At 65.7% G+C, this 114201-nt stretch carries 104 protein-coding genes and 1 tRNA gene (2 of these 105 only partly in view); 44 read left to right on the top strand and 61 right to left on the bottom strand.

Annotated features, from left to right (window positions below; translation table 11 throughout):
- Positions 1–1453, top strand: partial view of an 8-oxoguanine deaminase gene (locus tag IEX24_RS06465; protein WP_203585879.1) — the 3' portion only. Its footprint begins 116 nt before the window's first position; the window shows 1453 of its 1569 coding nt (coding positions 117–1569); its start codon lies beyond the left edge, outside the window; it ends in the stop codon at positions 1451–1453.
- A gap of 123 nt (positions 1454–1576) precedes the next feature.
- On the opposite strand, the gene IEX24_RS06470 is transcribed toward IEX24_RS06465, so the two are convergent.
- From IEX24_RS06470 to IEX24_RS06485, 4 genes are all read right to left on the bottom strand, one after another.
- Positions 1577–2197 (bottom strand): GNAT family N-acetyltransferase, encoded by a 621-nt coding sequence (locus tag IEX24_RS06470; RefSeq protein WP_188675479.1) that lies wholly within the window; start codon positions 2195–2197, stop codon positions 1577–1579.
- Positions 2198–2231: 34 nt separating this feature from the next.
- Positions 2232–3863: an alpha-amylase family protein gene (locus IEX24_RS06475; protein WP_229715135.1), complete on the bottom strand. Its 1632-nt coding sequence runs from the start codon at positions 3861–3863 to the stop codon at positions 2232–2234.
- Positions 3784–4872: an NADPH:quinone reductase gene (locus IEX24_RS06480; RefSeq protein ID WP_188675481.1), complete on the bottom strand. Its 1089-nt coding sequence runs from the start codon at positions 4870–4872 to the stop codon at positions 3784–3786. The genes IEX24_RS06475 and IEX24_RS06480 overlap by 80 nt, the downstream gene beginning before the upstream one ends.
- Before the next feature lie 73 nt (positions 4873–4945).
- A complete protein-coding gene (locus IEX24_RS06485) occupies positions 4946–6031 on the bottom strand; it encodes a LysR family substrate-binding domain-containing protein (RefSeq protein WP_188675484.1) in 1086 nt (361 codons plus the stop codon).
- 68 nt (positions 6032–6099) lie between these two features.
- Between IEX24_RS06485 and IEX24_RS06490 the strand changes: the two genes are divergently transcribed.
- Entirely contained in the window at positions 6100–6552 is a 453-nt protein-coding gene (locus IEX24_RS06490) for a DUF5997 family protein (RefSeq protein WP_229715136.1), read from the top strand.
- Positions 6553–6589: 37 nt separating this feature from the next.
- On the opposite strand, the gene IEX24_RS06495 is transcribed toward IEX24_RS06490, so the two are convergent.
- Positions 6590–7378: a nitroreductase family protein gene (locus IEX24_RS06495; RefSeq protein WP_188675487.1), complete on the bottom strand. Its 789-nt coding sequence runs from the start codon at positions 7376–7378 to the stop codon at positions 6590–6592.
- Between the two features lie 50 nt (positions 7379–7428).
- Positions 7429–7752, bottom strand: a complete 324-nt coding sequence (locus IEX24_RS06500) for a hypothetical protein (RefSeq protein ID WP_188675490.1) — start codon at positions 7750–7752, stop codon at positions 7429–7431.
- A gap of 95 nt (positions 7753–7847) precedes the next feature.
- Between IEX24_RS06500 and IEX24_RS06505 the strand changes: the two genes are divergently transcribed.
- Complete coding sequence (locus tag IEX24_RS06505; protein ID WP_188675492.1) at positions 7848–9152, top strand: VIT1/CCC1 transporter family protein; 1305 nt, start codon at positions 7848–7850, stop codon at positions 9150–9152.
- Between the two features lie 84 nt (positions 9153–9236).
- Here the strand turns inward: IEX24_RS06505 and IEX24_RS06510 are convergent, their stop codons facing one another.
- The 8 genes from IEX24_RS06510 to IEX24_RS06545 form a co-directional block, all read right to left on the bottom strand.
- A complete protein-coding gene (locus IEX24_RS06510; protein WP_188675496.1) occupies positions 9237–11180 on the bottom strand; it encodes a cellulase family glycosylhydrolase in 1944 nt (647 codons plus the stop codon).
- Between the two features lie 416 nt (positions 11181–11596).
- Positions 11597–12613, bottom strand: coding sequence for a LacI family DNA-binding transcriptional regulator (locus tag IEX24_RS06515; RefSeq protein WP_188675498.1), 1017 nt, complete (start codon positions 12611–12613; stop codon positions 11597–11599).
- A gap of 4 nt (positions 12614–12617) precedes the next feature.
- Positions 12618–15326: a glycoside hydrolase family 2 protein gene (locus IEX24_RS06520; RefSeq protein WP_188675501.1), complete on the bottom strand. Its 2709-nt coding sequence runs from the start codon at positions 15324–15326 to the stop codon at positions 12618–12620.
- A 79-nt stretch (positions 15327–15405) separates the two neighbouring features.
- Positions 15406–16758: a glycoside hydrolase family 28 protein gene (locus IEX24_RS06525; RefSeq protein WP_188675504.1), complete on the bottom strand. Its 1353-nt coding sequence runs from the start codon at positions 16756–16758 to the stop codon at positions 15406–15408.
- Between the two features lie 78 nt (positions 16759–16836).
- Positions 16837–17727 carry a carbohydrate ABC transporter permease gene (locus tag IEX24_RS06530; RefSeq protein WP_188675508.1) on the bottom strand — a complete coding sequence of 297 codons (891 nt, stop codon included), beginning with the start codon at positions 17725–17727 and terminating at the stop codon, positions 16837–16839.
- Between the two features lie 12 nt (positions 17728–17739).
- Positions 17740–18690, bottom strand: a complete 951-nt coding sequence (locus tag IEX24_RS06535; protein WP_188675511.1) for a carbohydrate ABC transporter permease — start codon at positions 18688–18690, stop codon at positions 17740–17742.
- A gap of 135 nt (positions 18691–18825) precedes the next feature.
- Positions 18826–20100: an ABC transporter substrate-binding protein gene (locus IEX24_RS06540; protein WP_188675514.1), complete on the bottom strand. Its 1275-nt coding sequence runs from the start codon at positions 20098–20100 to the stop codon at positions 18826–18828.
- A 175-nt stretch (positions 20101–20275) separates the two neighbouring features.
- A complete protein-coding gene (locus IEX24_RS06545; RefSeq protein WP_229715177.1) occupies positions 20276–20761 on the bottom strand; it encodes an FBP domain-containing protein in 486 nt (161 codons plus the stop codon).
- 82 nt (positions 20762–20843) lie between these two features.
- On the opposite strand from IEX24_RS06545, the gene IEX24_RS06550 reads away from it, so the two are divergent.
- The 3 genes from IEX24_RS06550 to IEX24_RS06560 are packed head-to-tail and all read left to right on the top strand — an operon-like array spanning position 20844 to position 22124.
- Positions 20844–21407, top strand: a complete 564-nt coding sequence (locus tag IEX24_RS06550; RefSeq protein ID WP_188675519.1) for a hypothetical protein — start codon at positions 20844–20846, stop codon at positions 21405–21407.
- 49 nt (positions 21408–21456) lie between these two features.
- On the top strand, positions 21457–21726 hold the full coding sequence (locus tag IEX24_RS06555) for a hypothetical protein (RefSeq protein ID WP_188675521.1): 270 nt from the start codon (positions 21457–21459) through the stop codon (positions 21724–21726).
- Complete coding sequence (locus IEX24_RS06560; RefSeq protein WP_188675524.1) at positions 21723–22124, top strand: type II toxin-antitoxin system VapC family toxin; 402 nt, start codon at positions 21723–21725, stop codon at positions 22122–22124. The genes IEX24_RS06555 and IEX24_RS06560 overlap by 4 nt, the downstream gene beginning before the upstream one ends.
- A gap of 37 nt (positions 22125–22161) precedes the next feature.
- On the opposite strand, the gene nhaA is transcribed toward IEX24_RS06560, so the two are convergent.
- Together nhaA and IEX24_RS06570 are read right to left on the bottom strand one after the other, a co-directional pair.
- Complete coding sequence (gene nhaA / locus IEX24_RS06565) at positions 22162–24072, bottom strand: Na+/H+ antiporter NhaA (protein ID WP_229715137.1); 1911 nt, start codon at positions 24070–24072, stop codon at positions 22162–22164.
- Positions 24069–25286 carry a MalY/PatB family protein gene (locus IEX24_RS06570; RefSeq protein ID WP_188675528.1) on the bottom strand — a complete coding sequence of 406 codons (1218 nt, stop codon included), beginning with the start codon at positions 25284–25286 and terminating at the stop codon, positions 24069–24071. Before IEX24_RS06570 ends, nhaA begins: the two co-directional genes overlap by 4 nt.
- Before the next feature lie 242 nt (positions 25287–25528).
- Here IEX24_RS06570 and IEX24_RS06575 point away from each other — a divergent pair, with 242 nt between their 5' ends.
- From IEX24_RS06575 to IEX24_RS06600, 6 genes are all read left to right on the top strand, one after another.
- A complete protein-coding gene (locus IEX24_RS06575) occupies positions 25529–26842 on the top strand; it encodes an ABC transporter substrate-binding protein (RefSeq protein WP_188675530.1) in 1314 nt (437 codons plus the stop codon).
- Positions 26842–27831 carry a carbohydrate ABC transporter permease gene (locus tag IEX24_RS06580; protein WP_188675533.1) on the top strand — a complete coding sequence of 330 codons (990 nt, stop codon included), beginning with the start codon at positions 26842–26844 and terminating at the stop codon, positions 27829–27831. The genes IEX24_RS06575 and IEX24_RS06580 overlap by 1 nt, the downstream gene beginning before the upstream one ends.
- Positions 27824–28663 (top strand): carbohydrate ABC transporter permease, encoded by an 840-nt coding sequence (locus IEX24_RS06585; protein ID WP_229715138.1) that lies wholly within the window; start codon positions 27824–27826, stop codon positions 28661–28663. Before IEX24_RS06580 ends, IEX24_RS06585 begins: the two co-directional genes overlap by 8 nt.
- Positions 28660–30162, top strand: a complete 1503-nt coding sequence (locus tag IEX24_RS06590) for a glycoside hydrolase family 1 protein (RefSeq protein ID WP_188675536.1) — start codon at positions 28660–28662, stop codon at positions 30160–30162. Before IEX24_RS06585 ends, IEX24_RS06590 begins: the two co-directional genes overlap by 4 nt.
- Before the next feature lie 98 nt (positions 30163–30260).
- Entirely contained in the window at positions 30261–31241 is a 981-nt protein-coding gene (locus IEX24_RS06595; protein WP_188676525.1) for a LacI family DNA-binding transcriptional regulator, read from the top strand.
- Between the two features lie 208 nt (positions 31242–31449).
- Positions 31450–32112: a PadR family transcriptional regulator gene (locus IEX24_RS06600; protein ID WP_188675539.1), complete on the top strand. Its 663-nt coding sequence runs from the start codon at positions 31450–31452 to the stop codon at positions 32110–32112.
- A 130-nt stretch (positions 32113–32242) separates the two neighbouring features.
- Here the strand turns inward: IEX24_RS06600 and IEX24_RS06605 are convergent, their stop codons facing one another.
- Positions 32243–33025: a COG4705 family protein gene (locus IEX24_RS06605; protein WP_203585878.1), complete on the bottom strand. Its 783-nt coding sequence runs from the start codon at positions 33023–33025 to the stop codon at positions 32243–32245.
- A gap of 124 nt (positions 33026–33149) precedes the next feature.
- On the opposite strand from IEX24_RS06605, the gene IEX24_RS06610 reads away from it, so the two are divergent.
- Positions 33150–33728 (top strand): TetR/AcrR family transcriptional regulator, encoded by a 579-nt coding sequence (locus IEX24_RS06610; protein WP_188675544.1) that lies wholly within the window; start codon positions 33150–33152, stop codon positions 33726–33728.
- A gap of 35 nt (positions 33729–33763) precedes the next feature.
- On the opposite strand, the gene IEX24_RS06615 is transcribed toward IEX24_RS06610, so the two are convergent.
- The 3 genes from IEX24_RS06615 to IEX24_RS06625 form a co-directional block, all read right to left on the bottom strand.
- Complete coding sequence (locus tag IEX24_RS06615; RefSeq protein WP_188675547.1) at positions 33764–34255, bottom strand: glutathione peroxidase; 492 nt, start codon at positions 34253–34255, stop codon at positions 33764–33766.
- A gap of 11 nt (positions 34256–34266) precedes the next feature.
- Positions 34267–34578, bottom strand: a complete 312-nt coding sequence (locus IEX24_RS06620; protein ID WP_188675549.1) for an EthD family reductase — start codon at positions 34576–34578, stop codon at positions 34267–34269.
- 137 nt (positions 34579–34715) lie between these two features.
- Positions 34716–35681 (bottom strand): NAD-dependent epimerase/dehydratase family protein, encoded by a 966-nt coding sequence (locus IEX24_RS06625; protein ID WP_188675551.1) that lies wholly within the window; start codon positions 35679–35681, stop codon positions 34716–34718.
- A 45-nt stretch (positions 35682–35726) separates the two neighbouring features.
- Between IEX24_RS06625 and IEX24_RS06630 the strand changes: the two genes are divergently transcribed.
- The gene (locus IEX24_RS06630; RefSeq protein WP_188675553.1) at positions 35727–36548 is read left to right on the top strand and encodes a thymidylate synthase; all 822 of its coding nucleotides are present in this window, start codon (positions 35727–35729) and stop codon (positions 36546–36548) included.
- A 10-nt stretch (positions 36549–36558) separates the two neighbouring features.
- Positions 36559–37044 (top strand): dihydrofolate reductase, encoded by a 486-nt coding sequence (locus IEX24_RS06635; protein WP_188675555.1) that lies wholly within the window; start codon positions 36559–36561, stop codon positions 37042–37044.
- A gap of 28 nt (positions 37045–37072) precedes the next feature.
- Here IEX24_RS06635 and IEX24_RS06640 read toward each other — a convergent pair whose 3' ends face one another.
- From IEX24_RS06640 to IEX24_RS06650, 3 genes are all read right to left on the bottom strand, one after another.
- On the bottom strand, positions 37073–37333 hold the full coding sequence (locus IEX24_RS06640; RefSeq protein WP_188675557.1) for a glutaredoxin family protein: 261 nt from the start codon (positions 37331–37333) through the stop codon (positions 37073–37075).
- A gap of 117 nt (positions 37334–37450) precedes the next feature.
- A complete protein-coding gene (locus IEX24_RS06645) occupies positions 37451–38323 on the bottom strand; it encodes an HpcH/HpaI aldolase/citrate lyase family protein (RefSeq protein ID WP_188675559.1) in 873 nt (290 codons plus the stop codon).
- A gap of 214 nt (positions 38324–38537) precedes the next feature.
- Positions 38538–39296 carry an alpha/beta fold hydrolase gene (locus tag IEX24_RS06650; RefSeq protein ID WP_188675562.1) on the bottom strand — a complete coding sequence of 253 codons (759 nt, stop codon included), beginning with the start codon at positions 39294–39296 and terminating at the stop codon, positions 38538–38540.
- A gap of 143 nt (positions 39297–39439) precedes the next feature.
- Between IEX24_RS06650 and IEX24_RS06655 the strand changes: the two genes are divergently transcribed.
- The 3 genes from IEX24_RS06655 to IEX24_RS06665 all read left to right on the top strand — a co-directional run bounded on the left by IEX24_RS06655 (position 39440) and on the right by IEX24_RS06665 (position 42668).
- On the top strand, positions 39440–40708 hold the full coding sequence (locus IEX24_RS06655; RefSeq protein ID WP_229715139.1) for a LolA family protein: 1269 nt from the start codon (positions 39440–39442) through the stop codon (positions 40706–40708).
- 78 nt (positions 40709–40786) lie between these two features.
- Positions 40787–41752, top strand: coding sequence for an ABC transporter ATP-binding protein (locus IEX24_RS06660; RefSeq protein ID WP_188675565.1), 966 nt, complete (start codon positions 40787–40789; stop codon positions 41750–41752).
- A 4-nt stretch (positions 41753–41756) separates the two neighbouring features.
- Positions 41757–42668, top strand: a complete 912-nt coding sequence (locus IEX24_RS06665; RefSeq protein WP_188675568.1) for an ABC transporter permease — start codon at positions 41757–41759, stop codon at positions 42666–42668.
- Positions 42669–42913: 245 nt separating this feature from the next.
- Here IEX24_RS06665 and IEX24_RS06670 read toward each other — a convergent pair whose 3' ends face one another.
- A complete protein-coding gene (locus tag IEX24_RS06670) occupies positions 42914–44347 on the bottom strand; it encodes an NAD(P)/FAD-dependent oxidoreductase (RefSeq protein WP_188675571.1) in 1434 nt (477 codons plus the stop codon).
- A gap of 346 nt (positions 44348–44693) precedes the next feature.
- Between IEX24_RS06670 and IEX24_RS06675 the strand changes: the two genes are divergently transcribed.
- The 3 genes from IEX24_RS06675 to IEX24_RS06685 all read left to right on the top strand — a co-directional run bounded on the left by IEX24_RS06675 (position 44694) and on the right by IEX24_RS06685 (position 47192).
- A complete protein-coding gene (locus tag IEX24_RS06675) occupies positions 44694–45767 on the top strand; it encodes a fatty acid desaturase family protein (RefSeq protein ID WP_229715140.1) in 1074 nt (357 codons plus the stop codon).
- A 50-nt stretch (positions 45768–45817) separates the two neighbouring features.
- Complete coding sequence (locus IEX24_RS06680) at positions 45818–46456, top strand: hypothetical protein (protein ID WP_203585877.1); 639 nt, start codon at positions 45818–45820, stop codon at positions 46454–46456.
- Between the two features lie 172 nt (positions 46457–46628).
- Positions 46629–47192 carry a hypothetical protein gene (locus IEX24_RS06685; protein ID WP_188675579.1) on the top strand — a complete coding sequence of 188 codons (564 nt, stop codon included), beginning with the start codon at positions 46629–46631 and terminating at the stop codon, positions 47190–47192.
- Positions 47193–47237: 45 nt separating this feature from the next.
- On the opposite strand, the gene IEX24_RS06690 is transcribed toward IEX24_RS06685, so the two are convergent.
- Positions 47238–48572, bottom strand: a complete 1335-nt coding sequence (locus tag IEX24_RS06690) for an MFS transporter (RefSeq protein ID WP_203585876.1) — start codon at positions 48570–48572, stop codon at positions 47238–47240.
- Positions 48573–48688: 116 nt separating this feature from the next.
- Here IEX24_RS06690 and IEX24_RS06695 point away from each other — a divergent pair, with 116 nt between their 5' ends.
- Complete coding sequence (locus IEX24_RS06695) at positions 48689–49942, top strand: MFS transporter (RefSeq protein ID WP_188675581.1); 1254 nt, start codon at positions 48689–48691, stop codon at positions 49940–49942.
- A gap of 90 nt (positions 49943–50032) precedes the next feature.
- Here IEX24_RS06695 and IEX24_RS06700 read toward each other — a convergent pair whose 3' ends face one another.
- The 3 genes from IEX24_RS06700 to IEX24_RS06710 are packed head-to-tail and all read right to left on the bottom strand — an operon-like array spanning position 50033 to position 52875.
- The gene (locus IEX24_RS06700; protein WP_188675584.1) at positions 50033–50584 is read right to left on the bottom strand and encodes a YbaK/EbsC family protein; all 552 of its coding nucleotides are present in this window, start codon (positions 50582–50584) and stop codon (positions 50033–50035) included.
- A gap of 7 nt (positions 50585–50591) precedes the next feature.
- Positions 50592–52307 carry an MFS transporter gene (locus IEX24_RS06705; protein ID WP_188675587.1) on the bottom strand — a complete coding sequence of 572 codons (1716 nt, stop codon included), beginning with the start codon at positions 52305–52307 and terminating at the stop codon, positions 50592–50594.
- Complete coding sequence (locus IEX24_RS06710) at positions 52300–52875, bottom strand: PadR family transcriptional regulator (RefSeq protein ID WP_203585875.1); 576 nt, start codon at positions 52873–52875, stop codon at positions 52300–52302. The genes IEX24_RS06705 and IEX24_RS06710 overlap by 8 nt, the downstream gene beginning before the upstream one ends.
- Before the next feature lie 104 nt (positions 52876–52979).
- Here IEX24_RS06710 and IEX24_RS06715 point away from each other — a divergent pair, with 104 nt between their 5' ends.
- Positions 52980–53723 (top strand): SGNH/GDSL hydrolase family protein, encoded by a 744-nt coding sequence (locus tag IEX24_RS06715; RefSeq protein ID WP_188675591.1) that lies wholly within the window; start codon positions 52980–52982, stop codon positions 53721–53723.
- A gap of 50 nt (positions 53724–53773) precedes the next feature.
- Here the strand turns inward: IEX24_RS06715 and IEX24_RS06720 are convergent.
- The 4 genes from IEX24_RS06720 to IEX24_RS06730 form a co-directional block, all read right to left on the bottom strand.
- Positions 53774–53848, bottom strand: a tRNA-Gly gene (locus IEX24_RS06720).
- A 77-nt stretch (positions 53849–53925) separates the two neighbouring features.
- Positions 53926–54906: a bifunctional lysylphosphatidylglycerol flippase/synthetase MprF gene (locus IEX24_RS19520; RefSeq protein ID WP_229715141.1), complete on the bottom strand. Its 981-nt coding sequence runs from the start codon at positions 54904–54906 to the stop codon at positions 53926–53928.
- The gene (locus IEX24_RS19525; protein WP_229715142.1) at positions 54866–56248 is read right to left on the bottom strand and encodes a class-II aminoacyl-tRNA synthetase family protein; all 1383 of its coding nucleotides are present in this window, start codon (positions 56246–56248) and stop codon (positions 54866–54868) included. The genes IEX24_RS19520 and IEX24_RS19525 overlap by 41 nt, the downstream gene beginning before the upstream one ends.
- Positions 56249–56258: 10 nt before the next feature.
- Positions 56259–57563 carry an alpha/beta hydrolase-fold protein gene (locus tag IEX24_RS06730; protein WP_188675593.1) on the bottom strand — a complete coding sequence of 435 codons (1305 nt, stop codon included), beginning with the start codon at positions 57561–57563 and terminating at the stop codon, positions 56259–56261.
- A 124-nt stretch (positions 57564–57687) separates the two neighbouring features.
- Here IEX24_RS06730 and IEX24_RS06735 point away from each other — a divergent pair, with 124 nt between their 5' ends.
- Complete coding sequence (locus IEX24_RS06735; RefSeq protein WP_188675596.1) at positions 57688–59076, top strand: glycine--tRNA ligase; 1389 nt, start codon at positions 57688–57690, stop codon at positions 59074–59076.
- Between the two features lie 132 nt (positions 59077–59208).
- On the opposite strand, the gene rraA is transcribed toward IEX24_RS06735, so the two are convergent.
- Positions 59209–59679 (bottom strand): ribonuclease E activity regulator RraA, encoded by a 471-nt coding sequence (gene rraA / locus IEX24_RS06740; RefSeq protein ID WP_188675599.1) that lies wholly within the window; start codon positions 59677–59679, stop codon positions 59209–59211.
- 239 nt (positions 59680–59918) lie between these two features.
- Here rraA and IEX24_RS06745 point away from each other — a divergent pair, with 239 nt between their 5' ends.
- The 5 genes from IEX24_RS06745 to IEX24_RS06765 all read left to right on the top strand — a co-directional run bounded on the left by IEX24_RS06745 (position 59919) and on the right by IEX24_RS06765 (position 66510).
- Positions 59919–61619 carry an ABC transporter substrate-binding protein gene (locus IEX24_RS06745; RefSeq protein ID WP_239082776.1) on the top strand — a complete coding sequence of 567 codons (1701 nt, stop codon included), beginning with the start codon at positions 59919–59921 and terminating at the stop codon, positions 61617–61619.
- 114 nt (positions 61620–61733) lie between these two features.
- Positions 61734–62831: an ABC transporter permease gene (locus tag IEX24_RS06750; protein WP_372435683.1), complete on the top strand. Its 1098-nt coding sequence runs from the start codon at positions 61734–61736 to the stop codon at positions 62829–62831.
- A gap of 137 nt (positions 62832–62968) precedes the next feature.
- On the top strand, positions 62969–63763 hold the full coding sequence (locus tag IEX24_RS06755; protein ID WP_188676540.1) for an ABC transporter permease: 795 nt from the start codon (positions 62969–62971) through the stop codon (positions 63761–63763).
- Positions 63760–65682: a dipeptide ABC transporter ATP-binding protein gene (locus IEX24_RS06760; RefSeq protein ID WP_372435682.1), complete on the top strand. Its 1923-nt coding sequence runs from the start codon at positions 63760–63762 to the stop codon at positions 65680–65682. The genes IEX24_RS06755 and IEX24_RS06760 overlap by 4 nt, the downstream gene beginning before the upstream one ends.
- A 30-nt stretch (positions 65683–65712) precedes the next feature.
- Positions 65713–66510 (top strand): LysR substrate-binding domain-containing protein, encoded by a 798-nt coding sequence (locus tag IEX24_RS06765; RefSeq protein ID WP_188675602.1) that lies wholly within the window; start codon positions 65713–65715, stop codon positions 66508–66510.
- Positions 66511–66639: 129 nt separating this feature from the next.
- On the opposite strand, the gene IEX24_RS06770 is transcribed toward IEX24_RS06765, so the two are convergent.
- Genes IEX24_RS06770 through IEX24_RS06780 form a run of 3 tightly spaced genes read right to left on the bottom strand, consistent with a single transcriptional unit; the run spans position 66640 to position 68084 of the window.
- The gene (locus IEX24_RS06770) at positions 66640–66978 is read right to left on the bottom strand and encodes an L-rhamnose mutarotase (protein ID WP_188675604.1); all 339 of its coding nucleotides are present in this window, start codon (positions 66976–66978) and stop codon (positions 66640–66642) included.
- Between the two features lie 7 nt (positions 66979–66985).
- Positions 66986–67303, bottom strand: coding sequence for a hypothetical protein (locus IEX24_RS06775; protein ID WP_188675607.1), 318 nt, complete (start codon positions 67301–67303; stop codon positions 66986–66988).
- 43 nt (positions 67304–67346) lie between these two features.
- Positions 67347–68084, bottom strand: a complete 738-nt coding sequence (locus IEX24_RS06780) for a hypothetical protein (protein WP_188675610.1) — start codon at positions 68082–68084, stop codon at positions 67347–67349.
- 119 nt (positions 68085–68203) lie between these two features.
- Here IEX24_RS06780 and IEX24_RS06785 point away from each other — a divergent pair, with 119 nt between their 5' ends.
- Positions 68204–69139 (top strand): alpha/beta hydrolase, encoded by a 936-nt coding sequence (locus IEX24_RS06785; RefSeq protein ID WP_188675612.1) that lies wholly within the window; start codon positions 68204–68206, stop codon positions 69137–69139.
- Positions 69140–69145: 6 nt separating this feature from the next.
- Here the strand turns inward: IEX24_RS06785 and IEX24_RS06790 are convergent, their stop codons facing one another.
- Positions 69146–69472, bottom strand: a complete 327-nt coding sequence (locus IEX24_RS06790) for a tryptophan synthase subunit alpha (RefSeq protein WP_188675614.1) — start codon at positions 69470–69472, stop codon at positions 69146–69148.
- Between the two features lie 90 nt (positions 69473–69562).
- Between IEX24_RS06790 and IEX24_RS06795 the strand changes: the two genes are divergently transcribed.
- Together IEX24_RS06795 and IEX24_RS06800 are read left to right on the top strand one after the other, a co-directional pair.
- Positions 69563–70075: a GNAT family N-acetyltransferase gene (locus tag IEX24_RS06795; RefSeq protein ID WP_188675616.1), complete on the top strand. Its 513-nt coding sequence runs from the start codon at positions 69563–69565 to the stop codon at positions 70073–70075.
- A gap of 188 nt (positions 70076–70263) precedes the next feature.
- Positions 70264–71715, top strand: a complete 1452-nt coding sequence (locus tag IEX24_RS06800; protein ID WP_188675619.1) for a flavin-containing monooxygenase — start codon at positions 70264–70266, stop codon at positions 71713–71715.
- Positions 71716–71772: 57 nt separating this feature from the next.
- Here IEX24_RS06800 and IEX24_RS06805 read toward each other — a convergent pair whose 3' ends face one another.
- Positions 71773–72456, bottom strand: a complete 684-nt coding sequence (locus IEX24_RS06805; RefSeq protein WP_188675622.1) for a hypothetical protein — start codon at positions 72454–72456, stop codon at positions 71773–71775.
- A 281-nt stretch (positions 72457–72737) separates the two neighbouring features.
- Here IEX24_RS06805 and IEX24_RS06810 point away from each other — a divergent pair, with 281 nt between their 5' ends.
- Positions 72738–74507, top strand: coding sequence for an MFS transporter (locus IEX24_RS06810; protein WP_229715143.1), 1770 nt, complete (start codon positions 72738–72740; stop codon positions 74505–74507).
- Between the two features lie 110 nt (positions 74508–74617).
- On the opposite strand, the gene IEX24_RS06815 is transcribed toward IEX24_RS06810, so the two are convergent.
- Positions 74618–75493: a LysR substrate-binding domain-containing protein gene (locus IEX24_RS06815; protein WP_188675625.1), complete on the bottom strand. Its 876-nt coding sequence runs from the start codon at positions 75491–75493 to the stop codon at positions 74618–74620.
- A 75-nt stretch (positions 75494–75568) separates the two neighbouring features.
- Here IEX24_RS06815 and IEX24_RS06820 point away from each other — a divergent pair, with 75 nt between their 5' ends.
- Together IEX24_RS06820 and IEX24_RS06825 are read left to right on the top strand one after the other, a co-directional pair.
- The gene (locus IEX24_RS06820; protein ID WP_188675628.1) at positions 75569–76204 is read left to right on the top strand and encodes a nuclear transport factor 2 family protein; all 636 of its coding nucleotides are present in this window, start codon (positions 75569–75571) and stop codon (positions 76202–76204) included.
- A 28-nt stretch (positions 76205–76232) separates the two neighbouring features.
- Entirely contained in the window at positions 76233–76973 is a 741-nt protein-coding gene (locus IEX24_RS06825) for an SDR family oxidoreductase (RefSeq protein ID WP_188675632.1), read from the top strand.
- 116 nt (positions 76974–77089) lie between these two features.
- Here IEX24_RS06825 and IEX24_RS06830 read toward each other — a convergent pair whose 3' ends face one another.
- From IEX24_RS06830 to IEX24_RS06855, 6 genes are all read right to left on the bottom strand, one after another.
- Complete coding sequence (locus tag IEX24_RS06830; protein WP_188676549.1) at positions 77090–78751, bottom strand: AMP-binding protein; 1662 nt, start codon at positions 78749–78751, stop codon at positions 77090–77092.
- 186 nt (positions 78752–78937) lie between these two features.
- Positions 78938–80146, bottom strand: a complete 1209-nt coding sequence (locus IEX24_RS06835) for an acyl-CoA dehydrogenase family protein (protein ID WP_188675635.1) — start codon at positions 80144–80146, stop codon at positions 78938–78940.
- Position 80147: 1 nt separating this feature from the next.
- The gene (locus tag IEX24_RS06840) at positions 80148–81371 is read right to left on the bottom strand and encodes a phosphotransferase family protein (protein ID WP_229715144.1); all 1224 of its coding nucleotides are present in this window, start codon (positions 81369–81371) and stop codon (positions 80148–80150) included.
- On the bottom strand, positions 81368–82537 hold the full coding sequence (locus tag IEX24_RS06845) for a zinc-binding dehydrogenase (RefSeq protein ID WP_188675638.1): 1170 nt from the start codon (positions 82535–82537) through the stop codon (positions 81368–81370). Before IEX24_RS06845 ends, IEX24_RS06840 begins: the two co-directional genes overlap by 4 nt.
- Positions 82534–84204, bottom strand: a complete 1671-nt coding sequence (locus IEX24_RS06850; RefSeq protein ID WP_188675640.1) for a flavin-containing monooxygenase — start codon at positions 84202–84204, stop codon at positions 82534–82536. The genes IEX24_RS06845 and IEX24_RS06850 overlap by 4 nt, the downstream gene beginning before the upstream one ends.
- Positions 84201–85619, bottom strand: a complete 1419-nt coding sequence (locus tag IEX24_RS06855; protein WP_188675642.1) for a spinster family MFS transporter — start codon at positions 85617–85619, stop codon at positions 84201–84203. Before IEX24_RS06855 ends, IEX24_RS06850 begins: the two co-directional genes overlap by 4 nt.
- A 173-nt stretch (positions 85620–85792) precedes the next feature.
- Between IEX24_RS06855 and IEX24_RS06860 the strand changes: the two genes are divergently transcribed.
- Positions 85793–87175 carry a PucR family transcriptional regulator gene (locus IEX24_RS06860; protein ID WP_188675644.1) on the top strand — a complete coding sequence of 461 codons (1383 nt, stop codon included), beginning with the start codon at positions 85793–85795 and terminating at the stop codon, positions 87173–87175.
- Positions 87176–87188: 13 nt separating this feature from the next.
- Positions 87189–87890, top strand: coding sequence for a Pr6Pr family membrane protein (locus IEX24_RS06865; protein WP_188675646.1), 702 nt, complete (start codon positions 87189–87191; stop codon positions 87888–87890).
- 31 nt (positions 87891–87921) lie between these two features.
- Here IEX24_RS06865 and IEX24_RS06870 read toward each other — a convergent pair whose 3' ends face one another.
- Genes IEX24_RS06870 through IEX24_RS06880 form a run of 3 tightly spaced genes read right to left on the bottom strand, consistent with a single transcriptional unit; the run spans position 87922 to position 93631 of the window.
- Positions 87922–89910 carry an acetolactate synthase large subunit gene (locus tag IEX24_RS06870; RefSeq protein WP_188675648.1) on the bottom strand — a complete coding sequence of 663 codons (1989 nt, stop codon included), beginning with the start codon at positions 89908–89910 and terminating at the stop codon, positions 87922–87924.
- Positions 89907–91145 (bottom strand): dihydrolipoamide acetyltransferase family protein, encoded by a 1239-nt coding sequence (locus tag IEX24_RS06875; protein ID WP_229715145.1) that lies wholly within the window; start codon positions 91143–91145, stop codon positions 89907–89909. Before IEX24_RS06875 ends, IEX24_RS06870 begins: the two co-directional genes overlap by 4 nt.
- Complete coding sequence (locus IEX24_RS06880; RefSeq protein WP_229715146.1) at positions 91142–93631, bottom strand: thiamine pyrophosphate-binding protein; 2490 nt, start codon at positions 93629–93631, stop codon at positions 91142–91144. The genes IEX24_RS06875 and IEX24_RS06880 overlap by 4 nt, the downstream gene beginning before the upstream one ends.
- 140 nt (positions 93632–93771) lie before the next feature.
- Here IEX24_RS06880 and IEX24_RS06885 point away from each other — a divergent pair, with 140 nt between their 5' ends.
- Positions 93772–94260 (top strand): Lrp/AsnC family transcriptional regulator, encoded by a 489-nt coding sequence (locus IEX24_RS06885; protein WP_188675651.1) that lies wholly within the window; start codon positions 93772–93774, stop codon positions 94258–94260.
- Positions 94261–94501: 241 nt separating this feature from the next.
- Here the strand turns inward: IEX24_RS06885 and IEX24_RS06890 are convergent, their stop codons facing one another.
- The 9 genes from IEX24_RS06890 to IEX24_RS06930 all read right to left on the bottom strand — a co-directional run bounded on the left by IEX24_RS06890 (position 94502) and on the right by IEX24_RS06930 (position 102885).
- Positions 94502–95659 (bottom strand): bifunctional 2-methylcitrate synthase/citrate synthase, encoded by a 1158-nt coding sequence (locus tag IEX24_RS06890; protein ID WP_188675655.1) that lies wholly within the window; start codon positions 95657–95659, stop codon positions 94502–94504.
- A gap of 39 nt (positions 95660–95698) precedes the next feature.
- Entirely contained in the window at positions 95699–96604 is a 906-nt protein-coding gene (prpB, locus tag IEX24_RS06895; protein WP_188675658.1) for a methylisocitrate lyase, read from the bottom strand.
- Positions 96604–98109, bottom strand: coding sequence for an MmgE/PrpD family protein (locus IEX24_RS06900; protein WP_188675661.1), 1506 nt, complete (start codon positions 98107–98109; stop codon positions 96604–96606). The genes prpB and IEX24_RS06900 overlap by 1 nt, the downstream gene beginning before the upstream one ends.
- Complete coding sequence (locus IEX24_RS06905; protein ID WP_188675665.1) at positions 98106–98921, bottom strand: GntR family transcriptional regulator; 816 nt, start codon at positions 98919–98921, stop codon at positions 98106–98108. The genes IEX24_RS06900 and IEX24_RS06905 overlap by 4 nt, the downstream gene beginning before the upstream one ends.
- A 95-nt stretch (positions 98922–99016) precedes the next feature.
- On the bottom strand, positions 99017–99694 hold the full coding sequence (locus IEX24_RS06910) for a haloacid dehalogenase type II (RefSeq protein ID WP_188675668.1): 678 nt from the start codon (positions 99692–99694) through the stop codon (positions 99017–99019).
- A 111-nt stretch (positions 99695–99805) separates the two neighbouring features.
- Entirely contained in the window at positions 99806–100708 is a 903-nt protein-coding gene (locus IEX24_RS06915; protein ID WP_188675670.1) for an alpha/beta fold hydrolase, read from the bottom strand.
- A 49-nt stretch (positions 100709–100757) separates the two neighbouring features.
- Positions 100758–101240 carry an HIT family protein gene (locus tag IEX24_RS06920; protein ID WP_203585874.1) on the bottom strand — a complete coding sequence of 161 codons (483 nt, stop codon included), beginning with the start codon at positions 101238–101240 and terminating at the stop codon, positions 100758–100760.
- A complete protein-coding gene (locus IEX24_RS06925; protein WP_188675673.1) occupies positions 101237–102085 on the bottom strand; it encodes a fumarylacetoacetate hydrolase family protein in 849 nt (282 codons plus the stop codon). The genes IEX24_RS06920 and IEX24_RS06925 overlap by 4 nt, the downstream gene beginning before the upstream one ends.
- A 92-nt stretch (positions 102086–102177) precedes the next feature.
- Positions 102178–102885: a GntR family transcriptional regulator gene (locus tag IEX24_RS06930; RefSeq protein ID WP_188675677.1), complete on the bottom strand. Its 708-nt coding sequence runs from the start codon at positions 102883–102885 to the stop codon at positions 102178–102180.
- A 121-nt stretch (positions 102886–103006) separates the two neighbouring features.
- Here IEX24_RS06930 and IEX24_RS06935 point away from each other — a divergent pair, with 121 nt between their 5' ends.
- Positions 103007–104395: a PucR family transcriptional regulator gene (locus IEX24_RS06935; RefSeq protein ID WP_188675680.1), complete on the top strand. Its 1389-nt coding sequence runs from the start codon at positions 103007–103009 to the stop codon at positions 104393–104395.
- Here the strand turns inward: IEX24_RS06935 and IEX24_RS06940 are convergent.
- Entirely contained in the window at positions 104379–105596 is a 1218-nt protein-coding gene (locus tag IEX24_RS06940) for an acyl-CoA dehydrogenase family protein (protein WP_188675684.1), read from the bottom strand. The two genes, IEX24_RS06935 and IEX24_RS06940, sit on opposite strands and share 17 nt — an antisense overlap.
- Positions 105597–106052: 456 nt before the next feature.
- On the opposite strand from IEX24_RS06940, the gene IEX24_RS06945 reads away from it, so the two are divergent.
- Positions 106053–106664, top strand: a complete 612-nt coding sequence (locus IEX24_RS06945; RefSeq protein ID WP_188675686.1) for a VOC family protein — start codon at positions 106053–106055, stop codon at positions 106662–106664.
- Positions 106665–106746: 82 nt separating this feature from the next.
- Here the strand turns inward: IEX24_RS06945 and IEX24_RS06950 are convergent, their stop codons facing one another.
- Positions 106747–107541, bottom strand: a complete 795-nt coding sequence (locus IEX24_RS06950) for an IclR family transcriptional regulator (RefSeq protein ID WP_188675688.1) — start codon at positions 107539–107541, stop codon at positions 106747–106749.
- Between the two features lie 180 nt (positions 107542–107721).
- Between IEX24_RS06950 and IEX24_RS06955 the strand changes: the two genes are divergently transcribed.
- The 4 genes from IEX24_RS06955 to IEX24_RS06970 all read left to right on the top strand — a co-directional run bounded on the left by IEX24_RS06955 (position 107722) and on the right by IEX24_RS06970 (position 110812).
- Positions 107722–108438, top strand: coding sequence for a CoA transferase subunit A (locus IEX24_RS06955; protein WP_188675690.1), 717 nt, complete (start codon positions 107722–107724; stop codon positions 108436–108438).
- Positions 108439–108454: 16 nt separating this feature from the next.
- Entirely contained in the window at positions 108455–109144 is a 690-nt protein-coding gene (locus tag IEX24_RS06960; protein WP_188675692.1) for a CoA transferase subunit B, read from the top strand.
- Positions 109141–110313 (top strand): acetyl-CoA C-acyltransferase, encoded by a 1173-nt coding sequence (locus IEX24_RS06965; RefSeq protein WP_188675699.1) that lies wholly within the window; start codon positions 109141–109143, stop codon positions 110311–110313. The genes IEX24_RS06960 and IEX24_RS06965 overlap by 4 nt, the downstream gene beginning before the upstream one ends.
- 157 nt (positions 110314–110470) lie before the next feature.
- On the top strand, positions 110471–110812 hold the full coding sequence (locus IEX24_RS06970; RefSeq protein WP_188675701.1) for an ArsR/SmtB family transcription factor: 342 nt from the start codon (positions 110471–110473) through the stop codon (positions 110810–110812).
- 131 nt (positions 110813–110943) lie between these two features.
- Here the strand turns inward: IEX24_RS06970 and IEX24_RS06975 are convergent, their stop codons facing one another.
- Together IEX24_RS06975 and IEX24_RS06980 are read right to left on the bottom strand one after the other, a co-directional pair.
- On the bottom strand, positions 110944–113523 hold the full coding sequence (locus IEX24_RS06975; RefSeq protein WP_188675704.1) for an ATP-dependent Clp protease ATP-binding subunit: 2580 nt from the start codon (positions 113521–113523) through the stop codon (positions 110944–110946).
- Positions 113524–113640: 117 nt separating this feature from the next.
- Positions 113641–114201: the 3' portion of a TetR/AcrR family transcriptional regulator gene (locus IEX24_RS06980; protein ID WP_188675706.1), read on the bottom strand. Its footprint extends 45 nt past the window's final position; the window shows 561 of its 606 coding nt (coding positions 46–606); its start codon lies off the right edge, out of view — the gene reads right to left on this strand; the stop codon is at positions 113641–113643.

Consider the following 114201-nt stretch of genomic DNA (forward strand, 5'->3'; position numbering starts at 1 on the left):
GGTCGATGGCGACACGATCGTCGCGGTGGGGGGCGGCGCGGTGCCGCGGTGGGCGCTCGACGGCGCGCCGATGCCCGAGGGAGCGGCGGGCGCGCAGGGCCGTGGCGGTAGCGCCAGCGGCAGCAGCGGCAGCGGCAGCGCCGCTTACGCCAACGAACACGCTGACGCGCGCGATACTGCGGCCGACCAGCACAGCAGTCAGAACGGCGGCATGCCCGGGCGGCGTGAGCCACGGGCATCCGTCACCATCGTCGACGGGCGTGGGCACCTCGTCACTCCAGGGCTGATCAACACGCACCACCACCTGTACCAGTGGCTGACCAGGGGTTATGCGCAAGATTCGATTCTGTTCGACTGGCTCACGTCGCTGTACCCACTCTGGGCGCGAATCGACGCTGACCTGGTAGAGAAGGGCGCGCTCGGCGCCATGGCGGTCGCGGCGAAAAGTGGATGCACGACCGTCGGTGACCACCACTACGTGTTCCCGAGCGGGGCGGGCGACATTCTCGGTGCAATCGTTCGGGCTGCGGGGCAGTTGGGCGTGCGCATCCACGCCACCCGGGGCTCGATGGATCTCGGTCAGAGCGCGGGCGGCCTCCCGCCCGACTTCGCGGTGGAGTCGATCGACGCGATTCTGGCGGCGAGCGACGAGGCGATCGACCGGTACCACGACGCATCGCGCGGGGCGATGGCGCAGATCGCGCTCGCGCCCTGTTCGCCATTCTCGGTGACGGCCGACCTGCTGCGCGAGTCAGCGGCGCTCGGGCGGGCGCGCGGCGTGCGGCTGCACACGCACGGGTCGGAGACGGTAGAAGAAGACGCGTTCTGCCTCTCGAAGTTCGGCAAGACGCCCACCCAGTATCTCGAAGACCTCGACTGGCTCGGCAACGACGTGTGGATGGCGCACTGCGTTCACCTCGACGACCACGCCATCGCGCGGTTCGCGGCGACCGGCACCGCTGTGGCGCACTGCCCGTCATCGAACGCGCGTCTGGCGGCCGGCATCGCCCGCGTGCCCGCGATGCTCGACGCCGGCATCACCGTTGGCCTCGGGGTCGATGGCGCCGCCTCGAACGAGTCGGGGCAGCTCGGCACCGAGATTCGCATGGCGGTGCTGATGAACCGGCTGGGTGCGGGGGCTGACCGGATGCCCGGGCGGGCCGCCTTGCGCATGGCGACCATCGGCGGGGCAGCGACCCTCGGGCGCGCCGCCGAACTGGGCTCTCTCGAGGTAGGGAAGCTCGCCGATCTCGCGGTGTGGAAGATCGATGGCGTTGAACACTCCGGCATTCTCGACCCTGTGGCGGCGCTGACCCTCGGCTCCCAGCCGCCGCTGGCGCTGCTGCTGGTCAACGGAGTCGAGGTCGTGCGAGACGGGGCGCTGACCCGCGTCGATGAGGCCCAGGTCGCCTCGGCGGTGGCGCGGGCATCCGTCGCCCTCGCGGCACGCTGACGCATACCGCCCCATCCAGCGCGTCAGCCGACGCTCCTCGGCGAGAACGGCTTAAGCGGACGAGAGCGACCTGCGGAACCGTCGCTCTCGCCCGCAAAGATCGCTGTCGCGCGCGACGGTCAGTCAGCGGGCGCGGCCCGCCACCTTTTCGGTGAGGCTGAGGCGCACGGTGGGCCACTCCGACTCGATGATGGAGAAGACCACGGTGTCGCGCAGCGTGCCGTCGCGCCAGATGTCGTTGTTGCGCAGAATGCCGTCTTGCTTGGCGCCGAGGCGGGCGATGGCTGCGCGCGACTGCTGATTGTGCCAGTGGGTGCGAAATTCGACTGCGACGCAGCCGAGTGTGTCGAAGGCGTGGGTGAGCTGCAGCAGTTTGGCGTCGCTGTTGATGCCGGTGCGCTGGGTGCTTGTGGCGAGCCAGGTCGAACCGATTTCGAGCTTTCGATTGTCGGCGCGGATGTTCAAGAAAGACGTCATTCCGACGGCTTTACCTGTGTCGAGCCTGACAACGGCCCAGGGCACCCACTCCCCTGCCGCGCGCAGGTCGAGGCGGTGCTGCACCGCCGCCGCCATGTCGTCGGGGCTCGGAATTCGCGTGTACCAGGTCTGCCACAGATCGCCTTCGGCGACGGCCTCGGCTAGGTCGGGCACGTGATCGAGCGAGAGCGGGGCGAGTGTGACGCGCGCGCCGACAAGGGTCGGAACGGCAGTGAAGTCGGCGACTGAGCCAGGGGTGATCTCCATCATTCGACCCTATCGATCATCTGCCCCGCTCACTTCAGCCTTCGAGAATCGCCCAGCCGTTCGCCGGGGTGACGGCCGAGACACCGGTGGAGGTCGCGGCGAGGTCTGCAGCGCCAGCCAGGAGAACCGGCGCACCCGGTAACTCGAGCGTGTAGGGCTCGTCGGCGAGGTTGAGCAACACCACGAGGCGCGGCGTGATTGACAGCGAAGATTCGCCGCTCGCAGGGCCGCTCTCCGCCGGGGTGACTGGGGAGCCCGCGACGACCTGGTAGGCGAAGAACGCGTTCGTCAGCTTCAGCGTCTCGGTTCGGGCCGAGTGCAACCACGAATGCCTCCGCCGCAGACCGATCAGGTTCTGGTGGAGGCGGTAGGTCGGCCATCCGTCACCCGAGCCAGGGCCTGAACCAGCACCCGAGCCAGAGCCCGAGCCGCCACCGCCCAGCCGCGAGGGCCCACCCTCCGGAAACTCCGGCCGAATCGCGTCATCACCCCCCGCGCGCTGCTCCTTGACCCCGAGGTACCCCTGCTCGTCGCCGTAGTAGATGCTCGGGGTGCCGCCGATGGTGAGCAGAACAACGAGGGCGTGTGCCTGGTGCCGCCGATCATCCACCACCGTCGCCAACCGCGTCACATCATGGTTTCCGACGAACGTCAGCGGAACGAACCGCTCGAGATACCCGTTGTGCCGCCCGAGAGCGTAGGCGAGTTCGAAGAAGTTGGCGTCGTTGATCGAGCTCCAGATGGCCTTCCACACCTCGTATTGGGTGAGCGAATCGAACCCCGCAGCCTCGACGATTTCGCTGTAGTCGCCGTGAATGACCTCGCCGAAAATGTAGGCGTTCGGATGCTCGGCCCGAACCCGCGGCAGAACGCTCGCCCAGAACGCGGCCGGCACCGCGTACGCCGCATCGAGCCGCCACCCGTCAGCCCCGCGGCCGAGCCAGTAGGTCATCACCGACACCACGAAATCGGCTACCTCGGGCTCGGCGTGGTTGAGCGTGACGAGTGCGTCGTGGCCTTCGAAGACGGCGAACTGTGGATGCCCGCCCGAATCGCCCTGCGAAACGAACCAGTCGCGCTCCCGAGCATTCGGCCCACCGTTCAGCGCGCGCTGCAACGGCGCAAACCCGCGCCCCACGTGGTTGAACACCCCATCGAGCAGCACGTTGAGGCCGCGGGAGTGCGCCTCCTCGATCAGCCGATCGAAGTCGGAAAGGTCGCCGAGCCTCGCGTCGATGCGAAAGTAGTCGATCGTGTCGTACCCGTGCGACTCCGACGCGAAGATCGGCCCCAGGGCGATCACCGATGCTCCGAGCTCGACCGCGTAGTCGAGCCACGCGATGAGGCGCGGCAGCCGGTGCTCGACGTGTGGCGCGGCCCCGCCTGGCAGCGCGGCAGCTGTACCACCGAGGCTGCGACCGCCAGCATCTGCACCGTCGTGACCCGCGAGCGAGGCGGCATCTGCTACTCCGGCCAATTCGCGTGCATCGGCGACTTTCGGCGCACCGACGAACCCCAGTGGGTAGATCTGCCACATCACCGCGTGCGTGACCCAGCCCGGCTCGCTCATAGCGCGGCCGCCCACCTCACCACGCGTCACCGTCTGGGGCGAGGGCGGCGGCCTGGGCATCCCGAGCCTGGTGACCGGGATCGAACGACGTCCCATCGATGAGCACCTTGCCCACCACGGCGTCTTCAACAGCCTGGTGCGCTGCGGCTGTTTCGTCGAGGTGGTAGCGGATGATCGGCAGCCCGAACGCGTCACCCACCCCGAGGGCTCCGTCGCCCGCTGCCGCGATGACGGCCGCTACCGCGTTCGCCTTCTGCACCTCGCTCGTGGTGTAGGTCAGCACGAACTGGTAGCGCACGTTCTTGGTCATGCTCGCCCGCGCGGCTATCGACACCTCGTCGGGCGTGCCCGAGACGTAGATGGCAATCGTTCCGCCGTGGGCGATGAGCTCGAGGTCGATGCCGAGGTTGGCCCGCGGGTTCACCTCGACAATGACCTCCACCCCGTGCGGGGCGACGGCCGTGACCTGCGACACCACGTTCTCGGTGCGGTAGTTGATGACATGGTGAGCGCCAGCACGCCAGGCCAAATCGGCTTTCTGTTCACTGCTGACCGTGGTGATGACGGTTGCCCCGGCCCACGTCGCGAGCTGTATCGCCGCGTGACCCACGGCTCCTGCGCCGCCCGCCACGAGAATGTGCTGGCCGGCCAGCGAACCCGGTGCCAGCCTGGCGGGGCCGGACTCGCGGGCGGTCAGTGCCCGGTGCGCGGTGAGCGCCGGAATTCCGAGCGACGCCCCCACATCGAACGACACCCCGTCGGGCAGCGCATTCACCAACAGCTCGGGCAGCACCACGAATTCGGCGGCAGTGCCGTCGGTGCGCTGATAGGCGGCGTCGCGCAACCACACGCGCTGCCCCACGGTGAACCGGCTCGTGCCCGGGCCGACCGCGTCGATCACTCCGGCGCCGTCTTGGTTCGGGGTCTGCGGATGCTCGAGCTGCACACTCTCACCCGAACCCTGCCGCGCCTTCCAATCGGTGGGGTTCACGCCCGACACCACGACGCGAACGCGTACTTCACCGGCGGCGGGCTCAACTTTTTCGACCTCAACGAGTTGCAGAACGTCGGGGCCGCCGGTTCGGGTGTAGCTGATCTTCTTCATGCCTGAATTCTCCTGCTTGGTGCTGTGTTCGTGGTGCTGTTCTTGGAGCTCGCTCAGCGTTCTTAGCGCTCGCTCAGCGCTTGCCGCCGAACTTTCGGCGTCGCGCTTGCGCAGCGTTCGCCTGGTCTGACTGGGTTTTCTTTTTCGATTGCGCGGGTCTCGGGGCCGTGCCTTTACGACCCGCTGCGGCCGCTTCGGCCTCTTTCGCCGCGCGCGCCTTCGCCTTGGCCTTGGCAACAGGCCCGATCTTTTTCGCCGGAGCCGCGGCGGTGCCCGCGTCTGAGCCAGTTCGAAGCCCGGTCGCGGTGCCGGCCGCAGCGCCAACGACACCCGACCGCGACCGCGAGCTCGACGCCGAGCGCCCGCGCACGATACCGATGAACTCCTCGACGAGCACAGACTCATCGCCCGCGCGCCACGCCACCGAAACCTGCGTCTCGGCCACCCCGCTCACCGGCCGAAAAACCACATCTTTACGGTTGTGCAGCCGCGAGATCGACTGCGGCAGAATCACGATCCCTACGCCGGCGGCAACCTGTTCCACCGCATCTTCTCGCGAGTGGATGCCCCGCAGCGGCCTCCGCGACCCGTCAGTCACCTCCGTGGCGATGTCGCGCCACTCGGGCACCTCGTCGGGGTCTTGCAGCAGGTGCTCGCCCTGCAGATCATCCACCGCCACGACGTCGAAGACCGAGGCGGGGTGGTCTTTCGCGACCCCGACCACCGGCACCTCGGAGTACAGCGCAATCGCACTGAGCCCGCCGCGGTCGAACGGATGCCGCACAAAACTGACGTCGGCGGCCCCCGTCTGCAGCACCGTCGTCTGCTCCCCTGGCTCCGAGCGAAACACCTTGAGAGGCAACTCGGGGTGCCGTTCGGCCCACACCCGGCTCCACTTGGTGACGGTCACTCCCACCGTAAAGGCAACCGAAAGCGCGAACTCCGCCGCAGGCGGTTCACTCTTGTCGGCCTTCTCCTGCGCGGCCTCCTCCTGCGCGGTCTCGGCGGCCGCCGCAGGCGCCTCTGAGGCCGCTGGCACCCGATCGACAGCTGCCGAAGGCTCCGGTGCCACCCGGTCGACAGCTACCGAAGGTGCGGTAGTACGGAGGATCGAGGGCTCCGCCGGGTGCTCGGGGTCGCTCACCTGTTCGTTTGTCATGCGTTGACCCCGATCATCCAGCGCACGGAATTGAGGAGCCGCCGCACGCCCCACGATACGCTGGGCTGATGACCCCGCCGAAATTGTCACAAACCATGAAGCCGGCGACCGCCGCCAAGAAGCTGGGCATCTACCTGCCCGCCGCGCCCGATGAGTTTCAGCAGAACGAGGTCACCCGCGCCGAGCTCGCCGAGTTGCTCGCCACGCCGCCCGAATGGCTCGTTCAGTTGCGATTGAACGGCCCTCACCCTCGCCAGGAGGTCGCTCGTAAGCTCGGCATCTCGATTTCGGGGCTCACCCGCGCGGGCGTCGACGACCCGTTCACCACCGCAGAGATCAAGGCACTGCTGGCGGCGCCGCCAGAGTGGCTCGTGGTGGAGCGCGCCCGTCAGGCTGGCGTGATGGAGGAGAACGCGCGCATCAAAACCGAGCGCGCCGAAAAGGCCGCCCAAAAGGAGCGCGCCGAGCGCCACGCCCGCACCAACCCGAACGCGGTAGCTCCCAAGCCCCGCCGCCGCTGATTTTGTGCGCCGCCGCCTCTGCGGCGCGCCAATAGGCTCAGTCCCAGCCCTGCTGAGGGGTGTCGCAGGTGCCGCGGAAGACGAATTGCGAGGGACGCTTGCGCTGCCGCGATGACCAGTCGATGGCCGGGCGCTTCTCGTGCTCCGGCAGGTAACCCAAGCGGTAGACCGCCATCAGCTCGAGATCGTCAGGCACCTTGAGCAGGTCGACGATGAGCTGCCATTTGCCAGGCACCTCCATCGGAAACGATACGAACTGAATGCCCATACCGAGCTCCACCGTCGACAGCCACACGTTCTCCATGGCCGCACCCATGCTGAAAACCGAGTAGAACGAGCTGAGTTCGCCGGGGCGGTATTCCGCCCCATCGAGCATCACCCCGAGCAGCAGGGGCGACTCGGCCACGAGTTTGCGGTTCTGCTCGCCGAGCGTCTGCGGCACGCGCAGCCCATTCATGACAGCCTGGCCGCGTTTCGTGAACACCGCTTTCGTGAATGGGCGCAGCGCAGCGGGCAACTTGTCGAACAGCATGCCGTCACGCCGAGCATCCATTTCGGCCTCACTGAACCGAAAATACGGCCGATACCGCTCGAAGAACGACCCCTCACTGAGCGCCTGGGTCATGCTCTCGCCGCTGATCGCTCCGATGCTCCGGATGGTCGTGGGGTTGTCAATGAGAACGAACCGCCACGGCTGACTATTCAATTGCGACGGCGCAGCGCCCGCAGACTCGATGAGCGTGCGCTGGTGCTCATCGCTCACCGGGTCGGGCAGAAAGGCGCCGTTCGTGGTTTTTCGGTTGTGTAGAACATCGAAAAATTCCATTGCTGCCTTTCTCACACACCCCGCGCGACCCGTTTCGGGCGGCCGAAGCGCTAACTCACCAGAGACACACTAAGCCCGAGCGCCAAAAACGGCGCCACCGACAACGCGAGCGCCACATGGCCCCACGAGCGCGCCCGCACATACGGTAAAAGCGCGAGCGGTACGAGTGCCGGCAGCAGAAACCAGCCGGCCACTCCGCCGCCCCAGAACACCGTGCTGACAGCGGCGGCGGTGAGGGCGAACGTACAGATGTAGAGTGCCGTGTGCACCCAGTGAAACGGGGCCGAATTCACCCAGCCGGCCTTGACGGATGCCCCGAACAGAGCATTCACGACGAAACTCACACTCGCCGCTACGAAAAGAACCTGGGGCACGCTCACCCCTTAACTATTCACTCTTACACCAGCCTAACAAAGCGCCCTGAGTCCACCGCAGCCAACCCGAGCGCCCGCCACGAAATAATGGAGCCATGACAACTACCGCGCCCCCGAAGCCGGCCGACATTCGCCGCTGGCGACAATACATGGCCGACGAGCAGGCCGAGGCTGCGGTGTACCGCGATCTCGCCGAACGCCGCACGGGCGAAGAGCGTGCGATTCTGCTCGCCCTGGCTGAGGCCGAGGCCAGGCACGAGTCGCATTGGCGCGCGCTGCTCGGCGACAACGTGGGCAAGACCAAGCGCGGAGACTTGCGCACGCGCACGCTCGGCTTCTTGGCCCGCCGGTTCGGTTCGGTGTTCGTTCTCGCGCTCGCTCAGCGCGCCGAGACCCGTTCACCGTATGCCACCGACTCAGACGCCACGCCGGCGATGGCAGCGGATGAGCAAGTGCACGCCGAGGTGGTGCGCGGGCTGGCTGCGCGCGGCCGCAATCGGTTGTCTGGCACCTTTCGTGCCGCCGTCTTCGGTGCCAACGACGGGTTAGTGTCGAATCTCGCTCTCGTGATGGGAATCTCCGCCAGCGGGGTCGACAACTCCATCGTGCTGGCCACGGGTCTCGCCGGGTTGCTGGCGGGCGCGCTTTCGATGGGTGCGGGCGAGTACGTGTCGGTGCGGTCTCAGCGCGAATTGCTCGAGTCGACGACGCCGAGTGCCGAAGCGAACGATGCGCTGCCGAACCTCGATGTGAACGCGAACGAACTGGCGCTGGTCTACCGCGCGCGAGGTATGTCTGAGGCCGAGGCTGAGGCGTATGCGCATGCGATGCTCTTTCCGACGACGCAGCCCATCCGCATTCCGCGGAGCTCGCCGTCGGCCCACACGGCTCGCAGTTCGATTGCGCGGGCTGCCGACGAGCGCCGATTCGGGGCCGCTTCGGCGGCGGCTGATGGCGGTGCGGAGGCGGGGACGGCGGCTGCGGCGGCTGCAGCTTCGGCTTCGCGCGGTGGCGGGCTCGCGAGTGCTTCCTCAGACGGTGGCCGTGCATCCGCTCTCGAACGGGTCGAGCTGAACGACGGAGTGGCCGACGCCTCGGCGAACGAAGAGATCGACGAGCACGAAGCGGTCGGCACCGGGCTGAGCGCGGCGCTGTCGAGCTTCTGCTTCTTCGCTTCGGGCGCCATCATTCCCGTGCTGCCCTACATCTTCGGGCTGCAGGGGCTGCCTGCCCTGATCGTGGCGGGCGTGCTGGTGGGCGTGGCACTTCTCGGCACCGGGGCTATCGTGGGCATCCTTTCGGGCGGGCCACCCCTGCGCCGTGCGCTTCGCCAACTGCTCATCGGCTACGGCGCCGCCGCGGTCACGTACTTGCTCGGGTTGCTCTTCGGCGGCGTCTAGGCCGCCCGCCGCTCATTCGCACCCGGCACCACCGGGATGGCCGCCAGCATGGCCGGAACAAGCCCGGCCACACCGGCACGTCGGCTACGGCACGTACGTGAGCACCTCGACACCGTAGGGCGGCAGGGTGAACGTGGTGACCGCCGCGCCCGACTCGTCGCAGAGCGTTCCTGACGCTTGGGGTGCCACGTCGAGGGGCTCGTCGTGCTGGCTCACAAACCAGATGAAACGGCGCCCGTCGGCGTGGGTGAGCTCGGCGGCGAGAACACGAGGGTCATCGACACGAACATCCCGTCGCACGCCCGCCTCGATCGCCAGCGCCGCGTACAGGCGCCAGGTGGGCTCGGGGTTCGTGTAGGGCGTGATCGACGCGAAGTACTCGAACGGAAACGTGCCGAGCACGAGCGATCCGCCCGCCCCGACACGGTGCCGCAGCAGCGCCGGATGCCCGTGCTGATCGACCGCGATCACCTCGGCGTCGACGGCCTCCACCGCCAAGAACGACCGGGAATTCGCCGTGCCGCCGACCGGAAACACCAGCTCGGTGCCCGCCGTGATATCGCCGAAATCGGCAACGAACGTGATGCGCAGCTCGTCGTCGAGAACCGGCTCGACGAGCCCATAACGCGAGGTCTTACGCACGCCGAACGTCTCGTCGAGGTCGGGCCACCAGATTCCGCGCTGGTTCATGTGCTCGCCGTAGAAGATCGAGGCGTACACGGTCGCTCCGCCCGCAGCCAGCTCGCGCAGCCGCTTCCACGAGGGAGCCGTGAGCTGCTTGGCCGACGGCAGGAGGTACAGCGCTTCGCCTCCAGGCAGGCCGTCGAGCTCTCGAGCCACTCCGACGGCGATGTCTGCTTCGCGCGCCGCAACGTAGGCCTGCCTGCTCACCGAGAAGACACTCGCGGCGTCTTCAGATTGGGTGAAGGGATACTGCGCTTCGAGATACGAAGGCACGATGAGCACCGCGTCAGCGTCGGGTCGTGACAGCTGCCGAGCATCCACCCGCGCCAGCAACTCGCCGAACTTCTTCACCTCGAGCGCCTGCGCCTTCGGCCGGCCGTTCTTGTCGATGAGGCCGAAGTGCAGTTCAAAGGGGTGGTGCGAGTACGGCGCCACGTCGAAGAGGTCGTCGTAGTCGGTGTTGTTCCAGGTCAGCCAGCCCGAGGCGCCCGCGAGCAGGCTGTTGTTCATGATCTGCCGGTAATAGTGCGCGGCGTTCTCTTCGCTGACGTAATCGCTGGTGAGACCGAACTCTTCCATGATGACCGGCTTGCCACCGATGTCGAGCAGTTCGCAAATGAAAGCCGCACCCAGGTTCTGCCTGACGGGGTCGGTCTCCATGCGATAGACGTGCGGCCCGTGAAAGTCGACCAGCGGCGCCAGTTCGCGAATGCGAAACCCGTTGTCTGAGCCGGTCACCTCGACGCCCCACGATCCGTCGCCGATCGAGACGGGCTGCTTCGCTCCCCCGGCCCGCACGGCGTCGATCAGAATCTGCGCCCAGCTCGCCACCTCGAGGTGGTCGATCGAGCCGATGCCCCGCGACTTCCAATCGCCGTAGATGGGAATTTCGTTCGTCAAAAGCCACGCCGCGATTGCCGGATGCTCGGCGAACCTCGAAGCGAGCTCACGAACGTACCAGGCCTGCCGCGCCACGAACCACACGTCGCCGAAGATACTGCGGCCGTCACGCCACACCGGATCCCAGTTCTCACCCGACATATGCCCCACGATGAACGTCGGGATGCTCGTCATGCCGAGCGCCTCGTGCTGATCGAGAAAGTCCCGAAACCGCTCGACGAGCACCTCGTCGAGCGCATCGGGTGTGGGCATGAAGTCGGGCCAGTAGAAGAAGCTCCGCGTCACCGTCATGCCGTGATCGCGCATGGTGCGCAGTTCTTCGCCCACCACGGCGGCGTCGTAGTCGCGCCACATGCGCGGCCCGCCCACCCGCGACCAGAAGTTGACCCCGAGCCAGACGATCGGCTCGCCGTTCTCATTGAGCCGTGCAGATTGGCGTTTCATGTTCGTGGTTTCCTTTCGATGACCACCGGCCGCTCGTGGCTGAACCGGTTCGGTACGGGTATGTGCATGTGGATGATCGGGCGGCTCCTTCGCCGGCAACCTCCCGCTTCGTGAGCCCGCTACCCCCAAGTGAGCCTGGTAGACCGGACTCAATTCGACCCAACGGTCTCACTTGGCGTAGTACGTAGAGCGGTGGAGCGGATCGTGCGATGGAGCGGAGACGGGCGGGGCTGCAAATCGGGCGGAGCGAGCCGAGGGTCGTGAGCCCGTTACGCCCAATTGAGCCCGGTAGACCGGCCTCAATTCGACCTAGCGGTCTCACTGGGATGGGGAGGGGGGCGAGGGGGGCGAGGGGGGCGGGCGCCGCAGCGCGGGGTGGGCGGCGGCGCGGCGGGCGCCGGGCGCCGGCGGCGCCGCTAGTGCGGGGGCGGCGCCGTGCTGCCGCGCGGGAAGAGCGCCGGGAGGGGGCCCTCGCGGCTGCCGCCCTCGCCGCCGTCGATGATGGCGAGCAGCATCTGCGCGGCGGCAGCGCCCAGGGCCGGCACGTCTCGCCGCATCGCCGAGAGCGGGGGGTGGGTGATCTCGCAGAGCGGCGAGTCATCCCAGGCGAGCAACGACAGCTCGCCCGGCACGCTCACCCCGAGTTCGGCGGCCACACCGAGCCCGGCCACCGCCATCACGTCGTTGTCGTACACGATCGCAGTTGGCGGTTCGCTCTGCGTCAGCAGCGCCCGCGTGGCGCGCGCGCCCGCCTCACCGCTGAAGTCGGTGTCGATGATCTGGTGTTTCGTCAGCCCCGACTCCGCGGCCACTCCGAGAAAGGCGTGATCGCGAGTGACGGTGTGCGAAAGCGCCGGAATGCCGCCGACCCGCGCCACCCGCTTGTGCCCGAGCCGAACGAGGTACCGCACCGCGTCACGCATCGCACGCCCGTCGTCGGTCGACACGAACGGAAGGCCGCCAGCGGCATCACCACTCGACACGCACACCGCAGGAATCTCGAGCTCACGAACGGCAGCCACCCGCGGGTCGTTCAGCTCGAGATCGACGAGCAGTACTCCGTCGACGCGGCGCTGCGCCCACCACTTCTCATACGTGGCGATCTCGGCGCCCGGGCGGTCGACGACGTGCAGCATCAGGGCGATACCTTCAGCCGCGATGACCTCTTCGACCCCGGAGATGAACTCCATATAGAAGGGTTCAAGCCCGAGCATCCGTGCCGGCCTCGCCAGCACCAGCCCCACCGTGTCGGCCCGCGAGCGCGACAACGAACGGGCCGCTTGCGACGGGGTCCAGCCCAGCTCGCGCGCGATCTGGTGCACCCGCTCGCGAGTGTCGCTCGAGACCCCTGGCTTGTCGTTCAGGGCGTATGAGACGGCCCCTTTCGACAGCCCCGCCCGCTCCGCGATGTCGGTAATCGTCACGCGTGTCATGAGTTCACCTACCCCTGATTAACTCGGCACTTGAACTATCGCACACGAGTACTTCGTTGACGCTTCGCAGCACCGGAGCCTCTGCGAGCGCCGCCGCATCGAGCGCGACCGGGCTGAACACTGTGAGCTTCACGGCGAACCCTGGCACCACATCGACGTCGGCGTCATCGACCCACGCCTCGTCGTTCAACCGGTCGGCGAACACGATGACTCCGCGCACGAGCGAGGGTGCGGTCAGCCGGATGCTCTGCCGTCCCTCGGCCCAACCACCCACTTCGACGCTGAGCTGCGGCGGGTCGAGGCGCAGCGCCTTGTCTTCGGCGAAGTAGTGAGTGACGAGCCGGGCATCCGGAGCCTCAACGACCAGCACCTCGGCCTCGGCCTCGGTCGGCGTAGAAACTGCCTGCCCGAGCGCTAGCGTCTGGGCGCTGAGCGCCGGCACCAGCACCAATACGGCCTCGCGGGCCAGAACGTCGCCGTCGAACGTGCGCCGGGTCACCGTGACCTCAACAGACCAGTCGAGAATACTGTCGTTGACGGCCACCAGAGTGAGCCCGTCAATGCCCGGCTGCACGGTCAACAGCCGTTCGGCGTTGGCGCGTTTCAGCCCGTGCCAGAGCGGCTTCTTACGCCCATACCCGTCGATCGCGGCCCACGAGGTGACGGGCCAGCAGTCGTTGAGCTGCCAAACGATGGCACCCATGCAGTGCGGGCGCTCGGAACGGTAACGCTCGATGCCGAACACGATGGCACGCGACTGGTTCAGCTGGGTGAGGTAGTGCCAATCGTCGAACGTGACCGGCTCGGGCAAGTGCGGCGCCATACCCCGTTCGAGCTTGCCGTTGCCGTCGTCGGCCTTCTGATGCAGCAGCATGCCGGGCGAGGTTTCGGTGAGCGGCTCATCGTGAATCGACTGCGTGAGCGTCGACCAGGTCGGCGGCCCCTGAAAGCCGAACTCCGACACGAAGCGCGGCTCGTACGAAGCGTAGGTCGTGTAGTCGACCTTGTTCCAGACATCCCAGATGTGCACGTTGCCACGGGTGGGGTCGTTCGCGTGCACACTCATCGAGCCCGAGTACGGGCTGCCCGGCCAGTACGGAACGGTCGGCGCGAGTTCGTTCACGATGGCCGGCAAGATGGTCTCGTAGTACCCGAGCCCCCAGGTGCGATCGCCTATGGGCTCTTGCCAGCCCCAGTCGAACCAGCCCCAGATGTTCTCGTTGCAGCCGTTCAACAGCACGAGACTGGCGTGCGACGAGAGCCGCAGCACGTTGTCGTGCGCCTCGGCCTCGACCTCCGACCGAATCGGCTGCTCTTCGGGGTACGCGGCACAGGCGAACAAGAAGTCTTGCCACACCATGATGCCGAGCTCGTCGCAGGCCTCGTAGAACTCGTCGCGTTCGTAGATTCCGCCGCCCCACACCCGCAAGAGGTTGAGGTTCGCGTCGACCGCCTGCTCGATGCGGCCACGGTAGCGCTCGGCCGTGCTGCGCGACGGAAAGCAGTCGTCGGGAATCCAGTTCGCCCCCCGCACGAACACCGGCACGTGGTTGACGACGACGGCGAACCGGGCCCCCGCCTCGTCTTCGCTGGTGTCGAGTTCGACGGTTCGAAACCCCACCCGCTTCGACCACTGGTCGAGTTGGATGCTCGGGGCACCGCCCACGCCCACGCCGACGCCCTCAGGCGAGCCAGCCGCAGCGCCGCCGCCCACGCTCTCGCCCGCCGCCGCGACCGCCGCCGCCGCGAGCAGGCGAACCTCGAGCTGATACAGAGGTTGCTCGCCCATTCCGATGGGCCACCACAGGTTCACGTCGGGCACTGCGAGGGTGGCCGAGACGAGTCCGCCCTCGGCAGCGATCTTCGCCGGCACCAACACACGGGTGGCCTGCCCGTCGATGGCCACCTCGAGCGCGAGTTGCGCCGGGTGCGACGCGGCAACGTGCTTGCCACTCGACGCGGAGTCAGGCGCGCCAGGGCCGAATGCGGCGGAAGCGGGGAGCAGAGCATCCACTCGCACCAGACCGTTCGCGCCGTCGACCGTGATGGTGGGGCGCACCTCAGCGAGCCGGGAGGTCGACCAGGTTTCGAGCCGCGCCTCTTTCCAGATGCCGGCGGTCACGAGCTGGGGGCCCCAATCCCAGCCGAAGTTCGCCGCCATCTTGCGGATGAAGTTGAACGGCGTCGGGTACGCGTTCGGCAGGTCTCCGAGCTCGGCCTGAATTCGTTGGGCGTATGCCCACGCCGAATCGAACCGCACCTCGAGCGCATTCGCACCGTCGACCAGCAGCTCCGTGACGTCGAAGTGGTACGTACGGTGCTGGTTGAAGGTCTGCCCGAGCACCGTGCCGTTGAACGTGACCGTGGCCACGGTGTCGAGCCCGTCGAACACGAGCTCGGTGTGCTCGGCACCATCGGCCGCTGCGGATGCCCGCGCGATCGCCGCGCGCTCGACACTCGTTCGGTACACCCACGCCGTGTGCCCGATCCACTCGTCTTTCCGTTCGTTGAGGTCGATGTACGGGTCGTCGATGAGGCCTGCCGTGAGTAGATCGGTGTGCACCGTTCCGGGCACGGTCGCCGCAATCTCGGCGGGAAGCGGGGGCACCGCATACGCCGCGTCTACCTCGGCCGGGTCGGCGGGATGATCAGCGGGGTCGGGCGAAACAGCGCTGAGCGTCCATCCATCGGTCAGAACGTAGTGGTGGGTCATGTGTGAACCGCTTTCTGCGAGAAGCTGTCGAAGCAGGGGCGAATGTGGGGCGAGGGAGAGTGAGTGGTGAGACCGAAACTCAGTGCGAAACGATGGCGGCGAGCCGGTCAGGAAAGGCCGATTGCCCCCGAAAACCCTCGATGACGACGTTCTCGGTGTTGATGGTCTCGATAGCGTGCGCGTAGTAGCTCTGCTTCTCGTCACCCCACACGGCCTCGCAATTGCGAACGGTGATGTCGCTCGCGGTGTCGATGTGAAACGCCGAGGTGGGGTAGTCGTAGATCTTCTCCTCACCGCTGAACGGCCGACGGTCGTACTTGCCGCCCTCGAATTCGCTCCAGTGATCGATCTCGACGCGCACGTTCTCGAGCAGCAGCCCTTCGATGAGACCGGGCTCGTTCGCGGCGATGTGCACGCCGTTCTCGCCGCGCGCCAGAATGTTCACGAACCGCACGTTGCGAACGCGGCCGATCGCTTCTTGCCACGGAAAGGCCGAGACGTAGATGACTTCGCCCTTGCCCCACCAGCTGTCGTCGTAGATGCGCGTCTCGACCACGATGTTCGAGAACAGAATGTTCTCGTAGAGGCTGTCTTGACCGAGGTTCACGCTCAGCCCGCGGTGGCTGTTCTTGATGACGCAGTTGTCGAACACCACGTTGCGAATCGGCGACGTTGCGTCGACCCCGATCACCAGCGCGCTCGACTTCGTTTCGAGAATGCAGTTCGTGACCGTGATGTTCTCGCACGGCCCGAGGTCAGGAAACTCCTCGCAGGTCTTCAGCGAGATGGCGTCGTCGGGGCAGCGGATGTCGCAGTCGCTGATGCGCACGTCGCGGCAGCGGTCGAGGTCGATGCCGTCGGCGTTCGGCAGCTTCATGTCGCCGCGAATGCGAATCGAGTGAATCAGCACGCTCTCGCAGCCGGTCAAACGCACCGTCCAGAGGGCGCCGTCGCGGTACAGCGTGTCTTTGAGCGTCACGTCGCTGCAGCCGATGAAGAACAACGTGAACGGCCGGTTGACCGGCATCAGGTAGATGGGCCCGAGGTCTTCGAGCACGTAGAAGCGCCCACCGCCGTCGATGGTGCCGGCGCCCGTCACGGCGATGTTCGTCGCGTCGTACGCGGCGATGAACAACCCGCTCTGCAGCGTTTCTTCGTTCACGACGCCCGACGACAGCGCGCTCACGGTGTGGCGCTCGGTGATGTCGGCCCAGTGCCCGCTGGCCTGCAGCGTGGCCCCGCGCTCGATGTGCAGCTCGACGTTCGATTTGAGCACAATCGAGCCCGACAAGAATGTCGCGCCTGCGGGCACGAGAACGGTGCCTCCGCCGTTCGCATTCGCAGCATCGATGGCGGTCTGAATGGCGAGCGCATCATTCGTATTTCCGTCGCCGACGGCGCCGAAGTCACGAATGTTGAAAGTGGTGGTCACGAGGTCTCCAGTAGTTTGTGGGCTTGCGGTAGGTGAGATCGAGTGGATGAACGGGCGTAGGTCAGAGGGCGGCAGCTACTAGCTCTTGACGGCCCCCTGCAGCAGTGCGTCTTCGAGCCGGCGGTTCAGGATGATGTACACGATGTAGACGGGAACCATGGTGATGAGCGCCCCGGCGAGCAGCACTCCGTATTGGGTATAGGTCTGCGACACGAGCCCGGGCAGAGCTACCTGAACCGTTCGAACATCCGGATCGGGGCCAGCCAAGATCAAGGCGTACAGGTACTCGTTCCAGAACGTGAGAAAGTTCAGAATCGCGATGGTGGCGATGCCCGGAATCGTGATGGGAATGTAGATGCTGATCAGCACGCGAAGGCGGTTGGCGCCGTCCATCATGGCACTTTCTTCGAGCTCGGCCGGCACAGATCGCATGAACTGCGTCAGCAGAATGACCGAGAGCGGCAGCACGGTCGCCGGCAAGAACAGGTAGAGAAACTCGCGGGTGTGAAACAGCTGCAGTGCGATCGAGAGGATGACCGTGGGCACCAGCGCGGCGAACCCCGGTATCAGCAGCCCGGCCGCAAAGAACTTCTCGACGATGCCGCCGATTCGGCCGCCGGCCCGAGCGATGGCGTAGGCCGCCGGAATCGCCAGCACGAGGGTGATGATCTCGGCGATCACGGTCACGAGCGCCGAGTTGATGAGGCCGGGGCCCATCGACGCCCTCGTCCACGCGTTGGTGAAGTTGTCGAACGACAGACTGGTGGGGAAGGCGAACGGTGAGTTGAAGATGTCGGCGTTGTCTTTGAACGCCGAGATGATCATGAAATAGAGCGGAATGAGCAACAGAAGGGCGTAGAACCAGACCAGCACGTGAGCGAGCGGGTTGAAACGGTTCGACCGGGAGTTGCGTGAGCGTGAGGTGCGAACTCGGGTGGTGCGCACGGCTGGATTGCGTACAGATGTCATGGCCGGCCCCTTCTAGTACTTGGCCCGAAAGACGCGGCGAATGGCGATCATGCCCACGATGCCCACGGCGAAGAGAATGACGCCCACCGCCTGGCTGTAGCCGATCTGCGATTGGGTGAAGGCTTTGTCGTAAACGAGAAACGACAGCGTGGTCGACGAGCTGCCCGGGCCACCGTTGGTCAGCAGCAGAATCGAGCCGGCCGAGCCGAACAGTACCCAGATGAACTGCAGCATGAGCAACACACCGAAGTAGTCACGGCAGATGGGGTACGCGATGCCCCACATGCGCCGCCAGTGGCCGGCGCCGTCGAGCTCAGAGGCCTCGAACACTTCAGCCGGAATCGATGACAGCCGGGCGCTGAACAGAATGGCGGTGAAGCCGATGCCGCTCCAGAGGTCGACCGCCATCACGGTGCCGAGCGCGGTGCTCTGTGAGGCGAGCCACGGTGTCGAGAGCGCGCCGAGACCGACGTTGTCGAGAAAGCCGTTGAGCAGGCCGGTCGGCGCGAAGATCGAGAGAAAGATGATCGACTTCGCGGCGAGCGAGATCAGCGCGGGGGTGAAGAGAATCACGCGCAGCACGCGATGACCGCGCGGCTTGAGGCTGACGTAGTAGCCCAGCATGAAGGCCAGCGGCAGCATGATCGGCAGCACGATGGCTATTTGAACGATGGAGTTGCGCGTCGCTTGCCAGAACACGGGGTCGTGAAAAACGGTGCCGAAGTTCTTGAACCCCACGAAGGTGCTTGGTGCGATCAGACTCGACCACGAGAGCAGAGCGATGTAGAACATCGCGAACAGCGGCCCGATGGTGAAGATGATGTACCAGACAATGGCGGGCATGCTCAGTCCGAGCAGACCGGGCTTGATCTTGTTCTCTTGCGACTTGCGCATGATCTGACCGGCGGGGTCTTCAGGCGGGGTGACGGCCGGGGGTAGGGCGGCCGGTGCGATGGTGGTCATGACGGTGACTTCTCTCCGGTGAGGGGCAACGTGTGGTGGCCGAAACGTTCTCCGGCCGAACGGATGGCCGAGCATCCGTGAAGATGCGGCGGGAGCTGGGCGTAACGTCTCGGCTCCCGCCGCACGAGCGGGGTGCTAGGAGGTGTACAGGCTGTCGAGGCTCGAGCAGATGGCCTGAGCGTCTGTGCCGGGGGCATAGGCGAGGCTGGTCTGTCTGATCATCGGGTCATCGAGCGCACCTGGCACAACGGTGTCGGGCATCACTGCGTAGTCGACCACCTTCGGCACATCGTTGACGGCTGCTGCGGTGATCTTGTTGTCGATTGCCGCCGGGGTGCCCGTGGCGATGACAGCAGTCGGGCCGTTCGACGCTGCAGCGTACGCCGCGGCATTGTCAGGCTCGTACCAGGCCGAGATGAACTTCTGCACGAGGCCGATCTTGGCGTCTTTGGCGCCGTTCGGGCTCACGAAGAATCCACTGCCGGTGTAACCCTGGTAGGCGGTCGGCTTGTCGTAGCTGCCGCCACTGGGCTGCGGAAAGCCGCCGAGCTGAACATTCGACTGCAGATCAGCGGGTGCGTCACCGAAGGCCCACGATCCGGCCGACATCATGGCAGCCTTGCCCGCGTAGAACGCGGCATCCATCTGGTCTGCGGTGTAGCCCTGCGAGTCTTTGACGAACACGTTGGCGTCGCGCAGCTGTGTGAAGAGGTTGATGCCCTTCATCGCGTCAGGGCTGGCGCAGTAGCCGCCCTTCGAGTACACGGCGGTGGCCTCATCGGGTGTCATGTACGACTGTGCGATCTGTAAGAACAGCTTCTGGCCTGACCAGTCGTTGCCGCCGATGATGAACGGGGGGATGCCCGCGTCGTTCAGCTTCTGGGCGTCGCTGATCAGTTCATCGGTCGAGGTCGGAACCGTGGTGATGCCCGCTTGGTTCAGCAGCGCCATGTTGTACCAGACCGGCCAGACGAATCCGTTGTAGGGAAAGCCCTGAACCTTGCCGTCGCTGTCTTTCCAGGCGTCGAGCGCGTCGGGGGTGATCTTGGCGGTCAGGCCCCACGCGTCGAGGTAGTTCGAGGCAGGCACGGCAACGCCGTTCTTCACCCAGTCGTTACTCTTCTCAGCCAGGTTAGTGATGGCGACATCTGCCTCTTTGCCGCCAGCGACGCTGGTCTCGTAGACGTCGGGAAGGGTCTCGCCCGCCTGCACGAGCTTGATGTTCGCTCCGGTCGCTTTCTCCACCTCTGCGACGATCTTGTCTTGTACGTCACCCGTCGGGGTTCCGCTCTGAATGCTCGTAAGAACAGTCAGGGTATTGGCATCTTCACTCGATCCCGCGGAACACCCGGTCAGGGCGATGGCGGCGGCTGAAACTGCGATAACTGCAGTAACGCGAAATGCTTTCATCATGCCTCCTTGCATGGTCACTGTTGACGAATGCGAGTTTAGGCAGGCGGAGAGGCGAAAGTCAATGAACCGATTAAGTTAAGTGACTTTCAGCTAACTTCAGGCATTTTTTGTCGTGATTTGGCTGCTTGAGAGAGCACTGTGCACTGAACGACTTAACGTGTCGACTATTCGTTCAGGGGCGCATCACGGCAGCCATGAAGCCGCTCACGCGAGACTCGAGGCCCGACACTTTCTCGGCCAGCACGCTCTCGGGGTCGGCGTAATACGAAGCGTGCGGCACCTCTACGCGAATGTTGCTCGAGCAGCCGAGGTTGGCGCAGATGTAGGTGCCCACCGTGTTGCCATTCAGCCCCGCCTCGCCCGCGCGCTTGGCGCTGAACAGCGACACACCGTGCTCGGTGTGGGTGGCCCGGCAGAGCTGGCACATCATCATGCGCCGCCGCGACAACGGGCCGTCGGCCTCACGAACGATGATGCCGACCGCGCGATTGCCCTCCCACCGGATGATGTACCCCAGATGCGGCGAATGCGAGTCGCGCCAGCCGAGGTAGTCGAGGTTCTCCCACTCGAGTTCGACGAAGTTCGACGGCAGAACCATGTTCAAGGCCTCGGTGTTCGACCCGTTCACGATCGATGCGCGAATCTCGATTCCGGTCATCCTCTTCACAAACGCTCCTCGTGGTGTCGGTACAACAAGCCTAAACGGCAGGCGCGGGGGCTGGCGATCCTAAGATCAGAGCATGCATGTTTCTGACTATCTGGTGGCCGAGCTCGATGACACCGTCAATCGTCTGCGCAGTCAGATACTCGACATCGTGCCGCTCGACCAGCAACTGGGCCGTTTGCCGGGCGCCAACTCGGTCACCTGGATCACGTTTCACGTCGCTCGTCATGCCGCCTTGGCGCTTTCGGTCGTGAACGAGACGGCGGGCATCCTCGACCCGCGACTCGACGCGTTCGACGCCCGCGCAACACGAGGCGGCAGCGGTCTGCACGAGGTGCAGCAGCCCTTCACCGACACCCTCGACTCGGCCGCCGTCAACGCATTCGCCTTCAGCGTCTTCGCCGACGTGCGCAGCTACCTCGAGACCCTGACCGACGAGGCTCTGGATGCTCTGCCCGACGTCGAGACCGCGCTCGACGCCGCCGGGGTGGAGCACGACACCTTCGACTGGCTGTACCGCATGTGGGCCGACCAGCCCATCGCGTTTCTCGTGCGCTGGCCCCTCACCGGCCACCTCACCCATCACGTGGGCGAACTCACCGGCCTCCGCAACCAAATGGGTCTGAGCCCCTTCCGCTAACCCCAACACGCTTGGTGCAACACCTCCAATTCGGTGTTACACTTGACGCATGCCCACCACCCTGCCGCGCTACACCCTCACCGAAACGCCGCAACTCACTCTTGCGCTCGATGACGCGAATGTGACCTGGCCCGAATTCGGAAACGATCGGGCAGCACTGTTGCGCAAGCTCGTCGAGGCAGGCTGGGAGATAGTGCGAGTCACTCAAGCAGACATGATCGAAGCTCGCCGGCGGGCGGTTCACGACGGCGCGGGAGCAGCAACGGGCGCCTTCCCGCACAACGTGGCCGTTGACCTCACGAACGAGTGGCCGGAGTGATCGTACTCGACGCGAATGTTCTGATCGCGTTTCTCGATTCGTCAGACCTGCACCATAATGTGACCCTCGAAATTCTCGACGCCTTCGCTCCAGAAGGCTATGGCGCAAGCGTTCTCACAGTCGCCGAGGCCCTTGTGTACCCCACAAGAAACAACAGCCAAGATCGATCTGCTTCGGCGTTCGCCCGTATCGGCCTCATGACGGTGCCGCTTGCGCAGACCGATGCACTAGATCTGGCGCGCATCCGTTCGCAATACGGCGTGCGGATGCCCGACGCGGTCGCCCTCTTCACCGCGCTCTCGACGCAGTCGACACTGGCCACTTTCGACATCGAGCTCGCCGCGGCGGCCCGAGCGGCGGGAGTCGATGTGGTCGGCGCCGCCAACGAGTCGCGCTGACAGGCGCACGCGGCCCCGGCGTGGGCCCGATCGCGGGTTAGCGGGGCGCGGGGGTGACGGGGCGGTCGGTGCGCGACTCGTTGAGTTCGCGGATGAGGGTGGCCGCGTCGTAGGGGCCGAAGTGGCGCTTTCCGCCCACGAAGAAGGTGGGCGTCGAGTGCACGTCCATCAGCTCGGCGTCGATGACGTCGTCGCGAACTCGGTTGACGACGTCGCTCGAGCGCATGTCTTCTTCGAAGCGGTCGATGTCGAGATCGAGGGTGACCGCGTAGGCGAGCAGATCGTCGAGTTCGAGGGCGTCTTGATGCGAGAACATGATCGGCGCCATGTCGAAGAATTTGCCTTGCAGGGCCGCCGCCTCGCTAGCACGCGCGGCGAGGGTGGCGTGCGGGTGCACCTTCGTGAGCGGCAGGTGCCGCCAGATGTACTGGAGATCGTTGCCGAAGTGCGCGCGCACCTCGTCGATGGAGCCGGTGGCGCGGCTGCAGAACGGGCACTCGAAGTCGCCGTACTCCACCAGTGACATCGGCGCGTCGACGGGGCCTTTGATGTGGTCTCGTTTCGGGTCGACCGGCCGCGCGAGCACGAGGCTCATGCGCGACGGCGGCTGCACCTTGTCGACGATGCGGAACACCGCCCAGCCGAGCACGAAGGCGATGACCGTGGCCGCGAGCACACCGACCCGGGCCTCGTCTTGCAGCACCGGGTCGGGTATGGCCAGGTCGATGATGAACAACGAGATGGTGAAGCCGATGCCCGACAGCGCGGCCCCGCCGGCGACCCGCCCGAACGTCAGACCCGGCGCCAGCACCCCGATCTTCAGCGTCTTGACGAGCACCGTCATGCCTGTGATACCCACGAACTTGCCCACCACGAGGCCTACGATGATGCCCCAGGTCAGCGGCGACGCGAACGCCGCAGCGAGCGTCGGCCCGGTGAGATGCACTCCCGCGTTCGCCAGCGCGAAGATCGGCAGAATGATGAAGCTCGTGTACGGCGAGTAGAGCGTGTGCAGCCTGTCGTTCACCGACACCGAACTGAGCAGTCCGCGCACCGCCGCCTGGGCGTACTGCGGGTTCGGCGACTGCCTGAAGGCGCGGCTGAGCTCGGCGGCCCGTTCCACGTCCATTCGGCGCGGCGAATACACCGGGATGAGCAGGGCGATCGCCACTCCGGCGAGAGTGGGCTGCACGCCAGACGCATAGAGCGCGCCCCACACCACGAGCGAGAACACGAGATAGGCGGGGCCTTGGCCAAAACGGAGCCATCGGAGCATCCAAATGACCACCAGCCCAAGCGCGGCAATGACGAGGGGCAGAAAGTGCAGCTGATCGGTGTAAAAGATAGCGATCACGGCAAGAGCGCCGACATCGTCGACCACAGCAAGGGCGAGCAAGAAGATGCGCAGATGGCCCGGCAGCCGTGGGCCGACAATGGCGAGCGCGCCCAGCAAGAAGGCGGTGTCGCTCGAAATGACGACTCCCCAGGCGTGCGAGGTCTGGCCCGTGTGATTGAACGCCAGAAAGATCAGCGCCGGAATCGCGAGCCCCGCGATTGCCGCCGAAACCGGCACAACCGCCCGCGACCAATCGCTCAGCTCGCCGAGCGCGAACTCGCGCTTCACCTCGAGGCCCACCACGAAGAAGAACAGCGTCATCAATGCTTCGTTCACCAGCGACCGGAAGTCGAGCGTGATGCCGTTGCCACTGACCTGCAATGAAATGGTCGATCGCCAGAACTCGTCGTATGAGCTGCCCGGCAGGTTCGCCCAGATCAGCGCGATGACGGTGGCGAGCAGCAACAGCGCGGCCGCCGTCTTCTCGCTGTCTGAGAAGCCGCGCCGCTGGTAGAACAGCTTGCGCAGTCGCGGAAACCGTGGCGCCATGTCGCCTTCGGTGACCTCAGCAGCCGGGCCGGGCGCCGGCACGGGTTCAGCCGGGGCGGTCATGCGGCCACCCGCGCCAGTCGCGTAACGGCCTCGGTCAGCACCTCGGGCGAGCAGGCGAAGTTGAGGCGCGCGAAGCCGGCACCTTGGCTGCCGAAGTCGAGGCCGGGGCTGAGCGCCACTTTCGCTTCGTCGAGCGCACGGATGCTCGGGGCCGGCCCCCAACCGAGCCCGCTGAAGTCGAGCCAGGCCAAGTAGCTCGCCTGTGGCTGCCGAAACGTGACCGCCGACAGGTGTTCTTCGAGCAGCTCGCCAAGCAACGCGCTGCTCGTCGACAGGGTCGCCAGCAACGCGTCGAGCCAGGGCACCCCATCGGTGAACGCCGCGATGCTGCCGTGCAGCCCGAGCTGACTCGTACGCATGCCGACTTCTTCGGGCATGCGCTCGAGCAGGCCGAGCATGCGGTCGCTCTGCGCCACCATGATGGCGCACTTGGCGCCCGCGAGGTTCCAGCCCTTGCTGGCCGAGCTGAGCGCGATGCCCACCTCGCGGGCCGCGGGTGAGACGCTCAAGAACGGGGTGAAGTTCGCCGGGTCATGCACGAGCGGGCCGTGAATCTCGTCACTGACGACGATGACGCCGTACTTCTCGGCCAACTCCGCGACGCGTTCGAGCGTCTCGCGGGTGTGCACGAGCCCCAACGGGTTGTGCGGATTGCAGAGCAGAAACGTCGTGGCACCCGCGGCGAACGCGCGCTCGACCCCCTCGAGATCGAGCGACCACCGCTCTTCGGTCGTCGCTGGGCCGCTGCCTCCAGCGCCGTTGTTGCCCTGAAGGCTGCCCGAAGCGCCGCCGGCTTCGCTGTCGAGTAGCGGCACCTCCACCACGACTCCCCCGGCCTCGGCAACGTATTCGAAGAACGGCGGGTATACCGGCGGCGCGATCACGACGCGCTCGCCCGGCGCGATCGCCTGCCGCAGCGCCTCAACGGCCGCCACGCTCACGTCAGTGGTGGTGCGAACGTTCGCCGGATCGATCAGCCACCCCCAGCGCGCCTCGGCGAAGGCGGCGAACGCGGTCGCCAGTTCGCCCGAGCCACTGATGTACCCCACGTCTGAGCGCTCGATCACATCGAGCATCGCCGCTTTGACGGGGGCAGCGAGGGGGTAGTCCATCTCGGCCACGAAGAGCGGAAGCACATCATCGGGGTAGGCGCGCCATTTCATGCTGGTGCGCTGGCGGAGCACAGATAGTGGATCGGCGCGGAGGAGGTCCATCGCTCAAGTGTGCCCCATTCTGCGGCCGAAAAGGTATATGCGGGCGGGGGCATATGTCGAGCATCCGGCAGCGTGGGAGAAATTGGAGCTTGACAGCACCCCTCTGCGCTGCATACGCTCGCTTCCATTCGTGAGAGCGCTCTCTTGCTTGCATTTGAGAGCGCTCTCACGATAGCCTCACACCATCCAGCTGCGCTTGCCTGCATTGCAGCCCGATACATACCGACAAGGGAGTCACTCAGATGAAGAAACGTGTTCTTGGCGTGGCAGCGATTTTTGCTGCTGCTGCTCTTAGTTTGGCAGGATGCTCGGGGTCTGGTGGTTCCAGCGCGGGTAGTACGGGTGGTTCTGGTTCGATTACGTATTGGGCGAGTAATCAGGGTACGAGTTTGCAGAATGACAAAGATGTTTTGCAGCCGCTACTTGATAAGTTCACGGCTCAGACGGGTGTGAAGGTGAATTTGGAGGTCATTGGTTGGAATGATTTGCAGACGCGTATTCAGACTGCGGTGACGTCGGGTGTTGGTCCTGATGTGGTGAATATTGGTAATACGTGGGCGACGTCGTTTCAGGCGACGGGTGCTTTTTTGCCGTTTGATGATTCGGCGATGAGTGCGATTGGTGGTGCTGATAAGTTCGCTGCGACGGCGTTGAGCACGGGTGGTGCTGCGGGTCAGACGCCGACGTCGGTGCCGTTGTATGGGTTCGCGTATGGGTTGTATTACAACAAGGCGATGTTCGCTGCGGCTGGTTTGACGCCGCCGACGACGTGGGAGGATCTGGTCGCTGATGGTAAGAAGTTGAACGATCCGGCTAAGGGTGTGTGGGGTACCTCGATCGAGGCGGGTAGTTATACCGAGAACAACCATTTCGCGTTTATCACGTCGGCGCAGAATGGTGGTTCGTATTTCGATGGCAGTGGTAACCCGACGTTCACGCAGAGTCAGAACGTTGATGGTATTGCGCGTTATCTTGCTTTGATGCAGACCGATAAGATCGCTGATCCGGCTGATGCGCAGTACAGCACGGGTACCGAATCGATTGCGAATTTCGCGAAGGGTACCGCGGCGATGATTTTCAATCAGAACAATGCTGAGGCGAACTTGACTGCTGATGGGATGGATCCGAGCCAGTATGGTGTGGTTCCGATCCCGGCGCCTGCTGCGGGTAAGCCGGTGGCGAGTTTCATCGCTGGTATTAACTTGTCGGTGTTCAAGAACACGAAGAACCAGGACGCGGCGTTGAAGTTCGTGAACTTCATGACCAGTGCTGATACTCAGTCCGCGTTGGGTAAGCCGTTCAGCTCGATTCCTGTGCTGAAAGATGCTACCCCGACGTTCACGACTGATCCGGCGATCGCGACGACGTTCTCGACGATTTACAACAACATGTCACAGCCGTTGCCGACGGTGCCGTTGGAGGCGTCGTTCGAAACCGAGGTGGGTAACTCGATGAATACGCTGTTCGCGACGGTAGCCACCGGCGGCAGCGTGAGTTCCTCAGATATTCAGAACGCATTGAATACCGCTCAAGAGAAGGTTGCAGCATCTAACTGATGGTGCTCACGACCGAAAAGCCGGAGGTCGCCCCTCGTGGGGCGGCCTCCCGGCCGGGCGCTGTTAAGCTCCCGAAGAAGAAACGTGCCGCGGGGTGGTGGTTACCGTTCGCGTTGATCGCGCCCGCGATCGTGTTCGAGCTCCTGATCCACGTGATACCGATGGCTGTCGGTATTTGGATGAGTTTTCTGAAACTGACCCAGTTCTATATCGCGAACTGGGGTGCGGCCCCGTTCGTCGGGCTCGGCAACTACCAGATCGCGTTGAACTTCAACGGTGCGCAAGGCCAGGCGCTGCTGTCCTCGTTCGTGGTGACCTGCGGCTACACGATCCTCGTGGTCGGTATCGCCTGGGCGCTCGGTATGGCGGCCGCGGTCGCTCTGCAGAAAACGTTCCGCGGCCGGGCGATCTTCCGCACGATGTTCCTGATTCCCTACGCCGTACCCGTGTTCGCCGGGATCATCACCTGGAAATTCATGTTCCAGCAGAACACCGGCGTCATCAACCAGATCCTCGGCGCCCTGCACCTCATCGACCCGAACAACCCACCATTCTGGCTGATCGGTAACAACGCGTTCGCCGCGATGGTTATCGTCGCGATCTGGAAACTCTGGCCCTTCGCGTTCCTGATGCTCATGGCCGGCCTGCAAACCATCAACGAAGACCTCTACGAAGCAGCCTCCCTCGACGGCGCGAAACCCTTCCGGCAATGGCGCAACATCACCCTGCCCGGCCTTGGCGCGGTGAACAACGTGCTCCTCCTCGTGCTGTTCCTCTGGACCTTCAACGACTTCAACACCCCCTTCATCTTGTTCGGCGGCGCGGAACCCCCCGCCGGTGACCTGGTCTCGTTCCACATCTACAACACCTCCTTCATCACCTTGAACTTCGGGTTCGGCTCCGCGATGTCCGTACTGCTCCTACTGTTCCTGATGCTCGTCTCGGCCATCTATCTCGCGTTCATCAACCGGAGGTCACGTCGTGCGTGAAACAACAGGATTCAAAACATTCCGCATCATCACCCTCGCCGTACTCGCCGTGTTCGTACTCCTACCCCTCTACGTGATGATCACCTCCGCACTGAAACCCCTCGTCGACGTGCAAGGAAAATTCACCTGGTGGCCCACGAACTTCACCATCCAACCCTTCATCGACATCTGGTCAACCATCCCGCTGGCCTCGTACTTCATCAACAGCGTCATCGTCGCAACCAGCGCCAGCGTGATCAGCGTCATTATCGCGATCTTCGCCTCCTACGCCATCTCCCGATACAAATTCCGTGGCCGTAACACATTCACCACCACCATCCTCGCCACCCAAATGTTCCCCGGCGTACTCTTCCTCCTCCCGCTCTACCTGATCTTCATCAACATCTCGCAGACCCTCGGCATCCAGCTCATCGGCTCCTACCTCGGCCTGATCATCACCTACCTCACCTTCACCCTCCCCTTCGCGATCTGGATGCTCACCGGCTACTTCGACAACATCCCCCGCGAACTCGACGAAGCCGCCACCGTCGACGGCTCAACCGCCATCGGCACCCTCCTCCGCGTCATCCTCCCCGTCGCCCGCCCCGGCATCGTCGCCGTACTCGTCTACTCCTTCATCACCGCCTGGGGCGAAGTACTCTTCGCCTCCGTACTCACCACCCAGACAAGCCGCACCCTCGCCGTCGGCCTCGGCGAATACTCCACCCAAGTCAACGTCTACTGGAACCAAATCATGGCCGCCTCCGTCGTCGTCAGCATCCCCGTCGTCATCGGATTCCTCCTCCTCCAACGCAACTTCGTCGCCGGCCTCAGCGCAGGCGCAGTCAAATGACGCTCGCCGAGCATCCGTGGCCCGCCGGCTTCATCTGGGGTTCGGCCACCGCCGCAGCGCAGATCGAAGGCGCCGCACATGAAGAAGGCAAAGAGGATTCGATTTGGGATCACTTCGCCCGCATTCCCGGCGCGGTCGCCAATGGAGACACCCCCGAGGTCGCGGTCGACCACTACCACCACATGCCGGCCGACGTCGCGCTGATGAAAGAGCTCGGCTTGGGTTCGTACCGGTTCTCGACGAGCTGGGCCAGGGTGAAGCCCGGCGATCGGTTCGTGAACCAGAAGGGGCTGGCGTTCTACTCGCGACTCGTCGACGAGCTGCTCGGCGCCGACATTCTGCCCTGGCTGACGCTCTACCACTGGGATCTACCGCAGGCCCTCGAAGAGCGCGGCGGCTGGACCAACCGCGACACGGCGTACCGGTTCGCCGACTACGCCGAGGCGGTGTATGAGGCCCTCGGCGACCGTGTGACCCACTGGACCACGTTCAACGAGCCGCTCTGCTCGTCGCTGATCGCCTACACCTCGGGCGAGCACGCCCCAGGCCTGCGCGACCCCCGGGCCGGGCTGGCGGCCGCGCACCATCAGCACCTCGGGCACGGCCTCGCCGTCGAGCGCCTGCGCGACCTGGGGGCTGCGCGGGGTAAGACCGGCGCTTCTGCCGACCAGCTCGGCATCACGCTGAACCTGACGACCGCGGTGCCGAACGACCCCACCGACCCCGTCGACGTCGAGGCCGCCCGCCGCATCGATGCGCTCTGGAACCGCATGTACCTCGAGCCGATAGTGCTCGGGGCGTACCCGGCTGACCTGCTTCAGGATGTTCGTGAGTATGGTCTGGCAGAGCTCGTGCAACCCGGTGACCTCGATCTCGTGTCACTACCCATCGACTTCTTGGGTGTGAACCACTACCACGATGACAACGTCAGCGGGCATCCGTTGCTCGCCGCTTCGGATCACACCAGGGCGGGCGATCATACCGGCGGAACCGCTGCGGTCATCGCAGCTGTGACGGCGGAGCCCGCCGAACCCACCTCGCGGCCCAAACGATCGCCGTTCGTGGGTTCGGAGTACGTGACCTTTCCACCGCGAGAACTGACGCACACCGCCATGGGCTGGGAGGTGAACCCCGTCGGGCTGCAGCAGTTGCTCGTGCGGCTCGCCGCGGAGTACCCCGGCCTGCCGCCGTTGTACATCACCGAGAACGGTGCCGCGTACGACGACGAGGTTTCGGCCGACGGGCTGATTCATGACGGGGAGCGAACGGAGTACATCCGCTCACACATCGATGCCGTGGGGCGCGCAATCGCAGACGGAGTCGACGTGCGCGGGTACTTCGTGTGGTCTCTGCTCGACAACTTCGAGTGGGCCTGGGGGTACGACAAGCGGTTCGGCATTGTTCGGGTCGACTACAAGACCCAGGTGCGAACCGTGAAAGACAGCGGTTTGGCCTACGCCCGGCTCATCGAAGCGGTTCGTGATCGCGCTTACACTTAACCCAGAGCGCAAGCGATGGGGAGCGTGACGTGACAGCCGAGACGCCGAGCAACCCGGCCACGGGTGACAGCGGCGCGCGCACCGTTCCGACCCTCGAGATGGTGGCGGCCCTGGCCGGAGTGTCGCGGGCCACTGTATCGCGAGTGGTGAACTCGTCTCCGAAGGTCACGCCTCACGTGGTCGATGCGGTCAACGACGCCATCGAGCGGCTGAACTACGTACCGAACCGCGCGGCTCGGTCGTTGGCGTCGAGGCGCACCCAGGTGATCGCCCTCGTGGTGCCTGAGACCACGGCCAAGCTGTTCAGCGACCCGTTCTTCGCCACGGTTGCGCAGGGCATTGCGCTCTACCTCTCAGACACCGACTACACACTCAACATGCTCATCTCCTCTGAGGCTAAATCGGAGAAGACCCGGCGGTATCTGATGGGCGGCAACGTCGACGGAGCCCTCGTGGTGTCGCACCACAGCGGCGATCACTCGTACTCCGAACTCGGCCAGTCGCTTCCCGTCGTGTTCGGCGGCCGGCCGCTCATCGCCACCGAATCGGCGAGTTACTTCGTCGACGTCGACAACGCAGCCGGGGCCGCGGGCGCCACCGCGCACCTCGTCGAAACCGGGCGACGGCACATCGCCACCATTGCCGGGCCCCAAGACATGCCGGCGGGGCTCGACCGCCTCACCGGTTGGCGCCGAACGCTCAGCATGCACGGTTTCGATCAGTCTCTGGTTGAGCTCGGCGACTTCACGCCCGAGTCGGGTGCTGACGCGATGCGCCGGCTGCTCGACCGTGGAGTACCCATCGACGGAGTGTTCGCCGCGAACGACCAGATGGCGGCAGGCGCGTACTCGGTCATCTACGAGCGAGGGCTGAGCATCCCTGGCGACATCGCCATGGCGGGCTTCGACGACAATTACTACGGATCGACGACCACTCCACCGCTGACCACTGTGCACCAGCCCTCGCACGAGCTGGGCGCGAAGATGGCGGAGGTGCTGGTGGCACTCATCGAGGGCAAGACGGTGGAGCACGTGACGCTGATGCCGACGAATTTGCTCGTGCGGGCATCCACTCTCTGACGTTCGTTCTCGCTTTTTCTCCCGCAGTCGTTCTGGCTGCGGGATTTTTTTGTTCGGGAGTTGACAGAACGATAGTTAGCGATATATCGTTAACCCATCGCCGAAGATCGGTGATGCATCAACTTAGCTCAACTGCCTCCCCCGGCGCTGCTGTCTTACCACCAGCGCCCCGCAGGCGCCGAGCACAACCAGAAAGGTGAACGCGATCATGACACGCAATCACACACACAACTTCGATTTCTCAGGTTCTGACTCTCACGAGGGTCACGAGCGCCCCGATTTTCGCTCGCTTCGTGAGCACGCGCGCCGCGGCCCGCACGGGCACGGCGGTGGCGGCTTCGGCGGCGGGGCGGGAGCCGGCGGCTTCGCCGGTTTCGGCCCGGGCCAAGGCTTCGGCGGCTTCGGCCCCGGTTTCGGCCCGCGCGGCCCACGTCGCGCCGGCAAGGGTGACGTTCGGCTGGCACTGCTGTCGCTTCTCGGCGACGGCCCCTCGAACGGTTACGCCCTCATCAAGGCCATCGCCGAACGCACCGGCGGCACGTGGCGCCCGAGCCCCGGCTCGGTGTACCCCACGCTGCAGCAGCTCGTCGACGAAGAACTGATCGTCTCCAAGGGTGACGGTCGCCGCACCGAGTTCGAACTCACCGAGGCAGGCACGGCGTACCTCGCCGAGCACGCCGACGAAATCACGAAAGCATGGGAGGCGACTCCCGGCCGCTCAGAGAGCGACGCGGCCTTCATCGACAGCGTCGGCAAGCTGATGGGCGTTGTGCACCAGTTCCGCCACGCGGCGACGGATGCTCAGCGCACCGCTGCGGCCGAGAAGCTCGACGAGGCGCGGCGCGCCTTGTACCTCATTCTCGCCGACTAGCTCGGTTCGCGCGGCTAGCTCGGCTAGCTCGGCTAGCTCGGTTCGCACCGACTAGCCCGGCTGCTGATGGCCGGTTCCCGCAAGGGAGCCGGCCATTTTCGCGCGCCCGGCGCTGTGGCTCCCGGTTCGACTAGAGGAGCACTCGGGCAGCGGGCGGGAGCGCCCGGCGCGACCGGAGGCGAGCGGCGAGAGTTGCGACGCACGCAACGATCAACACCAGCGCCCCGAGGCTGACGGGCCCTGTGCCGAAGCCGAGGCCTCCGCGGTCGGCGGGAACGGCCATCCAGTCGGCGAACGAAGCACCGAGCGGGCGCGTGAGAACGTAGGCGAACCAGAAGGCCAGCACGGGGTTCATTGCGAAGCGCACGTACGCCACCGCGGGCACCGCTATCACCACGGCGAAGAGGATGCCCGACCCGAGGTACCCCAGATCGAACACGGTCGCGGTGAGATCGCCCGCCGCCGTGCCGAGCGCGAAGGTCGCCAGCACCGCCGCCCAATAGAACGCCTCGCGGCGGCGCGTGCTGATGCTGTGAATCGAGAGCGTGCCCTCGACCCGCCGCCACACCACGAACACAGCCGCGAGAACGACGGCGAAAACCGCGGTCGACACGAGATAGGGAACACCGAGGCCCACGTGCGCCACATCGGCTGCCATGGTGCCGAAAACGCTGACCAACAGAGCGGTGAGCCAGTAGATCCATGGCGAATACCGTTTCGCCCGAAACTGCAGCACGAGTGCGGCCGCGAGCGCGAGCCCGGTGAGCGGAATGACCACCACGGGGTCGAAATTCACCGCGAAGAAGTCAGACGTGGTCTCACCCATGCCCGTCGTGAGCACTTTGGTCACCCAGAACAGCACCGTGGCCTCGGGAACCTTCGAGGCGCGAACCGCGGCGGCGAAAGAAGTCATGGCCATACGGTAGCGGGCTGCGGGCGGGCGCGGATGCTCGTGAGATTTCTCTCAGCGCCGCGATGAGCGCGTGGCGCTTCCGCCAAAAGCAACAAACGTTGCGTTACGGCGTACGATGGTGGGCATGGAGACTCAGCTCGCTTCGACCCCTGACACGGCATCCACTTCGCCGGCGAAACGCACCGGTGGGCGCAGTGCTCTGGTGCTCGCGGCGGTGCGAACTGCCGTCGAAGAGCTCATCAAAGAGCGCGGGCCTGAACGCGTGACGGTGCCGATGATCGCCGAACGGGCCGGGGTGAACCCCACCAGCATCTATCGGCGTTGGGGCGACCTGCCCACGCTCATCAACGAGATCGCCACGTATCGACTCGACCCCGAACGGCCTCTGCCGCAGAGCGGTGACCTGCGGGGCGACCTCACCGCGTGGGCGCGGGAGATCATTGAGCACTACAGCACTGCCGTGAATGCTGCGCTGCTGCGGGCCGGTGCCGCCACCGCGGGCGAAAGCGAGTCAGACTGCCTGCGCAACCGGCGCGCGGAGGCGACGATGTTCGTCGCGCGTACGCCGAACCCCCCGGTCACGGCCGATCAGGTGATCGACCACCTTGTGGCGCCCATCATCTACCGCGTCATCTTCTTGCCCTGGAGCATCGACGGCACCACGGCCGATCGCCTCGTCGCCGAGCTCTTCGACCGCGCCTGAGGCCGTCTGACCCGGCGGGTCAGACGGCGGCGGGGTCAGACCGCGGCGGGCAGGGACTGCTCGATGAGGGTGACGATGGCGGGGTCATCGGGCTCGGTGCGGGGGCGAAAGCGGTGCACCTGGCCGTCGGGGGTGACGACGAACTTCTCGAAGTTCCACTTGATGCGGCCGGCCTTGCCGTCGGCGTCGGCGGTCTTCTTCAGTTCGCGGTAGAGCGGATGCTCGCTTCTGCCATTCACCTTGATTCGCTCGAACATAGGAAACGTGACGCCCCACGTGGTGGAGCAGTACTCAGCGATGGCCTCTTCGGTGCCCAGCTCTTGCAAGAACTGATTGCTCGGGAAGCCGAGCACGGTGAACCCGCGGTCGCCGTAGGTCTTCTGCAGGTCTTCGAGCTTGCTGTACTGCGGCGCGAGCCCGCAGCGCGACGCCACGTTGACGATCAGCTTGACCTTGTCGCCGTATTCGGCGAGCGAGGTTTCGCCGCCGTCGATGGTGACGATAGGAATTTCATTCAGGTCGGTCATGGCACCCCGCCTCAGCTTTCTTCGATGTCGGAGAACAGAATGCGAACGCCGCCGGTGGCGAGACCGAAGATCGACGGAAACAGTTCGGCTGCTTCGGCGGTAGCTACCGCGGCGCTGGCGGTGTCGTAGTCGTCGAAGTACAGGTCGAACATCCGGTACGCCGGGGTGGGGCTGCCGTCTTCTTTCGGCCAGACCTTCGAGCTCTCGAACTTCACCACGCCGGGCAGCTTCTTGGCCAGCTCGACCTGGCCGGCCGCGTACCCGGCCTCGAACGCCTCGGGGTCGGTGGGGTTGTCGTAGATCACTGTTATTTTCGTGGGCATCGCGTCTGCCTTCTGTTCGGTTGAATGGGCACCTGACATCACCGCGGGTACCGCATTCTCATCGTAAACACGTCACGGCCGGCCGCGGCGCTTCGCGGCAGACTCGGGGCATTCTCGTTGCGGCGGCCCACTGATGCTCAGAGGTGCGCGAAGCCCTCGCGCCAGCTCAGCCACTGCGGGCGCCAGCCCAATTCGTGGGCATATTGTGCCGACACGGGCCGACCGCATGCGCCTGAACTCAGGTCGATGCGTGGTTCTGGCGCGCCTACCGCACGGGCGAACTCCGGAACCCAGACGGTGCCGGAGGCCGGGTCGTCGTCGACCACGTTTACGATGCCGTCAGGCCAGTTCAGCGCAGCGATCGTCGCGGCTACGGCGTCGTCGATGCGCAGAAATGTCACGATGGCATCGGTCGCGGGCAACTCGCCCTGCCGAGCTCGATCAGCGAGCGCGCCATCGGCGGCGTACCAGGTGCCGGGCCCGTAGAGCAGTCCGTAACGCAGAACGAGGCCGCCCGAGAGTTCGGCCACGGCAGATTCGAGCGCGGCGACTCCCCCGACGGTGGTTCGCCGGGCATCCGTAGCCGCATCCGCCGAAGTAGCCTCCAAGGCGGTCACCACCGAGGGAACCGAGTCTGCCGAAGCCGCGGTCGCCGCGTCGGGGGTTCGCGGCGAAGCCGCGGGTCGGGTGAGGTACGATGGCGCGGCGAGGTCGAGGGGGTCGCTTTCGCGCGCGGGGGTGGTTCCGGAGGCGTAGGCCCACGCGATGCTTTGGGCGATCATCCTTTCGACGCCCGCAGCTCGCGCCGCGTCGACGAGGTTGCGGGTGCCCTCGATGCGGAGCCTGGAGTTTGCTTGGCCGTTGAAGGCCGAGAGATCGGTGAGCTGGTGGATGATCAGCTCGGGCCGCGCGTCAGCAACCGCCCGCGCGAGCCCCGGTGCGTCGAACGCATCGACGACCACGGGCGTCGCACCCAGCGCGGCCAGTTCGGGCGCCGCGCCGTCTCGCCTCGTCGTCGCTACCACCTCGTGCCCGAGACCGACGAGCGCTGGAATCAGCCCTCGACCCAGCACACCAGAACCACCGGCCAGAAAGACTCTCACGAAATCAGCTTACGCAGCTGCCCGCAACCAATTACGCTCGCTGTGATGACACTTTCACCGAGCACCCAGCTGAGCACGCCGTACGAAGATCTGCTGCGCCATACCCTCGCCACCGGCACCGCGAAGTCTGACCGTACCGGCACCGGCACCACAAGCGTATTCGGCGCCCAGCTGCGGTTCGACCTCCGCGAAGGCTTTCCGCTCATCACGACCAAACGCGTGCACTTCAAGTCGATCGCGTACGAGCTTCTCTGGTTTCTGCAAGGTTCGAGCAACGTGGGCTGGCTGCAGGAGAACGGCGTGAGCATCTGGAACGAATGGGCCGATCAAGACGGCGAACTCGGCCCGGTCTACGGCGTGCAGTGGCGCTCATGGCCCACCCCGAGCGGCGAGCACATCGACCAGATCAGCCAGGTCATGCACACCCTGAAGTCAGACCCCGACTCGAGGCGCATGATCGTTTCGGCCTGGAACGTCGCCGACATTCCCCAGATGGCTCTCGCCCCGTGCCACGCGTTCTTTCAGTTCTACGTGGCCGACGGCAAGCTCTCGTGCCAGCTCTATCAGCGCAGCGCCGACCTGTTTCTCGGGGTTCCGTTCAACATCGCGAGCTACGCCCTGCTCACTCACCTGGTTGCAGCTCAAGCCGGCCTCGAGGTGGGCGATTTCATCTGGACGGGCGGTGACTGCCACATCTATGACAACCACCGCGACCAGGTCGCCGAGCAACTCAGTCGCGAGCCTTTTGCCTTGCCCAACTTGCGGTTGCTCCGCACTCCGCCGAGCATCTTCGACTACGAATACAGCGACTTCGAGATCGAGAACTACCAGCACCACCCGGCCATCAAGGCCCCGGTAGCGGTGTGAGCTGTCTCTCATGAGCCTCGGGATGATCTGGGCAGAGGCTCGCGGGGGCGTGATCGGCGACGGCGGCACCATCCCCTGGCGCCTGCCCGAAGACCTTGCACATTTCAAAGAAGTGACCCTCGGCCACACGGTCGCCATGGGCCGAAAAACGTGGGATTCGCTGCCCGAACGGTTTCGCCCCCTCCCTGGCCGCCGAAACCTCGTGCTGACCCGCGACCCCGGCTGGTCGAGCGCGGGCGCTGAAGTGGTTCACTCGCTGAGCGATGCCCAGCGCACGATCGCTTCGGATGCTCAGCTCTGGGTGATCGGCGGCGGCGAGCTGTACCGGCAGTGCATGCCCCTAGCGACCATGCTCGAGGTGACCGAGCTCGACATGGGAGTGCGCGGCGATACCGTCGCTCCGGCGGTGGATGCGACCTGGAACCGCGTTACCGAGTCGCCCTGGCTCGAGTCTGCCACGGGCATCCGGTACCGATTCGTGAGCTACGCGCGCTGACTCGGCTCGGCCGATTGCGAGCCGGCCCTCAGAGGGCAAGCGCGAGGCTCGTCAGCACCTGATTGATGGTGGGAACGCCCTCGGCACGAAAAACCTGCTCGCCCGCGGTGTTTTCGATGACCACCGTGGGGGTTGCGGTGATGTCGGCGCGCTCTGCGGCTTCAGGATGCACGGCCACATTCACCTCGGTGATGTCGACGTTGCTCACCAGTGCTGCCGCCTGGTCGATGACAGCGCGCGTCGCTGTGCACGCTCCGCAGAACGACGACGAATAAAGATGCACCTGCATGTCAGGTACAGCAGCCGAGGCGGCGGCAATATTCCGCGCGGTCGCCGCTGCAGCTCGGAACTGCCGATGGCCGCGTATCGCCGCGTATCGCCGCCGCAGCGAGCGTGCCATCGACAGCTAGAGCGGGCGGATGCCGAAGGCCTGCGCGAGCTTGTCGATCTTCTGGGCGCGGCCGAGGCGCGGCAGGTCGCTGCCGTCGCGAATGACGCGGCCGCGCGACTCGAAGTCGTCGAGAAAGTCGCGCGCCCAGGTGGCGTCTGAGCGGGTGGGGCTGATGACCTCGTTGATGACGGGCAGCTGCTCGACGTCGAGGCAGAGCTTGCCGGTGAGACCGAGCGTCACCGCGAGAGCCGACTGCTCGCGCAACACGGGGTGGCTGCTGCCGACGGTCGGGCCGTCAATGGGGCCGGGCAGGCCGCCGATGCGACTCGCCACCACGAGACGCGAGCGCGGGTAGGCCATGGCGAGGTCATCGGCGCCGGTTCCGGTGTCGCGGCGGTAGTCGCCGCTGCCGAAGGCGAGGCGAAAGGCTCCGCGGGCTTCGGCGATGGAGCGCGCTTCTTCGATGCCGAGGGCCGACTCGATCAGCGCGATGACGGGGGTGCGGCCACCGAGACGGTCGAAGGTCTCAGTGACGTGGGCGCCGAATTCGGTTTTGGCGAGCATGACGCCGCGGAGCCCGGGGAGGCCCTTCAGAGCATCCACATCGCCCGACCAGAACTCGGTGGAGTGGTCGTTGATGCGCACCCACGCCTCGCCGCCGTTCTGCAGCCAGGCCGCCACGTCGTCGCGTGCGGTGGGCTTCAGCGCGGGGTCGACCGCGTCTTCGATGTCGAGCACGATCTGGTCGGCTCGGGATGCCGCGGCCGCATCGAAGCTGTCGGGTCGGGTGGCCGCCACCAGCAACCACGAGCGGGCGATTTCTGCCGACACCGACGGGCCACTGAGTTGGAACGTGGGCGTGGCGGTGTCTTCGGGCGAATCGGTCATCAGCGGCTTTCAGGTTTTCGGCGTTCAACATTCGACGTTCGATGTTTCGACCGCAATGCTATCGTCACAAACCCTGACGGTTGTTGTGCGAACGGGCACACGATATCTGCGCCGAACGTGTCACTTCGCACAAGGGCGTGTCGCGGTGGGGTGGCACTCGTGCGAATCGATGCGCGCGTCGGCTCCGGCTGTCGGGTTCAGCCACGGGCGAGCCTCACGCGCTGAAAAACTCCCGCAACAGGGGCGCCACCGCAGCCGGGTCGACCGCGTGGTTCTGACCCGGTACTACGAGCGATTCGGCGTCGCCCACGACCGACACGATGCGGTCGGCGGCGGTGGTCGCCCACGAATCTGAGGTTCCGCCCGCGAGAGCGAGCACGGGCACGGTGATGGGCTTCAGCCAATCGCTCGACGCCGAACCCGTGACGCAGAGCAGCTGATCGTAAGGGAGCGTGTGGGCGATGCCGAGCATCCCGGGCCAGAACGGTGCGTGTGATACCCATTCGATCTGTTCAGGCGGCATGCCCGTGGCGCTCATGAAGAGCTTGGCCGCGCCCTCGCGGTCGCCGGCGTCGATGAGTTTCTGCAGGGCATCCACTGTGTCGAGGGCCGGCGGGTGTTCGAACAGCACCGGCGGCTCGTAGACGGCGAGCTTCGCCATGGGCACCCCGCTCGCAGCGGCGTCGAGGCCGATGATGGCGCCTGATGAGTGCCCATAGACGAAGGCGTTCTCGCCGGTCGAGCGGATGACCGCGTAAAGGTCTTCGAGTTCGCGAGCTATCTCGTAGGGAGGTGTGTCGCCGCTGTCACCGCGGCCGCGCCGGTCGTACTCGTACACGGTGAAGTGATCGGCGAGCAGGGCAGAGAGGTCTTTGCTCGACTGGCGGGTATTGAAGGCTCCGGTCACGAGAACGAGGGCAGGGCCTTCGCCGGTGCGGTCTACTTCGAGCGTCGTTTTGTCGGTTGATGTCACCTGATACATCGTTCATCCGCCTGTCTGGGTCGAAATGTAGACACCGTACACCGGCATGAGAATACTAAGCAAACCATCGGAAAGCGGGAGTACCGTAAAACGAGTTCGGGTCTGACCGAGCGCGGCAGTGGAGGTTCACGAAAGTGACGGCTAACAGCGGGTCTTCGAACAACGCGGCATCTGGCAGCGCGGCTTCTGGCAAGGCGGCTTCTGGCAGGTGGAAGCGGTGGGTTCCCGCCGCAGTCATTCCGGTGGTTATCGCGGGCGCCGCGATCGCCGTTCCGCTTTCGGCGAATGCGACCAGCAGCCTGCCGACGAAGACCCCGCAAGAAGTGCTCGAGCTGATCGGCAACAGCAGCGTCACCGCGTTCTCTGGCACAGTCGAGCAGACCGCGAACCTCGGGCTGCCCGAACTCCCGGCCGGAGTGTCGTCGAGTTCGCTCGGCGGCGGTTCGGCTACCTCCGGCCCGAGTAGCTCTACCCCTGACCCGGCCGGTTCGTCGGGTGCACCTGGGGCATCGGCATCCACAGGCTCAGACAGCTCGGCAGCGACCGTCTCGTCGGCTCTCGAAATGCTCACCGGCACTCACACTGCGCGCGTGTATGTCGGCGGCCCGACCAGCCAGCGCGTTCAGGTTCTCGATCAGCTCGCCGAGACTGACGTCGTGCGAAACGGCAGCGATGTATGGGTCTACGACTCGAGCAAGCAGACTGCTGAGCACACGACTCTTCCGGCGAAGTCGGCCACTCCCGGTACGGGCGAGGCCGGTGCGCCCGACGCCACCGTGCAGTCACCCGCCGAGCTGGCGCAGACGTTGCTCGCCGACGTCGACCCGACGACGAACGTTTCTGTCGGTGGTGACGTCACCGTCGCCGGCCGCTCGGCCTACGACCTCATTCTGACTCCGCAGGCCACCGACACTCTGGTCGGTTCGGTCTCGATCGCCGTCGATTCGGCAACCGGGCTGCCCCTGCAGGTGAATGTCACGGCGCGCGGCGCCGCAGCTACCGCCTTCACCACGGGCTTCACCTCGCTCAGCCTCGACACGCCCTCGAGCGACCTCTTCACCTTCACTCCCCCGGCCGGAACGACGGTCACCGAGAAGGCCGCGCCGACCGCACCTGCCGCTCCGGGCGCAGGGCAGGCCGCGCCTGGGTCGGCTCCGAGCGATGCTCAGAAGCCCATTGTCACCGGCACCGGGTGGGATGCGATCGTCGAACTTCCGGCCGGCGCCGACTCCGCCTCACTGACCAGCAATCCGCTGCTCGCCGAGCTCACCAGCCCCGTCACCGGCGGCCACCTGCTCACCACGACGCTGGTGAACGTGCTCGTGACTGACGACGGCCGAGTCTTCGCCGGCTCGGTCTCGGCCGACCAGCTGCAGGCCGCGGCGGCTGCCGCCGCGAAGTGATCGGTCACCCGCTCGTCGCGGTGGCGTTCGTACCAGGCCACGCCCGCCAGGTTCGGCGCCACCGCGTGAGCAGCGCGCATGACTGACGCAGCCACGACCCAGCTGGCCATCGAGACCCACGGACTCACGAAGATGTTTGGCAAGCAGACCGCGGTGAACGGCATCGATCTCGCGGTGCCGCGCGGCTCGGTGTTCGGCTTCTTGGGGCCCAATGGCTCGGGCAAAACCACGACCATCCGGGTGCTGCTCGGTCTCGCGAGCGCCACCAGCGGCGACGTCAGCGTTCTCGGCCAGCCGCTGCCCGGCCGCCTGCCGCAGGTGCTGCCGCATGTCGGCGCGCTCATCGAAGGCCCCGGCTTCTACCCGTTTCTCTCGGGCACAGCCAACCTGATGCGCCTCGACACCGCCGACCGCTTCGTCACTGGCGCGACCCGTCGCAAGCGGGTCGAACAGGCGCTCGAGCGCGTGGGGCTCACGCACGCGGCCGCCAAGAAGGTGAAGGCGTACTCGCTGGGCATGAAGCAGCGGCTCGGCATCGCGAACGCTCTGCTCACCCCGCGCGACCTGATCGTGCTCGACGAACCCACGAACGGGCTCGATCCGCAGGGTACGCGCGAGGTGCGCAACCTTGTTCGTTCGCTCACCGCCGAGGGCACCACCGTTTTCGTTTCGAGTCATCTGCTGGCCGAAATCGAGCAGATGTGCACCCATGCGGCGGTCATGCGCGCCGGCAGCCTCGTGGCGCAAGGCAGCCTCGACGACCTGCGACGAGCCGGCCAGACCCGCGTGCGGGTTCTCACCCGTGACGACCTCGCCGCCGAGAACGTGCTGCGGTCGATCGGCTTGATGCCCGACCACCGTGAGAGCGCGGGCGACGGGGTGGTGGCGTTGACTGCTCCGCTTCCGGATGATCGGCAGCCCGACGCCATTGTTGCGGCACTCGTGGCCGGAGGGGTTCGCGTGCGCGGGTTCTCGGTCGAAGGTTCGACCCTCGAAGACCTCTTCGTGGCGCTCACGGGGGAAGGGTTCGACGTTGTCCAGTGAGGTCATGGGCGCCGCGCCAGACGAGGGTGAGAGCACCCCGAGCGCATCGCCCGCCCGCGAAGGCTCCGCGGCCTCGACGGGAACGCGAACCACACCCAGCGCGGGGTGGGCGCTGCTGGGGTCGGAGATCTCTGTGCTCTTTCGGCGACGGCGCACGTGGGTGATGTTGATCGCTCTCGCCGCCATCCCGATTCTCATTGCGGTCGCGGTGCGCATATCGTCAGCCGGGTCGACGCCGGGGCGTGGGCCGGCGTTCTTGGGGCAGATCACCAATAACGGGCTGTTCGTGGGGCTGGTGGCGCTAATCATCTGCGTGCCGCTATTCTTGCCGCTGACCGTGGGGGTTGTCGCGGGCGACACAATTGCCGGCGAGGCGAGTTCGGGAACGCTGCGCTACCTGCTGGTGGCGCCGGTGGGTCGGGGGCGGCTGCTGCTGGTGAAATTCGTTGCGGCGGCGACGTTCTGTGTGGCGGCGACGCTGGTGATCGTCATCGCGGGGGCTGCGATCGGGGCCGCGCTCTTCCCAGTGGGGCCGGTGACGCTGCTCTCGGGCGACACTGTGAGCCTCGGCGAGGCCGGCGTGCGGGCGCTGCTGATTGCCGCTTACGTGACCCTGTCGCTGCTCGGGCTCACCGCCATCGGGCTGTTCATCTCGACGCTGACCGATATTCCGGTGGGGGCCATGGCGGCGACAGTGGTGTTCGCGATCATCTCGCAGGTGCTCGACTCGCTGCCGCAGCTCGACTGGCTGCACCCCTGGCTGTTCACGCACTACTGGCTGAACTTCGCCGACCTGTTGCGGCAGCCCATCGACTGGTCGTCGTTCGGTTCGAACGCGCTGCTGCAACTGGCGTACATCGCCGTCTTCGGCGCGCTGGCCTACGGCCGCTTCAGCACGAAAGACGTTCTGTCGTAACTGCTCGCGTCGTCGGCATCACAGACACGAAGGCTGCCCGATCACAGACACGAAGTGTGCCCATGAGGCTGGTGGCACCAGTCTTCGGTTTCAGGTGAGGCGGGCTGATCGGCGCCAGTGGAAGCAGCTGCGGTTAGTTGTTCAGTTCTCGCGATCGCCGCGTTGATCTGACTCGTCAGATCGTCTCCATTCGGAGTTTCTTCGTTCGATTTCACATCTTCAGTATACTCGATTATTTGTCATAATCAGATCTGGTCGAGGGGCACCGCGGGGTCGGCCAGGCGAGCGAGATCGACCACGTTCGCACGGCGGATGATGCCCTGCACCGCGTCGTTCACATCCCACACGTTCACGTTCATGCCCGCGACCACGCGGCCGCCGTGAACCCAGAAGGCGATGAACTCGCGGGCCGCAACGTCGCCCCGAAACACGACGGTGGCATCGTGCGTGAGCGGTGCGTAGCCCGAGTACTCCATGCCGAGGTCGAACTGGTCGCTGTAGAAGTACGGAATCTCGTCATACGACACCGTTTTGCCGAGCATCGACTTCGCGGCCGCCGGGCCCTGGTTCAGCGCGTTCGCCCAGTGCTCGCTGCGCAGGCGCTGCTTCAGCACCGGGTGGTAAGCGTTCGCCACGTCACCCGCCGCCCAGATGTTCGGGTCGCTGGTGCGGAGCGCCGCGTTCACCACGATTCCGTTCTCGATCTCCAGCCCGGCAGCTTCGGCGAGTTGGATGTTCGGGAGCGCCCCCAGCCCCACGACCACCACGTCGGCCGGCACCACCTCGCCGCTCGTCAGCCGCACGCCCGTGACGCCACCCTCGCCGCCGGCCAAGCCACCTTGCGCCGCCCCCTCCACGCCCGCAGCGCTGCCACAATCACCCGCGCTCGCGCCCGCGCTGGCGCTGCCCGCGCCACCCTCGGCGCCGCCACCCAACACCTCAGCCACCTCGACCCCTGTGCGCACAACCACCCCGTGCTCCTGGTGCAACTCGAGAAACACCCGGCCCACCTCGTCGCCCAGCACCGACGCAAGCGGAATTTCACCCCGCGACAGCACGGTCACCTCGTTGCCGAGCGTGCGGGCGGTGGCGGCGACCTCCATGCCGATCCACCCCGACCCGATCACGACGACCCGCCGAACACGAGCGACTCCCCCGCTGGCAGTGTCGGCGCCCGGCGATGCGCCATCGGAGTCGCCTGCGGCATCACCACCACCGGCCGATACTTCGCCACCAGCAGCACTCCCACCGAGCGCCTCCCGCAGGCCTTGCGAATCGTCGAGCGTGCGAAGCGCGAACACACCCGTGAGGTCAGCGCCCGGCACGTCGAGCGCCCGCGGGCTCGCACCCGTCGTCAGCAGCAGCTTGTCGTACATCAGCGCCTCACCGCTGGCGAGAAAGACGAATTGCGCCTCGGGGTCTATCGCATCTACTGTCTCGCCCAGCGAGAGCGTCACATCGTGCGACGCGTACCACCCCTCGGCCTCGACGAAGACCGAGTCGAGCTCGTCGGCGCCGGCGAGAAACCCCTTCGACAACGGCGGGCGGATGTACGGGCGATGTGTCTCGGCCCCGAGCATCCTGATCTCTCCTGCGAACCCCTCGTCGCGCAACGCTCGGGCAGCCGATGCCCCGGCCAACGCCGCCCCGATGACGACGATGCTCTGCTGATCAGACACGACTCACCTCTCTGCGCCGTCGACCCTCGAGACGCAGTGCTCGGGCCCACTCTGCCACGTTCTTTTTCGCCCCGCATCTGCCCACAGAAGGGCCGGCGCGAACCTGCTGATTTGCCGCCAAAAGCCCCATTCTGGGTACGCGCCTGATGTGCCGCAAACACCCGTGCCGTAGCTTGACTAATGGCTGCCCCAGACCTTGGTTACCAGTTATGCGATAACGAGTTGCCTTGGCCGCTCGCCCCTTCGCACCCGAAACCGATCTGCGGAATGAGGCTCACGAATGAGCAGCCCCTTGGTATCTCCCAGCGCATCTGCGAAATCCAGCGCATCCGCGAAATCGCCGGTCGTGACTTTCACCCGCACCAAGCCGGGCGGCAACAGGTCGAACCCGACCACCGAATACTCGGCCCTCTTGCGCACGGTTCGCGATGCCGGCCTGCTGCGCCGCGCCACGACCTACTACTACCTCATGTTCGCCGGCCTGCTCGTCGCCCTCGGCGGCGTCGTCACCGGAGTGCTGCTGCTCGGCGACAGCTGGTACCAGCTGTTGATGGCTGCCGCGCTCGGCATCATCCTCACCCAGTTCGCTTTTCTGGCCCACGAGGCCTCGCATCGGCAGGTCTTCGAGTCAGGCAAGGCCAATGACTTGGTGGGGCGGATGCTCGCGAACCTGTTCGTGGGCATCAGCTACTCCTGGTGGATGACCAAGCACAGCCGCCATCACGCCAACCCGAACATCCTCGGCAAAGACCCCGACATCGACCGCGATGTGGTTTCGTTCACCGAAGAACAGGCGGCATCCACTCGCGGAATCTACGCTTGGTTCACGAAGCGCCAAGGCAAGTTCTTCTTTCCGATTCTCGTTCTCGAGGGCCTGAACCTGCACGTGCACGGCTTTCGCACCGTGTTCGGTCGTGGCAAGGTCGACAAGCGCACGGTCGAGATCGTGATGCTCGTGTCGCGCATCAGCGTCTATGTGGCAGCGATCTTCTTGCTGCTGCCGCTCGGCATGGCGTTCGCGTTCATCGGCGTGCAGCTCGCGGTGTTCGGTGTCTATATGGGATCGTCGTTCGCCCCGAACCACATCGGCATGCCGATTCTGCCCCGCGACTCGAAGGTCGACTTCTTGCGTCGCCAGGTTTTGACCTCGCGCAACGTCAGCGGTGGCTGGTTCATCAACTGGTTCATGGGCGGCCTCAACTTTCAGGTCGAGCACCACCTCTTTCCGAACATGGCACGCCCGCACCTCCGTGCGGCGCAGCAGATCGCGCGCGAATACTGCGAGACGCACACGATTCTCTACACCGAGACGACGCTGCCCCAGGCCTACGCCATCGTCGTTCAGTACATGAACAAAGTAGGGCTGGCGGCCGGGCGCGACGCGTTCGAGTGCCCCGCTGCGGCGGCCTACGGCCGCTAGGGTCAATCGCGCCGCGCGTATTCAGGTTGGGTCGTGGGAGTATGGCTCGCATGCGCGCAACTGACGAGCGATTCACCGGCCGCATCGCCGGGTTCGGTACGGCCTCGGGCGTGCGCATCGTTATCGGAATGTGGAGCGCGTCACCGTTCGCACGCTTCGCCGATGTGATGGTCGAAGAAGTGGATGGTCGCCGCCTCCTCATCGCGCCCACCCCCGCCGTGGCTGCCTACGTCTCGTCGACGTATTCGTTCGACGCCGTCGAGCTGGCCGATGTGCACTTGTCGCACTCGCGCGCGCCGGAGGCGGAGCACACCGTGCGAGTGACGGCCGGTTCGCTCGAGGTCACCCTCCATGTGGGAGCCATCACGCCGCTTGGCCGACTGCTGCGCGCGGTACCCGCTCGACTCGCGGTGAGCCCCGCGTGGCTTCGCGCCATCGACCCGGTCGCTGGCATGCTCGTTCCCGGCGTACACACGAGCGGTTCTGCCGGGGGCGGCCGGCGCGAGTACTACGGCGTCACGACGATTCGCGCAGTGACGTCGGTCACCGCGGTCTGGGATGGGCGCGACCTCGGCGCGCTGCGGCCGCTCGAACCGCCGGTCACCTTCGGGTTCGGGTCGGCTCCGTCAGCACCGAGCCTCGTCGACCTGACGACGGTGATCCGTTCGAGCAGCACAGTGCACGGCTGACAAGCGTTCGCACAGCGGGTTCGCGGTAGCGTGAACGCATGGCCCATCTTCTTCAGCTCGATTCGTCTGCCGACGTGGTGCGATCGAGCTCGTGGGTGAGCTGATTGCGGCCGACGTGCGGATGCGAGTGGGCCGCCGCCCGGTGAGACCCTCGAGCGGGTAAACTCGGTTCATGGGGAGCCCAAACAGCACCACCCTCGTTCTGGTCGGAAACGACTCGCCGAATGCGTTCGGCGCCTTGGCCCGGCATGCCAACGTGCGCGCCGCATCGCTGGCCGACAGTTCAGACGAAGAGGCGGCGCGCTGGGTCACCCAGGCGAATGCGCCCTACGTCGTGCACGATCGTGACCCGCTCGCGCATGTCGCCGCGGCCTGGGTCGAGTTTTTCGACGACCTCTCGACGCTCGGCACCCTCGACCTCGAAGTAGAACGTGCCTCGTCGGCCCTCGAGAGCGGATCGCTGAGCATGCCCGACTACTACATCGTGGTCGACCCCGAATCACTCGCACCCACCTGGAAGCACTGGTGGCTCGGAGTGCTGCCGCAAGCCGCGCCTACTCGGGTCATTCCCTGGGCCGAAGGCTCGACCTCGCTCGTGCGCATGCTGCGGCGTTTGCCCACGGGCCGCTCCTGGCCGACGCCGGGGCCGTGGCTGCACGAGGTAGCCCGCTCGGTTCCCGACCAGATCGGCAAGGGTTCGAGCGGTTCCGCAGGCCCCACCCTCACCGCCGGCTGACCGGATGCTCGGCAGCAGCCAGCTCGCACTCCGGCTGATTGCTGGTCAGCCGGCTGCCAGCGTAGTAGGCGTCGCAGCCACCGCCGGCTGACGCCGCGCCATGCGCAGCTGCGCGGCCACACCTACCGCAGCGGCCACCACGATGGCCGCCGCGAAAGCGATCACCGTCGTCAGTAGCCCGAGCGGCGCGATCAGCTGACCGGCCACGATCACCGGAACCCCGAACGCCAGGTACGCCACCACGTAGACGCCCGCGAACAGACCGGCCCGCTCGTGCGGCTTCGCCAGCGGCCCCACCGTGCGCAGCGCGCCCGAGAACGACGCTCCGAACCCGACTCCGCCGATCAGCCCGCCGACCCACAGCAGCGGCAGCATTCCCGCGGCGATCGCAGCCACGATGGTAACTGCGCCCGCGAATACGGCGAGCCCACCGATGAGCGTGGTGCGCCGGGCTGCGAACCGCCCGAACACGAACCCGGCGACGGCCGCTGCGCCCGGCTCGAGAAACACGGTGATTCCGTTGATCAAACCGCTGTCGATGTGAAAGATGTCGCGGATGATCGTGGGCACGAGCCCGAGAAACAGCCCCGCGAGCATCCACGCTGCGATGTGCACAGCGATCGACGCCCGAAATTCGCCTCGCGCCGCAACCGGAATGGAGACCCGCGGAATCAGCGAACGTAGAGCGCCGACCCGTCGCGTCACCGTTTCGGCGGAGAAAATGGCAACGAAAAGCCCGATCACCATGACGATCGAGAGCGTCGTGAACACGATCACATTGGCATTCGACGTGAACTGCACCGCCACGCCGGTCAGCAGAGCCCCGAGCCCGAGCCCGCCCGCGGCCGCAGTGCCACCGATGATCGACCCGAGTCGCTTGTACTTGTCGGGCGCTAGTTCGACGACCGACGCGGTGAAAGCGCTGGTCGCAGCACCCGTGGCCACACCCTGAATCACGCGCGCCACGATCACCCACGTGATGTCGGTGGCGAACACGAACAAAAGCATGGCGGCGAGCTCAACCGCGAGCGAGCCGACGAGCACCGGCCGACGCCCGAGGTGGTCAGAGAGCGAACCGGCGACCAGCAGAGTCGCGAGCAGACCGATGGCGTAGGCGGCGAATGCGACGGTCAGCACCCACGCGGGGAAGCCCCACTCTTTCTCGAAGAGCACCAAGAGCGAAGTGGGCGCGCCCGCCGCGAGGTACAGGCCCGCGAACACGAGGGCGGTGCCGATGAACGCGGCCATCGGCGGCAGCGTGCGCCGGTTACGGCTGGCACGGCTGCCACGACGGGCACGGCTGCTCCGGATGCCCACGTCAACCCTCGCGGGCGTGCCCGCCACCTCGACCCGCGGGTTCGACATGTTGTGAGTCGACATGATCACTCCTAAAGCAAATATCATTGCGTTACGAGTTAGGGTACTTGTATGACCACGTAAATGCAATTCTTGTTGCATTAGTCTATGCGCGCTCAGCCAACTAGTCTTGAACGACGATGCACCTCTCCACCCGCCGCCCCTTTCCGTGGCGCGTGCTCGTGGCCATTATTCTCATCGGGTTCATCTTGCGCGGGCCCATCATCGCGGTTGCACCCATCAGCGGAATCATGCGATCCGATCTGGGACTGAACGCCGCACAGTTCGGGCTGGTCACGAGCCTTCCCGTGTTGTGTTTCGCCGTGGTGACGCCGTTTGCTTCGTACTTCGTGGGCAAAGGCGGGGCGAACTTCGCCACGATGATCGCGATTCTCGGTGTGGGCGTGGGGTCGATCATCCGCTCAGCCGGCGGAGTCGAGGCCGTCTTCGTGGGCACCATCGTGATGGGGGCGTTCATCACGGTCGGCAACGTGGTTATTCCGGTGATCATTCGGCGCGATATTTCGCCCGAACGCGTGGCGATCGTCACGGGTTCGTACACCTCAGCTCTCAATGTGGGTTCGATGATCACCTCGGTGGCTACCGCTCCCCTAGCGCTGGCGTTCGGCTGGCAGATCGCACTGCTCAGCTGGACGGGGTTTGTGATCATCGCCGCGATCGGCTGGCTGGTGGCCATCGGGCCGCGGGCGGCGTTTACGGTCGGGCCCCTGAAACCACTCATCGAAACCGGGGCCGGCGATACGGTGGCCATCGACACGAGCTCGGTTCCGAGCATCCGGGGCACGAGGCCACAGACCTGGCGCAATGCGTCGGCTGTGCTGCTGTCGTTGGCGTTTGCGGGGCAGGCCTTCACGTACTACGGGCTCACCGCCTGGTTTCCGAGCATTCTCGAAGACGAGGTGGGGTTCTCGGTGACCGCTGCGGGGTCGAGTTCGTCGATTTTTCAGATCGCTGCGGTGATCGGTGCGCTCGGTGCGCCTCTGCTGTCGCGGCGCATCGGGGTGCCGCGAACGCTCGCCATCGTTGCGGTGTTCTGGCTGAGCTGCCCCATCGGACTGCTGCTGGCGCCCGGCGCCTGGCTGGCCTGGGGGTTCACCGGCGGCGTCGCCCAGGGCGGCGGAATCACGCTGGTCTTCGTTCTCATTGTGCAACTGGCGATGAACGGCACACACGCGCGGCGCCTGTCGGCCATGATTCAGGGGGTCGGCTATGCGCTGGGCGCAACGTCGCCCACGCTCATCGGCGCGGTGCACGATGCCACGGGCGGCTGGCAGCTGCCCATCGTGGTACTCGGCATCGGCACGCTCACCTTCACGGTGGCCGGCCTGGCGGGCGCCATTCGCGCCACGCGGGTGCTCGCGCCTGACGTATGACGTATGACCGCGAGTCTCGTGCGCTCGGACACTCGGAGCGTCGATGGCCTGGCGATCAGCGGCCCGTGGTTGGCCCGGGCGACCGACAGGTCAGGCTATCGGCTTGCCGAGGCCCTCGATCACTTCGGCACCCGGCAGTCGAGCGAGGAGGGTGCCCGGCACGATCAGCTTCGACCGGCGGATGCCCGAACCGATCACCACGAGCGCACTCGCGGCCACGGCGCTGTCGATGAGCACAGGCCACCCCTCGGGCAGGCCGATGGGCGTGATTCCGCCGAACTCCATGCCGGTCAGCTCGGTCGCGCTCTCGCGCGCCAAGAACGACGCCTTGCGCACGTCGAGCCGGCGGCGCACCACGCCGTTCACGTCGGCTCGCGTCGCCGCTGACACGAGGCAGGCCGCGATACGCTCGTCGCCGTCTCGCCGCCCGGCCACGATGACGCAGTTCGCGAGCGCCTCAGCCTCGAGGCCATACGCCTCTTGGGTGGCAGCGGTGTCGCTGAGCTCAGGATCGATCTCGACCACTCCGACTTGATCGGTGAGATCGAGCATCCGGAGCATGTCGAACACGCTCGCCGAGACGAGTTCGGGGTGCTCAGAGACGGGGAGAGTGTTCAGTGTGCCGAGCTGAAAGGTGCCCATGACTCCATCATGGGGCATCGGCCGCGTGCTTCGCGCCGGCCGCATGCGCACCCGCGCCGCCCGCCGCATGCGCACCCGCGCCACCCGCCGCAGCTGCGCCTGCCGTGCTCGCTGAGCCCGCGTCAGTTACGCCTGCTGCGTCACCAGCGGGCGCACCCGCGTGCGCACCCGCGGCAGCCCCGGCACCCGGCTTCTGCTGCGCGTCGCCGCCCCAGGTGTTCACTCGCTTCGGCAGCATGAACACGAGCAAGAACGCCAGCACGGCGAACGCCGCGCTCACCAGCATGGCCGAGGCCGCCGCGTTGGTGAACCCCGTGGCTACCGCCTGCGGCGAGTGACCCGTGATGGTCAGCGAACCGAACAACACACTGCCGATGATGGCGATACCCACCGCACTACCGATGCGTTGCACGGCGGAGATGACCGCGCTGGCCGAACCCGCGTCTTTCCGGTTGACCGTAGCGACGATGAATTGCAGGTTCGGCGCGATGAAGAATCCGTTGCCGAGCCCGGCGATGAACAGCGGCGCCAGCAGTAGCCAGTTGGTGAGATCGGCCGGGGCCGTGTTCGAGAGCACCAGCCACAGCCAGATCAGCCCGACCGAAACAAGCCCCGTGCCGATGATCAGAACGGTTCGGCCGAGTCGCGCCGACAAGCGGTTGCTCTGCGACGAGCTGATAATCGAACCCACCGCGAACGGAATAGAGACCACACCCGACTCGAGCGGCGTATGAGCCAAACCGGTTTGCCAGAGAATCGAGATCGTAAAGAAGATGCTGGTGAAAGCGGCGAAATAGACCAGCGCCAGCACCACACCTCCGGTGAACGATGGGTGCGAGAACAGGCTCGGCGGCACGAGGGGCACACGGTCACGCTTCGTGTACCAAACCTCCCAGAATCCGAAGGCCGCGAGCAGCAGCACACCCAGGGCGAGAACGAGATAGGTCCAGAGCGGCCAGCCTTCGTCTTGCCCCTGAATCAGCGGCACCAGAAGGGCGACGAAGCCGCCCGACACCAGAATCACGCCGATCCAGTCGACGCCTCCCCCACTCTGGGTCTCGGCCGTGCTGCGCTTCGGCAGCCACATCGCGGCCGCGATCAGCGCCGCGACTCCGAACGGCAGGTTCACCCAGAACACCAGGCGCCAGCCGTTCTCGTCGCCGAATGCCTGAATCAGCAGACCGCCGACGATGGGGCCGAGAGCCGAGGCCACACCGATCACCGCACCCATGATGGCGAACGCGCGGCCACGCGCCTTGCCCTGAAAGAGCAATTGGATGTACGCGGTGACCGACGGAACGAAAATACCGCCCGCAAGCCCCTGAATCACCCGCGACACCACCAGCTCAGTGTCGTTCTGCGCCAGCCCACACGTGAAGCTCGCCACCGTGAACAGTGCGATGCCGGTAAAGAACACCCACTTGTGCCCGATACGGTCGCCAAGCCGGCCGGCCGGTATCAGGGCGAGCCCGAAGGCGAGCGCGTAACCCGAGATGATCCACGAAAGCGTGGCCTCTGACGCATTCAGATCGGTGCGGATGGTCGGCAGCGCCACGTTCACGATGGTGGTGTCAAGTAGGGCCATCGCCATGCCCACCAGCAACACAATGTAGGCACGCCAGGCGTTCTTCGAGACCGCGGGGCTGGGCGCGCCCACTGTCGATGAGCCGGGCGTCGGTGAGCCCGACGCCGGAGCGCCAGACCAGGCAGCAGAGTCAGACATGGGCGTCAACCTTTCGTCGCGCGGCTTCGTCTGCCACTATCGCGGGGATTTCGGATATGAGTTCTTCGTGCCAGGCGATTTCGGCCGCGAGGCGATGCTCACGGTGATTCAGGGCGAACTTCTCGGCCACCGAGAGATACGGCAGTGCCCTTGCGTTCAGCCGCGAGACCTCGATGAGCTGAAGCTGCAGCAGCGCGAGCCGATGCTCCATGACCTCTGGTAGCTCGTCGAGCCGCTCAGGGTCGAGCCGGGTGAGCGCGAGATCGAACGGATCGGGTTTGATCGTGAATTGCGAGAGCCCATCGTGCCTGATGGTGACGAGCGCCCGGCGCCCGGCCTGGCTGATGGCGTAGACCTGCCGTTCGGGAAAGTTGCCTTCGCGTTCCACCCGAACCACATCGATGAGCCCCTCGCCGGCCAACCGCTTCATGGCTCCGTAGAGCGAGCCCACCGAGATGTCTGTCCACAACGAGACATGCTCTTCTTCGGCGAGCAGGCGCAGCTGGTGGCCGTGCATCTCGCCGTGCTGGGCGAAAGTGCCGAGAATGAAGAGCCTAATGGATGACACCGAAGTACTCTCGCACAACTAGTCGCGTGTCGTCAACGCCGCACACGGGGTGCTTGACACCAGCGCGGGCTGCGTTCACAGCGCAATCGGGTAGGTTTTCGCTCGTGGCTACAGCACGACCATCCCGGCGCACCGCGGTGTCGATCAGCGTCGCCGTGGCCGTGCTTGCGATCATCGCCGTCGTGGTCACGGTGGCCATACTCCGCGGTCGCGGCACGCCGCACATCGATTCGGGAACGGCGTCGCCAACGCCTGCGACCACCGCTACCGGGCAGCCCTCGACGACGCCGCTCGTGGTGTACCTCGGAAACTCGTTTGTGGGTGGGTCGGCCCAAGACTCCGGCCCGCAGGATCGCTTTCCGGCGCTGATCTCCTCTGACCTGAACACCAACTGGATCGCCATCACCTCGGGCGGATCGGGCTACGTCGACCCCGGTGACGACGGGCTCACCTTCGACGACCTCGCCGGCGAGGTGCCCGAGAACGCTTCGCTCGTGGTCATCATGGGCAGCGACGACGATGCCGGCTACCCTGCCGCGAAGATCATGGATGCCGCACTCACCACTCTGCAGACCATCCGTCAGCGCGCGCCGCAGGCTCAGGTGCTCGTCATCAGCACTCCCTGGGTGAGCGCCGACCCGCCTGCCGGCATTCTCACCTCGCGCGACGCGGTTAGCGACGCGGCGCATTTCGACAACCTGCCCTATATCGACCCCATCGCCGATGGCTGGTGGGTCACCGGCCCGCCCGAACAGATCGGCGACGACGGGCTGCACCCCACAGACCTCGGGCACGCCCAAATGGCGGAGAGACTCGAGCCGGTCATCCGGCAGCTGCTCGGGCAGTAGCCAACAGCGCCGTGCTACCCAGCAACGAATCGGTCATGAGCAAACACAGCTGGAGCGAGTGGCAGGAGTTGAACACTGCATCTTCGACCGGGAAGGCCGACAGTCTGACATTGAAATACACTCGCAAGCGGTGGTGCTGAACTGAATGTAGCCGAACCAGCTCCGCTGCCGCAACCCACGAGCTGCCAACGAACGAGACGCGTTACTTTCGCAGCGTCTTCGCGAGCGCGAGGTACTCTTGCGGGGTCGCGTTCGGCAGGTAGGCCGAGCCGATGGCCGCGCCGATCACCGGCAGCGTCACCGGGTCGAGGTAGGCCATGTAGATCGTCTCGTGCGTCGGGTTGAACTTCGATTTGAATTTGAACAGCGTCGAGAACCCGTAGGCCGGCTCGAGCGTCTGGGCCAAGAAGGCGAGCAGCCGCGTCATGACGGTGGGCGGCTCGGGTTCTTCACCCGGCACCACGGGCTTCTCGGCCAATGGCGCCGCCGACAGGCTGAGCACTTCGATACCGTCTTTCTGCATGTGCAACGCAGCAGACGCGATGATGAACTCCATGATTCCGCCGATGGAGTTGTCGCCCCGGCGCATGAAGTCGATGGTGTAGCTCACCACCTCGCCGTTTCGGTAGTCGGGCAGCCAGCTCGTGATCGCCTGCATCTGCCCGTCTGGCCCAAGCGCCAAGAACAGCTTCACCTCGGGGTCTTTAAGCTCGGGCATCGCGCCGAGCGTGAAGCCCATTTCGGGCAGTTCTTTCTCGGCGACCCACTGCTCGCTGATGGCAGTGATCTGGTTCGAGAGTGACGTCGGCAGGTCATCCCACGTCGTCCAGAGCGTCGTGATGCCCTCTTTGTTGCCTCGATTCAGCGCCTGCCGCACCTTCTGCCAGGGTTTACCGGCCATGTCGAGCGTCACTGGGCTCATCAGGGTCTCTTCGCCGACCGACATGTACTGCCAATCGAGAGCCTGAAACACCGGCAGGTATCGCTCGTGAAAGCTGTAGAACACCGGAATGTAGCTGTTCTCGTCGCAGAAGGCGATGAATCCGTTGATCGCTTCGCTACCGCGCTCCGGCGCACAAATGGGGTCTGACAAGGTAATGGCGACCCCATTGATGACGCGATACGCCACCGAGGCCTCGCCGTCATCGCTGAACCAGTACACGTTGCCCGCCCAGGTGCCCATAAAGCCCAGCGTTCCGCCGCCGTACTCCTTCAAAAGCGAACGAAAGTGCGTCTCCTCGGCCGAACTGCGGTGCTGACTGACGGCACTGAAGAGGTGGATGAGCGCCGCAACGGTCACCGCCCAGAACACCACCCCCACCCACTGGTGACCGAATGCGAAAGCGCGTGCGCGTCACGAGGAGAATCACCACCACCGCGAGCGGCGCGAGTGCCGTCGCCAGAATCCAGATCAGACCCTCGAGGGCCTGCCCGTCATTCTCGGCCGGGAGCAAGGTGATCTCGCCGAGGCCGAGAGTACCGAACGCGAGCACGGCGAGCGCCACGTTCACCGCGATGGCCAGCACCCAGGCGAAATGGCGCCCCCGGCGCAGTCCGATCGCCGCGATGATCAAGAGCGCCAGCGGCACGAGCGCCATGAGCACCGATGCGACGCCGCTGGCACTGACCAGCGCGAGGTTTCGGTCACACTCGGCACTGAAATTGTCACTGCACGCAGCGAGGGTGGTGTCGGCATCCGGAAACGACGCTTCGAAAATGTACTGAACGAACGACAGCGGGCCATTGCCACCAGGCGGAATCAGCGCCACCAGGGGGCCAACTGCGGTGATGGCCACGATGAGTGCGACGAGGTTGCGCGCCTCGCCCTGTGAGCTGCGGCCCCGGCGTTTGGCACGATCTTTCGGCCGCCACAGCACACCGAGCCCGAGACCCGCCAACCCGGCGAGCAGGCGATAGAAGTTGTCTTGATCGCCGTTGTAGAGCACGAACATCGCCACGACGGCGAAGGTGATGAGGCGAATTCGGCGGCGCCACAGGGCTTGGGCGAATCCGCTGGCCGTCAGCAGAGCCCCGATGATGCCGATGGTGGGGTCGAGCGTGAAGTCGAACGCCGAACCGACGGCCCAGCTCTCGCCGAGGCCCACCCCGAGCTGCTGAATCACCACGCCCACGAGAATGCCCACGATGCCGGTCAGCAGAAACGCCGACGCCGTGCGCAACGAACCGATGAGACGCTCGCAGATCGCCAGTAGCGTGAGCGCCAGCAGAACGCTGATAATCAGGCTGACGACGTCGTTCGGCACGAAAAGTGCGGTCAGCGGGCTCCACCACCAGCCGAGGTCGATGGTGGTGGGCACGCCGGCGGCCCAGACCAGTGAGTCGCCGCCTGTCGTGGCGGGTGTGGCAATCGTGCCCGTGATGATGCCGGTGGCGATGAGGATGATCGACAGCCCCACGCTGACTGGCGCCGCCCTGACATACTTGACTATCGCCCGTGCCATACCGCCGCTCGTGGAGGATGCGACATCCACTTTCGGTGCGGCTTTTTCAGTCGACGTCGTCACGAATCCTCGCTCACGGTTTGCTCAGCCCCAGTCTCGGGTACAGCGCGGCGTAGCCCGCCGCCAAGCCGCCGTCGAGCGCTGCGCCGTCGTGCCCGGCGCCCGGAATCTCGGTATAGGTCGCCTTCATTCCCGCCTTCACCGCCGCTTCATACGTGCGTTTCACGCCAGGCGCGAACGTGTCGTCGAGCGCCCCCGCCGTGAATACGGCCATCGTGTCGGGGTAGGTGCCCTTCGCCATGATGTTCGCCGGCCAGGTAGCCTCGTAGGCGGCCTTGTCACCGCCGAAGTAGTTCTTCGCCGTGCTCTTGTCTTCGACACCGGGGTACTCGTCGCCCGAAATGTCGACGATATTGCCGAACACTTTCGGGTATTTCGCGCCGAAGTAGGCCGCGCACTCACCGCCGTTCGAGAAGCCCTCGAAGGTCCAGTCTTTCGGGTCTTGCAGCACGTTGAAGTGCGAGCGCACGTACGGCACCACGTCTTTCATGATGTACGTTTCGACCTTGCCGAGCGAGTCAGTGTCGAGACACATCGGGTCGACTGTGGGCGAACCGAGCTGATCGGGGTTGATGACGATGGGCGCGAGACCCTTGTTCGACGCCGCGAGCTTGTCGAGCATCGCCTTCGGGTCGTCGAGCCCGGGGCTGCCCGGCATGCCATTCAGTTGGATGATCACCGGCAGTGCCAGCGCATTCGCAACCAGCGCCGCTGGAGGCAGATAGGCGAGCGCCTTGCGGGCCACGAATCCGGAGTTCGTATTCGGAATATCGATGGTGCCCACCGTGCCCTCCGCCGGCATGTTCGACGGCGGCGACCAGGTCTCATAGAGCGGCCCGGCCGGCGTCGGGCCGGGGGTGGGTGGATGCGAGCCGTTGGCATCGGGCACATCGAGCGGCTTCTCGGTACTCACTCCAATGAGGGCGGCGAGCGTCTTGGTGATGCCGATGCTCGCGTTCACCCCCAGGGTTCCGGTGAGCACAAAGACCACGATGGCGATGCCCGCGATCATCTTGCGCCACCATCGGGTGCCGAACAGACTCGCGATGGCCAGCCCCACGGCCGAGAAGGTCAGAACGATCCAGGTCGTGGTCTCCGGCAGAAACTGGGTGCCGAACAGATCCCATACCTGATCGGTGAGAAAAACGGTGAGCAACGCGATGCAGGCACCACCGAGCAGGCCGACGAGCGCCGAAAGCAGCCAGATGACAGTGGGCCTGCGAAAGAGAAGATAGACCACGGCCGCACTACTCAACAGAACGAACGTGATGATGACAGGCCCCTCAACGATGTTCAGGTTGAGGAGAAAATCTGGCATCGCTGCTCCCGCCGGCCGCGCCCTGCTCGGGCATACTCTGTGCGCTTAATCTAGCGCCACCCGGGCCAGTAAGATTGCGGAGCCGGTAACGAAACACCGGCAGCACTTCAGATCAGGGAGAACCATGGCCGACCTGTCACGCCTCGACACTGTCATCGCACTCGCACAGCACCGCGGGTTCGTCTTTCCGTCGGGCGACATCTACGGCGGCACCCGGTCGGCGTGGGACTACGGGCCCCTCGGCGTCGCCCTCAAAGAGAACATCAAGAAGCAGTGGTGGAACGCCTTCGTTCGCAGCCGCCGCGACATGGTCGGCCTCGACTCGGCCGTGATTCTGCCCACCGCAGTGTGGGAGGCGTCAGGGCACGTGAAGGTGTTCTCCGACCCTTTGACCGAGTCGCTCGTGACACATAAGCGCTACCGGGCCGATCACCTGTTCGAAGCCTATGAGGCAGAGCACGGCTTCGCCCCGGTCAACGGCCTCGACGACATTCCCGACCCCGAGCATCCCACCAAAATTGGCCAGTGGTCACCCATTCGCCAGTTCTCGGGCATGCTCAAGACCTACCTCGGCGTGGTCGACGACGAATCGGGCTTGCACTACCTGCGCCCCGAGACCGCGCAGGGCATCTTCACCAACTTCGCCAACGTGGTGCAGACCTCGCGCAAGAAGCCGCCGTTCGGCATCGGCCAGATCGGCAAGGCGTTTCGTAACGAGATCACACCCGGCAACTTCATCTTTCGCACCCGCGAGTTCGAGCAGATGGAGATCGAGTACTTCGTCAAGCCGGGCGAAGACGAAGAGTGGCAGCAGAAGTGGATGGATGCGGTCTGGGCCTGGTTCATCGACCTCGGCATGACCGAGTCGAATATTCGGTGGTTCGAGCATCCCGCTGAGAAGCTCGCGCACTATTCCAAGCGCACGGTCGACATCGAGTACCGCTTTCAGTTCGCGGGCAACGAGTGGGGCGAGCTGATGGGCGTGGCGAACCGCACCGACTTCGACCTGCGCACTCACGCCGAGAACTCGGGCAAAGACCTTTCGTTCTTCGACCAGGCGAACAACGAACGGTACATTCCGTATGTGATCGAGCCCTCATTCGGCCTCACGCGCGCCCTGATGGCGTTCTTGGTCGACGCCTACGACGAAGAGGACGTGCCTAACGCCAAGGGCGGAACCGACAAGCGCACGGTGCTGCACCTCGACCCGCGCCTCGCCCCCGTCAAGGTCGCCGTTCTGCCACTGTCGAGAAACGAGGCGCTCATGCCGCTCGCGCAGCAGATCGCCGACTCGCTCGCTGAGCACTGGGATATCGACTACGACGACACCCAGGCCATCGGCCGCCGCTACCGCCGTCAAGACGAAATCGGCACCCCGTTCTGCGTCACCGTCGACTTCGACTCCCTCGAAGACGCCGCCGTGACCGTGCGCGACCGCGACTCGATGCAGCAAGATCGTGTGCCGATCGCGGAGCTCGAGGCGTACCTCGCAGAGCGCTTGCGCGGCGCGTAGGTCGCGCCGATCGCGCGAGAAGCATTTTTACGAGAGAAGCTTTTTTAGACGAGAGAAGCTGCGGCAACACCATCTCTCGTCTGAAATCCCTTCTCTCGAGGCCATCGTCGGGGTGGTTCAGGATGCCCGGGGTCAGCGCTCGACGAGAACGCCGTCTTCGTCGCAGTAGATGTGTGCGCCCGGGCGGAAGGTTACTGAGTCGACCACGAGTGTCTCGTCGAGTGCGCCCGCACCGGTCTTCGTGCTTTTTCGAGGGTTGCTGCCGAGTGCTTTGACGCCCAGGGGCAGAGTGCCGAGTGTGACTCGGTCGCGCACGGCTCCGAAGATGACCACGCCTTCCCAGCCGTTCTCGATCGCGCTTGCGGCAATGAGGTCGCCGAGAAGCGCGGAACGCAGCGAGAGCCCGCCGTCGACGACGAGCACTTTGCCAGCTCCGGGTGTTGCGAGCACCTGACGTACGAGCGCGTTGTCTTCGAGGCAGCGCACGGTTCTGATCTCACCCTCGAATTGAGCTTTACCGCCCACCGACTGCAGCTGCACCGACAACGATTGCAGCTCGGCGCCGCGCTCGTCGTAAAGGTCTGCCGTTGAAAGAGTGGTCACAAGATGCTCCGATCGTTTTGCTTCCAGCCTGCCAGGTCGGGCGCTGCATCGACCAAAACCGCGAGCAGAACTTCGGGCATTTTTTCACAACGCGAGATTCATCGAACGCGAGGCACCTGTAAAGGGCAGGTCATGGTTCAGAACCGTGATGTAATTGTGTACTGAGTCCAGAAAACCAAGTTCTGCAATCCGCTCGCCCATACCTTCACCCCTTCCGCACACAGCCCCGAAAGTTCTCCTTGTCTCGCCACACAGCACCACACAGCAACCGCAACACCCACAGCCTCCATCGACCAGCTCAACGCCTCGTGGCCCTCGCGGCCACGGCAGCAGCCACAGCCCTCCTTCTCGCCGCCTGCACAACCGGGCCCTCCGGCACCAGCGCCAGCTCGACGGCCGCGCCCGTCACCGGCGGCACTCTCGTCTACGCCACCGGCGATGCCGAGCCCACCTGCCTCGACCCCCACGTGGGCGGCAACTACCCACAAGCCCTGGTCGCGACTCAATACCTCGAAGAGCTCGTCTCGCGCGACAAGTCGGGCGCGATCATCCCCTGGCTCGCCACCGCCTGGAAAGAATCGTCAGACGGCCTGACCTGGGATTTCACGCTCAAACCCGGCGTCACCTTCACCGACGGCACCCCCTTCGACGCTGCAGCCGTGGCCGCGAACGTCGCCCACATTCAGAACCCGGCCACCGGCAGCTCAACGGGCTACCTCGCCCTCAGCAAAGTCACCAGCGTCGAGGCAGTGGATGCCCTGACTGCCCGTTTCACCCTGAGTACCCCTGACTCCGCACTGCTCGACTCGCTGACGCAGCCGTGGCTCGCCATGGAATCGCCCACGGCCCTGGCCCGCAGCCAAGCCGACAACTGCGAATCTCCCGTAGGCACCGGCCCCTTCATCGTGAAGCAGTGGAACAAACAGCAGTCCATCTCGCTCGTGCGCAACGACAACTACACGTCTCCGCCCGCCGATGCGTCGCACACAGGGCCGGCCTACCTCGACGCCATCGACTGGCGTTTTCTGCCCGACTCGGCGTCGCGCTACGCCGCTCTTCAAGCGGGAACCGTCGATGTGATCGACAACGCTCAACCCGACACGATCATCCAGGCCCAGAAGAACCCGGCGCTCAGCTACCTGAACGCCCCGCGCCCGGGCGCTTCGAACCGCATCGAGTTGAACTCGAGCATCGCGCCCTTCACCGACCCGAACGTGCGTGAAGCCTTCATTCGCTCAGCAGACGTGAACGATGCTGTCTCCAGCCTCTTCTTCGGCACCGCGACAAGGTCGTATTCGCCGCTCTCGAGCGCCGAGCCGCTGGCGTACTCCGAGGCCAGCGACTTCACCTACAACCAGGCCGCGGCCGCACAGCTGCTCGACGCGGCGGGGTGGACCAGCCGCACCTCAGATGGCTACCGCGAGAAAGACGGGCACGAGCTCGAACTGACCTTCCCAGTGAGCACGAACCAGTCGATTCCGGCCGAACAGTCGCTGTTCGAACAGATTCAGTCGACGGCAAAGCAGGCCGGGTTCAAAATCGACCTACAACCGATGGATCTCTCGAGCTGGTACGCCGCCCTGGGCACCAACTCGTACAACCTGGTCGACGCGCCCTACACGAAGGTGGGGCCGGATGTTCTGCGAATCCTCTTCGACTCAGCCGGTACCGTGCCGGCCCCGAGCGGGTATTTCGCGAACCATTCGCAGGTGAAGAGCCCCACCCTCGACGCCTTGCTCGAGCAGGCGGCCACGGCGTCAGATGAGACGCAGCGCGCCTCGCTCTACCAGCAGGCACAGAAGCTGGTGCTCGACGGGTACTACATTCTGCCGCTCTACGACCAGCAGAACGGGTACCTCCAGCAGTCGGTGGTGCACGGTCTGCGGGCGATGCCCACCGTCTCGACGCCATCGCTGTATGACGCCTGGGTGCAGCGCTGACGGTCGGTGAACTGATCACGGCGAGCCGGTGGCGGCGAAGATGGGGCTGGTGTGGGTAGCGCGGGCAGCGGGAAGAGCGGCACTGTCAGCGGCAGCGGCGGTAACGTGAACACCGTGAGCTATGTGAGCGACGCGCTAGACGTGCACGAGCATCCGCAGACCTGGCTCGCGCGCAATGCACCGCTGCTGCGCTGGCTCGCGCTGAGGCTCCTGGGCGTGGTCTTCGTGCTCTGGGCCGTGTCGACTATCACGTTCTTCGCGATTCGGCTGATTCCGGGCGACCCTGCGGAGGCGATTCTCGGCGGGCCCGGCTCGCAGGCGAGCGCGGATTCCCTGGCCGCCGCCCGAGCCGAATACGGGCTCGATCAACCCATCGGAATTCAGTACCTCAGCTTTCTCGGGCGGCTCGCGGTGGGCAACCTCGGTCAGTCGTACGCGCTGCACCAATCGGTGGCGAGCGTCATCGGCGAGAACCTGATCTCGACGCTGACGCTCGCTCTAGCGGCGCTTATTCTTGCCGTGGTGATCGCTCTCGGCCTCGCTGCGTGGTCGACGCGGGGTGGCCGGGCGGCGGCGGCGATCGGCTCAACGCTCGAGGTCGTCGGGGCCGCGGTGCCGCACTTCTGGCTCGCCATTCTCGCGATTCTGCTGTTCAGCACCACGCTCGGCTGGCTCCCTCCGGTGAGCGTCGCGGGCCCTGCCGGCCTCGTTCTGCCTGCGCTGGTTCTCGCCATCCCTCTCGCCGGGTTTCTCGGCCAGGTCATGCGTGAAGGGCTTCTCGATGCGCTCTCGTCGCCGTACGCACTCTCTGCCCGTGCTCGCGGCGAAAGCGAAAGCGGCGTGTTCTGGCGGCACGCGCTGAAGGCTGCGGCCATTCCGGCCATCGGACTCACGGGCTGGGCGTTCGGCTCGCTCATCAGCGGAGCCGTCGTGGTCGAGACGATCTTCGCCCGCCCCGGGCTCGGCCGCAGCCTCCTCGCCGCGGTTCAAGGCCGCGATGTTCCGCTGGTCGTCGGAATCGTGATCGTCGTGGCGCTGGTGTACATGCTCGTCACCACGGCCACCGATCTCGCCGAGCGCATCATCGACCCGCGCGTCGGCCGCCGACCGGATGCCCGTGGCTCCGCCCCGCGCCGAAACACTCGCCGCGCGCGCACGCACGCCCACAAAGACGCAAGCCGCAGCCGAACGCACACGGAGATCGAGCCGTGATCGCCACTCCGCTGCTGCCCCCCGACGACGCGGTCAGCGCGTCAGCCGGTGCAGCGCCAAGGGGCTCGAGCGACCACGCCCAGGGCGCGAGCGGGCGGTATGGGCGCCGCCGGGCATCCGCTCGCCGCCACCGCAGGATGCCCGTGACGGTCGTCATCTCGCTCGCGGTACTCGTGTTTCTGGTGGTGGCTGCCGTCTGGCCCGACCTGATTGCGCCCGGCGATCCGCTTGCGATTCACCCGCTCGACGCTTTTCAACCTCCCTCTGCACAACACCTGTTCGGCACCGACGAATCGGGCCGCGACATCTTCACGCGAGTGATTCACGGCACACGGGCTTCGCTGCTCATCGGGGTCACGGCCACGGCTATCGGAATCGGCCTCGGCCTCATCTTCGGGCTGCTCGCAGGGCTTGGCCCGCGCTGGCTCGACTTCGGCACCACGCGCCTGCTCGAGGTCATGTTCGCGTTTCCCGGGCTGCTGCTGGCGCTGCTGTTCATCGTCATCTACGGCCCCGGCATCGTCACCTCGACAATCGCAGTGGGGCTGTCGACGGCCCCCGGGTACGCGCGGCTCATTCGCAGCCAGACCCTTCAGGTTCGGGATGCGCCCTACCTCGAAGCCGCGCTCGTCTTGGGGCGTGGCAGCGTCTTTCGCCTCACCCGGCATCTGCTGCCGAACGTCGCCGGCACCCTGTTCGTCATCGCGACCCTCGGGGTGGGGCAATCCATCGTCTGGGCGTCGGCCCTCAGCTACCTCGGGCTCGGTGCCGTTCCGCCGTCGCCGGAGTGGGGCGCGATGCTCTCGGCAGGGCGCACGTACATCACGTCGTTCTGGTGGATGACCTTCTTTCCCGGCCTCTTCATCGTGCTGAGTGCGGCGGCCGCCACCCTGCTCGGCCGCGGTCTGCAGCAGCGAAAGCGGTCGTCGTGAGCGGCACCGAGGGCACTAAGGGTGCTCACGAGCTCGTGCCCATATCGCCCGGCTCCCCCTCAGCCGCCGGCCCTCAGCACGCCACGCCGCTGCTCGACGTTCGCAACCTCATGGTGCGTTTCGGGCGAGGGATGCCGGTGGTCAACGACATCTCGTTCACCATCGCCCCCGGCGAGACGTTCGGCCTGGTGGGCGAGTCAGGGTCAGGCAAAAGCGTCACCTCGCGCGCCTTGCTCGGTCTCACCGGCTCTAACGCTCACGTGGCAGCTACCCGGCTCACCCTCGCCGCCGCGGCGGCCGACGGCGTACTCGACCTGCGGCAGTTGAGCGCCCGCGCCTGGCGCGGCGTACGCGGGGCGCGCGTCGGGTACGTTCCCCAGGCCGCCCTCGTCGGGCTCGACCCGCTGCGGCCGGTGGGGCGCGAGATAGGCGACGCCCTGCGGCTGCACACGAAGCTGTCACCCGTCGAACGCCGGGCCGAGGTCTCCGAGCTCCTGGCGGCGGCCGGAGTTCCCGAGCCCGAGCTTCGCGCCGTTCAGCGACCATACGAGCTCTCTGGCGGTTTACGTCAGCGCGTGCTGATCGCCGCCGCCATCGCCCTGCGCCCGAGCCTGCTCATCGCCGACGAACCCACAACAGCGTTAGACGCCTCCGTGCAGGCGGGCATCCTGAACCTGCTCGAACGCCTGCGCCAGAACGGAACAGCCATTCTGCTCATCAGCCACGATCTCTCGGTAGTGAGCCGACTCGCCTCACGCGTCGCTGTGATGCAACACGGAGCCATCGTCGAAACGGGCCCCACTGCCCGGGTACTGGATGCTCCGCAGCACCCCTACACCCGGCAACTCGTTGCGGCAGTGCCCACCAACCGCCCTCGCGGAACCTCTCTGGCTCCGCAGAGCATCGCGGCCGCTCCCGCCGAATCGCCCACCCCCGCGCCATCGCCATCGCCATCGCCCGCCACGGCTGCCGCACCCGGCGAGTCCGCTGCGGACGCCGAGCTGTCGGGGCCGACCCCCGCCGAACCGCCATCACCCGCCGCCACTGCCGCACCCGGCGAGTCCGCCGGGCCGGCAGAGGCCGTCGCCCCCGCCGCATCGCCCACCCCCGCAGCCGCAGGCAGCGCAGCAGGCGCAGGCAGCGCAGCAGGCGCAGCCGTCGTGCTCCGCGCGCACGGCCTCAGCAGATGGTTCGGCGACCGCGCAGCCGTCGACGACGTGAGTTTCACCCTCGAACGCGGCCGCACCCTGGGGCTGGTGGGCGAATCGGGTTCGGGTAAGACCACCGTGGCGCGCCTGGTGCTTGCGCTCACCGCCCCCGACAAGGGCGACGTCGAACTGCTCGGCCAGCCGTGGAGCGCCCTCCCCGAACGCGAACGCCGCCCCAATCGCCGTCGCATCGGGGCGATCTACCAAGACGCGCTCAGCTCGTTCGATCCGCGGCTCACCGTAGGCCAAATACTCTCTGATGCGGCGAGCGGCGGCCGATCATCCCGCACCGACGTCAGCGCACTGCTGCACCAGGTGGGGCTCTCGGCAGACGTGGCAGCCCAGCGACCGCGGTTTCTTTCGGGCGGGCAGCAACAACGAGTCGCCATCGCCCGAGCACTCGCCCCCCGCCCCGACGTACTCATTTGCGACGAACCCGTCTCGAGTCTCGATGTCTCGGTTCAAGCACGCATTCTCGACCTGCTGGATGCCCTGCAGCGCGAACTCGGTGTCGCCTACCTCTTCATCACCCACGACCTCGGCGTGGCGAGGCACATGAGCGACGACCTGCTGGTGATGCGCGCGGGACGCATAGTGGAATCGGGGCCGACCGAATCCGTTTTCGCCGACCCTCGCGAGCCCTACACGCGCGAACTGCTTGCGGCCGCCCCGCAGTTGTCGCGACTCGCGGAGCCAGCTCGCAGCCGATAGCGCTAGTCTCGACGAGTCGTCAGGAGCCAGATGAATGCAGACCACCAGTTCGAGCCGCACGATCTCGATCGCCTGGCAGACCTCGCCACCACGTTCTCAGGCTCGCTCGAGGGTGACGCGGTCGTCACCGCTGTCAAGGCGCTGCGACGGATGCTCGGCCACCCCACCGCCGCACCGATGCCGCCGGCACACACGAGCATCCCCTTCACCATTCACGCTCCGGCAGGCATACCCGCGGCAGCCATCGCCGAACGATTTGCGGCTGAACACCCTCACCTCGACGTGACGGTGGTCGAGTCTGAGCATGCCGCGCAAGCGGTGCGGCGCGGCGCGGCGTCTGCCGGCTTCGTTCGGCTGCCCGCACAGACGCGCGGTCTCGCGCTGATGCCGGCGCTGACCGAACCGTTCGTCGTTGCCGTAGCCCAAACCGATGCTCTGGCCGGTCGCTCGAGTGTCGCGATCGACGAGCTGGCCGAGCGCCATCTGCTGCACAACCCCGACGAGGTGCCCGAATGGCGCGACGTGTCGACGGAGCTTCTCGGGCCGACCGTTCGCACCTCGAAGAGCTTCGCGCTGGGGCCTCTCACCATGCTCGACGAGCAACTCGATCACGTTGCCGCCGGAAACGGCATCATCATCGTGCCGCTCTCGCGTGCCACCTCGAGTGGGCGAAACGACGTGAACTTCATCACGGTCGACGGTGTGAGCGCCGACTGGGTCATCGTTTCGCCTCAACCGAACGACACGGCGTCGCCCGAGGCCCCGACGTCGCCTCAAGGCACTGCAGACGAGTTCGCGCGCCTCGCTGCGGCGCTTCTCGCCTCCTAAGCCGGCTCGCGCCGCCTCTCAAGCCGGCTCGCGTTGCCTCCTAAGCTGGCTCGCGCCACCTCCGAGCCAGCCCCGCGCCGCCTCCGGAGCCGGCTCGCGCCGCTCTCCGGACTCCTGACTCAGCCGCAGCTATGACCCGATCGCCGCGAGCTGCTGCTCGAGGTCGAATACCTCGGTCAACCGTTTCATCGACTGATCGGCGCGCCCTTCGGGTGTGACGAAGAACTCGCTCATCTCCGCCTCCCACCGCGCCGTCACCGGGTCGGCCGCAAGAATCGCCTGCGAATCGTCGAGCGATTCCACCTCGAAGTAGCCGATGATGGTGCCGTCTTCGCGCAGAAAGAGCGAATAGTTGTGCCGCCCCGACCGTTCGATGGCCTTCAGCATCTCAGGCCACACCGCCGCGTGCCGATGCCGATATTCGGCGAGACGCTCGGGCTTCACCCGTATCTCGAAACAGACCTTCACGTGACGCCTACGATTCGCCGCCGACGGCCGGTTCGCCCACGAATTCGTGGGCCTCGCGCGCCAACTCCGGCCAGAGCTGCAGGTCGCTGACCCGCACCCAGTCGCGCGACGTGTGGCCGTCGACCGAGAACTTCGACGCTACCCCGCGTGCTTTGAGGTCGGATGCCCGTGCCGCCGGCACCTCGACAACAATGTCGTCACCCTCGCGAAACGCGAACACCGTGCCGTGAACCAGCAGTTCGCTCTCGGTGCTCGTCACACCCTCTTCGCCGCTCATGATCAACAACAGGTCTTGCCAGGCTTCGCCCGCAGATTCGTATGCCATACCTGCAGCCTAACGTTTTCGAAATACTGCTCTGCGATAAGACTCAGTGGTCGCCGATGTTCGACACCGTCACGGTTTTACTCGCGGTCGAACCGTCTGAACCCACCACCGTCAGGGTGTAGGTGTGCGAGTCGTAGCACTGGTAGTCGATATCTTGGTTGCTACCCGAATCTGGATTCACCGACTCGAAGGGTTCCGCCTGAGCGTCGGTGGTGTCGACCCCGAGGTAGGCCTTCGTTCCGCCGGTGCTCGTCCAGCTGATCGTCAGCGGCGTGCTGGTGAAGGCGGGCACGGCAGGTGCGCCGGTGGAGCAGGTGACGGAGGTCGGCGTGACCGAATACGAGGTGATGACCGGCTTGGTGACCGTCGTAGTCGGCTGGGTTGTGGGCTGCGCCGGCTGCGACGTGGGGCTCGCCGTAGTCGTCGGCTTGGCCGTTGCGGTCGGAGTGGCCGTCGGCGTCGGCGTCGCGCTTGTCGGAGTCACCGTTGCACTGGCGGTGGAGTTCTTCGAGTTCGACTGAGCGAATAGCACGATCAACACTACGAGCAGAATCACGATCACAGCCGCGAGCGCGATGAGCACCCACATGAGAGCGCGCCTTTTCTTGGGTTCGCCCGCCCCGCCCGAACCCGCAATGTCGCCAGGCCCTTCTGGCGCGCCTGGCCCACCCGGAGGCGGCACGGCAGGCCCACCGCCCGGCGGCACTGCGGGCGCACCCGGCGGCACGCTGCCTGCGGGCCCGGCGGTGGGAATGAACTCCGTGGGGTCTTGGTCGCTCATGACTGCTCCTCAGTTCTCTGCCCCACTGTGCCACAATCGGCACCCAAAATAAACGTGCCGCTGCCTTCAGTCATCGACACCCCCTGTCGCATCGCCGCCGCGCGATGCGAAGATGAACCATGTCGCTCTCGATGACCCTCACCCGCGGCCTGCTCCGGCTGACCCCCATCAGAACGGCGACACCAGAGGCGATGCGTGAGGCCGTGGCCCACCGCCAACCCCCGGCCCCTGTGACGCGCGGCCTGCTGAAGGTCGCCCACGTCGAAGAGCTCACCGTCGAGGGCCGGCCGGTCATCCGTCTCACCCCGAAGCACGCGCCCACACGAACAGGCACGGGCTCAGCCACAAGCACAGGCACAACCGCCGGCACCCACCTCATCTACACCCACGGCGGAGCCTTCGTCTTCTCGATTCTGGCCACGCACTGGCAGCTTCTCGCGTCGATCATCGAGAAGACGGGCGTGAGCATCACCGTTCCGCTCTACGGCCTCGCCCCCGAGCATCAGTTCGGCGAGGCCTACCACGTACTCGATGCGATCTATGACGAGGCCATCGCCCGTTACGGCGACCGCGTGTTTCTGAGCGGCGACTCGGCCGGCGGTGCTCTGGCGCTCGGTCAGGCCATTCGTGCTCGTGACGCGGGTAAGCCTCGAGCAGCCGGCATCATTCTGTTCTCCCCGTGGGTCGACGCCACCATGAGCAACCCGCAAGTGGCGCGCCTCGCACCGCTCGACACGATGCTGGGGGCTGCGGGACTTGCCGAAGCGGGCCGGTGGTGGGCGGGTGCTGCGGGCCCGAAAGATTCGCTGGTGAGCCCGATCTTTGCTGAGCTCAACGATCTGCCGCCGGTTTACACCTATCAAGGCGACCGCGACGTGCTGCTGGCCGACGCGAAACTGTTGACGAAGCGCATCCGTGCGGCCGGCGGCCAGACCGAGCTGCGAATCTATCGAGGCGGAATTCACGTTTTCGTCGGCGCCCCGTGGACCCCCGAGGCCCGCCGCGCCTTACGCCACGTCACATCGGTCTTGACCGCCCCCGCGCTGAGCGACTGAGGGTGGTCAGCTTCGAGCTGCCGGCGCCCAACCGTGCTCGCCGAGCATCCGCCACACCGTCTGCGTGAGATCGGGGTAGCTGAGAGCGATCTGCCGCAACACGCGATACTCTCGGGCAGCGGATGCCCGTTGGCGCCCATTGGCCTCGATGGCCTCAGCGCGCAGCAGGTACACCACTAGCTCGTCGACGGTGGGTAGCTCTTCCATGAACTCCCACGGATCTTCGCCGAGCAACAGCCGTTCGTGCACGACCGTGTCGAGTTCTTGGCGAGCTTCGGCGCGCAGACCTTCGAGGCTCGCCCGGGTACGAGGCCTGCTCTCCTTTTCGCTCACCCATTCAGCCTAGGCACTCGAGTGGGCCGTGAGGTGCACGTGGTGGCCCTGCGAGGCAAACCACACCGCGCGCCCAGGTAGCGTTGAGTCATGCCCGAACGAATCGCCGATTTCACTCTCGAGTCTGTCGCCTGGAGCGACCCGCGCGCTGTGGCCATGCGTGCGCTGATGGATGTCGAGATGAGCGCACGGTACGCACGCCGCGTGCCAGGCTTCGGCGACGCGGCCGCCGATGACACAATCACAGCGGCCCTGGCAGTCGACCCCGCTGACGTGGTCGCCACCGTGCTCGCACTCGATACCGATGGCGCTGCACTCGGCCACGCCTCGCTTCGAATGCTGCGCGGCGATTGGGAGGTGAAGCGCGTCATCGTGGCAAGCGAAGCGCGCGGGCGGGGAGTGGCCCTCGCCATCATGGCCGAACTCGCTCGCATCGCCTCCGCCGCTGGCGCGAGCCGCCTCATTCTGCAGACCGGCGATCGCCAGCCTGAAGCCGTAGCGCTGTACGAGAAGCTCGGCTATACGCCCATCGCCATCTACGAGCCCTACGTCGAGGCCATTCCGTTCTCGCTCTGCTTCGAAAAGCTCCTGCCGATTCGCTGACTCGGTTTACCGCCGCCGTACCGCTGCATCGCCGACATACCGCTGCACCGCTGACAGCCTCTGTGGCCGACATCGCCAGGAAAGTGCGCCCGCACTCTTGTGCCGAGACCGTGGCAGTCGCACACTGATCTGCACAGGCGCACTGGCGGCGCGCCCGTGCAATGTCGTGCGGCGAAGGGAGGCCCGCCATGACGAGACACGTGCGCGTCGCCATCATCGGCGCCGGCTTCGCGGGAATCGGCATGGCCTGCCAGCTCGTGATGCGCGGCATCGACGACTTTCTCATTCTCGAACGCGCTCACGAGGTCGGTGGAACCTGGCGCGACAACACCTACCCCGGCGCCGCCTGCGACATTCGCAGCGACCTCTACTCCTTCTCGTTCGCACCGAACCCCGACTGGGAGCACACCTACGGCCGCCAGCCCGAAATACTCGACTACCTGCGCCGAGTCGCAACCGCCTATGAGCTCTACGACCGCTTGTCGTTCGGTACCCAGCTGATGCGCGCCGAATGGATCGATGCCGAAGCGCACTGGCTCATCGAAACCAACCACGAAACCTTCACCGCGAACGTGCTGATTTCGGGCGCCGGCCCGCTGATCGACCCGGTGTGGCCGCGCATCGCTGGCCTGTCGACCTTCGGCGGCCCCGCCTTTCATTCGGCGCACTGGAACCACCACATCGAGCTCGCCGGTAAGCGCATCGGCGTCATCGGCACCGGCGCCTCGGCGATTCAATTCGTGCCCGAACTGCAGAAGGTCGCCGCCCAGGTCACCGTGTTTCAGCGCTCGGCGCCCTGGATCGTGCCGCGCGCCGACCACCCCACCTCGGCGGTTAGACGGCAGCTGTATCGCCGCGTGCCCGCGCTGCAGCAGGCCTCCCGCCGCGTGCTGTTCGCCCGCGCCGAATCACGGTTCGCCGGTTTTCGCAGCCGCCCAGTCGGGGCCGCGTTTCAGGCGTTCGCCGCGCGCTACCTGCGCTCGCAGGTGACTGACCCGCACCTGCGAGCCGCTCTGATGCCCGACTTTCATATCGGCTGCAAGCGCATCCTCATCTCGTCGGAGTACTACCACGCCCTCACCGAGCCGAACGTCGAGCTCGCCACCTCGGCCATCGACCGGGTCGACGGCAACGACGTCATCACGGCAGACGGCACCCGGCGAACGTTCGACGTTCTCATTGCGGCCACCGGATTCAACGCGACGCATCCGCCCGTGTCGAGCCTCTTGGTGGGTCGGTACGGCGACACTCTCGCCGAGGCCTGGCAGCCGCACATGAGCGCACTGCGCGGCACCACCGTGGTCGACTTTCCGAACCTCTTTCTGCTGCTCGGCCCCAACACCGTGCTCGGTCACAACAGCATGATCTACATCATCGAGTCGCAGATCGACTACGTGCTGCAGGCCCTCGCGGGCCTCTCGAGTCTCGGCGCCCGTTCTCTCGAGCCGACTCCGGATGCCCAGGCGAGCTACAACCGCACGGTTCAGTCATCGCTGAAGCGCTCCGTCTGGTCAACGGGCTGCACCAGTTACTACCTCGACGACGACGGCCGCAACACCACTATCTGGCCGCACCGAGCCTCTGCATTCCGCCGTGCGCTGCACTCTTTCGACCCCACCGAGTACGATTTCGTGCGCTGACGGGCGCAGAGAACGAGTTTTCTCTGCGCCCGTCGGGCCCTGAAGCCGATTGTCGCGTTAGCCCAGTTCCACGGCTTTGACGTTGCCGTCATTGCAATCGATGATCTTGCCGGGCAACACGTTGCACTGGCTGAAGTGCAGTCCGAACACGAGCGCATCGATCGCATAGTTGACGGTGACCTTCGTGCCCGCAACGAAATACGAGTGGCCATTGCCGTCGGTTCCTTTGACCGAGATCGGTACGGCGACGACAGTGGCGCCGTCGTGGTCGAGCACATTTCCGGTCACCGGGTCGCGAACGATGACATTGTTCGGCGAGCCGGGAGCGTCGGGGGGCGTCGTCGGCGCAGGCGAACTCGACGGATCGTTCGGGACGTTGGGGTCGGACGGCGCTGACGGGTCGGACGGAGTCCCGGGGTCGTCGGGCGTCGACGGATCAGACGGCGTTCCCGGGTCATCCGGAGTCGGGTCGGCAGGAGCTCCAGGAATATCAGGCGACGAAGGGTCTGGCGGCGTGCCGGGATCGTCGGGCGTGCCAGACCCATCGGGAGTCGTAGCGGGCCCCTGGTCGCTGCCGCCGGAACCTCCGCCGGAACCGCCGGGCCCTCCGCCCGAGCCACCGTAACCGCCGCCGTCGTACCCGCCACCACCGCCGTCGTCGCCAAAGCCACAGCCCGCGCACTCATCTGCATGAGCGGCCGACAGAGACCCGAACGAAAGCGCCCCCATCATCACGACCATGCTTAGGGCAGCGCCAACCTTGCGTCGACGCGACGAACCCTGTTTAACTTGCACAATTCCTCCAGAGTCTTCAGACTCGCTCTGAAGCGCCCACCAGTCGCACGACTCGCTTCATAAAGCAGGAGTACAAGGACTCCGTTTCATTACGCCGATTCACGAATTCGCGTGCAGGGAATGTGAAATGCGCGCCAAACCCTTCGCGTTCGCTCAGAGTCAGATATAGTTGCTATACAACAACTATTTTCTTGGCGCTCAATGGCGAGGCCTGTGACGGAGGAATCGTGGCTGAGAAGGCTACTCGCGAACGCGGCGCAATGTTCAGTAAAGACCACCCCAAATACAAGTGGGTGGCACTCAGTAACACCACGCTCGGCATGCTGATGGTGACCATCAACAGCTCGATCGTGCTCATCTCGCTACCTGCCATCTTCAAGGGCATTCAGCTGAACCCCCTCGAGCCCGGCAACGTGAGTTACCTGCTCTGGATGCTCATGGGCTTCATTCTCGTCACCGCCGTTCTGACGATGACGTTCGGCCGGCTCGGCGACATCTACGGTCGCGTGAAGATCTACAACATGGGCTTCGTGATCTTCACGCTCGCAGCTATTGCCCTGGTCTTCGACCCGTTCCTCGCGGGGCAGGGCGCGCTGTGGCTGATCGGCTGGCGCGTGGTTCAGGCCGTGGGTGGCGCGATGATCTTCGCCAACTCCACTGCGATTCTGACCGATGCGTTCCCCGCGAACAAGCGCGGCATGGCCATCGGCATCAACCAGATCGCCGCCATCGCGGGTTCGTTCCTCGGCCTGCTCATCGGCGGTGTGCTCGCGACCATCGACTGGCACCTGATCTTCTTGGTGAGCGTGCCGTTCGGCATTCTCGGCACCATCTGGTCGTTCAAGTCGCTTCACGAAGTAGGCCAACGCAACCCGGGCAAGGTCGACATTCCGGGCAACGTGCTCTTCGCGGTAGGCCTCATCTCGCTGCTCACCGGCATCACGTACGGCATTCAGCCCTACGGCGACAGTTCGATGGGCTGGACGAACCCGTGGGTTCTCGGCGCCATCATCGGCGGCATCGCACTGCTGGTGATCTTCGTCTTCGTCGAACTGCACCACAAAGACCCGCTGTTCAACGTTCGGCTCTTCGCCATCAAGGCGTTCGCATTCGGCAACGTGGCGGGCCTTTTGGCAGCCATCAGCCGAGGCGGCATGCAGTTCATGCTGATCATCTGGCTGCAGGGCATCTGGCTTCCGCTGCACGGGTTCTCGTACGAGAGCACACCGTTGTGGGCCGGCATCTATCTGCTTCCGCTCACCGTCGGCTTCCTCATCTCCGGCCCTCTCTCGGGAACCCTCAGCGACAAGTTCGGTGCACGAACCTTCGCCGTCGGCGGCCTGCTGCTCGTGGCAGCGACCTTCGTCGCGCTGCTGCTCATTCCAGTGAACTTCAACTACGGCATCTTCGCCGTGCTGACCTTCCTGAACGGAGTCGGCTCGGGCATGTTCGCCGCCCCGAACCGCACCGCCATCATGAACAGCGTGCCGGCCAACCAGCGTGGTGCCGCTTCGGGTATGACCGGTACGTTCCAGAACGCCGGTAACTCGCTCTCGATCGGCATCTTCTTCTCGCTGATGATCGTCGGACTCGCTGCCACCCTGCCGAGCGCCATGTACGACGGCCTGACGGCCCACGGCATCACGACCGAGATCGCCAATCAGGTTGCCGCGACGCCCCCGGTGGGCAGCCTCTTCGCCGCGTTCCTCGGCTACAACCCCATCGAGTCGATACTCGGCCCGACAGGCGTGCTGAACTCGCTCTCGCCGGCCAATGCGGCGGCGCTCACCGGTCAGACGTTCTTCCCCCAGCTGATCTCCGACGCCTTCCACTCGGGTCTGGTCATCGTGTTCACCGCCGCCGCCGTTCTGTCAGTGCTGGGCGCCATCGCCTCGTTCTTCGCCGGTGGCAAGTACATGAACACCGACACGGGATCCGTGAAGACGGCAAAGCGTGCCGAGCCCTCCGACCTGGCCGCAGAACTCAGCGACGTCTGATCGCGTCGTTCCGATCGGTCGGAGCGCAATTTGACGCAAGAGCCCCCTAAAAGCTTGTTTAGGGCGCTTTTGTGTCAATCGGGCGCGAAGAACTCAGCGACGCAAGCCGGCTAGCCACGAGCAAGCGCGAGAAAGGCCCGAACGGCGCCGTTACTGTCGTTCGGGCGGCTTACCAATACGAGGTCGGCTGCCATCGGTTCTTCGCGCGTCGGGCGATAGGTGACGTTCGGAATGCTCACCTGCGTCGTGGGCTGCGGTACCAGCGCGAGCCCGAGCCCTGCCGCCGCGAGCGCCAGCACGCTCAGTGTGCTCGAAACACGGTGAGCCACATGCGGCTCGCTTCCCGTTCGCTGCCGCAGCGCTGTCAGCGTGCTGTCGTCGGCCTGCCCGCTCGCGTACACGATCAGCGGTTCGTCGGCCAGGTCTGACAATGAGATGCTTCGCCCACGGGCGAGCGGATGATCGGCAGCCAGCGCCACGACCAGAGGCCAATCGCCTATTCGGGCTCTCTCGAGTTCTGGGTCGAAATCGAACCCGTAACTGGGGCTGTAACCCACGTCGAGTTCGCCCGCAAGTAGTGCGCTGCCCTGTTCGCTCGGCGCCATTTCGTAGAGCTCGAGCACGGCGTCGGGGTGGGCGACGTGAAAGGCTCGCAGATCATCCGTAAGTTTGCCGATGAGAACGGCAACCCCGGCGAAACCGACACGCACGATTCCCGTCTCGCCCCGCAGTGAGCTTTCGACCGCCGCCTGAGCATGCGCGGCTTGGGCCAAGGTTCGGCGGGCTTCGACGAGCAACACTTCGCCGGCCTCTGTGAGCTCGACGCTGCGGCTGGTGCGAACGAATAGCGGGCCGCCGAGTTCACGCTCGAGGTCGCGAATCTGCATGCTGAGCGTGGGCTGCACGATGTGCAACCGCTCGGCCGCCCGGCCGAAATGGCCCTCTTCGGCGAGGGTGACGAAGTAGCGCAGGTGGCGAAGTTCCATAACCATCAGTATGACTGATCAATAGAAAGAATCAATCTATTAGACTTATAGCCGGCCCGAGAGCACCATTAAAACATGACCGATTACATTGAAGACAGACTTGCCATCAACGACCTTCTCACCGGCTGGATGCACCGCGACCAGAGCGAGTGGACTGAACTCCGTGAGCTCTTTCACCCCGACGGAACCATCGAAATCACCTGGTTCACCGGCCTCTTCAGCGACTTCGTCGACGCCTCGATTCGCATGGGCGCCTCGAACGTGCGCACGAAGCACCTCATCGCCTCGCCGCTCGTCACCTTCAATGGTGACCGTGCCATCGCCGAGACGAACGCCATGATCGTCGCCGAGAACCGTGAGCTGGGTGTCGGCTGCGCAACGCACAACCGCTTCTACGATCAGATCGAACGGCGCGACGGCGTGTGGCGCATCGTGAACCGCGGCAGCATCTACGACATGGGCAGCTTCACCTTTCCCACCGGGGTCGTCGAGCTCGACCAGGAGACGGTGTCGAAGTACCCCGCCGAATACGCCGCTCTGGCCTACGTGCTTGAGAAGAGCGGTTTTCCGGTGACGAAGACCTTCCCCACCAAAGGCAGCGAACTCGAAAGCGACATGAAAGCAGCTGGCGCGGCCTGGCTCGCGGCAGCCGAACCAGTGTCGGCTAACCTGGAATCGGGCCTGCGGCCGGCGCTTTACAACGCGGCGTAGGTCGTCTTTTTCAGGAAGAGGGCAGAACGTGCAGAGGTTCGAGGGCAGAGTCGCTCTGATCACCGGCGGCAGCCGCGGCATCGGTTTCGCCATTGCGAAACGACTCGTTGACGAAGGCTGCCAGGTGGTCATCACGGGGCGCAAGCACGAAAGCCTCGACGCGGCCGTCGCCGAACTGGGTGCAGCTGTCGCCGTGGGCGTTGCGGGCAAGGCCGACGACGCCGAGCACCGCGCCCAGGTCTTCGAACTGATCGACGAGCGCTTCGGCCACCTCGATCATCTCGTCAACAACGCCGGAATCAACCCGGCCTACGGCGCCCTTCTCGAGGTCGACGAGTCGGCCTTTCGCAAAATGCTCGACGTGAACATCATCGCAACCCTCGGCTGGATACGAGGCGCCGTCGCGGCCGGGTTCACCGGCTCGATCGTCAACCTCTCGTCGGTGGCCGGCACCACGGCGAGCCCCGGCATCGCCGCCTACGGAATCTCGAAGGCGGGCATCATCAACCTCACCGTGCAGCTGGCCCAAGAACTGGCGCCGGGCATCCGGGTCAATGCCGTGGCGCCTGCCGTCGTGAAGACCGACTTCGCCCGCGCGCTCTACGAGGGGCACGAAGAGCAGGCTGCAGCCGAATATCCGCTCGGCCGGCTCGGCCTGCCCGAAGACATCGCGGGCCCGGTAGCGTTTCTGCTCTCAGACGATGCGGCGTGGATGACCGGGCAGACGCTGCACATCGACGGCGGCATTGCGATCCGCCCGGTCTGGTAGCGCGGGTCGCCCGCGGCGGCCGGCAGCGGATCACCGCGTGCGCGGCACCCACCGCGGGGTCACGCCGCACATGCCCGGCGTCGCCCGGTGTCACCGCGCTTCGGCCCCGCCCGCCGTCAGACCGCCGCGGCGAACCGCTCGGTCAACACGCGCTTCAGCACCTTGCCACTCGGCCCGAGTGGAAGCTCGGTGACGAAGTGCACCACCCGCGGAAACTTATAGGCCGCCATGCGCTCGCACGCGAACGCGATGAGGTCGTTCGGCTCGACGGTTTCACCCACCCGCGTCACCACCGCCGCATGCACCTCTTGCCCGTGCACGTCGTCGGGCACTCCGAACACGGCCACCATGCTCACCGCCGCATGCCGCGCCAGCACCGCCTCGACCTCGGTGGGGTACACGTTGTAGCCGTTTCGCACGATGAGGTCTTTCTTGCGGTCGACGATGGTGATGAATCCATCGGCGCTGAGCGTGCCGAGGTCGCCCGTGCGCAGCCAGCCGTCAACGACCGCGTCGGCCGAGGCGTCAGGCCTGCCGAGATACCCGTTGAACACGTTGTAGCCGCGAACCACGATTTCACCCACGGCGCCGGCATCGGGCAGCAGCTCGATGCGGCCCTCGACCTCCGGCTCGGCAACGGCCACTTCGACTCCCCAGAGCGGCCTGCCGACGGTTCCCGGGCGCGTCTTCTCGTAGCGCGAGTTCACGGAGACGGTCGATGACGTTTCGGTGAGCCCGTACCCCTCGTGTACCTCGGCACCGAACGTCTCCGCGAACTTCTCGAGCACAGCCACGGGCAGGGCTGCACCGCCCGATACGGCGAACCGCAGCGGCGGCCGAGCCTCTACCCGTGCCGCCGCCGCTTCGATGAGCGCGATATACATGGTGGGCACACCCTCGAACACGGTCGCGCGATGCAACACCATGAGCTCGATGGCCTCGGCCGCATCGAACTTCGGCAGCAGAATGATGGCGGCGCCCCGCCGAAAGCCCGTGTTCAGCACCGCGGTCTGACCAAAGGTGTGAAAGAGCGGAAGTCCGCCGAAAATCACGTCGTCAGGCAGAATGTCGAGCGAATCGATCAGGCTGTTGTGCACCTGCTCGACGATCGCCAAGTGCGAGCCCACCGAACCCTTCGGCGTGCCGGTGGTGCCACTGGTGTAGAGAATGGTGGCGGCATCCATCGGCCTGACGGGCTCGTGGCGTGCAATCGGCACGGCGGCGCCAGCGAGGTCTTCGAGCCGCCGGATGCTCGGCGGTTCGGTGCCGAGCGCGGCCGCAACCGGCGGGGTGGCGCCCGACCCGGCCGCGTTCGTCGCGATCGTTGCGGGAGTCGCGGGCGACGCGTTCGCCGCAGTCTTCGCGGCTGGCACGTAGACAACCGGCGGCGGGGCGAGAACGGTCACGAGATCGACCGCCGCATCCCGAGCCGCGGGCAGCGCCTCGGCCAGCGATGACGAGGCCGCCACAACGAGATCGGCCCCGCTGTCACGCAGCACGTACTCGATCTCGTTCGCCTTGAACAGCAGATGAATGGGCACCACGATCGCTCCGAGCGCGAGCACCGCGTAGTACACCCGGGCGAAATCGGGCACGTTCGGAATCAGCACCGCCACCCGGTCGCCCCGCCCGATGCCGAGCTCGCGCAGTGCCCCCGCATACGCGCGCGTCTGCGACCAGAGTTCGCCGTAACTGAGCGCCTCGCCCCTGAAGTACAGCGCGACCCGGTCGGGCGCGCGCGTCGCCGACTCCGCCAGAATGCTCGCCACCGAGAGCATGCCGTAGCCGGTGCCGTCGATGGCCGGGTCTGCTGCGTGCCGTGTCACTCGTTCACCACTTTCTCGCTGCCGATTCGCGCCGCACTCGTTCTGCCGAGCTCAGCGGGGCACTTCGCGTGATCCGTCATTTCGGCCTCACAATCTCGTCGCCGATTCGCGCCGCTGAGGCTTTTCTGCCGCGCTCAGTCACTTCTTGCCCTTCAGCTCGGCCTTGCCGAGCGCCGCGAGGTGCACCTCGTCGGGCCCGTCGGCGAGCCGCAGGGCGCGGGCGCCGGCGAGCAGCGAGGCGAGTGGATGATCGGGCCCGAGCCCCGCCGCCCCGAATACCTGCACCGCGTGGTCGAGAATCTGTTGCACGGCCCGCGGCACCGCGATCTTGATGGCCTGAATCTCGGTCATCGCCTGGCGGTTGCCCACCGTATCCATCAGCCACGCCGTCTTCAGCACGAGCAGCCGCAGCGACTCGATCTGAATCCGGGCCTCGGCCGCCCATTCACGAATCACGCCCTGATCGGCCAATCGCACGCCGAACGTCTCTCGCCCGAGCGCCCGCCCACGAACGAGCGCGAGCGCGTGCTCGGCCATTCCGAGCGCCCGCATGCAGTGGTGGATGCGCCCTGGCCCCAGCCGCGCCTGCGCCATTGCGAAGCCCTCGCCCTCGCCGCCGAGCAGGTTCGACGCCGGCACCCGCGCGTCGTCGAACAGAATCTCGGCGTGACCGCCGTGATCGCGGTCGTCGTAGCCGAAGACGGTGAGCGGCCGCACGATGGTGACCCCAGGGGTGTCTCGCCCGACGAGCACCATCGACTGCTGGCGGTGCCGCGGAGCATCCACATCGCTCTTGCCCATCACAATGAAGAGCTCGGCTTCGGGGTTCATGGCGCCGGTGGCCCACCATTTGCGGCCCGAGATGACGTATTCGTCGCCTTCGCGTCTGATGCGCGTGGCGATCTGGGTGGCGTCAGACGACGCGACGTCGGGCTCGGTCATGCAGAACGACGAACGGATGCTCGCGTCAAGCAATGGCGCCAGCCACCGCCACTTCTGCTCTTCGGTGGCGTAGGCCTGCAGCAGGTCGATGTTGCCGCTGTCGGGCGCCATGCAGTTCGTGGCCGCGGGTGCGAGCCGCATGCTCCAGCCGGTGAGTTCGGCGAGCGGGGCGTACTGCAGGTTCGTCAGGCCGGCGCCCCCTTCACCGGTCAGAAAGAGGTTCCAGAGGCCGCGCTCGCGGGCTGTGGTCTGCAAGTCGCGAACGATGGGGCGGGTGCCCCACTCGTCTGGGGTCGCTGCAAGCTGCTCGTCGAGAATATGCTCGGCGGGGAATATGTCGTCGTCGAGAAACGATTGCAGCGAATTCTTCATCGCGAGGGTGCGGTCGTCGTACGAAAAGTCCATCTCAGTCTTTCTCGTCGGGTGTGCGGTGAGGCGCCGTGTCGGCCAGCGCAGCGGTGGCCTCGCCGTCGGCGTGCGCAGCGGCGGCCTCCGCATCGGCGGCGCCGTGAGTGGGAGCCGAGACTCGGCCGGAAAGCACGCGGCGAAGGCCCTCTTCGGCGAGCGGCGCGACGAGGTCGCCCACCCGTTCGAAGCCGTCGCCCACGGTGCCGCCAGAGGCGTAACGAAAGTGGATGCCCTCAGCGATGACCGCGAGCTTGTAGGCCGCGAAGGCGCGATACCACGACAGGTCTGGGGTGCGAATGCCCGCTCGAACCGCATACGCATCGATGATTTCGGGAAACGACGCATACCCCGCAGAGACATCGACCGCGCTCGGCATGACGGTCTTCGCGCCGGGCAGCTCTGAGATGCCCCAGTACAGCCCGAGCATGCCGAGGTCGACAAGCGCATCACCGAGCGTCGACATCTCCCAGTCGAGAATCGCCGCTATACGTGGGTGAGAGTGGGGTAGCGGGGTCGGGCGTGTCACGAGGGCGTTGTCGAGGCGGTAGTCGCCATGAACGAGGGAGGTTCGAGGGGCGGAGGGGTCGGGCATCCGCTCGGCGAGCAGGTCGTGCAGACGTTCGAGGGCAGGCTGCTCGCGTGAGCGTGAGGCGTCGTGCTGCCGGCGCCAGGTGGCGAGTTGGCGGGTGAGGTATCCGGTCGGGCGACCGAAGTCTTCGAGACCGACGGATTCAGGGTCGACTGCGTGCAGCTCGGCGAGCACTTCAGCGAGTTCGAGACTGATGCGGTGAAGCTCAGCGGCCTCGAAGGGAGCGTTGTCATGGCGCGTTGCCAGCACGACTCCATCGACGAACCCCATCAGGTAGAACGGGGTTGCGGTGATCTCCCCGGCTTCGGTGTCGTCGACCAGGTCGATCATCGGCGGAACCGCAACAGCGGTGCTCGCCAGCGCGGCCATCACGCGGTACTCCCTGCGCATGTCGTGTGCGCTCGCCAGCACATGCGCGAGCGGTGGGCGACGCAGCACCAGCGGCCGCGCGGCCCCCTCGATGCGGTAGGTGAGGTTGCTGCGCCCGCCCTCGATAAGCGTCGCGGTGATGGTGTCGGGAGGGTCTGCGAGCAGCTCGGGATGCTCGCGGTGCAGCCACCGCGAAAGACCCAGAACATCGAGCCCCGCGACCCGCACGCGCGAGTCGGGAGTCGACGGGTGTGAAACGCTCACAGCCGCACGACCTCTTCGCCCGCGAGTGACGGATCGATCACGATCTTCGCGTGCGTCTCGGGGTCGCCGAGCGCCGTGAACGCGTTCGCCACGCCTGGCAGTCCCACCCGGCCCGTCACGATGTGCGACGCATCGAGCTTGCCGTCGGCGAGCGCGTGCAGAGTGTCGCGAAACTCCAGCGGCGTGTAGCCGACCACAAAGCGCAGTTCGATCTCTTTGTTGATGGCCAGCGACGGGCGAATCGCGTCGGCTCCCATGGTCACGCCCACCACCACCACACGGGTATGAAGAGGGGCGTCTGCCAGAATGCCGTCGATCATGCCGGGCACGCCGACGCATTCGAACACCACTGGACGCTTCGGATGCGTCGCTCCCACCGTGTCGAGTGCCCGCCAGGTCGACCACCACGGCACGGGCAGCTTCGAACTCGACTCGATGAGATCGATGCCGGCGTTGTACTCGTCGGGCATCGTCTGGTTGAAGCCGTGGCCACCGAGCCGCTGCCACACCGACTCGGTTGCCGGGTTGACGATCTCGGTCGCCCCGCTTCGCCTGGCCAGAGCTCGGCGAGTGGGCGAGTAATCGCTTGCCACGATCGTCTCGACGCCGCGCGCCTTGAGCACGGCGATCACCGCGAGCCCCACGGGACCGCAACCGATCACCACGGCGACTTCTTTCTTACGAATCTCGCTGCGGGCCACCGCGTGCCAGGCGACCGCCATCGGCTCCGTCAACGCCGCCGTGTCGGCGTCGAGACCGTTAGGCACGGCGAGCGTCAACGACTCCTGCACGGTCACCTGCTCGGCATAGGCCCCTGGGGCATCGGCCGAGAGACCGATTCCATCGACCTTCTTGCCATGCCGAACGAGCGGAACGGTCACCACGGGGGTGCCGACCGCCAGCGTTCCGCGGGTCCACGGGCCGAGCTCGGCCACCACGCCGTAGAGCTCGTGCCCCATGATCACATGCTCGCCCGAGCGCATGAACCGGGTGTAGCCGCAGAGCGTCAGCACGTCGGCGAGGTCGTCGCCGTGCTTCAGCGAGTGCAAGTCTGAGCCGCAGATTCCGCAGCGTTTCACGTCGAGCAGCAACTGACCCGCGCCAGGCGCCGGCACCTCGACATCGACGTACTCGAGCGCGCCGCCACTGGCCGAAACGGCCTTCATCGCGCAGACCGCTCGACGGCCGACAACCGCCGCCCCGCGCCCGCGCCGGCCGCTGCTGCATCTGCGCCGGCCGCGCTGCCCCGCGCATCCACTCGCCCACGGTCGGTGCTGCCCACGCCAGCGCCCACACCGGCCGCTACCGGCACTGTCGCCAGGTGGTACGCGTCTTTTCGCCACTTCTTCGCCTCGCGCCGAAACCGAAAGGTCCAGTCGGGGTAGATCGTGGCGTTGCGGCCGGTGGCGTCTTGGTAGAACGTGGTGCAGCCGCCCACCTCCCACACCGTGGTGGCCATCTTGCGGTCGATGTCGCGGTTGTACGCGTCGTGCACCGCGGAATCCACTTCTATCGAGGTCGACCCGGTGGTGTCGAGCGCACGAATCGCGTTGGTGATGTGCGTCACCTGCGACTCGATCATGTAGATCATCGAGCTGTGCCCGAGGCCCGTGTTCGGCCCCAAGAACATGAAGAAGTTGGGAAAGCCGGGTACGGATGCTCCCAAGTACGCCCGCGGAGACCCCTGCCACACCTCGTTCATCAGCACCCCGTCGCGCCCGTACACCCGGTCGGCGAACGGAATGTCGGTCACGTGAAAGCCCGTGCCGAAGATGATCGTGTCGACCTCGTGCTCGGTTCCGTCGGCATCCACCACCGAATGCGCCCGAATCTCGCGCAGGGCCTTCGGCACCAGCGTGACGTTCGGCTTCTGCAGCGCCGGGTACCACTCGTTCGACGGAACGATGCGCTTGCACCCGATGGTGAAGTCGGGCGTGAGCGCCTGACGCAGCACGGGGTCTGACACCTGACTGGCCAGGTGCTTGCTCGAGAGACCCTCGACGAACCGCATCAGTTTGGGCCGTTTCGCGAAGCCGAGCAACAGCACCTCTTTGCTGACGTAGACCTTCGCACGGTCGATCTTCTGGGTCATCGGTCGGCTGCGAAACTTCTCGCGCTCCTCAGGCGTGGTGGGCCGCTTGTCGTGCGGCATGATCCACGGGGCGCTGCGCTGAAACACGAGCAACTCCCCCACCTGGTCGGCGATGCGGGGCACGTATTGAATCGCCGAGGCTCCGGTGCCGATGGATGCCACGCGCTTACCCGTGAGGTCGTAGTCGTTATCCCAGCGAGCCGAGTGCATCAGTTTGCCCTCGAACAGCTCGATGCCGGGCACGTCGGGCAGCTTCGGTTCGGTGAGCGGGCCGACGGCACTGACCAGCACCTGCGCGGTGTAAGAACCTTCGCTGGTCTGCAGCTGCCACAGCTGGGCGCCCTCATCCCAGCGCGCCTCAGTGACGTCGACCCCGGTGTGGAGCCGCGAGCGCAGCCCGAACCGGTCGATGGTGTTCTGGAGGTACGCCCTGATCTCGGGCTGCGGCGAGTACGTCGACGACCAGTCGGGGTTGGGTGCGAACGAGAGGGAGTACAGGTTCGAGGGCACGTCGCACGTGCATCCGGGGTACGTGTTCAACTGCCACACCCCGCCCACGTCGGTCGACCGCTCGAGAATCACGAAGTCGGTGAACTTGTTCTTCAGCAGGCTGTGGGCGAGCCCGATGCCCGAGAACCCGCCGCCGACAATGACGACCTTGGCGTGCTTCGTGGTGGATTCGGCGGCAGACTCGGCGGCCGTCGCGCCAGCCACGGTCGGCCCCGCCGTGTCGGCGCTCATGCCACGGCCTCGGCGGCGAGCATCCGTTCGCGATCGCTCTTCACCGTGCGCGATGTCACGAACATGCCGATGGCGGCCACAATGAACGCAATTGGTACGGCGATCATCATTGCGGTCTGCAAACCGTACGCCGAGGCGGCCGAGTCAGACAGGTTCGTGGCACCCTTGGCGAACGAGTCAGACAGCGCACCCACCACAACGGGGCCTCCGGCGCCCCCGATGACGTAGCCGATGGCGAATACCACGCCGAGAGCGGATGACCGCTGCTTGGCCCCCACCACGTCGCTGACCACCGGCACCGCAGCCGCAAGGTAGAACATACCGAGCAGGTAGCTCAGCGCGAGAAAGAGCACCAGCTGCCCGAGCACCGACGACGACGCGCTCAGCCCGATGTACGCCAGCGGTGCAGCCACGAGCAGGCACACCGCGGCGACCATCACGCGCCGTGCGATCGAGGTCTTGGCCACGCGGTCGGTCACCCAGCCACCGAGCAGCAGACCGATCAGGCCGCCGATGCCGATGACCACACCGCTGACGGCGGCCGCGCTCACCAGATCGAGCCCGTAGTAGCGCTGCAGAACGGGAGTGAGGAAGGTGCCGATGGCGTAGGCCGCGAAGTTGTAACCGGCGAACGCGATGATGAGTCCGTACATCGAGCGGATGCGCAGCACAGACCAGATGGAGGCGCGCTTGGCGGCGACCGTCGGTCGGGCGGTTGCGCCTGCGCCGACGGCCGAGTCGGTTGTCGCAGAAGTCGGCCCCGCGCCGGTCAGCGGTTCAGCAGCGGCGATGGCCACGGCATCCGTCGCCCCACGCTTGGGCTCGCGAATGCGAAACACCAGAATGGCGATGATGATGCCCGGCACGGCCGCAATGAGAAAGGGTGCACGCCAGGAGCCGAATGCCACGGCGACAGCGCCGACCGTGAAGTACGCGAGCATGGTGCCGATGGGAAAGCCGAGCTGAAACCAGGAGTTCGCCCTGGCCCGCTTCTCGGTGGGGTACAGGTCTGCCATCAGCGATCCGGCGGCCGGGTCGTAGGCCGCCTCGCCCACGCCGACGCCCACGCGTGAACCGAAGAACACCCAGAAGCTCGAGAAGACGCCGCCGACAGCGGTGAAGACGCTCCAGATGAGCAGCCCCCAACCCACGACGGTTTTACGCGCGATGCGGTCGGCCAGGTAGCCGAGCGGTATGACCGTGAGCGCGGCCACGATCACGAACGCGGAGGCGAGCAGGCCCGCCTGGGCGTCGTTGATGCCGAAGGCCTGCTCGATCTGGTCGAGAAGCACCGCCGGAATCGCGCGGTCGTAGAAGTTGAGCAGGTTGGCCGCGAAGAGCAGCCCGATGATCCAGCCGGCGCGGGAGTGCGGCCGCGTGGTTTTCTCTGGTTTGTCGACCACTTGTTTCGACATCTGACAGATCCCTTCGTCGTTGAAGAACGTCACAATTTTTGGCGAGCCGAACAACGTCGGGTGGCTGCCTAGGCACAGTATGGGCCGCAGTCGCAGCGCACTCCATGGCTGCGGCACCAAGAGATTTCGCGCGCTCTTGTTCTGGCGAACAACTGACGCGTAGGGTGGGGCGCATGCATGACGACACTGAAGTCGACAGCGCCGAACTCTGGCCGCGGCGTCGACGGATGCCCGAGCTCACCACTCTCGACGAACCCAGCCTCGCGGCGCTGATGGCCGCCGTGGGCCGGTTGCGCGAGTCGGTCGACAGCTGGAGCGAGCGGTTTCTCGCACTCGCCCGGCAGTTCATTCCGGGGTACGAGTTGCTCACCGACGACGAGATCAGAGCCTCGGCGCGATCGTTTCTCGAGGGCGAGATCAACGAGTTGGCGTCGTTCCGCATTCCCGACGCTGCCCTGCGCGAGCAGCTGCAGGTGCTGGCGCTGCGCCGAGTCGCGCAGGGGGTCTCGATCGATACGCTCTCACTGAGCTACCGGCTCGGTTCGCGCGAGATGCTCGCGCTCGTCGACGAGATCGCGGTCGAAGTGAACATGCCGAAAGACCTGCTCCTCGCCATTCACGACAGTTCGTGGGAGTTCGCGAACGAGGCGTCGACGGTTTTCGCGCGGGTGCAGCGCGAGATCACGGTCGAGCGCGCCCGATTCGACGCCGAGCGGCGCGCGGCGTTCGGCAGGGGCATCCTGAGCGGAACGCTGCCCGTCGACGACATCATTCGTGACGCGGGGTTGTTCGGGCTGGATGCGCGCCGTGACTACGTGGTGCTGGTGGCACGAGCGACCTCGACCGCCTCGACCGAGGCGGTACGACGCGCCATGACCGCCGCGACCCGCACCGCGCCAGACCGGCTGCTGTTCGTGAAGATCGGCGACCAGCTCGGGTGCATTGCGCCGACTGCCCCGGTGGCGGCGGGGGTGGCTGTGCTCGCGGTGGGCACGGCGGGGCCGCTGGAGTCGCTGCACACCGCGTTCGAGGAGGCAGTGCTCGCCCTCGAGACCGCAGAGCGATTCGAACTGCACGGAACTGTTCGGCTCGACGATCTGGGGGCACGGCCCCTGGTGCTCGCGGAGTCGCGAGCCGCCGGCTTGCTCGAGACGCGACACTTCGGGGTTCTCGACGCCGACGAACGCGGCGGGCCGGAGCATGGCGGTTCGGAACTCGAAGAGACCACTCGGGTGTACCTCGAGTGCGACCAGCAGGCGCATGAGGCGGCGCGGCGGCTCACCGTGCATCCGAACACCGTGCGCTATCGAGTGAACCGCTTTCGCGAGGTTACCGGGCTCGACGTTCGCCGAACCGAAGACCTCGTGGCTGCGTGGTGGCTTCTGAACCGCCGGCGCGGGCTGCGGCGAGGAGGCGCGGGCGCGGAATCGAGGGTGGACGACGGCCTTGTGGTTCACAGCCCTGACACTGGCGGCGCTGGCGCTGCGGACCGTGGTGACACCGGCACTTCGAGCGAACCCGTCGTTCACGGTGCCGGCCTCGAATATGTGTCGTGAAGTGGAGTCGACGATGAACGAACCCGGCCGGGCGAGCCGGCCCGTCGTGGTGGCGGCCAGGCTCGTCGCGGGCGTCGGGCTTACCGCCACGATCGTGATTCAGGTGGCCGACCGGGTGACGCATCACGCGTTCGACCCGTCTGAGTACTTCAGTTACTTCACCATCGAGACGAGCCTCATCAACATCGTGGTGCTGCTTGTGGGTGGGGTGATGGCCCTGAAACTGCCTCGTGACACGGAGGTGTTCACGATCATCCGACTCAGTGCCGTCTGCTACGCCGTCGTCACCGCGGGCGTCTACAACGTGCTGCTGCGCAACGAGCCGTACGTCGGGCCATACGCGGGGCTGAGCTGGCCGAACGAGGTGATTCACGTCTGGGTTCCGCTGGTCATGGTGCTCGATTGGATGCTCGCACCGGGCCGCCCCGCGCTGCGCTACACAGCGTTGGGCGCGCTGATGATCTTTCCGCTCTCCTGGCTGGCGTACACGCTGATTCGCGGGGCCGTAGGCCGCGCAAAAGTGTACCCGTACCCGTTTCTCAACCCAGCAACGGGCGGTGGGCGCAGCGTGATCGCCTACATCGGCGCGCTCGCCGGCGGCCTCCTTGCGCTCGGCGCGACCACGGTGGCCTACGGAAACGCCCGCGCGGTCCGTCGCCCGAGCGTTTCCTCTCGCTGGCGTCCAGTCTGGGCTCGATCCCGAGCCGCGGGCTAGCTGAGCGCTAGCTGCGAAGGCTAGCTGAGCGTTACTCGTCGCCCCACACCGGGGCGGCAGCCGGCGCGTACTGAATCTCACTGTTACCCACACCCTGAGGAACCATGGGCCACACCATCGCCTCGGGGCTCACCACGAAGTCGATCACCACGCTGCGGTCGTTCGTGGCGAGGGCGAGTTCGATAGCGGCATCCACTTCGCCTGCCGTGCGAACCCGCAACGCGAGGGCGCCGTATGATTCGCCGAGCTTCACGAAGTCGGGCACCATTTGGCTGCCGTGGCCGGTGTCGAGGTCGGTGAACGAGTGCCGGTTGTCGTAGAACAGGGTCTGCCACTGCCGCACCATGCCCAGCGACGAGTTGTTGATGATCGCGACCTTGATGGGAATGCTGTTCACGGCGCACGTAGCGAGTTCTTGGTTCGTCATCTGAAAGCAGCCGTCGCCGTCGATGGCCCACACGGTGCGGTGGGGCTCAGCGACCTTCGCGCCCATGGCGGCGGGAACACTGTAGCCCATGGTGCCCGCGCCGCCCGAGTTGAGCCAGGCGTGCGGGCGCTCGTATCCGATGAATTGGGCAGCCCACATCTGGTGCTGTCCGACGCCCGAGGCGTACACGGCGTCGGGCCCGCTGAGCGCGCCGAGCCGTTCGATCACGTATTGAGGTGAGAGCAGGCCGTCGAGCGGCTCGTCGTAGCCGAGCGGAAACTGCTCGCGCAGCCCGTCGAGCCGCTGCCACCACGTGGCGATGCCCGGGTTTCGGGGCTGGCTGGCGGCTCGGGCCGTGGGCGTGGCGCTGGCCGCGCGGGTCGGGGCGGCTGCAGCTCCGGATGCCCATGCCGCCCACTCGGCGGCGAGCTGCGTCATGACAGCGGCGGCGTCACCCACGATCGGTACCTCGGCGTGGCGGATCTTCGAGATCTCGGCCGGGTCTACATCGGCGTGGATGACGCGGGCCAGCGGCGCGAAGTGCGCGGGATCACCGGTGACCCGTTCGTCGAAACGAGCGCCGATTGCGACGATGAGGTCGGCCTCCTGCAGCGCCAGAACGGCGGGTACGGTGCCGTGCATTCCGGGCATCCCGAGCTGATGCCTGTCAGAGTCGGGAATGACTCCGCGGGCCATCAGGGTGGTGACCGTCGGAAAGTCGGTGAGTTCGACGAGGGCCGCGAGTTCGGCCGAGGCGCCGGAACGCACGATGCCGCCGCCGGCGTAGATGACGGGGCGTTCGGCCGAACGCATGAGCGTCACGGCCGCCGCGATCTGGGCGTGGCTAACGCGCGTGTAGGCGCGGTAGCCGGGCAGCGCGGGCTCCGGCGTGAAGCGAAAAGGCGCCGACGCCTGCTGGGCGTCTTTCGCGATGTCGACCACGACGGGGCCGGGGCGCCCGGTGCTCGCCAGGTGGTAAGCGCTGGCCAGGGCATCCGGAATCTCGTCGACCGTCGTCACGAGCAGCGAGTGCTTCGTGATGGGCATGGTGATGCCCACGATGTCGGCCTCTTGAAACGCATCGGTGCCGCGCAGGCCCGAGAACACTTGGCCGGTGACGATGAGCAGCGGAACGGAGTCGAGGTACGCGTCGGCGATGGGGGTGACGAGGTTGGTGGCGCCAGGGCCGCTGGTGGCGATGGCGACGCCGACCCGCCCGGTGGATGCCGCGTACCCTTCGGCCGCGTGACCGGCGCCCTGCTCGTGACGGGTGAGAATGTGACGCAGCCCGGTGGCGCTCATCAGAGCGTCGTAGAGCGGAATCACGTTGCCGCCCGGAATGCCGAACACGTCGGTCACTCCAAGGGCTTCGAGGCTCCACACGATGGCCTGGGCGCCGGTGACGACCTGGCCCTGGCGTTCGGCGAGCAGGCGCTCGCGCGCGGTGGTGCCGTCAGCGGTGGTGGCTGAGGCGGCGGCGGCTGAGCGCCCGGTCGGGTCGCCGGGGGCAACCGGGCGCGCGCCGACCGTGCGAACCGTCGCGACGCCGCCCGAGCGACCGGCGGCGGGTGTGGCCGTCGGTTTCGGGGTCACCGGGCGGCTCCGGCTGCCGGATGCTCGGGCAGCTCGAACCCGGCGAAACCGCCCTCGATGCCCTTCTTGACCGCGCTGAGGTAGCGCGCGGCATCCGCCCCGTCGACCACGCGGTGGTCGTAGGTGAGAGCGAAGTAGCAGAACGAGCGCACCCCGATGGTCAGCTCGGGGCCGGGCAGCGGAACCACGCGCTCAGTCACGATGCCGGTGCCGAGAATCGCGGTCTGCGGGTAGTTCAGTATGGGGGTGTCGAACAGCGCACCGCGGCTGCCCGTGTTGGTGAGCGTGAAGGTTCCACCCTCGAAGTCGGCCGGGCTGATGCCACCCGAGCGCACCTTTTCGGCGGCACCCTCGATGCCGGCTGCAAGCTCGAACACGCTGAGCGAGCCGGCGGCGCGGATGACTGGAACCATCAACCCCTTCGGCGAATCCACCGCGATACCGAGGTTCACCGCTCGGTGATAGGTCACCTCGGTGCCCGATTCGCTGCTCGTGGAGTTCATGGCGGGTGAGTCGGCAAGGGCATCCACCGCCGCCTTGGCGAAGAACGGCAGGTACGAGATCTTCGCGCCCGACTCGGCGAATTTCGCCTTGAAGGCCGCGCGGATCTTCGCGATCTCGGTCACGTCGACCTCGATGAACGACGTGAGCTGTGCCGTGTGCTGCAGCGAGTACATCATGCGATCGGCGATAACGCGGCGCACCGACGAGAGCTTCTCGCGGCGGTCGCCCTCCGCGAGTGGTACCTGCGGGCCGGGAGCGGTTGCCGGTGCGGCAGCGGGCGCGGGCGGAGCGACCGGGGGTACGGGCGCTGGCGGCGGTGCGGGATCTTCCGCTACCGCCGCCGCTCCCGAGCCCAGTAAGCCCACCGAATCAGTCGCATTTACCGCATTTACCGCGTTGACCGTGCTGCCACCGCCGCCGCCGGGCGCGACACTCGCGCCCGCAATGGCGATCAGCGCCAGGTCGTCGCCCACCGCCACCACGTCGTCTTCGGCCGCGATCAGCCGCACGATCACTCCCGACACCGGCGACGGCACCTCGGTGTCGACCTTGTCGGTGGCCACCTCGAGCAGCGGCTCACCCTCTTCGACGGTGTCGCCTTCGTTCTTCAGCCAGCGGGTCAGCGTTCCCTCGGTCACACTCTCGCCGAGCGCGGGCATGCTGACGAGCGTGGTCTGCTGGGCATCCACCGCGCTATCGATACCGGCCAGGTCCGTCTCAGCCCCGCTCACGCGATCACATCGAGCGTCGCGCGAATGATGCTGTCGACGTCGATGCTGTGGTACCTATACACGTCGGTCACGTCGCCGGCCTGGCCGAAGTGGCTCACTCCGAGGTTGCGCATCGGCACCCGGTTGATGCCGCCCAAGAAAGCCAGGGTGTGCGGATGCCCGTCGAGCACGGTCACCATGGGCGCCGCCTTCGCCGCGGGCAAGATCTGGTCGAGAATCCAGGTCTCGGCGTGGTCGTCTTGGCCGTTGCGGCCCTGCAGCGCCTCGTACAGCAGCCCGGGGCTCGTGACGCAGATCACTTCGGCGCGGGTGCCCTGTGCGAGCAACCGATCGGCCGCTTCGAGCGCCTCGGGCACCATCACGCCCATTGTCACAATCGTGGCATCAGGATGCTCGGCGGCGCGCAACACGTACCCACCCGCGATCACCTGCCGACGCCGACGCTCGCGAGCCGCTGGGTCTTCGGGAATCGACGCCAGCTGCTGGTCGAGCGGCTTGGTCGAGAGACGCAGGTAGGCCGAGGTTCCGTCGGGCCGGCCGAGTCTGCCGAGGCTCGCCAGCAGCACCCACTCGGTGTCGAGCGCGAAGGCGGGCTCGTAGCTGATGCAGCCGGGCTGCTCGAGACCGATGGAGGGCGTCTTGATCGACTGGTGGGCGCCGCCTTCGGGGGCGAGCGTCACACCAGACGGGGTGCCGACCAGAATCGACTGGCCTCCGGCGTAGATGCCGTACGACCAGGGCTCGAGCGCGCGCTCGACGAAGGGGTCGTAGAGCACGCCAATCGGGAACAGCGGCTGGCTCCAGCGACTCCAGGTCGCGCCGAGCTCACCGAGCAGGCTCACCAGGTTGACCTCGGCGATGCCGAGCTCGATGTGCTGGCCGGTGGGCTTCTCACGCCAGTGCATGATCGTCTCGGCGTCGTCACTGAACCAGTCTTGACGCTCGTTCACGCTCCACACGCCGACCTTGTTCAGCCAGCCGGCGAGGTTCGTGCTCGACGAGACGTCGGGGCTCACCGTCACGACTGCAGCCGCCGCGGCCGGGGCCGCGCGGGTCAGGTCGAGCAGCGCACGACCGAGCGCGGCCTGCGTCGTGGCGGTGCCCGACGGGGTGCGGCCGAAGTCGGCCGGCACGGCCGGAGGCTCGACGATGGGATACGGCTCGCGCTCGAGGCGCGCGGCTGTTTCGGCGCAGAGGCGACCCGCTGCGCTGTCGGAGGCGAATTTCGAGAAGGGCGCATCCGGATTCTCACCGAGCTGAGCACCGAGGGTGTTGAACTGCTCGAGCGTCAGCAGCGACGAGTGGTTCTGCGGGTGACCCTCGGTGGGCAGACGGTTGCCTTTCACCGTGTACGCAATGATCACTGTGGGGCGAGTGTCGTCGATCTGCGCATACGCCTCGCGCAGCGACTCGAGGTCGTGGCCGCCGAGGTTGCGGATGGCGCGCAGCAGCGTGTCGTCGTCGATGGTCTGAATCAGAGCCGTGATGGTGGCGGCGTCATCTCCCGCGCCGGGCAGGCGGTCGCGCACCTGCTCGGCAGTGCAGCGCAGCAGGCGCTGGTACTCGGGATTCGACATGTCGACGATGCGGCGGCGCAGCGCGTCTCCCCCAGGCCGGTTCATGATGCTCTCGAGCAGGTGCCCGAACCTCACCGTGATGACCTGCCAGCCGGCGGCGTCGAACATGCGCTCGATCTTGCCGGCTGCGATGTTCGGCACGACGCGGTCGAGCGACTGCCGGTTGAGGTCGACGATCCACACGATCTCGCCGAGTTCTGAGGTACCCGAGTCGAGCACGGCCTCCCAGACGGCGCCCTCGTCGAGTTCGGCGTCGCCGACGAGCGAGTACTGGCGGCCCATGCTCGGCTTGCCGCTCACCTTGCCGGCGTAGCGGCGCGAAACCGCACCCCAGATGGGAGCCGTGGCGCCGATACCCACCGAACCCGTGGAGTAGTCGACTGGGTCGGGGTCTTTCGCCCTGCTCGGGTAGCTCTGCAGTCCGCCGAACTCGCGCAGCGTGGTCAGGTACTTTTCATCGAGGCTGCCCAGCAGGTAGTTGATGCCGTGCAGAATCGGCGACGCGTGCGGCTTCACCGAAACGCGGTCTTCGGCGCGCAGCTGGCCGAACCAGAGCGAGGTCATGATGGTGGCGATCGAGGCGCTCGAGGCCTGGTGGCCGCCCACCTTGATGCCCGAGGCGTTCACGCGCACCCGGTTGGCGTGATGGATGATCGCGGTCGACAACCAGAGCACCCGCTGCTCCACCTCGGCGAGCACCTGCAAGCTCGGGTCTGAGTACTGCGGAGCGAAGGCCGCCGACGGGTCTTGCCCGAATGCGTCGACACCGCTGTTGCCGCCGGCAGCGCCGCCGCCCGTGCCCTGCGCAGCCCCGACACCGACGGTAGAGATCGCACCGGTCGTGGGCTGATCGGCCGTCACTGGCTGATCACTCGTGTCGTGCTGCTCGGCGAGCGTGATCTGGTTCATCGATTACATCCTCGTATACATGCGCGTGCGCAATTCGTTCTCCAATTCGATCATCGGAGCGTAGCCTGCGCAAGTGATGCATGAGAAGATGATCATTATGGTCATCCGGTACCCCTACCGGCCGCCGAGGAGTAAACATTATGAACACCCGACACCAGGCCGATCAGGTCGACGCCGCGTTGCTGCTCGCGCTCACTGCTGCTCCGGATGCCACGACCGTCGCTCTGGCCGATAAAACCGGCCTGGCGCGCAATACCGTGCGTGCCCGCCAGACCCGCTACGAAGAAGAAAAGTCACTGCGTTCGTTCGACCGCCGAATCGACCCCGCCTTTCTCGGCTACCCCCTGACGGCCTTCGTCGTGACGACCGTGAAGCAGCGCAAACTCGCCGCCGTGGGCGTAGCTCTGAGCCAGATTCCCGAGGTTCTCGAGGTGCAGGGACTCTCAGGCGTAGCCGACCTGCTCATTCAGGTAGCCGCGCGCGACGCAGACGACCTCTACCGCATCGCCGGCGCCATCCTGAACATCGACGGCGTCAAGCGCACCAACACGGGCCTCGTGATGCGCGACCTCGTGTCGTACCGCATCACGCCGCTGGTCGAGCGCGTGGCGACCCCCACCCCGCGCTGACTCTGCGAGGCAGGCGCGAGGCGATGGCGAACGCCTTAACGGGAGAACGGTCGGAGCTCAGCCGACATGTCCCCGTATTGCGGGGATACGTGCTCTGCTCCGACCGTTCTACCGCCGACAAGCGAGGCCGCCGACGCGGCGGCTGGCGCGGCGCGAGAATTCCGCGCTGCGCGGTAGTCGCACCAGCCGTGCGCGCTGCGCAGTAGTCGCGCTCGCCCGGGCGCGCCGGGCGAGCGGCGGGTTAGGCGCGCTCGGCGAGCGCGGCCGGGTGCCGCTCGTCGACGCCGTTGTAGACGCTCAAGGGGCGAATGAGGGCGTTCGAGGCGAGCTGCTCCATGATGTGCGCGGTCCACCCCGTGATGCGCGACGCCACGAAGAGCGGCGTGAACAGCTCGGTGTCGTAGCCGATCAGGTGGTAAGCCGGGCCCGACGGGTAGTCGAGGTTCGGCTGAATCGCCTTACGCGACTGCATGGCGTCGTCGAGAGCGACGTACAGGTCGAGCAGCTCTTGTGCGTCATATTCCTCGATCAGGGTGTCGAGCGCCTTCTTCATGGTGGGCACGCGCGAGTCGCCGTTCTTGTATACGCGGTGACCGAAGCCCATGATCTTGCGCTTCTCGGCGAGAGCCTGCTCGAGCCACGCCTCGGCCTTGTCGGCGGTACCGATCTCGTCGAAGATATGCATGACAGCCTCGTTGGCGCCACCGTGCAGCGGGCCCTTCAGGGCGCCGATGCCGGCCACGACCGCCGAGTACAGGTCAGACAGCGTGCTCGTGACGACGCGGGTGGTGAACGTCGACGCGTTGAACGAGTGCTCTGCGTAGAGGATCATCGACACGTCGAACGCGTCGACCACCACGTCAGAGGGCACTTCGCCGAACGTCATGTACAAGAAGTTCGCCGAGTAGCCGAGGTCTTCGCGCGGCTCCACGACGTCTTGTCCGCGGCGACGACGCTGGTCGTACGACACGATGGCCGGCAGCTTGGCGAGCAACGTGATCGACTTCGCCAGGTTCGACGAGGTAGACGAGTCGGCCGTGGTGGGGTCGAGGGCGCCGATGACGCTGACGGCCGTTCGAACCACGTCCATCGGATGCGCGGTGAGGGGCAGATCGTCGATGACGCGCTTGACCGGGGCATCCAGAGTTCTCTGCGAACGCTCGGCGGCCGTGAACTCCGCCAGCTGAGCCGCATCGGGCAGCTCGCTGTGCCAGAGCAGGTACGCGACCTCTTCGAACGAACAGGTGGCGGCCAGCTCTTGAACCGGGTAGCCCCGGTACAGCAGCGAGTTGGTCTCAGGGTTGACCTTCGAAACGGCCGTGTAGTCGACGACCACGCCGGCCAGGCCCTTGTAGATCTTGACTTCTTCAACAGGTGCAGCAGTAGTTTCAGTGCTCATTTTTCACTCCCTCGTGAGGTGTCTTTCAGTATGCGCGGGTCAGCGCGCGATGGGTACGTCGAAGTTGAACACCGACGTGTCGAAGGCGTTGTACGCCGAGTAGTCGAGCAGTTCGTACAGGCGCTTACGAGTCTGCATGTTCGCCACCTCGTTCACCAGCGAACCTTCGCGCACGATCGTGTCGAGCCCGCGCTCGGCGGCGCCCATGGCGAGGCGCAGCAGTGAGACCGGGTAGATCACGATGTTGATGCCCACATCGGCGAGCTGCTGGTTGCTGAACAGCTCGCTCTGACCGAACTCGGTCATGTTCGCGAGAATCGGCACATCCACGGCCTTGCGCACGGCTTCGAACTCGGCGAGGTCACGCATGGCCTCGGGGAAGATCGCGTCGGCGCCCGCATCGACGAGCGCCTTCGCGCGGTCGATTGCCGCGTCGAGCCCGTCGATGGCGCGAATGTCGGTACGGGCCATGATCAGCAGGTTGGGGTCGCGACGCGCATCCGCAGCCGCCCGAATACGCTGAGTCGCGGTGCCGGTGTCGACCACCTGCTTGCCATCGAGGTGGCCACAGCGCTTGGGGTTGACCTGGTCTTCGATGTGGAGACCCGCAACACCGGCGTCTTCGAGGGTCTGGATGGTGCGAGCCACGTTCATCGGCTCACCGAATCCGGTGTCGGCATCGACGAGCGCCGGCAGGTTGGTCATGCGTGCGATCTGCTGCGAACGGTTCGCCACCTCGGTGAGCGTGGTGAGGCCGATGTCGGGCAACCCGAGGTCGGCAGCGATGACCGCACCTGAAATGTAGAGGCCCTCGAAGCCCTTGTCTTCGATGAGCTTGGCGCTCAGCGGATTGAAGGCGCCCGGGAAGCGCAGCAGTTCGCCGGTGGCGAGCGCGGCCCGAAGGTTCGCGCGCTTTTCGGCGGGAGTGACAGACGAGTACAGCATTAGAACAGACCCTTCGGGTTGGCGGCGAGGTTGATGAGCCCAGGCTTCGCGGTGACGGTCAGACCGTACAGTTCGGCCGCATCGAGCTGGGGCAGCCGCTGCACCAGCTCGAGAAAACGGGTGATTTCGGCCGGCTCGAGAACGCCCTCAGCGAGCGTCTTGAACTTGCCGATGTACTGCTCGCGGGCGAACGGCCGTGCGCCGAGTGGATGCGCGTCAGCGACGGCGATCTCGTCGACGATGCGGGTTCCGTCGGTCAGCGTGATCTCCACGCGGCCGCCGAACGCCTTCTCGGCGGGGTCGTTGGAGTGGTACCGGCGAGTCCACTCGGCGTCTTCTTCGGTGGTGATCTTGTGCCAGAGCTTCACCGTGTCGGGGCGACCTGCACGCTCGGGCGAGTACGAACGCTCGTGGTGCCATTCGCCGTCTTGCAGCGCAACAGTGAAGATGAACGGAACCGAGTGGTCGAGCGTTTCGCGGCTCGCGGTGGGGTCGTACTTCTGCGGGTCGTTCGCGCCCGAGCCGATGACGTAGTGCGTGTGGTGGCTCGTGTAGATGACGATCTTCTCTACGCTGTCGGCGGTGACCTCAGGATGCTCGTTGTGCAGCTTGCGGGCCAGGTCGATCCATGCCTGAGCCTGGTACTCGGCCGAGTGCTCTTTCGTGTAGGAGTCGAGAATGGCGCGCTTGGCCTCACCGGCTTCAGGAAGAGGTACTTCGTACCGAGCATCCGGGCCGTCGAGCAGCCACGCGATGACGCCGTCTTCGCCTTCGTAGATGGGGGTGGGGCTGGTCTGGCCGCGCATGGCACGGTCGACGGCCTCGACGGCCATCTTGCCGGCGAAGGCGGGGGCGTGCGCCTTCCAGGTGGAGATCTCGCCCTTACGCGACTGGCGGGTGGCCGTGGTGGTGTGCAGCGCCTGGCCGACGGCCTGGAAGATGGTTTCGACGTCGAGGCCGAGCAGGGTGCCGATGCCGGCGGCCGCTGACGGGCCGAGGTGCGCCACGTGGTCGATCTTGTGCGCGTGCAGGCTGATGGCCTTCACCAGGTCGACCTGAATCTCGTAGCCGGTCGCGATTCCGCGCACCAGGTCGGTTCCGGTGCGGCCGGCCTGCTGTGCGACAGCCAGGATGGGCGGAATGTTGTCACCCGGGTGCGAGTACTCTGCGGCCAAGAACGTGTCGTGGTAGTCGAGCTCACGAACGGCAACGCCGTTCGCCCAGGCAGCCCACTCGGGGCTGTACCGGCCGTCGACACCGAAAACCGTCGAGCCGGGTGCATGCGGGTGGTCGAGCGCCTGAGCGCGGGCCGCGACAGCGGGGCCGCGGGTGAGTGATGCGGTGGCAACGGCAGCGTTGTCGATGATGCGGTTGATCACCATCTCGCTCACCTCGTCGGTGACGGCTACGGGGTCGGCAGCGACCTCGGCGATCTTGTAAGCCAGCTGGTCTTCGCGGGCGAGGTTCTCTTCACTCTTGTAGACACGTACTTCGTGGAGCTTCATCGGGCAGGCACATCTTTCTGTTCAGCGGATTCGGTGATGGATTGAGCAGTAGCGGGTTCGGCAGTAGCGGGTTCGGCAGTAGCGGGTTCGGCAGCAGCGGGCTGGGCAGCAGCGGGCTGGGCAGCGGCAGGTTCGTCGACGCTCGACTGCGCAGCAGGCGTCAACGTGGTCTCTGACCGAAGCGACCCGAGCGTCGACTGCAGGCTGCGGTACAGATGCACTCGGGTGGCGTCGGCTGCCAGCCGCACGTCGCCGTCGACGATGGCGTCGACGATCAGCAGATGTTCGCGCGCGGCTTCGAGCAGGCGAGCGGGGTTGTCGTGCGAGAGCCGGCGCATGCGCGCCAGATGTATGCGCACGCCATTCAGAGCACCGACGAGAAACGGGTTCTGGACGGCGGCGTCGACAGCGTCATCGAACCGCGCAACGAGGTCGTAGTAGGCCTGCTTCGACGGGTCTGCAGTCGCCAGCAGGGCTGGCACCTCGCGCAGTTCGTCTTGCAGGGCGCGAAACACAGCAACGTCACGGCGGCTCGCGGCGAGCGCGGCGGCCTGCTGTTCGAGCGCCTGGCGCAGTTCGAAGAGTTCGGTCACGTTCTCGACGGAGACGGCTGTGACCACCAGCCCGCGACCGCCCTGCGGTTCGGCGAGGCCGTCGGCCACGAGGCGTGCGAGAGCCTCGCGAACCGGGGTGCGCGAGATGCCGAGGCGACTCGAAAGTTCTACCTCGGCGAGCACCGTTCCGGGCTCGAGATGCCAGCTCAGAATCTCGGAGCGTAACCGGGCATACGCGCTGTCACTAGCGCGTGCCACGGTGCACCGATTCAATCTGTGTATACATTGATTGAACTATAACCCTCGCGGGTGACACATTCAAGTGCCATAGCAACTCTATGTATACACAGGCACTACTTCAGGTCAGTCGCCAGAATCTGGTCGGCGACCGCCGTGAGGTCTGCGCCCACAATGTCGGGCTGCGAGCCGATGGGGCTCAGCACTGCGCCGGGCCGAGCGACGAACGCCGCCTGAAGCGAAGCGGCGAGCGCCCCCGAAACGTCCCACGAGTGAGCTGCGACAAGCCGCACCTCGTCGGGCGAAACGCCATAGCGCTCGGCAACCGCGAGGTAGGGGGCAGCGGCCGGCTTGAGTGCTCGCACCGAGTCGGCAGAGATCACGGCATCGAAGTGCTGCCGGATGCCCGCGAAGGTCAATTGCGCCTCGCCCACCTCTTCGAGCGAATTCACCAACGCAACAACCGTGAGCGGGCTAGCCGCGAGACGTTCGAGCGCCTCGGGCACTTCGGGGTGCGACGGCAGCTCGGTCATCCGGTCGACCATCGTCGCCGCCTGTTCGTCAGAGAGCGTCACGCCGATGCGAGCAGCGACCATTTTGAGAGCCGCTCGCTGAGCCGTACGAAAGTCGACGTATTCGCCCGTGAGACCACCGACGAACGAGAGCTGCAGCATCTGCGCGAACCACAGCGGGCGGTATTTCGCGTCACCGAGCAGCGCGACGAAGTGCTCGTCGAGGGCTTTCAGGTCGAGCAGGGTCTCGTTGACGTCGAACGCGATGACTTTGACACTCATGGGATTCTCTTTCAGTCGGTTGTGCAATCGGGTGTTCGCAAAAAACGTCGAGCGGTGGTGACGCAGACGTGCCCGCCGCAGAACGCCTCTGCGGCGGGCACGGTTCTTCGATCAGGCCGAGACGAGCACGCTGCAGCGCAGCGCGAACGCCAGCTCTTCGAGCTGGAACGCGGTGCCGAGGCGGTGAAAGTCGATGCAGTGACCGGTCTGCTTGAACAGCTTCGCGTCGACCACGGGCGACGATGTGAAGATCTCACCGAACTGCTTGACCTGGTCTTCGTCGGTGATCCAGAGGGCATCGAACTCGGCCTGGCGGCTCATCACGGGCACCGTGATCTTGGCGGCGAGTTCGCGCAGGCCCGCGATCCAGGTCGTGGTGATGTCGATCAGCTCGGCACGCGGCACCGGAGCGTTCGAGGGGTAGCTAGCGGCCGGCATGGCGTCGTCGACAGAATCTGCCGGGCCGAACATGACCTGGTCTTTCATGGGCGTGGGCAGGTCGATGAACGGAATGTCGGGCAGCGCCTCCCATGCCGCTGCCGACTCCTTCGGCACGTCGAGCAAGCAGCCCGAGACGGCTAGGCCCAGCAGCGGCCACGACGGCTGGCGTGCGGCAATGGCGGTGGCGATCGCCCCGCCGATGGAGTGGCCGATCAGCACGATGCCGGTGGTGCCGGCGCCGTACTTCTGCCACAGCTCACCGATGGCTCCGTCGAGCACCTCGGCGTTCTTCAGAATCGTGGAGTCTTCGGGCGCGAGCGCCGTGCTGCCGGCATAACCGGGCCGGTCGAGGGCGATGATGGGAATGCCCGCGTCGCCAGCGAGCGTGAGCAGCGAGTGCCCGGGAATGTCGAAGTACTCAGACGTGTAGGTACCGCCGTGCAGGGCGATGATGAGTGGCACGTCTGCTGGATGCTCGGCGGGCAGAATTGCGCGGCCAGTCAGGTTCAGGCCGCTGAACTCGCCTTCTGACGCGATGGTGTGGCTGATGGGTTCTGACTTCGTTGCGGTCATGATTTACTCCTCATTGAGTGGTTATCCGGGTATTACGGGTGACACAGCACTAATGCCGGGCGACAGCTTCGCGGTACGCGGCCCGCACCTTGGGCACCAGTTTCAGGGCCTCGGCACGGTCGAGTCGCTCGGCCTTCAGGTTGACGATGTTGCCGCCCCGACGCTCGGGCGCAACATCTTCTCCGCGCGCCGTGACGAGCACATGAAAGTGCGCGTACGACTCGCCGAAGTTCATGGTGTAGACCGCGAGCGCTCCGGTGGCCTCGGCCACGGCGCCCGTGATGTCTTTCAGGTGCTGGCCGAGCGAGTCGAGTTCGGCCTGGGTGAGGTCTTGCCAGCCGAGAGCATGCCGACGCACGCGCAGAAAGTACCAACCCGGTACTTCGTAGCCGGTCGGAGCCTCGCACGACCAGAGCTCGTCACGAAACACAATGGCCTCTTCGTCGACATTCTCGAGTTTGCAGATCAGGCAATCCGCAGCATCGACGACGGTGTTGGCCGGAAATCGGCGGGTGGCCGTGGTGTCGGTCATCGGGCTGCGACGATCGTGCGCAGGGTGCCGATGCCCTCGATGGTCGTTTCGAGCACATCACCGGGCGAGAGGTGTTCTTTCGGCGTTCTGCCCCAGCCGATACCCGCAGCAGTGCCAGTGTAGATAACGTCGCCTGCTTTCAGGTCGACGCGCTTGGAGAGAAACGACACCAGCGTCGGCACATCGAAAATAAGGTGTTCGACGTTCGACGACTGCTTCGTGACACCGTTCTGAGTGAACGAGATGTCGAGCTTCAGCGCCGATGTGTCGAACTCGTCGATCGACACCAGCCACGGCCCGATGGGCCCGAAGCCGGGCCCCGATTTGCCGAGGCCCATTTGCGGGTTCGCTCCGCCTTCGAACTGAATGACCCGATCGCTGAAGTCTTGACCCACGGTGAGCGCCGCGACCACAGACCAGGCGTCTTCGACTGACACGTCGAAACAGTCGACGCCGATCACCACAACGAGCTCCGCCTCCCAGTCGACCGATTCTGACGCAATGCGCAGCACGGCGTCGGGGCCGACGATGCAACTCGAGAACTTCGGAAACACCATCGGGGCGGCCGGCAGGTCGAGGCCCGACTCCTCGGCGTGGTCAAGATAGTTCAAGCCGATACCGAACCCTTGCACAGGCAGCGGCGTCGGCCTTTGCAGCGCATCAGCGTCGAGTTCAGGATGCCCGGCAGCACTCACACCGCTCTCCGCGAAGGCCAAGAGCGCGCCCCACTGAGCCCACAACGTTTCGGGGTCTGACGAGAGCGCGCCATCGCTTGCCCGTTCCACGTCGACCACGTGATTGTCGATGATCAAGCTGATTCGGGAATTGACGACGGCGACCTTCATTGGTGCTCCAGTTTCTCGCTACTCGCTACGCTATATCGGCCATCGTGGCACACATTTCTGGGAGTAACAACTTGCCGCATTTCCCCTCAGCTTCACGCTGTGGGGCGCTCGAGTTTGATGCGTTCGAGGTAGGCAATGCGCTCGCGAATATCGTCTTCGTTGCTCTTCAGGTGCTCGCGTAATTCGCGCTGCAGCCCGGGGCCGTCACCGGCCACGACTCGAGAGAGCAGCAGCTCGTGGCGGTCGTAGCGATGCTGGCGTTCTTCGGGCGTGATTGTGGTGGGGTCGAAGACGAGATGCGAGTAGCGCTCGGTCGCCACCCACAGCGTTTCGAGCACGCGAAGATCCCACTCCGACGCAATCGGCTCGACGAGAGCGGCGTGAAAATCGTGGTGCGCCTCCCACGCGATTTCTGGGTCGATAGCGCGGCTTCGTTCGAGAAGCTCGTGCAGTCGCTCGAGCTGATCGGTCGTGTGCTTCGACACCGATTCTTCGGCGATGTGCGGCTCGATGCGCAGACGCAGAGCGTAGATCGACTCCATGTCTGCGGTCGTCAGCGACGCAACCGCAGCGCTTCTGGCCTGCTTCAGCACGACCAGGCCCTGATTCTCGAGGCGGCGCAGGGCTTCGCGAATGGGAATGTGGCTCACGCCGAGCTGCCGCGCGAGGTCGCGAATAGAGAATTGCTCCCCCGCGGGCAGCGCACCAGTGAGAATAGAACGACGAATCTCTGCAGTAACCAGATCGACGGCAGAGTTGTTCTGTTGAGCGATCGACCTGACGGCTGGCTCAAAGGTCATGGCGAAAGCTCCCTAGTCGAGATACCCAAATATAGCGTATATAGTCTGTTCGAGGCCGTGGCCTTGGCCGGCGGTGTGGCCGGGTCTGACCCACCTCGTTCACACGGCGAGAAAGTCAACGATGACGAACACCAACGAATTTCATTTCACCCACGCTCGTGACTCTGGGCTGCCGTGGCTCTCTCAGCTCGAACCTCAGGCACGGGCATCCATCGTCTCGGCGAGCGGTCGCGCCCATTTCAATAACGCGGTGCGAGCCGTGGGCCGCGGTCCGGTGGATTGGGCCGTCGAGCTGGGCTACCGCGTGGCCCAGCGGATTGTGCAAGACGTGCCCTCGTTCGACGAGGGTGACGATTCGTTCGAAGTGCTTCGAATGGCCACCGAATCGACCACCATTCAGCTCTTACTCGCGCTGGCCGGCGTCGACATCGGCGAGGCGAGCACCTCAGAGGCGATCGACTGCGTGAACGACTTCGTTCGGCGCGGCATCAGCCTCGACGACACCCTGCGCGGCATTCACCTCGGGCATTCGGTGATGGCCAGCGCGTTTCTCGCCGCTTGTGAGGAGTTCGGCGACCCTGCTGTTCGACTGACCCAGATTCAGGCCGTCTCTGAACGCATGTTCGAGTTTTTCGACGTGTTCTCGGCTCAAATGGCCGATGTCTACCTGCGCGAGACCACCCGGCGCTCGTCGAGCGATGATGCGGTGACATTCGAGCTGGTGAGCGAGGTGCTGCGAAGCACCGTGCCCGACAACGCGCAGTTCGCGAAGCGAGTGGGCTACAGCCTGGCGAAACAGCATCTCGCCGTGATCGTCTGGTCGTCGTCGCTCGCGCGAGACGCTGACCAGCTCGAGTTGCAGAACGCCGCGACAGACCTGCTGCGCCGACTGCATCCCACTCAGAAGCTCGTTCTGCCCGTTGGGGTCGGGCGGGTCTGGGGTTGGGCGAGCCCGGCGGGGCCGGTCGACGAACTCGTCGGAGCGATGATGGCCGTGCCGCTGAAGAACGGCATTCGAGCCGCGGTGGGGTACCCGGCATCCGGAATCGACGGGTTCAGACGCTCGCACCGCGAAGCCGAGGCAGCCTTCACCCTGCTGCAGACGGTGGATGCCCCCGCCCATGTGGTGCCGTATGCCGACGTCGATCTGCTGTCGTTGATCGTGGCCGACCGCGAGCGCGCTCTCGAATTCGCTCGCCGCGAGCTCGGCGCTTTGGGCGACGACAATCAGTACGCCCGCGAACTTCGCGCCACGGTTGCGGCGTTCATCGACGCCCAGGGCAGCCCGCACGCGGCAGCAACCCGGTTGAACGTCTCGCGTAACACGGTTTCGTACCGCATTCGGCGGGCCGAAGAACTGCTCGGCCGAGACATCAGTGAGCGCCGCGCGCAATTGCACGCGGCGCTCATGGTGGTGGCGGCGACGAACGAGCCCAGGTCGGCAGAGGCCAAGTCAGCAGAGCCCAGGTCAGCGGAGCCCAGGTCAGGCGAGCCTAGATCAGTGGCGTGATCTGCTCTTTCACTCCGAGCAGCACTCGGCCGTAGGTCTCGCTCGAGATGCCGGGGCTGACCACCGCGTGACGCGATGCCGTGTTCAGGTCGCGCCAGTAGCGCTGCAGCGGGCTCACTTCGGCGAAGCCGCCGGCACCCTGCACCGACATCAGCAGATCGACCGCTTCGCGGGTCTTGCGTGCGATATAGCCCGTGTCCATGCGGGCACGACCGCGTTCGATCAGCGTCAGATACACACCATCGCGGGCAGCCTGGTCGATGTTGTCGGCGCAGCGGGCCATGTGCAGCATCGCTGTGTCGACGAGTTCGGCAGCCTCGGCCATGTTTATCTGCGTCGAACCCGAGTTCACCGAGTTGTCGTAGAACGTGTAGGCGATTCCCTTGCCTTTCGCGAGCGAGCCGAGCACGTACTCGAGCGCGCCGCGGGCCATGCCCGTCATCGCGCCGGCGAGAACGATCGAGAGCGTCGAAACGAACGCCGAACGGTAGAGCACCTCGTCGGTGTGCTCGGTGCCATACTCACCCTCGATGGCTTTGCTGATGGAGATGATGCGGTAGTCGGGAATGAAGACGTCGGTCGCGACCAGAGTGTTGCTGCCCGTGCCGCGCATGCCGGCGACGTACCAGGTGTCGTCGATGGTGAGGTCTGACATGGGAACGAGCGCCAGGCCCTGATCGATTTGAGCGCCCTGGTCGTTCACGATCGGCAGGCCGAGCAGCGCCCACTGCGAGTGCAGGCTGCCCGAGGCGAATCCCCACGCACCCGTGATGCGCAAGCCACCCTCTTCGTACGTCGCTGTGGCGGTCGGAGTGAGAACACCGCAGACGCGGGCGTCGGGGTTGTCTCCCCAGACATCGTTCTGGGCGCGCTCGGGGAAGGTGCCGGTCATCCACCCGCACACATTGATGAGCGTGGTGACCCAGCCGGTTGCGCCGTCAGCGCGGGCGATGAGCGAGTTGATCTCCACGAAGTCGCGAACCGAGACCTCGTTGCCGCCGAGCCGCTTGGGCTGGGCCAGCTTGAACAGGCCGGCCTCGTTCAGTGCTTCGATGACGGGTTCGGCGACCCGGCGGTTGTCTTCGGTTTCAACGGCGTGTTCTTTGATCAGACCGGCGAGGCTGACCGCTCGCTCTTTCAGCGTCTGGGCGACCGCTGCGGTTTCGGTTGCAGCTTCGGGGTTCGCATCGAGAATCGTCATGTGACATACTCCTTCATCTCTTCGTTGAGTGGATCAGGGTGGCGGTCTAGATCAGCCGCGCTGTGTGATCAGTCTCGTCGCGCCTGGCGTCTTACTCTTGTGCCGAGTCGCCAATCTTGCACAGCAGCGTTGGGCGCAGCGCCCTAGCGCGCCATCGTCGCGGCAGCGCACAGTCGATATCGCCCCGCACAGACGCGCCACTTCTGCACAGACGCACGAAAGGAAACGAGCATGACTCTCGCCGATAGTTCGCAAATAACACCGCGCCAGCTGCGGCGAGGTCGCCGCTTTGAGCCCCGCCAACTGGCACGAAGGGGAGCCGTTGCTCTTCTTTAAGGGAAGCTACCGTCAACTACACAGCCAGGAGGCGTAGAACATAAATCGCGTTTGAAAATCGCCCGTATAACGATATAGCATAGCGAATAGCGCCAATTTCAATCTCACAAGGAGACAACGATGTCAGGTAACAAGGCCACAGGCCGGCCGATCAACCCGCCGAAACTTCACCACACCACGTTCACGACGATGCAACTCGACAACATGGTGGCCTGGTACGAACTGGCAGTGGGCCTCATTCCGGCCTTCCACAACGACGAAGCCGCATGGCTCACGAACGATGAGGCGAACCACCGCATCGCCTTCCTCTCCCCTCCCGGCCTGAAGAAGCCGGCCGATAAGGGTCACGAAACGGGCATCCACCACACCGCGTTCGAGTACGCCACGTTCGACGAGTGGCTCGACAACTACATTCGTCTGCGCAACCACGGCATTCTGCCGTTCTTGACGCTCGACCACGGCATCACGATGTCGATCTACTACCAAGACCCTGACGGCAACGGCGTGGAGATTCAGGTCGACGCGTTCGGCGACTGGGCTCAGTCGAAGCAGTGGATCTCGTCGGCTCTCGAGTTCGCCTCGAACCCCATCGGCACCTACTTCGACCCCGAAAAGCTGGTTGCCGCTCGCGAAGCCGGGCTCACGTTCAAAGAAATTCACGAGAACGCGCGGGCCGGCGAGTACGTGCCCGACACGATTCCGGCAGACATCTTCTTGCCCGAACTGTACTGAGCGCGCCGCGCTGAGCGCGCAGCACTGACGCAAAACAGCACTGACGCAAAAGAGCGGCGGATTCACCTCAACTGAGCAGATTTCATCTGCGCTGGGGCGAATCCGCCGCTCTTTTCTGCAACCGCTTCGTGACGATGTGCGCTTGCTCGAGAAGGAGCCGGCCGAGGTCGGGGCGACGATCGGGGCTGAAGCGTGACTCGATGCCAGTGAGGCTCAGCGCCCAGGCCGGCCGGCCATGCTCGTCGAAGATCGCCGCTCCCATGCCCCAACTACCCTCGACCAGCAAGCCTGGGTTCACGGCGTAACCGCGTGAGCGCGTCTCGGCGATGCGCTGCCGAACCTCGGCCGCCTGGTGCTGCGCACCCCACCGCTCGGCGAGCGACTCCCGGGCGAGGTAGCTGTCGATCTCCGTGGGCGTCAGAAACGACAGAATCGCGAGCCCCGCGCTCGCCACTCCGAGCGGAAACCGTACCCCTTCGTACAAGACGAACGAACGCACCGGAAAACTGCCCTCGATGCGCAGCAGGCACACCGTTTCGAAGCCGCGGCGGGCCGAGAGAAAGGCGCTCTCCCCCGTTTCGCGGGCGAGCGTCTCGACGCTCTCACGGGCGAAGTCGGTGATGTCGTACCGTTCGGCGGCGAGTGCGCCCATGAGGTAGAGCTCCGGCCCGAGATGCCAGCGCGCCTTGGCCGTGTCGAGGTCGAGAAATCCTTCGGCTGCGAGGGAGGTCAGCAGTCGGTGCGCGGTCGGGCGCGTGAGTTCGGCTTCGTCGGCGACCTGGGCAGTGGATACGCCGTCGGGCGAGTGCTCGCTGACCACGCGCAACACCCGGCCCGCGCGCGAGATGACCTGAGCCCCTTGCAAGCCGTCAGGCATCGGGCATCCACTTCGCGTTCATCATGTCTCCACATTATGGACAAGCTCAGGGGCGCTGCCCACACTGCAATCACTTTAGTGTGAAACTTTGACAGCGGCTATCAGGTGCGCGTAGCTTCGATAGAAGAATAGTGGTGCCCACTTTATGGGCATCCGTCACTAACCCACAAAGGAGTGCGTGTGTCAAAGCTCTGGCAGAGCGCGGCAGAGGCTGTGCACGATGTCATCCACGACGGGGCAACCATCGCAGCCGGTGGTTTCGGCCTCAGCGGCAACCCGAACGACCTCATCGAGGCGATTCGTGACAGCGGTGCCAAAGACCTCACTATCATCTCGAACAACATGGGCGTCGACGGCAAAGGCCTCGGCATTCTGCTCGAGAACCACCAGGTCAAGCGCGTGCTCGCGTCATACGTGGGCGAGAACAAGCTGTTCGCACAGCAGTTCTTGAGCGGCGAGCTCGAGGTGGAGTTCGTGCCACAGGGCACCCTCGCCGAGCGCCTTCGCGCGGGCGGGGCCGGAATCGCGGGTTTCTACACCAAGACGGGCGTGGGCACGCCCATTGCTGAAGGCAAAGAGCTGCACGAGTTCGACGGTGAAACCTACGTGCTCGAACGCGGCATCGTGGCCGACATCGCAATCGTGCACGCGTTTCGCGCCGACGCGGCCGGCAACCTGATTTACCGGCATGCCTCGCGTAACTTCAACCCGAACGTCGCCACCGCCGGCCGGGTCACCCTCGTCGAGGCCGAAGAGATTCTCGGCGAGGGCGAGTTCATCGACCCGAACATCATCGTGACGCCCGGCATTTTCGTGCAGCGCCTGATGCAGGCCACCGACCGCCCCAAAGACATCGAACAACGAACCGTTCGGCCGCGCGCCTTGACCGGCGCCTGAGCAGAAAGAACGAAAAATGGCCTGGTCACGCGACGACATGGCGGCAATTGCCGCCCGCGAACTCAACGACGGCGAGTACGTCAACCTGGGAATCGGTATTCCGACCATGGTTGCCAACCACTTGCCCGACGGCGTATCCGTCACCCTGCAGAGTGAGAACGGGTTGCTCGGCATGGGCCCGTTTCCGTTCGAAGGCGAAGAAGACGCCGATCTGGTGAACGCCGGCAAGCAGACCATCACGCTCGCGCCCGGCGGCAGCTTCTTCGATTCGGCGACCTCGTTCTCGATGATTCGCGGCGGGCACGTGCAGGTCGCTATTCTCGGGGCCCTTCAAGTGGCCGCGAATGGCGACCTGGCGAACTGGACGATTCCGGGCAAGCTCGTGAAGGGAATGGGCGGCGCGATGGATCTCGTCGCCGGCACCCCCCGGGTGATCGTGATCACCGAGCACGTGGCCAAAGACGGCTCGCCGAAAATCGTCGCAACGTGCGACCTGCCGCTCACCGGCGCTCGCGTCGTGCAGCGAATCATCAGCGACCTCGCTGTGTTCGACGTCGTCGATGAAGCGCTCGTGTTGCGCGCCACGGCCCCGGGCGTGAGCGTCGAAGAAATCGAATCAAAGACGGGCGCGGGGTTCACGGTCGACCTCGACCCTAGTGTCGTTCCAGACCAGGTCGTTTCAGACCAGACGGAGGTAGGCGCATGAGCGCAGTAATCGTGGGCTACGCCCGCACCCCATTCGTGAGGTACAACGGCGTGTTCAGCACGATTCCGGCCACCGAGCTCGGGGCGCACGCCATCACGGCGGCCCTCGAGAAAGCGGGCGTCTCGGCCGATTCGGTGGAGATGGTGTATGGCGGGCAAGTGCTTCAAGGGGCGGCAGGCCAGAACCCTGCACGCCAGTCGGCGGTGGGTGCGGGCATCCCGCTGACCGTACCGGCCATCACGATCAACGCGGTGTGCCTCTCGGGAATGGAGGCCGTGGTCAACGCCGTGCGCCTCATCAACGCGGGCGAGGCCGACGTGGTAGTTGCCGTGGGGCAGGAGTCGATGACGCTGGCTCCGCACGCGTGGTCGGGCTCACGGGCCGGCAAGAAGTACGGTGCCGTCGAGCTGATCGACACGATGGAGCACGACGGGCTGACCGACGCGTTCGAGAAGCGTTCGATGGGTATTTCGACCGAAGAGGGCAACACCGAGCTGCACCTCAGTCGTGAAGAGCAAGACGCGTGGGGTGCCCGTTCGCACCAGACGCTCGCCGCCGGCGCTTCGTTTCTCGAAGGCGAAATCGTGCCGTTCTCGGTGCCTGGGCGTAAGGGCGCCACGGTCGTGTCGGCCGACGACGGGTTGCGCGCTGAGACCACCGTTGAGACGCTCGCCGGTCTTCGGCCCGCCTTCGGTTCGTCGGGTACCATCACGGCCGGCAACTCGTCGCAGATCACCGACGGCGCGGCGGCAATCGTGCTGATGAGTGAGACCGCGGCCGATGCGCTCGGTGCGCACAAGATCGCCACCGTGGTGGCGCACGCGTTCGTGGCCGGCCCCGATGTGCGGCTGCACGCGCAGCCGGCGAACGCTATCAACAAAGCGCTCGCTCGCACGTCGTACACCACGAGTGACCTTGCTGCTGTCGAGATCAACGAGGCCTTCGCGTCGGTTTCGGTTCAGTCGACACGGATGCTCGGGGTCGACGAATCGATCGTGAACAGCAACGGCGGGGCCATCGCCCTCGGGCACCCCATCGGAGCCTCCGGCACGCGCATCGTCGGTCACCTCGCCCGGCGGCTCGCCGCCCTCGGAACGGGTTCGGTCGGCGCGGCAGGCATCTGCGGCGGCGGCGGACAGGGTTCGGGCGTGGTACTCGTCGCGTTCTAGCGGCTGCGCCCGGCGGCGGCCGTCTCGTGCTGAGGTCGGCGCGGTACTTACGTCGGCGCGGTACTTACGTCGGAGATCAGCCACGCTGTCCACGTATTGCGGGGATGAACCCGATTCTCCGACGAAACGACCACAGTATTCAAGGCGGGAGGGTGTCATGTCGGTATCGCTTGTCGGGCACGGCGACGACTACGCCGCGGCGCGCGCTTACCGCGCGCTCGGCGCCACGTCGACGCGCGTCGAGATCTTGCGCCTCGTGCTCGCGTCGGGCGAGGTGAGCGCCGCCGAGCTCATGGCGGCGCTCGCCCTCACCCGCAACGGCGTGCACCACCACCTGCGCGCCCTCACCGACGACGGCCTCCTCCTCGAGCGGCACACCACCCACCCGCGCGGCAGCGGACCCATCACGTACTGGCGGGCCGACCCCGACGAGGTGCTCACAATGCTCGAAGACCTCACCGCTCACGTGATGAGTGCCGCGCACCTGCCCACCCCCTGACGGTGTGGCGCAGAACCAAGCGTGCTTGTGCGTGCGGCTAGAGGGATGCAGCCTGGGATGCGCAAAAGCACCCCCACTCGAAAGCGGGGGTGCTTTTGCGCAACGTCGACGCGTTGCGACCGGGGTGTGGGCTAGGCGGCGAAGGCCATGTCCGCGGGGGTGGCCGCCGAGGCCGAGCTGACGACGGTGAGCTCGCCCGCCGAGGCGGAGACGGTCACGGTACCGCCGTCGGTCAGGGCACCGGTGACGAGCAGGTCGGCGATACGATCATCCACTGACCGCTGAATGACGCGGCGCAGGGGGCGCGCACCGTATTCGGGTTCGTAGCCGTTGTCGGCGATCCAGTCGATTGCGGCGTCGGTAACCGACAGCGTGATCGAACGAGCGGCCAGGCGGGCACGCGAGGCGCCGAGCAGCAGCGACACGATCTGGCGCAACTGGGGCTTCTCGAGCTTTTGGAACAGCACGATCTCGTCGATACGGTTCAAGAACTCGGGGCGCATGGCCTCGCGCAGCTTGCCCATCACGCGATCGCGCAGCGCCTTGTCTGAGCCGAATCCGCCACCGGCCGAGTGGTCGGCCACGAAGCCGATTCCGCCGCTGCGGCTCGCCAAGAACTCAGAGCCCAGGTTCGAGGTCATGATGACCACCGTGTTGCGGAAGTCGACCGTGCGACCCTGACCGTCGGTCAGGCGACCGTCGTCGAGCACCTGCAAGAGCAGGTTGAACACGTCGGGGTGCGCCTTCTCGATCTCGTCGAACAGGATGACCGAGTACGGGTTACGACGAACCCGCTCGGTCAGCTGACCGGCCTCGTCGTAGCCCACATATCCGGGAGGGGCACCGACGAGCCGCGACACGGTGTGCCGCTCGCCGTACTCACTCATGTCGAAGCGCAGCATCGCTTTCTCATCGCCGAACAGCGAGCCCGCGAGGGTCTTCGCCAGCTCGGTCTTGCCGACACCGGTGGGTCCGAGGAACAGGAAGCTGCCGACGGGCCGGTTGCGATCGCCCATGCCGGTGCGGTTGCGCCGCACAGCCTTAGCGACCACCGTCACGGCGTCGTCTTGCCCGATCACGCGGGCGTGCAGTTCTTCTTCGAGCAGAGCGAGGCGTTCACGGTCGACCTGGGTCAGCCGATTGGCCGGGATGCCCGTGGCCCGCGATATGACGGCCGCGATCTCTGGCTCGCCGACGACCGCCGCAACATCGGCGATGTCGGTCGACTTCACGTTCGCGAGCTTCGCCTGCACAGCCTCGATCTCGTCACGCAGACGCGACGCCTCTTCGTAGTGCTCGGCCGCGACGGCCGAGTTCTTCGAGGCTTCGAGGTCGGCGAGCTGTTGCAGGAGGGCCGACGCGTCGACCTTCTTGCCGAGCTTCAGGCGCAGCCGAGCCCCGGCCTGGTCGATCAGGTCGATCGCCTTGTCGGGCAAGAACCGGTCGCTGATGTATCGCGCAGACAGCTCGACCGAAGCGCGAATCGCCTCGGGCGTGTAGGTCACTGCGTGGTGCTCCTCATAGGCAGGCGCGAGCCCGGCCAAGATCAGCACCGCGTCTTCGATGTTCGGCTCGCCCACAGTTACAGGCTGGAACCGGCGCTCGAGCGCGGGATCTTTCTCGATGGAACGGTACTCCTTCAGCGTGGTGGCGCCCACCAGGTGCAGGTCGCCGCGTGCCAGGCGGGGCTTCAAGATGTTTCCGGCATCCATACCGCCCTCACCCGAACCGCCGGCACCGACAACGGTGTGAATCTCGTCGATGAAGACGATCAGCTCACTCTTATGGGCTGAGATCTCATCCATCAGCTTGGTGAGGCGCTCTTCGAAGTCGCCGCGGTACTTGGTTCCGGCGAGCATGGCGGGCAGGTCGAGCGTCACCACGCGCTTACCGCGCAGCTGCTCGGGAACACCGCCGTCGACGATGGCCTGAGCCAGACCTGAGACGATCGCGGTCTTACCCACGCCCGCCTCACCAATCAGAACGGGGTTGTTCTTGGTGCGGCGCGACAGAATCTCGATGGTCTGCTCGATCTCGTCGAGCCGGCCGATCACGGGGTCGAGGTCGCCCTCGCGGGCCAGCTCAGTGAGGTCGGTGCCGAACTTGTCGAGCGTGGGGGTGTCGGAGTCGGTCTCAGCCGTCTCGTCACCTGCGGCAGAGCCTGTCGTGCCCGCGTTGACCGTTTCGCGCATGCCGGCCTGCAGAGCATCCGGAGTCACGCCGGCAGCCGCCAGAACGGCGCCCGCGGGCGAGTCTTGGTTGATGACGAGCGCGAAGAAGAGGTGCTCAGGGTCGATGTAGGTCGAGCCGGATGCCCGGGCGACCTGGTACGCGTGAAACAGTGTGCGCGTGGCCGACTGCGTCAGCGACGGAGCAACGTCGTCACGTTCGGCCGAAGCCTGCGGTAGACGCCCCTCGGCAGCCTCCGCGATGGCGCGCGGGTTCGCGCCCACGCGGCGAATAGCGTCAGCGGCCGGCTCCTTCTCGGCGATGACGCGAAGAATGTGTAGTGCGTCGAGCTCGGACTGACCGTGCTCGAGCGCGAACTTACCGGCCTCGGCCAGCACTTCGTGCGTGCGGCGGCTGAGGAAGCGGCTGATGTCTATGGAACGGGCGCCCTGCTGGGCCGAGCGCTCGCCCTCGAGGTAACGAGCGAGAAACTCGTCGAATGAGTTGCCGCCGGTACCTTCGGGGTTTGAGTTGTTAGGCAATGTGTCCTCCTGGTGAAACTTGAGTGCCCTCGACTCAAGTTAACGCTACGGAGGGTGGGTTATTCCCGGTTGATCGCTCTGGGCGAAAAAGCTGAGCGTGCTGCACTCAACTTCGAGTTAGGCGAGCAGGGTGAAGTCGGGGCGCACGGCAGAAGCCGCGTCGAGGTAGGCGTCGCGGTCGAAGCTCTCGAAGATGGTGTTCTGTATGACGTAACCCTGCAGAATGCCGAGATACAGACTCGCGAAGGCGGCGGCCGTGCGCTCGGCCTCGTGGGCGGGCATCCCGAGGCCACGCTCGTACCAGTCGACGAGGTACAGCTCGAGAACGCGGCGCAGGTGGCTGCCGATGCGGTCTGTCGATTCGCGGCTCGAGACGTCGAGGGCGGCTTGCGCCCAGACCTGAAGGAGCAGGCCGAGGTCGTCGACTTCGGTTTCGATGCCGTCGAGGAAGGTGCGCAGCAGTTCGCCCGGAGCGACCGGGTCGGCCGTGCCGGCGGCCTCGACCCCGTGCAGGCGAACCTCGAGCAGGTCGGAGATAGCCGAGTGGATCAGTTCGTCTTTGCCCTTGAAGTGCCCATAGATCGCGCCGGCCGAGAGCCCGCTTTCGGCGATGATGTCGGCCATCGAGGTGGCCTGAAAGCCCTTCTGGGCAAAGAGGCGAAGGGCAGCGGCGGCGAT

Origin of the sequence: Subtercola lobariae (genome assembly GCF_014640255.1) — a bacterium.
GTDB classification, from domain to species: domain Bacteria; phylum Actinomycetota; class Actinomycetes; order Actinomycetales; family Microbacteriaceae; genus Subtercola; species Subtercola lobariae.

What these genes read in the sequence shown, in the direction of transcription:
- IEX24_RS06535 (WP_188675511.1), bottom strand. Translation starts at nt 18,690, where the DNA reads ATGACCACCATCGCACCGGCCGCCCTACCCCCGGCCGTCACCCCGCCT.
- IEX24_RS06860 (WP_188675644.1), top strand. Translation starts at nt 85,793, where the DNA reads ATGCATGACGACACTGAAGTCGACAGCGCCGAACTCTGGCCGCGGCGT.
- IEX24_RS06820 (WP_188675628.1), top strand. Translation starts at nt 75,569, where the DNA reads ATGACCGATTACATTGAAGACAGACTTGCCATCAACGACCTTCTCACC.
- IEX24_RS06520 (WP_188675501.1), bottom strand. Translation starts at nt 15,326, where the DNA reads ATGACCCACCACTACGTTCTGACCGATGGATGGACGCTCAGCGCTGTT.
- IEX24_RS06940 (WP_188675684.1), bottom strand. Translation starts at nt 105,596, where the DNA reads ATGACGATTCTCGATGCGAACCCCGAAGCTGCAACCGAAACCGCAGCG.
- IEX24_RS06555 (WP_188675521.1), top strand. Translation starts at nt 21,457, where the DNA reads ATGCCCACCACCCTGCCGCGCTACACCCTCACCGAAACGCCGCAACTC.
- IEX24_RS06530 (WP_188675508.1), bottom strand. Translation starts at nt 17,727, where the DNA reads ATGACATCTGTACGCAATCCAGCCGTGCGCACCACCCGAGTTCGCACC.
- IEX24_RS06945 (WP_188675686.1), top strand. Translation starts at nt 106,053, where the DNA reads ATGTCAGGTAACAAGGCCACAGGCCGGCCGATCAACCCGCCGAAACTT.
- IEX24_RS06605 (WP_203585878.1), bottom strand. Translation starts at nt 33,025, where the DNA reads ATGACTTCTTTCGCCGCCGCGGTTCGCGCCTCGAAGGTTCCCGAGGCC.
- IEX24_RS06580 (WP_188675533.1), top strand. Translation starts at nt 26,842, where the DNA reads ATGGTGCTCACGACCGAAAAGCCGGAGGTCGCCCCTCGTGGGGCGGCC.
- IEX24_RS06490 (WP_229715136.1), top strand. Translation starts at nt 6,100, where the DNA reads ATGACCCCGCCGAAATTGTCACAAACCATGAAGCCGGCGACCGCCGCC.
- IEX24_RS06735 (WP_188675596.1), top strand. Translation starts at nt 57,688, where the DNA reads ATGGCCGACCTGTCACGCCTCGACACTGTCATCGCACTCGCACAGCAC.
- IEX24_RS06665 (WP_188675568.1), top strand. Translation starts at nt 41,757, where the DNA reads ATGGGCGCCGCGCCAGACGAGGGTGAGAGCACCCCGAGCGCATCGCCC.
- IEX24_RS06595 (WP_188676525.1), top strand. Translation starts at nt 30,261, where the DNA reads ATGGTGGCGGCCCTGGCCGGAGTGTCGCGGGCCACTGTATCGCGAGTG.
- IEX24_RS06515 (WP_188675498.1), bottom strand. Translation starts at nt 12,613, where the DNA reads ATGACACGCGTGACGATTACCGACATCGCGGAGCGGGCGGGGCTGTCG.
- IEX24_RS06845 (WP_188675638.1), bottom strand. Translation starts at nt 82,537, where the DNA reads ATGAAGGCCGTTTCGGCCAGTGGCGGCGCGCTCGAGTACGTCGATGTC.
- IEX24_RS06700 (WP_188675584.1), bottom strand. Translation starts at nt 50,584, where the DNA reads ATGGGCACCTTTCAGCTCGGCACACTGAACACTCTCCCCGTCTCTGAG.
- IEX24_RS06545 (WP_229715177.1), bottom strand. Translation starts at nt 20,761, where the DNA reads ATGACCGGAATCGAGATTCGCGCATCGATCGTGAACGGGTCGAACACC.
- IEX24_RS06805 (WP_188675622.1), bottom strand. Translation starts at nt 72,456, where the DNA reads ATGGTCGTGATGATGGGGGCGCTTTCGTTCGGGTCTCTGTCGGCCGCT.
- IEX24_RS06640 (WP_188675557.1), bottom strand. Translation starts at nt 37,333, where the DNA reads ATGCAGGTGCATCTTTATTCGTCGTCGTTCTGCGGAGCGTGCACAGCG.
- IEX24_RS06470 (WP_188675479.1), bottom strand. Translation starts at nt 2,197, where the DNA reads ATGGAGATCACCCCTGGCTCAGTCGCCGACTTCACTGCCGTTCCGACC.
- IEX24_RS06505 (WP_188675492.1), top strand. Translation starts at nt 7,848, where the DNA reads ATGACAACTACCGCGCCCCCGAAGCCGGCCGACATTCGCCGCTGGCGA.
- IEX24_RS06800 (WP_188675619.1), top strand. Translation starts at nt 70,264, where the DNA reads ATGACGAGACACGTGCGCGTCGCCATCATCGGCGCCGGCTTCGCGGGA.
- IEX24_RS06780 (WP_188675610.1), bottom strand. Translation starts at nt 68,084, where the DNA reads ATGAGCGACCAAGACCCCACGGAGTTCATTCCCACCGCCGGGCCCGCA.
- IEX24_RS06620 (WP_188675549.1), bottom strand. Translation starts at nt 34,578, where the DNA reads ATGCCCACGAAAATAACAGTGATCTACGACAACCCCACCGACCCCGAG.
- IEX24_RS06645 (WP_188675559.1), bottom strand. Translation starts at nt 38,323, where the DNA reads ATGACCGATTCGCCCGAAGACACCGCCACGCCCACGTTCCAACTCAGT.
- IEX24_RS06570 (WP_188675528.1), bottom strand. Translation starts at nt 25,286, where the DNA reads ATGGACCTCCTCCGCGCCGATCCACTATCTGTGCTCCGCCAGCGCACC.
- IEX24_RS06915 (WP_188675670.1), bottom strand. Translation starts at nt 100,708, where the DNA reads ATGACCGCAACGAAGTCAGAACCCATCAGCCACACCATCGCGTCAGAA.
- IEX24_RS06880 (WP_229715146.1), bottom strand. Translation starts at nt 93,631, where the DNA reads ATGAACCAGATCACGCTCGCCGAGCAGCACGACACGAGTGATCAGCCA.
- IEX24_RS06855 (WP_188675642.1), bottom strand. Translation starts at nt 85,619, where the DNA reads ATGTCGAAACAAGTGGTCGACAAACCAGAGAAAACCACGCGGCCGCAC.
- IEX24_RS06950 (WP_188675688.1), bottom strand. Translation starts at nt 107,541, where the DNA reads ATGCCTGACGGCTTGCAAGGGGCTCAGGTCATCTCGCGCGCGGGCCGG.
- IEX24_RS06830 (WP_188676549.1), bottom strand. Translation starts at nt 78,751, where the DNA reads ATGCTCTCGGTGGCGAGCATTCTGGCGGAGTCGGCGACGCGCGCGCCC.
- IEX24_RS06890 (WP_188675655.1), bottom strand. Translation starts at nt 95,659, where the DNA reads ATGAGCACTGAAACTACTGCTGCACCTGTTGAAGAAGTCAAGATCTAC.
- IEX24_RS06815 (WP_188675625.1), bottom strand. Translation starts at nt 75,493, where the DNA reads ATGGAACTTCGCCACCTGCGCTACTTCGTCACCCTCGCCGAAGAGGGC.
- IEX24_RS06910 (WP_188675668.1), bottom strand. Translation starts at nt 99,694, where the DNA reads ATGAGTGTCAAAGTCATCGCGTTCGACGTCAACGAGACCCTGCTCGAC.
- IEX24_RS06775 (WP_188675607.1), bottom strand. Translation starts at nt 67,303, where the DNA reads ATGGCATACGAATCTGCGGGCGAAGCCTGGCAAGACCTGTTGTTGATC.
- IEX24_RS06690 (WP_203585876.1), bottom strand. Translation starts at nt 48,572, where the DNA reads ATGTCGACTCACAACATGTCGAACCCGCGGGTCGAGGTGGCGGGCACG.
- IEX24_RS06590 (WP_188675536.1), top strand. Translation starts at nt 28,660, where the DNA reads ATGACGCTCGCCGAGCATCCGTGGCCCGCCGGCTTCATCTGGGGTTCG.
- IEX24_RS06925 (WP_188675673.1), bottom strand. Translation starts at nt 102,085, where the DNA reads ATGAAGGTCGCCGTCGTCAATTCCCGAATCAGCTTGATCATCGACAAT.
- IEX24_RS06785 (WP_188675612.1), top strand. Translation starts at nt 68,204, where the DNA reads ATGTCGCTCTCGATGACCCTCACCCGCGGCCTGCTCCGGCTGACCCCC.
- nhaA (WP_229715137.1), bottom strand. Translation starts at nt 24,072, where the DNA reads ATGACCGCCCCGGCTGAACCCGTGCCGGCGCCCGGCCCGGCTGCTGAG.
- IEX24_RS06850 (WP_188675640.1), bottom strand. Translation starts at nt 84,204, where the DNA reads ATGAGCGCCGACACGGCGGGGCCGACCGTGGCTGGCGCGACGGCCGCC.
- IEX24_RS06630 (WP_188675553.1), top strand. Translation starts at nt 35,727, where the DNA reads ATGACACTTTCACCGAGCACCCAGCTGAGCACGCCGTACGAAGATCTG.
- IEX24_RS06900 (WP_188675661.1), bottom strand. Translation starts at nt 98,109, where the DNA reads ATGAAGCTCCACGAAGTACGTGTCTACAAGAGTGAAGAGAACCTCGCC.
- IEX24_RS06960 (WP_188675692.1), top strand. Translation starts at nt 108,455, where the DNA reads ATGGCCTGGTCACGCGACGACATGGCGGCAATTGCCGCCCGCGAACTC.
- IEX24_RS06680 (WP_203585877.1), top strand. Translation starts at nt 45,818, where the DNA reads ATGCGCGCAACTGACGAGCGATTCACCGGCCGCATCGCCGGGTTCGGT.
- IEX24_RS06765 (WP_188675602.1), top strand. Translation starts at nt 65,713, where the DNA reads ATGAATGCAGACCACCAGTTCGAGCCGCACGATCTCGATCGCCTGGCA.
- IEX24_RS06695 (WP_188675581.1), top strand. Translation starts at nt 48,689, where the DNA reads ATGCACCTCTCCACCCGCCGCCCCTTTCCGTGGCGCGTGCTCGTGGCC.
- IEX24_RS06795 (WP_188675616.1), top strand. Translation starts at nt 69,563, where the DNA reads ATGCCCGAACGAATCGCCGATTTCACTCTCGAGTCTGTCGCCTGGAGC.
- IEX24_RS19520 (WP_229715141.1), bottom strand. Translation starts at nt 54,906, where the DNA reads ATGGGCACCTGGGCGGGCAACGTGTACTGGTTCAGCGATGACGGCGAG.
- IEX24_RS06835 (WP_188675635.1), bottom strand. Translation starts at nt 80,146, where the DNA reads ATGGACTTTTCGTACGACGACCGCACCCTCGCGATGAAGAATTCGCTG.
- IEX24_RS06600 (WP_188675539.1), top strand. Translation starts at nt 31,450, where the DNA reads ATGACACGCAATCACACACACAACTTCGATTTCTCAGGTTCTGACTCT.
- IEX24_RS06885 (WP_188675651.1), top strand. Translation starts at nt 93,772, where the DNA reads ATGAACACCCGACACCAGGCCGATCAGGTCGACGCCGCGTTGCTGCTC.
- IEX24_RS06965 (WP_188675699.1), top strand. Translation starts at nt 109,141, where the DNA reads ATGAGCGCAGTAATCGTGGGCTACGCCCGCACCCCATTCGTGAGGTAC.
- prpB (WP_188675658.1), bottom strand. Translation starts at nt 96,604, where the DNA reads ATGCTGTACTCGTCTGTCACTCCCGCCGAAAAGCGCGCGAACCTTCGG.
- IEX24_RS06615 (WP_188675547.1), bottom strand. Translation starts at nt 34,255, where the DNA reads ATGACCGACCTGAATGAAATTCCTATCGTCACCATCGACGGCGGCGAA.
- IEX24_RS06685 (WP_188675579.1), top strand. Translation starts at nt 46,629, where the DNA reads ATGGGGAGCCCAAACAGCACCACCCTCGTTCTGGTCGGAAACGACTCG.
- IEX24_RS06550 (WP_188675519.1), top strand. Translation starts at nt 20,844, where the DNA reads ATGCATGTTTCTGACTATCTGGTGGCCGAGCTCGATGACACCGTCAAT.
- IEX24_RS06635 (WP_188675555.1), top strand. Translation starts at nt 36,559, where the DNA reads ATGAGCCTCGGGATGATCTGGGCAGAGGCTCGCGGGGGCGTGATCGGC.
- IEX24_RS06730 (WP_188675593.1), bottom strand. Translation starts at nt 57,563, where the DNA reads ATGCCAGATTTTCTCCTCAACCTGAACATCGTTGAGGGGCCTGTCATC.
- IEX24_RS06485 (WP_188675484.1), bottom strand. Translation starts at nt 6,031, where the DNA reads ATGACAAACGAACAGGTGAGCGACCCCGAGCACCCGGCGGAGCCCTCG.
- IEX24_RS06480 (WP_188675481.1), bottom strand. Translation starts at nt 4,872, where the DNA reads ATGAAGAAGATCAGCTACACCCGAACCGGCGGCCCCGACGTTCTGCAA.
- IEX24_RS06510 (WP_188675496.1), bottom strand. Translation starts at nt 11,180, where the DNA reads ATGAAACGCCAATCTGCACGGCTCAATGAGAACGGCGAGCCGATCGTC.
- IEX24_RS06660 (WP_188675565.1), top strand. Translation starts at nt 40,787, where the DNA reads ATGACTGACGCAGCCACGACCCAGCTGGCCATCGAGACCCACGGACTC.
- IEX24_RS06495 (WP_188675487.1), bottom strand. Translation starts at nt 7,378, where the DNA reads ATGGAATTTTTCGATGTTCTACACAACCGAAAAACCACGAACGGCGCC.
- IEX24_RS06970 (WP_188675701.1), top strand. Translation starts at nt 110,471, where the DNA reads ATGTCGGTATCGCTTGTCGGGCACGGCGACGACTACGCCGCGGCGCGC.
- IEX24_RS06920 (WP_203585874.1), bottom strand. Translation starts at nt 101,240, where the DNA reads ATGACCGACACCACGGCCACCCGCCGATTTCCGGCCAACACCGTCGTC.
- IEX24_RS06865 (WP_188675646.1), top strand. Translation starts at nt 87,189, where the DNA reads ATGAACGAACCCGGCCGGGCGAGCCGGCCCGTCGTGGTGGCGGCCAGG.
- IEX24_RS06540 (WP_188675514.1), bottom strand. Translation starts at nt 20,100, where the DNA reads ATGAAAGCATTTCGCGTTACTGCAGTTATCGCAGTTTCAGCCGCCGCC.
- IEX24_RS06705 (WP_188675587.1), bottom strand. Translation starts at nt 52,307, where the DNA reads ATGTCTGACTCTGCTGCCTGGTCTGGCGCTCCGGCGTCGGGCTCACCG.
- IEX24_RS06930 (WP_188675677.1), bottom strand. Translation starts at nt 102,885, where the DNA reads ATGACCTTTGAGCCAGCCGTCAGGTCGATCGCTCAACAGAACAACTCT.
- IEX24_RS06475 (WP_229715135.1), bottom strand. Translation starts at nt 3,863, where the DNA reads ATGGGACGTCGTTCGATCCCGGTCACCAGGCTCGGGATGCCCAGGCCG.
- IEX24_RS06575 (WP_188675530.1), top strand. Translation starts at nt 25,529, where the DNA reads ATGAAGAAACGTGTTCTTGGCGTGGCAGCGATTTTTGCTGCTGCTGCT.
- IEX24_RS06935 (WP_188675680.1), top strand. Translation starts at nt 103,007, where the DNA reads ATGACGAACACCAACGAATTTCATTTCACCCACGCTCGTGACTCTGGG.
- IEX24_RS06610 (WP_188675544.1), top strand. Translation starts at nt 33,150, where the DNA reads ATGGAGACTCAGCTCGCTTCGACCCCTGACACGGCATCCACTTCGCCG.
- IEX24_RS06755 (WP_188676540.1), top strand. Translation starts at nt 62,969, where the DNA reads ATGCCCGTGACGGTCGTCATCTCGCTCGCGGTACTCGTGTTTCTGGTG.